The organism is Stenotrophomonas sp. GW821-FHT01H02A (assembly GCF_059422145.1).
In genome coordinates, this window is record NZ_JBWKWI010000001.1 from 1 (window position 1) to 112,367 (window position 112,367).

Genomic DNA, 112,367 nt, shown 5'->3' on the forward strand with positions numbered 1-112,367 from the left:
GAAAACCCCGCTGCTCACGCAGCGGGGTTTTCTTTTATTGCAGGCACCTGGTTTTTGCAGGTATCTGTTTCTCGGAAGAGACCTCTGCTGAGCTGGCGCATTGCGCTGCTCCAACCGTCTCCCTGGTGAAATTAGCGCTGTGGCACCACCCGATCCCATCCCGAACTCGGAAGTGAAACGCAGCTGCGCCGATGGTAGTGTGGCCTAAGCCATGCGAGAGTAGGTCATCGCCAGGGTTTACACCCCAAAACCCCGCTGCTCACGCAGCGGGGTTTTTTTTCTTCTCTCAACGGACGGAGAGCCTCTGATCTAGAGTCCCTAAGCAGACGCGCATGGTCGTGCGCGTACGGCGGCTACGTCCGGTTGGGCGGGTGTAGTTTGGGTAGTTCTGCGTTTTGGGAATGGGGGCGTCTCCGCTTGCATCTTCCGCGAGCGTAAGGGCCCCGTAGCGACCGGCAGGCCCCTCGGCAAATGTCCCCCGGGCGCCGCCTGACGGCGACGCCCTCCTCCTTGATTTTGCCCAGGCGCCTACCGGCCGCTACGAGGCTTCGCGTGCTGTGTGCGAACTGACCAGATCAATCCCACCGCCCGGCCAACCCAGTCGCCGCAGCGCTCGGAAAGCTGCCGCACTTCATGTTCGCCACGCGGAGAGGAAAAGACCCAAAAAAAACAGCGCCCCGAAAGGCGCCGTTTTCATGAAACAGAGATCACATCACCGCAACCAACCGCTCAGTGCGCAGACTCCGCGGCCGGTGCCTCAGCGCCCTTGCCCTTCATCATCGCATCGCGGGCCGCCTTGAACGGATTGCCTTCGTACCAGTTCGGCCAACGATCGCCGCCGGCCAGTTCCTTGCCAACCCCGTACAGCAGCTGCAGGTCCTCGACCGTGCCATCCAGCTTCCAGGTGGCCGGATCGTACTCATCCTTCGGGCCGTGGTAGCGATTGCTGCCGTAGTCTTCAGCGGCCTTGCGACCAGCCTCCACCCCACCCTCGCGCAGATCCTCACCCCCGTCGGCATACAGCGCCGGCACGCCTGCCTTGGCGAAGTTGAAGTGATCCGAACGGAAGTAGAAGCCGCTCTGCACCGCGGTCTCGCCGTGGAGGGTACGGCCCTGGTTCGCCGCCAGCGGCTTGAGGATGTCTTCCAGCTCGGAACTGCCGAAGCCGGTCACGGTCATGTCCTTGGCACGCCCGGCCACCGACATCGCATCGATGTTGATCACGCCGGCGATCTTGTCCAGCGGGAACGTCGGGTGGCTGACGTAGTACTTCGAGCCCAGCAGGCCGGATTCTTCCAGCGTCACCGCCAGGAACACCACGGACCGCTCCGGTGCCGGCTGCTGGTGCGCCATCGCGTCGGCCACTTCCAGGATGCCGGCCACGCCGGTCGCGTTGTCGACGGCACCGTTGTAGATGTTGTCGCCCTGCTCACCCTCGTGCTTGCCCAGGTGATCCCAGTGCGCCATGTACAGCACCGCCTCATCGGCACGCTTGCTGCCCGGCAGGACGCCGACCACGTTGCGCGACTTCTTCTCGGCGATGGTGCTCTTCAGGTCGAAGGACACCTTGGCCTTCAGCGGGACCGGCTTGAAGCCGCGCTTGCTGGCGTCCTTGTAGGCCTTGTCCAGGTCCAGGCCGGCCTCGGCGAACAGCTTGCGCGCGGCCTCGGCGCTCAACCAGCCCTGTGCGGGCAGGCGCGCTTCCGGGTCATCCTTGGCCGGCAGGTCGTACTGCGGGCCGGCCCACGAGTTCTTGACCACGTCCCACCCGTAGGACGCACCGGCGGTGTCGTGCACGATCAGCGCGGCAGCAGCGCCCTTGCGCGCGGCTTCTTCGAATTTGTACGTCCAGCGCCCGTAATAGGTCATGCGCTTGCCGTCGAACAGCTTCTCGTCATTGACGTGGAAGCCGGGGTCGTTGACGAACATCACGACCGTCTTGCCCTTCCAGTCCTGGCCGGCATAGTCGTTCCACTTCTGCTCCGGTGCGTCCACGCCGTAGCCGACGAACACCAGATCGCTGTCCTGGACCTTCACTTCCGGCTGGCCGCTGCGGGTGCCGATCACCATGTCGGTGCCGAACGCCAGCTCGCGGGTCTTGCCCGCCTGGTCCAGCTTGAGCACGGTCGACTCGTCGGCGGTGGTCTCGGTCATCGCCACGTCCTGGAACCAGCTGTCGCCGTTGCCCGGCTGCAGGCCGATGCGCTGCATCTGGTCGCGGATGTAATTGACGGTCAGCTCTTCGCCTTTGCTGCCGGGCGAGCGGCCTTCGAACTCATCCGAGGCCAGGGTCTTGACCAGCTCGGCGAAGTCGCCGGCGTTGATCTCGGGCGAGAACGCGTGGCCCGGTGCGGTCGGCGCCGCGTCGGTGGCGGGCGCCGTGGTGGGCGCGGTGGATTCGCCCTTGCACGCGGTCAGCGCAGCGGCAGCGGCAAGGCACAACAGAAGTTTGCGGGGCATCATCGGTTCCTGGAACGGGAAAGGCGGGTGCGCGCGGCACCAGCAGCCACAATATCAATCCTGCGGCGCGGTGTCGGTATCGAAGGGCACGGCCACGGCGCCGCTGACGGGGCCGATGCGGGCAGTGCGGTGCACATACAGGGTCACCTCACGCTCGAACTGCAGCGAGCCATTGACCGACGCATTCGGCCCGATGATCACGCGCGGCTTGCGCCCCGGGGTCAGCGACAGATTGAAATTCGGCTTCTTGACCTCGATCCCGCCCTCGACCTGCGAGCCCACGCCAACGGTGATGTCGCCGTTGACGGTTTCGATGCTGCGCGCCACCCGCGTTTCGACCAGCCCGATGCTGCCGTTGACCGTTTCCAGGCCACCGTCGATCTGGGTACCGCGATCCAGGAAGATGCCGCCGTTGACCGTGTCCACGCCGCCACTGGCGATCACTTCGCGCCCGACCCGGACGCTGCCATTGACCGTGGAAATACCACCGGTGCGCGCGCGATCGGCCACGCGGATGCCGCCGTTGACGGTTTCGATGCGACCGGTGACGGCGCTTTCGGCAACCTTGATGCCGCCGTTGACCGTCTCCAGATTGCCGTAGCTCTGGCCGGCCTCGGCTGAGATGCTGCCGTTGACCTTGCTGATGTTGTCGCTCGCCAAGGCCGGCGCACAGGGCAGCGCCAGGGCCAGCAGCAGCGGAAGCAGGGAGCGTTTCATGGGAACCTCGATGGTGGAGCGCGGCTGGCAGGCCGCCTGCAGGAATGTCACCATGCATCGTTGCAATCCGCATCTGCCTGAAGTCACTGGAAAGCCCTTGCGCCACAACGCCTTTTCCTCACGCCGGGATAACAATCCGACCGATGGACGCGGTCGCACGCAGTGGCTGACTCCGGCGTTGCGTGCGCTGCTGCTGGCGGTGGCCGTGCTCGGCGCCAGTCCGCTGGCCGCACAATCCTCCAAGGAAGCCGAGCGCAAGCTGCAGAAGCTGCGCAGCGAGCTCAAGGGCGTGGCCCAGGAACGGCGGAATCTGGAAGGCCAGCGCGGACAGGCATCGCGCCAGCTGCGCGAAGCCGATGAGAAAGTGGCCCGCACCGGACGCGTGCTGGCGCAGACCGAAACCGCACTGCAGCGCGAAACCCGCGCCATGGCCGACCTCCAGGCCAAGCGCGATGCGCTGCAGGCCGGGCTGGAGCAGCAACGGGCGGAGCTGGCCTCGCTGCTGCGCGCGGCCTACCGCATCGGCAACAATGCACCGCTGAAGCTGCTGCTGTCGCAGGACCGGGTCGCCGATGCGAACCGCAGCCTGGCCTACCACCGCTACCTGCAGCGCGAGCGCGCGCAGCGGATCCAGTCGCTGACGGCCGATCTCACCGAACTGCAGCGCGTGGAGACGGAGATCGTCGAGCGGCGCAAGGCACTGGAAGGCACCCGCCAGCAGCAGAAGCAGCAGGTCGCCACGCTGGCCGATGACCGCCGCGAGCGGGCTGCCACGGTGGCCACGCTTGATGAGCGCTACAAGGACCGCAGCGAACGCGAGAAGGCGCTGGGCCAGGACGCCAAAGCGCTGGAAACCCTGCTGGCCAACCTGCGTGCCGCGGCTGCGCGTGCCGAAGCCGAACGCCGCGCCGCCGCGCGTCGCGCTGCCGCGGAAAAGGCGGCCGCCGAGAAGGCCGAACGCGCTGCTGCCGCGAGTGGTACGCGCCCGCCGCCGCGTGCGACCAAGACGCCGCCTGCGGTCGCGTCCGCGCCGGCCCCGAAGGTGGGTGGCCTGGGCTGGCCGTTGTCCGGCAATCTGCTCGCCCGCTATGGCGGCAAGCTGCCCGATGGCCGCACCAGCAGTGGCGTGCTGATCGGCGCACCGGCCGGCAGTACGATCACTGCCGTCGCCGATGGCACCGTGGTGTTCTCCGACTGGATGACCGGCTACGGCATGATCCTGATCGTCGACCACGGCAACGGCTACATGAGCCTGTACGCCCACAACGACACCCTGCTGCGCGATGCCGGCGCCACGGTGAAGAAGGGCGAAGCCGTGGCCAAGGTCGGCAACTCGGGTGGGCAGGGCGTGACCGCGCTGTACTTCGAGCTGCGCCGCAACGGCCAGCCGGTCGACCCGGGCAGCTGGCTGCAGCGGCGATAAACCGCGCCCAACACCGGCGCTCCGCCAGGCGCGGGATTCAACGGGAATTTATCGTCGCTTCGCGCATAATCGGGCGACGCACCCTGGTGCGTGGATCAACCGTCCCCTGCTCATCCTGGAGTGCTTCATGCGCGTAGCCCGTTCCGCCACCTTGCTGCTGGCCCTGTTGCCCGCGGTGTCCTGGGCGCAGCAGACCGCCGAAGCGCCGGCACGCGGGGCCGATGCGGCCACGACGGAAGAGGCGGTGACCTCACGGGTTCCGCTGGAAGAGATCCGCCGCTACGTGGCGGTCTACAACGCAGTACGCGCCGCCTACGTCGACCCGGTCGACGACAAGAAGCTGATGCAGTCCGCGATCCGCGGCCTGCTGCTGGACCTGGATCCGCACAGCACCTATTTCGACAAGGAAGACGCCGAGGCCTTCGATGAGCAGGCCAACGGTGCCTACGACGGCATCGGCGTGGAGCTGCAGCAGCAGCCCGACAACAGCAGCCTGAAAGTGATCTCGCCGATCGACGACACCCCGGCTGCACGCGCGGGCATCCTCGCCGGCGATCTGATCATCGCCATCGACGGCAAGCCGATCAGCGCGATCGAGGCCACCGAACCGCTGCGTGGCGCGGCCGGCACCAAGGTCGTGCTGACCCTGGTACGCGACGGCAAGCCCAAGCCGTTCGATGTCACCGTCACCCGCGAGACCATCCGCGTGACCAGCGTGCGCAGCAAGATGCTCGAGCCCGGTTATGGCTACATCCGCCTGAGCACCTTCCAGGCCGACACCGGCGCCGACTTCCAGAAGCATGTCGCCCAGCTGCAGCAGCAGGCCGGTGGCAAGCTCAAGGGGCTGGTGCTGGATCTGCGCAGCAACCCGGGCGGCCTGCTCACGGCAGCCGTGCAGGTCGCCGATGATCTGCTCGAGAAGGGCAACATCGTCAGCACCCGTGGCCGCATCTCGATCAGTGATGCGCGTTTCGATGCCACCCCGGGCGATCTGCTCAAGGGCGCCCCGGTCGTGGTGCTGGCCGACGCCGGCTCGGCCAGCGCGTCCGAAGTGCTGGCCGGTGCCCTGCGCGACAACGGCCGCGCGCGCGTGGTCGGCAGCCGCACCTTCGGCAAGGGCTCGGTACAGACCGTGCTGCCGCTGGACAACGGCGATTCGGTCAAGCTCACCACCGCGCGGTATTTCACCCCGAGCGGCAAGTCCATCCAGGCCACCGGCATCATCCCGGACGTCCTGCTGCAGCCGGAAAAGCGTGCCGGTGATGATGACCTCCCGGCCAGCCTGACCGACTACAGCGAAGCCACGCTGCCCGGCCACCTGCGCGGTGACGAAGAAGGCACCGAAGGTTACAAGGCTGGTGACGTGCTGCCCGGCGATGGCCCGATCAACGAGGCGCTGGCGGAGTTGAAGCAGCCCGGCTCGGTGCTGGCCAGGCAGAAGGCGGACGCGGCGAAGAAGCCGGCGCCCAAGCCGGCAGCGGCAGCGATCAAGCCGACCGAGGCAACGCCGGCCGGCGCTAAGCCGTCAGAGACGAAGCCGGCTGAAACAAAGCCGACCGAAACAAAGCCCACCGGGCAGCCTGCGGCTGCGCCGGCCACGCCCGCGCCGGCCAAACCCGAGGCACCCGCCTCGACAGTGCCGATCAAGCCCTGACCGGCAGTGCCGGCCGCCGGCCGGTGCTGCATGACCCCACCGTGCGTGGCGCCGGCCAGCGGCCGGCACTACCACCAGGCGACGGCTGTTCTCTAGAACCCGTGCCGCTTGCGCAGCCGCCGCGCGATCGCCGCACGCACATACACACCGTAGCCCAGGCCGAACACGAAGCCGGCGATGTGCGCCCACCAGGCGACCATGCCGAAGGTCGGGCCGATGTAGGCGAACACCACCTGCAGCGCTGCCCATACCCCGATCAGCAGATAGGCCGGGGCGCGCACGAATTCCAGGAACAGGCCCAGTGGAATCACCACGCCCAGCCGCGCGCCCGGGAACAGCGCCAGGTAGGCACCGATCAGCGCCGACACCGCGCCGCTGGCACCGATGATGATCTGGTCCGGGCTGCCCATGGTGTAGATCGCGGTCAGGTTGGAGATCGCCCCGCCGACCAGGAACAGCAGCATCAGCCGCCATGGCCCCAGCACGCGCTCGGCCGGCAGCCCGAAGATCAACAGGAACACCAGGTTGCCCAGCAGATGCGACCAGTCCGCATGCAGGAACAGCGCGGTGAACAGCCGCAGCACGCTGCCATCCTGCAGGGTCGCCCACCAGTCCAGGGGATGGGTCAGGCCGGTCGACAATGCACCCCAGTCCATCCACAGGCTGCGCCGGGCGTCGTCCGGCCGCGAGATCGACCACAGGAAGGCGACCCATAGCGCAGCGAACAGCAGGGGGGTGGCCCAGCGGTAGGCGGCTTTCTTGCGGGAGGGGGTCGACACGAACATGCGGCACTAGCCTAGCGCGGAGCCCAGCCTGACGGGGATATGTCGCGTTCAGCATGAATAGCCACCGACACGAGCCACGTTATTGTTTCATTAACCGCTCTCGGTATACTCGCATACGGCGTCGTATGTCGGGAGGGGAATCCGGCGCGTTGTCCTGACCCGTCAAGGGAAGGGAAAACGCAGGCGCGCGTAGCCAAAACATGACCGCTATCCGGAGAGAACCAACAATGCATACCGCTTCCATGCTTGCCCGCGTCACCGCCCTGGCTGTCGGCATTGCCGGCGTCCTGGCCGTCGGCCATGTCCACGCCGCCGCCTTCCAGCTCAAGGAAAACAGCGCCAAGGGCCTCGGCCGCGCCTTCGCCGGTTCCGGCAGCGCCGCCGGCGATGCCTCCATCATGGCCGTCAACCCGGCCGGCATGCGCCAGCTCGAAGGCATGCAGGTCCAGGGCGACCTGAGCGCCATCAGCTTCTCGGCCAAGTTCAACGGCACCGGCCGCAAGCCGACCGGCCAGCCGCAGACCGGCGGTAACGGCGGCGACGCCGGCATGATCGCGCCGGTCCCGGCCGCGTACTTCCACATGCCGATCGGCGAAAAGGCGCACTTCGGCGTCTCGCTGACCGCACCCTTCGGCTTCAAGACCGATTACGACAATGGCTGGGTCGGCCGCTACAGCGGTCTGAAGACCGACATGAAGGCCATCGACCTGGGCTTCGCCGCCTCCTATGACGTCAACCCGTACGTGTCCTTCGGCGCGTCCGTGTTCGTCGAGCACCTGACCATCGAGCTGAGCAACCAGATCGACTTCGGCACCGCGCTGGCCCAGTCCCGCGTGCCGGGCTTCGCCCCGGGCAGTGCCGATGGCAAGCTGACTGTCGAAGGCGACAACAATGCCGTGGGCTGGACCGTCGGTGGCTTGTTCAGCCCCGATGAGAACACCCACATCGGCATCAGCTACCGTTCCAAGGTCGAGCACAAGATCACCGGCGGCGACGCCACCTTCGACGTGCCGTCCAACGCCGCTGCCGTGCTGGCCGTGGCCCAGCCGGGTCGCTTCGTGAGCACCTCGGGCAAGGCCACCCTGACCCTGCCGGCCTCGGCCACCCTGAGCGTCACGCACAACGTCAACGACCGCTGGACCGTGATGGGTGATGTGACCCGCACCGCCTGGTCGACCGCGTTCGACCAGGTCACCATCGACTTCGCTTCGGCGCAGCCCGATTCGGTGCTCGAGTTCGGCTACCGCGACACGACCTTCGTCTCGCTGGGTACCGACTACAAGCTGAGCGACACCGTGACCCTGCGTGGCGGTATCGCGCTGGACCAGACCCCGACCACCAACGCACACCGCGATGTGCGCGTGCCGGATACCAGCCGCAAGTGGCTGTCGCTGGGCGTGGGCTGGACCCCGTCGGCGAACACCGAATACAACTTCGGTTACACCCACCTGTTCACCAAGGATCCGGACGTGATCATCGGTGGCACCACCAACAACCAGGGCAACTCGCTCAACGGCAAGTACAAGGTCCGTGGCGACGTGCTGGCCGCATCGTTCAACTACAAGTTCTGATCGACGCAGCGCTGATCGGTTGAACGCAGCAGCAGAAAACCCCGCGAAAGCGGGGTTTTTTGTTGCCTGCCGCCACCGCGCGCAGGGTCAGCGCAACTGCCGCGGGGTCGCGTTGAGGCGCTTGCGCATCAGCCGGCGCAATGCAGTGGGATCGCGATAGCCCACGCGTTCGGCCACGGTTTCCACCGAGTAACGGCTGTTCTCCAGCAGTGCGCGCGCCTGGTTCAACTGCACGCTGCGGATCAGGTGCAGCGGCCCTTGCCCGGTCGCCCTGCTCACCTGCCGCGACAAGGTGCGGGTGGACATCCCGGCGTGCACGGCGAGCGCGCCGACACTGACCGTGGCCGGCAACGTGGCTTCGATATGCGCGGTGAGCGAGGCAATCAGTGCACTGCCCTGCGCCATCATCGCCGGGACCATGAAGGGGGATTGCAGCTGCCGGCGATCCAGCAGCAATGCCCGCGCCACCGCATCGGGCAGGACCGGCCCGAAGCGCTGCCGCAGCAGGTACAGCATCAGATCGGTATGCCCGAGCGCTGCCCCCGCGGTGATCACCGGGGTGTCGTCGATCACCATGCGGTCCGGATCGACCTGGCAGTCAGGAGCCTGTCGCTGCAGTGCGCCGGCCAGCCACCAGGTGGTGGTCACGCTGCGCCCGGCCAGCAGTCCCGCGTCGTGCAGCAGGAACACGGACGCACACGAGGCTGCGACACACCCGCCCGCCGCCACGTGCGCGCGCAGCGCCCGCCGTACGCCCGGGATGTCCGGTTCGCGCAGGCGCTGCGCGATGGCCTCCGGATCCTCCACGCCCAGCCCGGGCACGATCCAGCAGGACTGCGGGTTGGCGGCGCGCGGCAGCGGTTGGGCACGCAGCTGCAGATGCGTGCCCAGCCGGACAGCGCCCCGGGCGGGGCTGCAGACCTGCCAGCGCGGTACTGGCAGGCCCAGTCGCGGCGCCAGCGTGGCGGCCGTGGTGAGGATGTCCAGGGTCAGCGCAACGCTGGAGGCGAATGCGCCCGGCAGGACGATGACGGTGAAATCATGCATTGGCTGATTGTGCACGAAAGATGTCGGATCGGCCGATGTTGCCGCGTGTGGCGTTCGGCTCCAATGGAGACCCCGCCTGCGGCGCGCGAGGCGCACCCGCGAACGGCGCAGCCATTGCACCGCAACCGCGCAGCGCGTCGGCCTGATCGTCGGCTGTCCCTGCCGAAGAGGAGAACGCCATGCCCCCATTGTCCGGTTCCTGCCACTGCGGCAAGGTGCGCTTCGAGGTTGAGGCCACGTCCGCGCCTGTGTTCGAGTGCACCTGTTCGCTGTGTCACCGCCGCGGTGCAGTGTGGCAGCTGGTGGACGCCACGCAGTTCCGCCTGCTCGAGGGCGAGGCGGATCTGTCGACGTATCGCTTCGGCACGCGGACGGCGGCGCACTTCTTCTGCCGTCACTGCGGCGCGGGACCCTTCAGTCATCCGCGCATCGCGCCGGATAAATGGGTGGTCAACCTGCGTTGCGTGGAGGGCGTGGATCTGTCCACGCAGGTGATCCAGTGTTTCGACGGACGGCACTGGGAGCAGGCCGTCGCGGCGCTGAGGGGGACGCGAGGTTCAAGGTAACGAGCAGGCCACCATCACGACGTACAATCCCCGCCCGGATGGCGCCCCTGCCGTCCCGTGCTTACTGACAAGGATCTGTATATGTCGTCTCTGCTGCTGCGCTCCTCGCTTGCTCTCGGTCTGGTCAGCCTCGCGCTGCCGGCCCTGGCGGCACCGGATTTTGCGGCCTGCTTTACCCTGACCCCGGGCGTGTCATGGTCCAACAGTGATGAAACGCTGACCACGGAAAAGGCCACCTTCGCCGGCCAGGATGCGATCAAGGTGAGCAGCGCCGGCGGTGGCGTTGGCACGGCCAGCTACTACGATGCCAGCGGGCGCCAGCTCCTCGGCCAGGAGCGCCTCGGCATTTCCGCCTGGGGTGGCGACGGCTCCAGGCCGGTGATGACCGACATCTTCAAGCCTGCGCCGACGTTCCCGCAGAGCGCCAAGCCCGGCGATCGGTTCGAGGTCAACGGCAAGGGCGAGCGCACGAACCATGTCGAAGAGACGGTCGAGCCGATCGACTACGACGGCTTCTCCGATTACACCTTCGTCGGCTTCGAAGATCTGGAGACGGACATCGGCTACCAGCCCCGGACCTTCAAGGACACCTGCCACGTCACGGCGACCTTTGAAGACAACCGTATCGAGGCCTGGTACGCCGCCGGCTTCGGCCGCATCAAGTTCGAGCGCTACCTGGGCAACGAACTGCTGATGCGCGATGAGATCGAGTCCATCGAAGAGTGATGCCCACAAAAAACCCCGCTTTCGCGGGGGTTTTTCGTTCAACGCACGCGCGCTGGAATCAGTCGCCCAGCGTCAGCAGCGAGGCATTGCCGCCGGCCGCCGTGGTGTTCACGGTGACGGTCTTTTCGGTGGCGAAGCGCAGCAGGTAGTGCGGGCCGCCGGCCTTCGGGCCGGTACCGGACAGGCCCTGGCCGCCGAACGGCTGCACGCCGACCACCGCACCGATCTGGTTGCGGTTGACGTACACGTTGCCGACGTTGATGCGCGAGGAAATGCGGTCGACGGTTTCGTCGATGCGCGAATGCACGCCCAGGGTCAGGCCGTAGCCGGTGGCGTTGATCTGGTCGATCACCGCATCAAGCTGATCGCCCTTCCAGCGGATCACGTGCAGCACCGGCCCGAAGATTTCCTTGTGCAGCTGGTCCAGGTTCTTCAGCTCGTAAGCGCGCGGGGCGAAGAAGGTGCCGTGTGCCGCTTCGTCGCTGAGCGTGGCAGCGGCGATCAGGCGTGCTTCCTTCTCCATGCGCACGGCATGGTCCTTGAGGATCTGCAGCGCATCGGCATCGATCACCGGGCCGACGTCGGTGGAGAGCAGACCCGGGTCACCGACCTTCAGCTCGGCCATCGCGCCGGACAGCATGGTCATCACCTTGTCGGCGATGTCGTCCTGCACGAACAGCACGCGCGCGGCCGAGCAGCGCTGGCCGGCGGAGGTGAAGGCCGACCCGATCGCGTCCTTGACCAGCTGCTCCGGCAGCGCCGAGGAGTCGGCGATGAAGGCGTTCTGGCCGCCGGTTTCGGCGATCAGCACACCGATCGCGGCGTCGCGTGCGGCCATTGCACGGTTGATCGCACGGGCGGTGTCGGTCGAGCCGGTGAAGGCCACGCCGGCCACGCGCGGGTCGGCGGTCAGCGCGGCGCCAACGGTCGCACCGTCGCCCGGCAGGAACTGCAGCACGCCTTCCGGCACGCCGGCGTCGAGCAGCAGCTTCACCGCGTAGTAACCGATCAGATTGGTCTGCTCGGCCGGCTTGGCGATCACGCTGTTGCCGGCCGCCAGTGCGGCGCTGACCTGGCCCAGGAAGATCGCCAGCGGGAAGTTCCACGGGCTGATGCAGACGAACACGCCGCGGCCATGCAGCTGCAGTTCGTTGGATTCGCCGGTCGGGCTCGGCAGCTTCTCGGCATGGCCGAACTGCTCGCGTGCCTGCTTGGCGTAGTAGCGCAGGAAGTCGACCGCTTCGCGCACTTCGGCGATGCCGTCGGGCAGGCTCTTGCCGGCTTCCTTGACGCACAGCGCCATGAACTCCGGCAGGCGTGCTTCCAGCTGGTCGGCAGCGTGCTCGAGGATGGCGGCGCGGCTGGCGGCCGGGGTGCGGTTCCAGGCCGGCTGCGCGGCTACGGCATTGGCCAGGGCCTTTTCCACGGTGGCGCTGTCGGCCGGCTGCCACTGGCCGACGACCTGGCGGGTGTCGGACGGGTTGGTCACGTTCAACAGCGCAGCGGTCGGGTTGGCACCCGGCACCAGCGGCGCGGCATGCCACGGCTTCACGGCCGCGTTGAGCTGCTCGGCCAGAGCGCGCAGATCGTTGTCGTTGGCGAGATTGACGCCCATGGAGTTCTTCCTGTCATGGTTCTGGCTGCGCAGCAGATCGACCGGCAGCGGGATTTTCGGATGCGGGATGGATGCGAACGAGGAGACCACTTCAACCGGATCGCGGATCAGGTCGTCGATGGCCACGTTCTCATCGGTGATGCGGTTGACGAAGCTGGAGTTGGCGCCGTTCTCGAGCAGGCGACGCACCAGGTACGGCAGCAGGTCTTCATGCGAACCGACCGGCGCGTACACGCGGCACGGTACGTTCAGGCGGTCGGCCGGTACCACTTCGGCATACAGGTCATCGCCCATGCCGTGCAGCTTCTGGTGCTCGTACTGGCCGCCCTTGGCGATCGCCTGCACGGCCGCGATGGTGTGCGCGTTGTGCGTGGCGAACATCGGGTAGATCGCATCGCTGTGCGTGAACAGCCGCTTGGCGCAGGCCAGGTAGGACACGTCGGTGTTCTGCTTGCGGGTGAACACCGGGTAGGCCGGCAGACCGTCGATCTGCGCGCGCTTGATCTCCGCATCCCAGTAAGCGCCCTTGACCAGGCGCACCTGCAGGCGACGACCGATGCGGCGGGCCAGATCGGCCAGGTAGTCGATCGTGTACGGGGTACGCTTCTGGTACGACTGCACGACCACGCCGAAGCCTTCCCAGCCGGCGAGCGAGGCATCGCTGACCACCGTCTCGATGATGTCCAGCGACAGTTCCAGGCGGTCGGTTTCTTCGGCGTCGACGGTGCAGCCGATGCCATAGGACTTGGCCAGCTGCGCCAGTTCCAGCACGCCCGGGACCAGGTCGGCCATCACGCGTGCGCGCTTGGCATGCTCGTAGCGCGGGTACAGCGCGGAGAGCTTGATCGAGATGCCCGGGGCCGAATTGACATCGCCGTCCGGGCGGCCGCCGCGGGCCTTGTGGTCACCGCCGATCGAGTGGATCGCGCGACGGTAGTCTTCCAGGTAACGCTTGGCGTCCTTCATGGTCAGCGCGCCTTCGCCGAGCATGTCGAACGAATAGCGGTAGCTGGCGTTGTCGCCCTTGTGCGAGCGCGGCAACGCTTCGTCGATGGTGCGGCCCATGACGAACTGGTGGCCCATGATCTTCATCGCCTGGCGCACGGCCAGGCGGATCACCGGCTCACCCACGCGGCCGATCAGGCGCTTGAACGCGCCCGGCACATCGGCGCGGGTGGCATCGTTGATCTGGACCAGGCGGCCGGTCAGCATCAGGCCCCAGGTGGAGGCGTTGACCAGCACCGAGTCGCTGCCGCCCATGTGCTTTTTCCAGTCGGCATCGCCGAGCTTGTCGCGGATCAGCTTGTCGGCGGTCTCCTGGTCCGGAATGCGCAGCAGCGCTTCGGCCACGCACATCAGCAGCACGCCTTCCTCGCTGCCCAGATCGTACTGGCGCATGAAGGCCTCGATCGCGCCCTGGTCCTGGGCACGCACGCGCACGCGCTTGACCAGGTCGGCAGCGGTGGCCTGCACCCTGGCCTGCTCGGCGGCGGGCAGGCGTGCCTGCTCCAGCAGCTCGCGCACGTGGGTGGCCTCGTCCTTCAACCAGGTATCGGTGATCGCCTGGCGGAACGTGTTGGGAACAGCCGGCAGCTCGGGGGACAGCAGCGGCGGGCGGGCGGCGCCGGACGATGCCGGGGCAGGGGGAAGGACAGAAGATGCAGTCATGCCGGTCGGCTCGTGGAGAACTTGACCATTTTAATCGTTTTTTGGGCGAGTCAAGCGCTTTTCGTGGCCCTCGGTATCAAGCGCATAGCCTTTCATACAGGGGGATTCGGCGGAATCGACCCGGCTTCTATTTATTGTGCTGATTTCGTCAAAACGGCCGACGCGCGTGATGCTGTATTGCAACATTCCTGAAACTGTGAATGGACCCTTGCTACTCGCTGGAGAGCAGGGCTACCATCGAGACGTTTCCCGCGGCAGGAAAAACGCGGTTGCGACATGATCGAGGTGCTCATCGCTCCGGACGGATCAGGGACGCAACTGCGGCTGCGTCCCCCACGGGCGCTCGATGCCCGGCAGTTCGTCCTGTTGTTTGCGGTATTGGCGGGGGTGATGTGGCTGGCGGCCGGCCTGGGCTGGTTCACCGGCAACGTGTTCGCCCCCGTGTTTGCTCTGCTGTACAGCGCGTTGCTGGCAGCGGCGCTGCGCACGGTGTGGCGCAGTGGAGAACGGCAGGAAGAGATCCGGGTAGTGCCGGCGTGCGTGGAAGTGATTCCCGCACCCGGGCATTCGCCGGTGTTCAGCGCCCACCCGCACTGGGTGAGGCTGATCGCCGACGAACGCAGAGTCCGGCTGGCATCCAGCGGTAGGCAGGTGGACGTGGGGAGTTTCCTCGCACCGGCCGAACGCCAGGTACTGGCTCAGAAACTAGAAGGCTTGCTCGCGGCCAATGACGGCCGCAACCGACGACGCTAAGGGTCTAGGCAATGAAGCAATGCAGAAAGTGGGGCAGGACGTTCGGGAAATCAGTGTTGAGCGGGGCCGCGCTGCTGGCGCCGGCCATGGCGTGGGCCCAGGCGGCCGACCCCAAACCGTGGCAATTGAACATGGGCAAGGGGGTGACCCAGAGCTCGCGGTTGGCGTGGGAGTCCAACCTGTTCTCGCTGTGGGTCTGTACCGTGATCGGGGTGCTGGTGTTCGGCGCGCTGTTCTACGCGATCTTCAAGTTCCGCAAATCCAAGGGCGCCGTCGCCGCCACCTTCAGCCACAACACCAAGGCCGAGGTCATCTGGACGGTGATCCCGGTGATCATCCTGGTGGTGATGGCCTGGCCGGCCACGGCCAATCTGATCAAGTTCTACGACACCCGCGATTCGGAAATGACCGTCAAGGTCACCGGCTACCAGTGGATGTGGAAGTACGAATACCTCGGCGAGAACGTCAGCTTCACCAGCCGCCTGGACCGTGAGTCCGACCGTGTCCGCCAGAGTGGCGTGGTGCCGACCCGCGACAGCCATCCGCATTACCTGCTGGATGTCGACAACCGCCTGGTGCTGCCGGTCGATACCAAGGTGCGCTTCGTGATCACCTCCGACGACGTCATCCACGCGTGGTGGGTGCCGGCGCTGGGCTGGAAGCAGGATGCGATTCCCGGCTTCATCAACGAGGCCTGGACCAACATCGAGCAGCCCGGCGTGTACCGCGGTCAGTGCGCCGAACTGTGTGGCAAGGATCACGGCTTCATGCCGATCGTGGTCGAGGCGGTCTCCAAGGAGGACTACCAGAAATGGCTGGCCTCCAAGAAGCCTGCGCCGGCCCCTGTACCGGAGGCGGCCCCGGCCCCTGCGCCGACTGCGCCGGCCGAAGCGGCTCCGGCACCGGCCAGCGAACCTGCCGCTGCAGCAACAGACAGCAACGCCTGAAATCGAGCCGCGCCCGCCAGCCGGCGGATGCGGGTACCACCGGATACAGTGAGGTGTAGTTGCGATGGCGCATTCCGCAGTTGACCACGACGGGCATCACGGGCATCAGCAGGGGTTCTTCGAGCGTTGGTTCTTCTCGACCAACCACAAGGACATCGGCACGCTCTACCTGCTTTTCAGCTTCATCATGTTCATCATCGGCGCGGCGATGAGCGTGATCATCCGCGCTGAACTGGCGCAACCGGGCCTGCAGTTCGTCAAGCCCGAGTTCTTCAACCAGATGACCACCGTGCATGCGCTGGTGATGATCTTCGGTGGCGTGATGCCGGCCTTCGTCGGCCTGGCCAACTGGATGATCCCGCTGCAGATCGGCGCGCCGGACATGGCGCTGCCGCGCATGAACAACTGGTCGTTCTGGCTGCTGCCGGTGGCCTTCAGCCTGCTGCTGCTGACCCTGTTCCTGCCCGGCGGCGCACCGGCCGGTGGCTGGACGTTGTATCCGCCGCTGTCGCTGCAGGGCGGCTACAACGTCGCCTTCAGCGTGTTCGCCATCCACGTGGCCGGCATCAGCTCGATCATGGGCGCGATCAACATCATCGCCACCGTGCTCAACATGCGCGCCCCCGGCATCGATCTGCTGAAGATGCCGATCTTCTGCTGGGCCTGGCTGATCACCGCCTTCCTGCTGATCGCGGTGATGCCGGTGCTCGCCGGCGCGGTGACGATGCTGCTCACCGACAAGTTCTTCGGCACCAGCTTCTTCAATGCCGCCGGTGGCGGTGACCCGGTGATGTACCAGCACATCTTCTGGTTCTTCGGGCACCCGGAGGTCTACATCATGATCCTGCCGGCGTTCGGCGTGGTCAGCGAGATCATCCCCACCTTCAGCCGCAAGCCGCTGTTCGGTTACCAGGCCATGGTCTACGCGATCGCCGCGATCGCCTTCCTGTCCTTCATCGTCTGGGCCCACCACATGTTCACCGTGGGCATGCCGCTGGGTGGCGAAATCTACTTCATGTTCGCCACGATGCTCATCTCCATCCCGACCGGGGTGAAGGTGTTCAACTGGGTCAGCACCATGTGGCGCGGCTCGCTCACGTTCGAAGCGCCGATGCTGTGGGCAGTGGCCTTCGTGATCCTGTTCACCATCGGCGGCTTCTCCGGCCTGATGCTGGCCATCGTGGTGGCCGACTTCCAGTACCACGACACCTACTTCGTGGTCGCGCACTTCCACTACGTGCTGGTCACTGGCGCGGTGTTCGGGCTGATCGCCGCGGTGTACTACTGGTGGCCCAAGTGGACCGGCCGCATGTACAGCGAGACCTGGGCCAAGGTGCACTTCTGGTGGTCGATCGTGTTCGTGAACCTGCTGTTCTTCCCGCAGCACTTCCTCGGCCTGGCCGGCATGCCGCGGCGTATCCCGGATTACAGCGTGGCTTTCGCCGACTGGAACCTGATCAGCTCGATCGGCGCCTTCGGCATGTTCGCCACGCCCTTCATGATGGCCGCGATCCTGTGGCACTCGCTGCGCCACGGCGCGAAGGCCGCCGACCGCTGCTGGGAAGGCGCGCGTGGCCTGGAGTGGACGATTCCCTCGCCCGCACCGGCGCATACCTTCACCACGCCGCCGACCATCCGTCCGGGTGATCTGGCCCATGACGACATCACCCATTGAGGCCGCTCATGACCAGTACGCTCCGCACACCCGATGAGCAGGCCCTGCAGCGCCGCCGCGCGCATCGCACCGCGTGGGCGGTCGGCATCGTCGCGGTGATGGTCTATGCCGGCTTCATCCTCAGCGGGGTGATCGGGCGATGAACGATCCGCGCCCGGTCCCGCCCGCACGTCATGCGGGCCTGCCCCGCCTGATCGGGGTGGCCCTGGCGGTATTCGTGCTGACCTTCTCGCTGGTGCCGCTGTACCGCATCGCCTGCGAAAAGGTGTTCGGCGTGCGCCTGGAGCGCGGCCCCGGCGCTGCGGCGGGCACTGCCGCCGCCACCGGCAAGCGCACGGTGCGGGTGGAGTTCGATGGCGGCGTGAATTCCAAGCTGCCGTGGGCCTTCCATCCCGAGCAGCTGACGATGGACGTGGTGCCCGGTGAGCTCAACGAAGCGCTGTACTACGCCCGCAATGACAGCGACCGCGCGCTGGTCGGCAGTGCAGTGCCATCGGTGGCCCCGGCCAAGGCCTCCGGCTACTTCAGCAAGACCGAGTGTTTCTGCTTCACCGCGCAGACCCTGCAGGCCGGTGAGAAACGCGACATGCCGGTGCGCTTCATCGTCGATCCCGACCTGCCGGCCAACATCACCACGATCACCCTGTCCTACACCTTCTACAAGAACGACGCCTTGTCCGCGCAGCTGGCCCCGGCCAACCTGCCGAGCGGCGCGCGTGCAGCTCCCTGATCCGGACCGGACCCAAGACCATGGCCCAGCAAAGCCCCGATGCGAACGTGTACTTCGTGCCCACGCACAGCAAATGGCCGTTCATCGGTTCCATTGCGATGATGGTGACCATGGTCGGCGTGGCCAGCTGGCTCAATGATTCCAGCTGGGGCAAGTGGACCTTCTACGCGGGCATCGCGATGCTGGTGCTGACCCTGTTCTGGTGGTTCAGCGACGTAGTGCGCGAATCGCAGGCCGGCAGCTACAACCGCCAGGTGGATGGCTCGTTCCGGATGGGGATGGTGTGGTTCATCTTCTCCGAAGTGATGTTCTTCGGCGCGTTCTTCGGTGCGTTGTTCTACACCCGCAACCTGGGCCTGCCGTGGCTGGGCGGTGCGGGCGACGGGGTGATGACCAACGAGCTGCTGTGGGATGGCTACTCGGCGGCGTGGCCGACCAATGGCCCTGGCGCGATAGGCGGGCACTTCCAGACCATTCCGGCCTGGGGCCTGCCGCTGATCAACACGCTGATCCTGCTGACCTCCGGCGTCACCCTGACCATCGCGCACCACGCGCTGAAGGCCGGCCAGCGCCGCCAGCTGCTGGTCTGGCTGGGCATCACCGTGCTGCTCGGCCTGGGCTTCCTCACCCTGCAGGCGGAGGAGTACATCCATGCCTACAAGGAACTCAACCTCACGCTCGGCTCGGGCATCTACGGCTCGACCTTCTTCATGCTCACCGGCTTCCACGGCGTGCATGTGCTGCTCGGCACGATCATGCTGGCGGTGATGTGGCTGCGCTCCTCGAAGGGACATTTCACCCGCGACAACCATTTCGGTTTTGAAGCCGCCGCCTGGTACTGGCACTTCGTCGATGTGGTGTGGCTGATGCTGTTCCTGTTCGTCTACGTGCTGTAGCGTCGGCGCGACGTCCTGCCGCATCGACGCCGATGCGGCCTCAGCCGCCGATGCCGTGGGGCTTGATCCAACCGCTGTAGATGCCGATGACCACCAGCACGATCAGCGCCACCGACACCGCGATGCGGCGGGTGAGGGCATTGACGGTGCGCTTGGTCTGGCCGCGATCGACCAGCAGGTAATACAGCCCGGCGCCCAGATTCCAGACGATGACGAACAGAAACGCGATTACCAGCAGGGTCTTCAACGAATCATTCATGCGCGGCTCGATGGCGTGGCGGGTATGCCTATATCACCGCGTTTTGCCGGCGTTGTCATGATGCGCAAGCACACACGCCTGATCGGCTGGATCGCCGCGGTGCTGGTCATCCTCGCCTTCTGCCAGCTTGGCCGCTGGCAGCTGCAGCGCATGCATGAGAAAGAAGCGCTGCTGGCCCAGCAGGTGCCGGCGCGTGCGCAGTCACTGACCCTGCGCCAGGCGCTGGCGGCACCGCCGATGCTGCGCTGGGTGGAGGACCGTGGCCGCTTCCTGTCCGGCACGCTCCTGCTCGACAACCAGACCCGTGATGGCCGCGCCGGGATCAAGGTCTATCAGCCCTTCCAGAGCGATGACGGGGCACGGGTGCTGGTCGACCTGGGCTGGCTGCCGATGCCGCCGGATCGTGTGATCCCGCCGGTCACGCCGCGTACCGGCCACGCGGCTCTCGGCGGCCTGCTGGCGCCGCCGCCGGCCACCGGGCTGGCACTGGGGCCGGCGCTGTCGCCTGCGCCACAGCCGGGCGTGTGGCTGGCCAGCCGGATGCCACCGGACGAGATGGCGCGCGCCCTGTCGCTGCCGCCGGGCAGCCTGCAGGTGCGCGTGCTGCGGCTGGACCCGGCGCTGCCAGGCGGGTACGCCCGGGATCTGGAGCTGCTGCCCAATACCCTGCCGCCCAGTCGCCATCTGGGCTATGCCGTGCAATGGTTCGGGCTGGCGTTGACCGTCCTGGTGGTCGCGCTGGTCCTGGACGTCCGACGCCATCGCCGCCGGCGTGGCACTCCCCGGCGCTGACCGGCTCAACATGAGAAAATGCCACCCATGAATGCCACTTCCCCGGCACGGCTGCCGTCCCGTTCAAGCGGCCGCTGGACCCTGATCGCCCTGTTCGGCGTGTTCTTCGGCGCCATGGCGTTGGCGGGCGTGCTGCGCTTCTCCGGCTGGCAGCCGACCTCGCACCGCAATACCGGGCAGCTGCTGCAGCCGCCGGCCGACCTGCGCGCGCTGCCGCCGACCCTGGCCGACGGTCGGCCATACCCGTGGAATCCCAACGAACGGACCTGGCGGATCCTGGTGGCCCCGTCTGCCAGCTGTACCCGCGAGTGCGTCACTTTGTCGCAGGGATTGGGCAAGGTGTGGCAGCTGTTCGGCCATAACGCGGATAATGTCGAGATCCTGTGGCTGGGCACGCCGCCGGCCGAGGTCCAGGGCATGCCCGCACTGCGCGCGCTGCGCGCCCAACCGGACCTGCGTGCCGCTTTGCCCGCCGTGGATGACGCCGCCGGCACGCCTGTGTATGTGATCGATCCCAACGGTTTCGTGATCATGCGGTACGCGCCGGGATTCGATATGGCCGGTCTGCGCAAAGACCTGGCCACGCTGCTGAAACTGAAGTGAGTTCTGTTCGATGAGCCTCTCCGCACGCCCGGTGCTGCACCGCAATTTCCACCGTCTGGCGTGGTTTGCACTGATCATGACGGCCAGCACGATCATGTTCGGCTCATTCGTGCGCCTGTCCGATGCCGGGCTGAGCTGTCCGGATTGGCCGACCTGCTATGGCCGTGTGACCTGGCCGCAGCACGCTGAAGAGGTCATCGGCCACGAGGCGGCCAAGATCCGCCCGCTGGAAACCCACAAGGCGTGGCGCGAGCAGGTCCACCGTTTCCTGGCCGGCGCACTTGGCATTGAAATCCTCACCCTGGCCCTGCTGGCCACGCGTCGCCGGCGCTGGGGCAGCACCGCGGTGATCACCGCCTGTGTACTGGTGGCGACCGGCATACCCCTCTACATGATGGGCATGCACGTCCCTGCGAGCATCATCGCCCTCATCGGCGAGGCGATCCTGCTGATCGCCGCGCTGCGCTGGAGCAATATCGACCTGGCCCGCGCCGCGCTGCTGACGCTGGCGGTGGTGATCTTCCAGGCGCTGCTCGGCATGTGGACGGTCACCTGGCTGCTCAAGCCGATCGTGGTGATGGGCCACCTGCTCGGCGGCATGTTGATGTTCGGTCTGCTGGTGTGGATGGCGTGGCGCGCCACGCACATGCCGATCACCCTGGCCGAAGCGCCCAAGCTGAAATGGCTGATCCGTGCCGGCGTGGCCGTGCTGGTCGCGCAGATCGCCCTCGGCGGCTGGGTCAGCGCCAACTACGCCGCACTCGCCTGCGGTGGCGGCAGCGCCTCGCTGGACAACTTCCCGCGCTGCGTCAGCCAGTGGTGGCCGCCGCATGACTTCAAGGAAGGCTTCACCCTGTGGCGTGGCATCGGCGTGGATTATGAGGGGGGCGTGCTCGATGGCGCTTCGCGCATCGCGATCCAGATGGCGCATCGCTTGATGGCGATCGTGGTCGCGGTGTACCTGCTGTGGCTCTCGGTGCGCCTGTTCCGCCTGCCGAGCATGCGCGGCTGGGCGAGCGCACTGGGTCTGCTGGTGGTGCTGCAGATCACCCTGGGCATCCTCAACGTGAAGCTCGCGGTGCCGCTGGAAGTGGCCGTCGCGCACAGCGGTGGCGCCGTGGCGCTGTTGTTCGTGCTGGTGACGTTGCTGGCGCGCCTGCGCGCGCCGGATGCGGACGGTAGCAAGGCCAGCGCTGCCTCCTCTGCCGTGCAGGCGGGCTGACGGCATGGCCAGTTACCGTCAGTACTGGGACCTGACCAAGCCCAAGGTCGTCGCCCTGATCGTGTTCACCGCGCTGGTGGGCATGTTCCTGGCCATCCCCGGCCTGCCGACCGCGCAGCAGGCGCTGGACGGCGCGCTCGGCTTCCTCGGCATCTGGCTGGCCGCCTCCGCGGCGGCGGCGATCAACCAGTTGCTGGATGCGCGCATCGATGCACAGATGGCGCGCACCTCCTGGCGCCCGCTGGTGGTGGGCAAGGTCAAGCCATGGCAGGTGCTGGTGTTCGCCGGCGTGCTGATCGTGCTGTCGATGACCATCCTGGTGGTCTGGGTCAACGTGATCACCGCCGTGCTGACCTTCGCCTCGCTGATCGGATATGCGGTGATCTACACCGTGTACCTCAAGCGCGCGACCTCGCAGAACATCGTCATCGGCGGCCTCGCCGGCGCTACGCCGCCGATGCTCGGCTGGGCCGCGATCACCGGCATGCAGGGCCCGTGGGACTGGGCCTACGCGTCGCTGCTGGTGCTGATCATCTTCATCTGGACCCCGCCGCACTTCTGGGCCCTGGCGATCTTCCGCCGCGAGGATTACGCCAAGGCGGAAATCCCGATGCTGCCGGTGACCCACGGCGTGGCGTACACCCGCAAGTCGATCCTTGTCTACTCGATCGCCCTGGCCATCGTCAGCATCCTGCCGGTCGTGTTCGGCATGAGCGGCATGTTCTACCTGGGCGGCGCGATCGTGCTCAACACGGTCTTCCTCTGGTACGCCTGGCGCATGCTGAACCCGCCGGACGAGCTGTTCTCGATGAAGATGTTCGGCTACTCCATCGTCTACCTGATGGCGCTGTTCGCCTTCCTGATGGTGGACCACTGGATGCTGCCCTGGTTGCGGTAACCGGCTTGAATCGGTGATTCGCCACCGCCATTGCTTCTGTACCGAACAGGGAGTGACGGTATGAAGCGATGGCGTTGGATGGCAGGGTGGGTGATCGGGATGGCACTTGGTGCGGCGAATGCGGCACCGGCAGCGCCAGCAGAGGACACGGCTGCGCAGATCATGCGGTATGCGGGCGATGCGCGCATGATCGTACTGGGCGAGTACCACGGCACTGCTGAAACACCGCGGCTCGTGGCTGATCTGGTGGAGCGCTACAGCCGCGAAGGGACGACGGTGCGGCTGGCACTGGAGATGCCGATGAGCGAGAACGTCGCGCTGGCGCGTTATCTGCGCTCCAACGGTGATCCGGACGCACGTGAAGCACTGCGGACCTCCCCGTTCTGGCTCGTCACGGACGACCAGCACGACGGGCGGCGTAGCCGCGACATGCTCGGCCTGATTGAATCCATTCGATCGCTGCGCGCACAGGAGCGGGATGTGGGCGTCGCCGGTTATGACGTAGAGACCGGGTCGTCCACGAACAACGAAGCGCGTGATGCCGCCATGGCCACGCACCTGCGCCAGCAGTTCAATGCGCTGCCTCCCGGTACCCGGATGCTGGTGTTGACCGGCAACGTGCATGCGATGCGCGCTCCGCTGGCAGATGCGCCGCCGGAGATGCAGCAGCGAACGATGGCGTCATACCTGCTGGATCTGTCGCTCTACAGCGTGCGCCTGGAGGCGTTGCGCGGACAGTTCTGGGCCTGCCTGCAGCCTTGCCGCGCGCTGGAGCTGATCGAGCGCGCGCCACGCGTTGCCCAAGCCAGCAGTGACGGGAATCGACCGTACGATCTGTGGGTGTTCCTGCCCGAACTCAGCGTGGGCACGCTGACTGACCGCTAGCGGCCCTGGAAGGGCCCTGCGCAGGCCGTGGTGGCGCCGCTTCAATCCTGCCGGATGAGCGGCGTCGGTTCCACCGGATCACGCGCATAGCGCTGCGCGATCATCGCGCAGACGATCAACTGGATCTGGTGGTAGATCATGATCGGCAGCACGATCGCACCGAGACTGCCGCCGGCGAACAGCACCTTGGCGATCGGCACGCCGGTGGCCAGGCTCTTCTTGGAGCCGCAGAACAGGATGGTGATTTCATCCTCGCGGTTGAAGCCCAGCCGGCGCGCGATGAAGCGGATCAGCGGCATCGCGATGCTGAGCAGCACCGCTGCCACCACGGCCACGCTCAGCAGCGAGAGCAGCGGCGTCTTGCTCCACAGCCCCTCGCTGACCGCTTCGCCGAAGGCGGAGTAGACCACCAGCAGGATCGTGCCCTGGTCGGTGTAGCGCAGCAGCGCGCGTTGCTTTTCGACCCAGCGGGCGATCCACGGGCGCAGCAGATGGCCGGCCACGAACGGCACCAGCAGCTGCAGCATGATGCTGACGATGGCCTGGCCGGGGTTGTGCATGCCGCCTTCGGTGCCGGCCAGCAGGGCCAGCAGCAGCGGGGTCAGGAATACGCCGAGGATGCTCGACAGCGAGGCGCTGCACACTGCCGCCGGGACGTTGCCGCGGGCGATCGAGGTGAACGCGATCGAGGACTGGACGGTGGACGGCAGCGCGCACAGGAACAGCACGCCGATGTACAGCTCGGGGGTGAGCAGCCAGCCATCCAGTGGTTTGAACGCCAGCCCCAGCAGCGGGAACATCACGAAGGTGCAGGCCAGGATGGTCAGGTGCAGGCGCCAGTGCAGCAGGCCGGCGACGATCGACTCACGCGGCAGGCGCGCGCCGTGCAGGAAGAACAGCGCCGCGATGGCGACGTCGGTCACATCGTCGAGCACCATCGCGGCGGCGCCGTGCATCGGCAGGAAGGACGCCAGCAGCACGGTGCAGAGCAGGGCGAGGGTGAAGTTGTCCGGTCGCAGGCGCGACCACCAGCGGGTCATGGTGGGCAGGCTCCTGTAGAGCAGGGAAGTAAGCGGGGGCAGAAAGTCACGGTCAACGCGCGGCGTCCTGCTCCAGCAGGACACGCGTCGGTGCTTCCAGCGAGGTCATGCCGGCCGCGCGGCCGAACTGCAGCGCCTGGTCCACCGAGGCGCCGTCGCGTGCCTGCAGCAGCGCCAGCAGTGCGCCGACGCGATTGCCGGAGGCACAGTGCAGCAGCACCGGGCCCTCGCTCTGCGCCAGTGCGGTACGCAGGGCCTGGGCATTGGCCTCGGTCAGGCCGGCGGCTCCTGCGACCGGGATGCGCACATAGCGCAGGCCCAGGCGTTCGGCAGCGGCGGTTTCGTCGAAGCCACGGTCTTCGTCAGGCTGGCGCAGGTCGATCAGGGTAGTGACCCCGGCCGCGGCGGCCTGCTGCAGCTGGGCGGCGCTGGGCTGGCCGGCGCTGTACAGCTGCGGCCGTGGCTGTGCGAACGGGAGTTCCGCCGCCCAGGTGGGCAGGCACAGCGCGATCAGCACGGCGATGACGCCAACGCGGAACCGGCAGGCGATCAGTGCAGCGGGATTCACGGGGTGGGAGGCCACGGCTGCTCCGTCGGTCAGAAGCGGATGGTGCTGCGCGCCTTGAGCAGTTCGCGCAGCTCGTACTTGTCAGTATCGTCCAGACCCTGCTGGCTCTGCTTTGCCTGAAGCTCATCGAGACGTTGCATCAGCAGCTGTTTCTCCAGCTGGGCCACTGCGTCATGCAGTTCCTGGGTCCACATCGCCTCGTCGCCGGGCAGGGTCTGCGCGGCCAGCTTGTGCAGCGATTCCTGCTCCTCGCGGCCTTCGAAGTGCTCCAGCAGCGCGCCGGTACTGATGTCCGGGCGCTGCTCGACCAGGGTCAGCAGTTCGGTCAGCAGTTCGATGCCGGGCAGGCGCAGGCCGGTAAAGTGGTGGCCTTCCAGGGTCATCGCCAGCGACGGCTGCTGCAGCAAAATCGCGATGGCCGCACGCACCAGGCTGCGGCGCTGTGCCGGTGCGACCGCGCGCTGTGGCGGACGCGAGGGCGGTGCGGATGCGCTGGGCTTGGCGCCCAGCCCGGTCAGCGCGGTCAGCTGCTGCTTCATCAGGTCGCCGAAGGCGCCATCGGGAATCTGCGCCAGCATCGGCTTGGCCCGTTCGGCCAGGCGGGCCTTGCCGTCGAGCGTGCCCATGTTGACCTCACGGGTGAGCTCGTCGAAGAAGAACTGCGACAGCGGGGTGGCCTGCTGCAGGCGCGCATCGAAGCCCTCGCGGCCTTCCTTGCGCACGATGGTGTCCGGGTCTTCGCCATCGGGCAGGAACAGGAAGAACGCCTGGCGGCCGTCCTTCATGCGCGGCAGCACCGACTCCAGTGCACGCCAGCCGGCGCGGCGACCGGCGGCATCGCCATCGAAGCAGAAGAACACGTCCGGCGCGTTGCGGAACAGCAGCTCGGCGTGGTCCGGCGTGGTTGCGGTGCCCAGCGTGGCCACCGCCTGGGTGACGCCGAACTGGAACAGCGAGACCACGTCCATGTAGCCCTCGACCACGATCAGCCGCTCGATCTTCTGGTTGGCCTGGCGCACCTGCCACAGGCCGTACAGCTCGCGGCCCTTGTGGAACAGCGCGGTCTCGGGCGAGTTGAGGTACTTCGGGCCGTCGTCCTTCTCCATGACCCGGCCGCCGTAGGCGATCACGCGGCCACGGCGGTCGAAGATCGGGAACATGACCCGGTCGCGGAACTTGTCGTAGACGTGGCCGCGGTCGTTCTTGGAGAACAGGCCGGCGCGGTCGAGCAGCTTCATCCGCCGCTCGTCCTTGCCCAGCGCATCCTTCAGCGCGCTGTAGCCGTCCGGCGCATAGCCGATGGCGAAGCGTTCGCGGTTCTCTTCATCGACACCGCGCTGGTCGAGGTAGGCGCGCGCCTTGTCACTGCCTTTCAGCGCGGTCTGGAAGAAGCGCGTGGCCGCATCCAGTGCCGAGTACAGATCGCGGCTGTCGTCCTGCTGCTGCGCGGTGCGCGGCTGGGTATCGCGCGGTACTTCCATGCCTACGCGCTTGGCCAGCTCATCGACCGCGTCGAGGAACTCGAGGCGGTCGTAATTCATCAGGAAGCTGATCGCCGTGCCATGTGCGCCGCAACCGAAGCAGTGATAGAACTGCTTGGTCGGCGAGACCGTGAACGAGGCCGAGCGCTCGTCATGGAACGGGCAACGGGCTGCGTATTCCTTGCCCTGGCGCTTCAACGGCACGCGGCTGCCCACCACCTCGACAATGTCGGAGCGGGCCAGCAGGTCGTCGATGAATGCGTCGGGGATACGGGCCATGGGCAGCAGGCGGGGGCATGGCCGGTCACGGCCACGCGCGGAAGCGGGGGTACCGCTAGTCTACTAGCTGGCGGCGGTTTCGCCCGGTTTCGGTGGCTCGACACCGGCCTGGGCCAGGTAGGCATGGGCGCGCAGGCGCTCATCGATCACCGAGGTCATCAACGCGCCGACGAAGAACACCACCGTGGCGTAGTAGATCCACACCAGCGAGATCACCAGGGCGCCCATCGAACCATACGCGCTGCCCGGTGCGACCGTGGCGATGTACAGGCCGATGCCATAGCGGCCCAGCGCGAACAGCGCCGAGGTGATCGCGCCGCCGATGAAGGCCTGGCGCCACGCCACGCGGCGGTCGGGCAGGTAGTGATAGAGGAAGGCGAAGCCCACCGTGTAGAGCGCCAGGCTGGTGAGGTAGCCGATTGCCGGCAGCACCGAGGGCAGGTGCGCGAAGACCACCTGCAGCAGGGTGGTGGCGGTCATCGACAGGATCAGCAGGAAGCCCAGCGCGAGCACCACGCCGAACGAGAACACGCGCTTGCGCAGCCAGGCCACCAGGCCGTCCAGGCGCTCGCCGCTGGTGTTGAAGATCAGGTTCAGGGCGTTCTGCAGCTGGGCGAACACCGCCGTGGCGCCAATGAACAGCAGCAGGGTGCTCCATACGCCGGCCAGTGTGCCGATGTCCGGCTGGTTGTTGGCGTTGCTCAACACGGTTTCCGCCACCGAAGCGGCGCTGGTCCCGGCCACGTCATTGATCTGGCCCAGCAGCGCCTGCTGCGCCGGCGGATACAGCGAGGCCGTCAGCCACAGCAGCAGGACCAGCAGCGGGGCCATCGACAGCAGGGCGTAGAAGGCCAGTGCGGCGGCCTGGGTCATCACGTCCGCGTCGATGAAGCGGCGTACCAGGACGGCGGGAAAGCTCTTCTCCAGCCGCGCCATGTGCTTGCGGACCTTGGACAGGGAGGGGCTCGGCGGGTGCATTGACGGCGTCGGGTCGGGAGCGAGGCCCCTGTTCTAGCAAATGGACGGGATGCGCCGGGTGAAGCGGTCCGATCAAGGCCTGATCGGGACGGATTATCGCGCTATCCTTTTGCCCGGTTTTCCACCTTCACAGCAGAAAGGACGCTTCATGAAAGGAATGGTCTACACGACGATGGTGCTGTTGGCGGCTGCGGGTCCCGCGATGGCATCCCCGGCCTGCGAAAAGGCGTTCAAGACGGTTGGGGATCCGCGCAACGGCGCCCTGTACATGGCCGATCTCACCGTGCCGGGGTTGAAGGTACAGAGCGCGTTGGATCAGCTACGCAAGATCGGTGGCGATGACGAGTTCGAGGTGGGTGGCCAGCTGGTGAACGGTGACAGCGGCGACCAGTACCTGGTCCAGCGCAAAGGGCTGCGGACGCCCCTGGTTCTGGTCGCCACGGCCGACCGCACCGGCCGCGTCACCCTGGCCACCAAGCTGGCCCGCGGCCAGACGATCGAGCCGCAGGTGGCCAAGCAGTCGATGTGCGAGATGCTCGGCAAGCTGAAGGGTGGCAGCCAGGGCGATACGCTCGCCGCGGCGGCGCGCGCGCAGTACCCGATGCCGGCCGTCGAGGCGGTGGCCGCACCGGACCTGTCCAAGAAGATGGGCAAGGAAGTGAAAGATACGATGGCGCTCTACAACAGCGCCGGTGCCTTCAAGGACCTGATGCTGGGCACCACCACCAACAAGGAAGACAAGGGCGACCGCTCGGCCACCTTCCTGCCGGTGTACGCCAAATACGTGGGGCGGCGCTATCAGATCGATGGCCAGATCTACACGGTCAACCGCAATACGTACTCGACCCGTCCTGGTGAGATCGGCTCGATCAACTACCTGGTGACGCCGACCCGCGGCCTGCTGCGCGTCCGCCAGAGCGACAGCTACAACAACAACAACTACACGATCCGCTGCGAATTCGCGTCTGACCAGGCGGCCAACTTCACCATGCTGCGCGAGCGCGACTGGGCCAAGCTGGAAGGCGAGATCAGTGCGGTGGAGGAGAGCTCGATGACGCTGCGCAATTGCCGCCAGGCCTCGTAACAGCAGCGATGACGAACAAAAAAGGCCCGCGCAATGCGGGCCTTTTCTTTACGGCGCGTCGGCGCGATCAGCCAGCCAACTGCTGCTTGACCAGCTTGGACACCAGGCCCATGTCGGCCTGGCCCGCCAGGCGCGGCTTGAGCGCGCCCATCAGCTTGCCGATGTCGGCCGGGGTGGTCGCACCGGTTTCGGCGATGGCGGCCTGGATGGCGGCCACGATCTCGGCTTCGCCCAGCTTGGCCGGCAGGTACTGGTCGATGACCACGATCTCATCGCGTTCGATCACGGCCAGGTCTTCGCGACCGGCGGCTTCGAACTGGGTGACCGAGTCCTTGCGCTGCTTGACCATTTTTTCCAGCACGGCGAGCACGGCGGCGTCGTCCAGCTCGATGCGCTCGTCGACTTCGCGCTGCTTGATCGCGGCGTTCATCAGGCGGATCACGCCCAGGCGGTGCTTCTCGCCGGCCTTCATGGCGGCCTTCATGTCATCGGTGAGCTGCTGCTTCAGGCTCATGGGAACACCTCGTGTCGGTGAAAAAGGAAAGCGGGGCGCCGAAGCGCTGGAACGCAAAAAGCCGGTAACGCTCGCGCGTTCCGGCTTCGGCTCCGTCACGACAGGCCAAGGCCCGCCGTATCGAAGTTGCGTCCGATCAGTACAGGCGCTGACGCTTGGTGACGTCGCGCGACGAGCGGCGCAGCTGACGCTTCACAGCAGCGGCAGCCTTACGCTTACGCTCCTGGGTCGGCTTTTCGTAGAACTCGCGCTTGCGGGTTTCGGCCAGCACGCCGGCCTTTTCGCAGGTGCGCTTGAAGCGACGGAGCGCAAACTCGAAGGGCTCGTTCTCGCGGACTTTAACGCTGGGCATGGAATCTCCGGGACACAGTAGAACCGGGTCACGCCCGGTGAGAGCCGCACATTATAGCGGCGACAAAAGAAGTTGCAACCCACCCCGGCGAACTTCTTGGCCACGGGTGGTGTCGAGACAGGCCGGCGTACGTCTGCCGGGGCCTGAAGAGGTCCATAATACCCGTTATGCGAGTCCTTGGTATCGAATCTTCCTGCGATGAGACCGGCGTGGCGGTGTATGACACCTCCCTGTCCGGTGTCGACGCCCTGCGCGCCCACGCGGTCTACAGCCAGATCGCCCTTCACGCCGAGTACGGCGGGGTGGTGCCCGAGCTGGCCAGCCGCGACCATGTGCGCAAGCTGCTGCCGCTGATCCGCCAGACCCTGGCCGAGGCCAATATGACGGTCGCCGACATCGACGGGGTGGCCTATACGGCCGGCCCCGGTCTGGTCGGCGCGCTGCTGGTCGGGGCGGGCGTGGCCCGCTCGCTGGCCTGGGCGCTGGAGGTGCCGGCGGTCGGTGTCCACCATATGGAAGGGCATCTGCTGGCCCCGCTGATGGAAGACGACCCGCCGGAGCCGCCGTTCGTGGCCCTGCTGGTGTCCGGCGGGCATACCCAGCTGGTGGCGGTGGACCGGATCGGCCAGTACCGCCTGCTCGGCGAGACGCTGGACGATGCCGCGGGCGAGGCCTTCGACAAGACCGCCAAGCTGATGGGGCTCCCGTACCCCGGTGGCCCGCAGCTGGCCGCCCTGGCCGAGCGCGGCACCCCGGGCCGGTTCAAGTTCACCCGCCCGATGACCGACCGCCCCGGGCTGGATTTCAGCTTCTCCGGGCTGAAGACCCAGGTGCTGCTGGCCTGGCGCGACAGCGATCAGAGCGAGCAGACCCGCGCCGATATCGCGCGGGGCTTCGAAGATGCCGTGGTCGATACCCTGGCGATCAAGTGCGAGCGCGCGCTGGATGCGGCGGGCACCGATGTGATCGTGGTGGCCGGCGGCGTAGGGGCGAACAAGCGTCTGCGCGCCAAGCTGCAACAGATGGCCGCTCGTCGTGGTGGCCGCGCCTGCTTCCCTCGCCCGGCGTTGTGCACTGACAACGGCGCGATGATCGCCTTCGCCGGCGCCCTGCGCCTGGAGGCGGGCCAGCACAACCCGCCGCAGGTGCAGGTGACGCCGCGCTGGGACATGGCGACGCTGCCGGCGGTGTGAGGCGCGCCCCACCGCCCGGTTCCCGGCACATTCCGGACAGCCCCGTTACCATGGTCGCCATCTTCCACGTGGCATGGCTATGGACAAGGTATTCATCGAAGGGCTCGAGATCGATGCCCTGATCGGAATCTACGACTGGGAACGGCGGATCCGCCAGACCCTGCGTTTCGATCTGGAAATGGGCTTCGACAACCGCCGTCCGGCGGCCAGCGACGACATCGCCGATACCCTCAATTACAAAGCCGTGAGCAAGCGCATCGAGCAATTCGTGCGTGACTCGGACTATGGCCTGGTCGAAACCCTGGCCGAGCGCATCGCCGAGATCGTGCTGCGCGAATTCAACGTGCAATGGCTGCGCCTGAAGCTCAGAAAGCCCGGCGCGGTGCGCGGCGCACGCGCGGTGGGCGTGATCATCGAACGCAGCGCGCAGGACCTGGCAACGCCCTGATACCCCTGAGTAGGAGATCGATACACGATGATGGATGCGGTAGTGGCAACCCGATGGCTGGACAGTGTCCAGCGCACCCTGGAACCCTGGCCCTGGGCCTACACCCTGCTGGTGCTGGCAGCGCTGGCCCTGGCCGCCTGGCTGGCCAACTTCGTCACCAAGAAGATCCTGCTGCGCGGCCTGCGCAAGCTGGTCAGCCGCCTGCCGGGCCATAGCGCCGGCAATGAGGGCGGCAACAACCTGCGGGTGATCTCGCGGCTGTCCAACGTGGTGCCGAGCATGGTCATCGCCGCCGGCATCCGGATCGTGCCGGACCTGCCGCCGGAACTGGTGGGGTTCGTGATCGGGGCCTGCCGGGCCTGGGCGGTGCTGACCGTGGCGCTGGCCGTCTCGCATGCGCTGGATGCCGCCAACGATCTGTACGAGCGGCGCCCGGATGCGCGCAACAAGCCGATCAAGGGCTACCTGCAGGTCGTGAAGATCATTGTCTTCGTGATCGCCGGTCTCTCGATCGTGGCGACCCTGCTGGGCGTCAAGCTCGGCCCGCTGGTCACCGGCCTGGGCGCAGCCACTGCGGTATTGATGCTGATCTTCCAGGACACGATCCTGTCGCTGGTGGCCAGCGTGCAGATCAGCGGTGATGGCCGGGTGCGGCTGGGCGATTGGATCGAGATGCCGAGCCAGAACGCCGATGGCGATGTGATCGACATCGCGCTGCACACCATCACCGTGCAGAACTTCGACAAGACCATCACCACCATCCCGACCAAGAAGCTGGTGACCGAGTCGTTCAAGAACTGGCGCGGCATGCAGGAGGCCGGTGGGCGCCGGATCAAGCGCTCGCTGTACCTGGACCAGCACAGTGTCGGCTTCGTCGATGCGCCGATGCTGGCCGAGCTGGAGCAGTTCGCGGTGCTGGGCGATTACCTGCGCGGCAAGCAGGCCGAGCTGCAGCAGTACAACGCCGACCTCCGGGCCAAGGGCGTGGCCGCCGTCAACGCGCGCCGGGTCACCAACCTGGGCACTTTCCGGGCCTACGTGGAGCGCTATCTGCAGCACCATCCGGGCATCCATACGGAGATGACCCTGCTGGTACGGCAGCTGCAGCCGACCACCCAGGGCCTGCCGCTGGAGATCTACTGCTTCACCCGCAGCACGGCGTGGGGCGAGTACGAGGGCGTGCAGTCGGACGTATTCGATCACCTGCTGGCGATCCTGCCGGTCTTCGGGCTGCGGGTTTTCCAGGAATCCAGCGACGCCATGTTGATGGCGGGGCAGCAGCGCCTGGCCGCTGCGGAGTAAGCTCCTGTGCCTCCGCCGCCGCCCATGCGGTGGCGGGGCTCTTTCCCGCGGGGAAGAAAAATGAACGCAAAAGTCATTCACAACGGCCTCGGGAACGCTAGAATCCCGGGCTTGTAAACGTTTTCATAAGGACAGCCGGTGGCCGCCGATCGTATCGAAACCCTCATTGCCCAGATGACCGTCGAAGAAAAAGTCGGCCAGCTGGGTGTGTTCGCCGACATGGTCCGCCCGTTCGCGCCGGATGTGAATCCGGAAGCCAACGTCAGCAACGCCGACCAGGTGCTGCAGCAGGTGCGCGAGGGCAAGGTGGGCTCGCTGTTCAATGGCGTGGGCGTGGAAGCCGGCCGCCGCATCCAGCAGGTCGCGCTGGAAGAAAGCCGCCTGAAGATCCCGGTGATCCTGGCCGCGGATGTGATCCATGGCATGCGCACCGTGTTCCCGATCCCACTGGGCGAGGCCGCCAGCTTCGAGCCGGACCTGGCCGAGCGCACCGCCCGCGCCACGGCGGTGGAAGCGACCGCGGCCGGCCTGCACTGGACCTATGCCCCGGCCGTGGATATCGCCCGCGATCAGCGCTGGGGCCGTGGCGCCGAAGGCGCCGGTGAAGACGTGGTGCTGGGCTGTGCGTTCGCCGCCGCCCGCGTACGCGGCTTCCAAGGCCCTGACCTGCGTGCCGCCGACGCGCTGCTGGCCACCCCGAAGCACTTCGCCGCCTACGGTGCGGTGATGGCCGGCATGGAATACAACATGGTCGACATCTCGCCGCAGACCCTGCGCGACGTGCACCTGCCGCCGTTCAAGGCGGCCTTCGAAGCCGGCGCGCTGACCGTGATGTCCTCCTTCAACGACATCAACGGCGTGCCGGCCAGCGCCAACGCCGAGCTGCTGACCGACATCCTGCGCGGGGAGTGGAAGTTCCCGGGCGTGGTGATCTCCGACTACACCGCTGATATGGAGCTGGTCGCGCACGGCTATGCCGCCGATGACCGCGACGCCACCGCCAAGGCCTTCACCGCCGGCCTGGACCTGAGCATGCAGAGCGGCTTCTATGCCGAACACCTGCCGGGCCTGATCGAGAGCGGCGACGTGCCGATGGCCACGCTGGACGAATCGGTGCGCCGCATCCTCCGTCTGAAGGAGGCGATCGGGCTGTTCGACGACCCTTACCGTTCGCTGGATCTGGCGCGCGAAGCAGACACCTCGCATATCGCCGCGCACGACGAACTCTCGCGCGATGCCGCGCGTCGTTCGATCGTGCTGCTCAAGAACGCCGAGTCGGTGCTGCCGCTGAAGAAGACTGGCCAGAAGATCGCGCTGATCGGGCCGTTCGTACAGGATCGCGACAACATCGAAGGCTGCTGGACGTTGTTCGGCGACAAGTCGCGTTACGTCACGCTGGAAGCCGGCGTACGCGCCGCCATCAGCGACGCATCGCTGTTGGAGGTCGTGCCGGGCTGTGATCTGGAAGCGGCCGTGCAGGATGGCATCGAGCAGGCCGTAGCCGCCGCGCTGCGTGCCGACGTGGTGGTATTGGCCCTGGGCGAACCGCAGCGTTACAGCGGTGAAGCCCAGTCGCGCGTGGAGATCACCCTGCCACCGGCACAGCAGGCGCTGGCCGAAGCCGTGGCGATGACCGGCAAGCCGCTGGTGGTGCTGCTGCGCAATGGTCGCGCGCTGGCCCTGCAGGGCGCGGTGCGCAACGCGCATGCCGTGGCGATCACCTGGTACCTGGGCACCCAGACCGGACACGCCGTGGCCGATGTGCTGTTCGGCGACTACAACCCGTCCGGCCGCCTGCCGGTGAGCTTCCCGCAGGTGTCCGGCCAGCAGCCGTACTTCTACAACCACCCGCGTACCGGTCGCCCGGAACTGCCGACCATGTCCGAGTTCAAGGCGCGCTGGCGCGAGATCCCGAACGAGCCGGCGTACGCGTTCGGCCACGGCATGGGCTACACCACCTTCGCCTACGGCGTGCCGCAGCTGAGCAGCGCGCAGCTGGGCTGGGACGACACCCTGACCATCACCACCACCCTGACCAACACCGGTGCGGTAGCGGGCGAGGAAGTGGTGCAGCTGTATATCCACGATCGCGTGGCCAGCCGCGTGCGGCCTGTGCGCGAGCTGAAGGGCTTCGACAAGATCGCGCTGCAGCCGGGCCAGAGCACCGAGGTGAGCTTCACCCTGGACCGCCATGCACTGGGCTTCACCGGTCGCGACGGCGTGTTCCGCGCCGAGCCGGGCCAGTTCGAACTGTGGGTGTGCGCCTCGTCGGTCAGCGGCGAGCCGGTGATCTTCGAGCTGCTGGCCGCCTGAGTCGGCATCGCGTCACCCGGTCGTGCTGGCCGCTGGCCGGCACGACCGTATCCATCATCGGCGGCTGACGTTCCGGCGGGTACGCTGGCTCCCTCGTTGAACCGATGGAGCCACCGCATGCACCTGTCCCGTACTCCTTTGTTGCTGGCCCTGGCCAGCCCGTTGTGGCTGGCTGCCTGCAGCCCGTCGGCACCGCCGCCCGCCGATACCGCCGCCGCGGATCCCGCCCAGGGGCCGGCTACCGCCATTCCCGAAGGCCGTCCGACGCCGGGTGATACCGTGCCGTCCTCCGGTCTCTCGCCCGATGCGGTCACTGCCGGCAGCCCCGCGCCCGCCGCCGCCGCACCCGCACCCGCACCTGCGTCCGCTGGAACCCCGGCACCCACCACCGACACGGCTACGCAGGCTGCGCCCGCTGCGCCCGCCAACGGCGATGTCCGCCAGCGCATCGATCAGGTCCTCGGGGATGCGGCCCAGTACGAAGCCGTCTTCAACGCCTTCCAGAAGGCGGTCAATGGTGGTGATCGCGCCGCCGTGGTTGAGGAAGTCCGCTTCCCGTTGAACATCGCCAATGGCGCCAGGATCACCGGCCCCGGCGAGTTCCAGCGCAACTACGAGCGCATCCTGACCCCGGCCGTGCGCAAGGCCATCGCCGCCCAGAAATTCGACGACGTCATGGTCAACCAGCAGGGCGTGATGATCGGCGAAGGCCAGGTCTGGCTCAACGGTACCTGTCTGGATCAGGCCTGCAGCCGCACCGAGGTCAAGGTCGTGACCATCCAGTAAGCACCGTGGGCAGGCAGGCTGCCGGCGATCCGCCGGCAGCCTGCAAGGCTCAGGCCTTCGGCGTGAGCTTGAGCAACTTGCCGTTGCTGCCGTCTTCCAGCAGCCAGATCGCGCCATCCGGGCCCTGCTCGATCTCGCGGATGCGCTCGCCCATGTCGAAGCGCTCGGCCTCGCGGGCGTTGTCGCTGTCGAAGGCCACGCGCACCAGCGCCTTGGACGATAGGCCGCCGATGAAACCGCTGCCATCCCACTTGGGGAACTGCTTGCCGTTGTAGATGATGAAGCCCGCCGGCGAGATCACCGGGGTCCAGGTCACCTTGGGCGCGGCGAACTCCGGGCGGGTCGAATGGTCGGGAATCTCACGGCCGTCGTAGTGATTGCCGTTGGAGACGATCGGGTAGCCGTAGTTGGCCCCGCGCTCGATCAGGTTCAGCTCGTCGCCGCCGGCCGGGCCCATTTCGTGCACCCACAGCTTGCCGCGCGCATCGAAGGCGATGCCCAGCGCATTGCGGTGGCCGAGCGACCACACCTGCGCGGCCACGCCGCCCTGCGAAGCGAACGGATTGTCGGCCGGGACGCTGCCGTCATCGTTGAGGCGGATCAGCTTGCCGAGGTTGCCGCCCATGTCCTGGGCCGGATCGAACTTCTGGCGCTCGCTGGAGGTGATCCACAACTTGCCGTCCGGGCCGAACGCGAGGCGATGGCCGTAATGCCCGTTGCCGCTGACCTTCGGGGTCTGGCGCCAGATCACCTTGAGGTCCTCCAGCGTGCCGCTGCCGTCGGCAGCCAGCGCCAGGCGCGCCCGGGCCACGGCGGCGCCGCGGGTATCGCCGTCGCCCTGCTCGGCGTAGCTGAGATAGATCAGCTGGTTCTTGGCGAAGTCCGGGTGCGGCAGCACATCCCCCAGGCCGCCTTGGCCAGCGTAGGCCACGTCGGGCACGCCGGTGATGGCAGCGCTCTTGCGGGTCTGCACATTGAAGTGCTTCAGCGCGCCCTTCTTCTCGGTGACCAGCAGGCTGCCGTCGGGCAGGAAGCTCATTGCCCAGGGCTCGTTGAAGCGTGCGAATTCGGTGGTGGCGAACGGCCACTGTGCCTTTTCCACGACCGGGGCGGCGGCGTTGTCGGCGGCGACACACGCGGTGGTGAACAGGGCGGGGGTGAGGCTGATGGCGAGGGTAAGCAAGAGCTTGCGGGTCATGGAAGTCTCCGTCGGGAGGCGATGGCCAACCCCTGTTGTACACCATGCCCATCAACGCCGCGTGGACCAGAGGTCCTGCCCCGATACAACAACGGCGACCCGAGGGCCGCCGCTGGAGGTAGGCCGGACAGGGCGCGTCAGGTGCCGCGCGGTACGCCCTTGTCCAAGTGTGCCTGGCGCAGCGCAGTGGATTCATCCCAGCCACGGCGCACCGCATTGCGGGCCTGCTCCCAGCTCAGCCTGCTCTGGCCATGTTCCTGCGCCCAGCGGGTCTGCAGCTCGGCTTCCACTTCCTCGTACGCGCGGATCATGTCGTCGGCGCGGGTGCGATGGCCGAGCTGATAGGCCGGCTCGTAATCGTCGAAGAACTGGTTGTTGTCGTAATACGGCTCGCTTGGAAAGCGCTCACGCCAGTAATCCGATACGGCCTGGCGCGGGACACCGTCTTCCGGCACCCGGCCGGGAATCTGATAGTCAGTGCTCATGTGTTGGCTCCGGTTGGGTGAGACATCACCGTACCCAAAACCGGGTTAACGTCATGGACCCGCGAGGTGAATGACACATCAAGTGCCATTCACCTGCGCGCCTGCTCAGCCGTCGTGATCGCGGCGCGGGAATTTATAGATGACCGCGCCTACCGCGAAGGCGATGCCTGCCGCCGCGATGTTCTGCCAGCTCGCACTGGCGAACAAGGCCAGGCACAGCACCAGCGCGAGAATCGGAATCAGCGGGCCACCCGGCAGTTTCAGCGCGCCGGGACGATCGCGAAAACGTCTCGCCAGCACCAGTACCGCGGCGGCCGTGCCGATGTAGGCGAACAGGCGCGTGGTCATCGACAGCAGCGCCAGCTGCACGAACGAACCGGACAACGCCAGCGCCAGGGCGATCAGGCCCTGCGCGATGATCGCCGCCGCCGGTGTGCGGAAGCGCGGGTGCACCTGCGCCAGGATCTTCGGCCCGTAGCCATCGCGCGCCAACGCGAACAGGAAGCGCGGGCCCATCATCATCGTGTTGCTGTTGGTGCCCAGGATGGAGATCGTCGCGCCCACGGTGAGGATCAGGGCGAGGGTGAGCCCGCCGAAGCTGGCGGCGGCATCGGCCAGCGGCGTCGGCGAACTGGCCAGCCCGGCCAGCGTGCCCTGTGCGATGAACTGCACCGCGCCGTAGATCACGGTGACGGTGATGATCATGGTGATCAGCGCGAACGGAATATCACGGCGTGGGTTCTTGTACTCGCCGGCGGCGGCCGGGATGTTCTCGAAGCCGGCGTAGGCATACAGCAGCAGCAGCGCTGCTTCGCCCATGCGCTGCAGATCGTGCGGGTCCGGGCGTACGCCGGAGAAGGCCAGGTCGGTATCGACGTAGAACACGCCGATCGCCACGAACAGCACCAGCGGCAGCAGCTTGCCGATCACCAGGATCACCCCGGTGCGCGCGGCCGAGCGCACCCCGGCCACGTTCACCGCGGTGAGGAAGCCCAGCGACGCCACGATGATCGCGATGCGGCCGATATCATGCCCGGCCCACGGCCAGAACCGCGCGACCGCATCGGCGAGTGCATTGCTGAGCGCGGCCGCCGAGCTGATCCGGGTCAGCCAGATCATCCAGCCGATCTCGAACCCGGCAAACCGGCCGAACGCCTCGCGCGCATACAGATAGCTGCCGCCGGGCGCGTCGAAGTAGCTGGCGGCCTGCGCGTAGCAGAGCACCAGCAGGGCGACCACGATGCCGGCGGCGACCACGCCCCACAGGCTGAAGGGGCCGAGCAGGGCGACGGTGGCGGCCGGCAGCAGGTAGATGCCACTGCCGATCACATCGTTGATCGAGAGGCCGACGATCTGCCAACGGCTGACCGCGCGTTCGAGTTGCGGATCGGGCGGTGCGGTGCTCAATGCACGCTCCCGGCCAGCACGGGCAGCTGCCACTCGGCCTGCAGGCGCTGGTACTCCGCGCGCGGCAGCAGCACGAAGCGCGGCCGCGCGCTGTCGTTCAACCACGCCAACAGCGTGGTCATGTGCGCAGGCTCCATCGCGGTGCAGCCGGCGGTCGCCTCACCGGGCGTGCGCCACAGGTGGGCGAAGATGCAGCTGCCACGGCCGGGCGTCGCTTTCGGGTTGTGCTCGATGACGAAGCCCTCGCGGTAGCGCACATCCCCCTTGTTGTGCAGGTCCAGCCGCATCGGCTCGGTCGAGCCTTCCACTGCTTCAGCCCCGACCACCTCCGCGTCGACGATGCGGTTGTAGTACGGCGAATCCGGCACGTCCATGCAGTAGCTGCTGTCGCGCATCGGCTGGTAGGGCAGGCCGCTGGTAAGGCCGGGCGCATAGCCGAAGGCCGGCCCGATCGCGAAGATGCCGGCGGGGCTGCGGCCATCGCCTTCCTGCTTCTGCGGCGTCCCGGATTGCGGCGGGTGCAGCCCTTCGCCCCACGCGCTGCCACTGCGGCCCACGGCCACGTCGAAGGCGGCGCCCTGCGGCTGCCAGCCCTTCGCGGTGCGCTCGAAGGCCTGCAGCTTGCCGTGGGTGGCATCCCAGCCCTCGGTGGTGACCACGACCAGCTGGGTGCTGCCCTCCAGCGGGTCGGCGAACACGGGCGCGGTGACAACCAGCAACACGGCGGCAGTGACGGAACGGAACAGCGACATCATCGTGGCGGACTCCAGGATCAGCTGTCGATCAGGTGTTCGATCCGTTCCAGGTTCACCCCGAGCTGGCGGTGGCGGTCCGGGTTGGCATGGCACAGCAGGACGAAGACGAAATCCAGCAGCGCCTGCAGGGAAGAACGGTACAGCAGTTGCGCCACGTGCGGTGCCGGGTCATGCGCGCACAGCACCAGGCTGGCATCGGCATGGGCACGCAGCGGGTTGGCGCTGTGCCGGGTGATGGATACCACCTTGCCGCCCATGTCCTGGAACTGGCGCGACAGCTGGAACAGCTGCGGCAGCTTGCCGAACTCGGAGAACACCAGCATCGCGTCCCCGGGCCGCGCGGCCGAGAGGTTGGCCATCATCAGGATCGGATCGGCGTGGTGCACGGTGAGCATGCCGAGCAGCGACAGGCGCATGGCGAATTCGCGTGCGTACAGGCCGTCATCGCCCAGACCGTAGACGAATACCTTGGGCGCGCCGTCGATCAGCTGCACGATGGCCTCGATGTCGGCCTGCGGATTGGCCAGCCAGGTTTCCTCTTCGGCGGCGGCCTTGCTCGCACGCAGGCGCTCGGCGATCTGGGTGAAGCCGCCGGCGACCTCGGGCGTGGGCGGCCGGCTGTGCGGGTCGCTGCCGGCACGGGCGACGGCTTCGCCGATGGAGTACTTGAGGTCGGGATAGCCCTTGAAGCCCAGCTTCTGGCTGAACTTGACCACGCTGGACTGGCTGATGCCCAAGGCGCTGGCCAGCTGCTGGGAGGAGTAGTCGCGCAGGAGGTGGGCGTTGTCGAGGATGAAGTCGGCGATGCGGCGTTCGATCGCCGACATGTGGTCACGCTCGGAGCGGATTTTCACCAGAGGGGGCATGGGTGGGGCATCAGGTCCGGAAAGGAGAGAATACGCAACCTGCCGGGTGGAGCCGACCGTGGGTCGGCTGCGCAAGGCTGAATCGCGCAAAGAGCAGCCACCCATGGGGTGGCTCTACCGCAAGAGGGTGCAGACGGTCACCACCGACGCGGCGTGATCATTTCCAGCCCACGTACCTCGGTGATGCCCAGCCCGGGCGCATCGCTGATGGTGATCTCCGATTCGTTGAAGTTGACCCCGCCGGTGACCGGGTTGAACTGCCCCAGCGACGGCCCGTCCAGGTCCACCTTGGTGATCACATCGCTCTTGGCCACCGCCAGGTGCACGGCCGCCGCCACGCTGATGCTCGACTCGATCATGCAGCCGATCATGCACGGTACCCCGTAGATGGCGGCGATGTCGGCAATGCGGATCGCGTTGGACAGCCCGCCGGTCTTCATCAGCTTGATGTTGATGATGTCCGCGGCGCGTTGCTGGATCAGGTCGACCACCTGGCCGGGGTTGAACACGCTCTCATCGGCCATCACCGGCGTGTTGACCCGGTCAGTGACGTACTTCAGCCCGCTGATGTCGGCGGCCTTCACCGGCTGCTCCAGCAGTTCCAGCACGACACCCGCTTCTTCCAGTGTGCGCATCGCGTGCACCGCCTGCTTGGCGGTCCAGCCCTGGTTGGCGTCCAGGCGCAGCAGCGCACGGCCCTGCACGGCGGCGTGGATCGCCTTGACCCGCTCGATATCCAGGCCGATGTCCTTGCCGACCTTGATCTTCAACGACTCGAACCCGCGTTCGATCGCCGAGAGCGAGTCGGCCACCATCTTGTCGATGTAGTCCACGCTGATGGTGATGTCGGTGGTGATCACCGGGTCGCCACCGCCCAGCATCTGGTACAGCGGTGCTTTGTGCAGCTGCGCCCACAGGTCGTATACCGCGATCTCCACCGCGGCCTTGGCGCTGGTGTTGCGCTCCATCGAGCCATGGATGAGACCGCAGAGCCGGTTGAGGTTGGCCACGTCCTCGCCGATCAGGCGGGGTTTGATGAAGCCGTCGATGGCTTCGATGATCGAGCCATGGGTGTCGCCGGTGATCACCGCCGTGGCCGGCGCTTCACCGTAGCCGGTATGGCCGCTGTCGGTGCGGATCAGCACGACCACGTCTTCGACGGTATCCACGGTGCGCAGCGCGGTCTTGAACGGGGTCTTCAACGGCACGCGCAGCATGCCGAGTTCGATGTCGGTGATCTTCATTCAGGAGTCTGGGCTCGGAGGCGCTGGATGTTGGTGATGCGGTCGATGTAGCTCACGGTGTCGCTGGCCATCATCGGCTCCAGCGGAGTGACCGACACGCCGTTGAGGTGGGCCTGCACGCGGGTGCCGTCGGGGCCGGACCAGCTGCCGCCGGCGGTGTCATGGATTACCCAGGTGCGGCCATCCACATGGCCGATCGCCACCATGACGTGGCCGGGGATGTAGACCAGGTCGCCCACCTGCAGCTGATTCACCGCCGTGGTGCGGCGGGCCTTGCCGTCCTTGCCGGTGAAGGCGATGCGGTCCAGCGCCGGACTGACTGCCTGCGCGCTGGTGTTGCGCGGCATCAGCACGCCCACGCTGCGGTAGATCTCCGACACGAAGCCGCTGCAGTCGCGGGTGTCGTAGTCGTGGCCCCAGCCGTAGCGCTCACCGAGGAACTTGAAGGCCTGGGTAAGCAGGGTGCGCGGGGTCAGCGGCAGGTAGTCGGCCGCGCTGTCCTGTGAGCGCGGCAGCAGCGCCGGTACCAGCGCCAAGCGACCATCGTCATTGCGCACCGGCAGCTGCAGCACGTAACCGGCGTGTGCCTGCTGGCCGTTCACCGGCGTGCCCGGCGGCCAGTCGGCCAGCACCGGCAGGCGCACGCCCATGTCCAGCTGCAGGCGGGATACGCGGGGTTCTTCCGGCGTGTAGGCGGTGAAGGCGGTGGCGCCGGTGATCACCCGGTACGGCCCGTGCTGGCCGTAGCCGAGCACCGTGGCTGCATCGCCGATGCCGACAAAGCGCTTCTCGATCCACGCCGCATAGCGCTCGCTGGCGACGAACAGCCACTGGCCATCGGCGCTTTCATGCAGCACCGCCACCGCGTCGCCGGGGAACAGCGCCGATTCCTGGAAGCGGTCGATGTCGGTGTCGCCCTGGCTGGTGAATACCCGCAGCGACGTGGGGAAGGCGCGCAGTGCGGCGCGATGGGTGACCAGGCCGTACTGCAGCGCGCGCTGCGCCGGAATGGCGGCCAGCGCCAGGTTGTCCAGGCTGGCGGTGCGCTGTGCGGCAGCGATCAGCTGGCCATCCACGCCGTACAGCGTTTTCTCCGGCCATGTCGACAACGCCTGCACCGCGGCCAGTACCTGCGCACGCGGCAGCTGTGCGGGCAGCGCGCGCAGGTCGTGGATGGAGGCATCGTCGGCGCGCATGCGCGCGTTCTGCGCGTCGATCTGGGCCCGGTCCAGGATCAGCGCATCGGCGTGGGGCAGGCGCGCAGCCCAGTACTGCGGCGTGAGGTAGGCCTCATGCAGGCCCACGACATACGGCAGCGGCGCGCCCGGATCGGGCTGGCCGGGCGCGCTGCCATCGGCGGCCCACGCGGGCGCGCTGGTCACGGCCAGCAACAGCGCCAGCATGCGTTTCGCGGTGGCGGGCCAGAGGGCAGGGCGGAAACGGGTCATGGCGGCACTGTCCTCGGTGGGCGGGCAGGTAGGTGCGGCGCGGGTCATGCTCTGGATGGCTTCATGGGGCACGTCCTCCAGCGCCGGCGGGTGTCATGGAATACTTATTCCTTTCTAATTGGAATGCAAGAATAAATTATTGACCGACGTCACGGCCCGTGTTACACAGCCCTTACCACCCGCGCTGGGGAAGTGTCGCTGTGGATCGTGCCGTTCGCAAACCTGCTGTTCGCAAACCGCGAGTGCCTGTCGCCGCCAGCCTGCTGGTGGCGGCACTGCTGTCGGTGCCGTCGGCCCAGGCCGGTCGTGCCGCCACCGGCACGGTAGAGGACGCAGCCGAGCGCGCGCGCGTCGCCGATCTCATCGATGCCGGGTACTTCGCCCGCGCCGAGCAGCGCATCGCCACGCACGGCAGAACGCCGCCAGCAGCCTACGACGAACACACGCTGGCCTTCCAGCGCGAGCGCATGCGGCGGATCCGGCTGGACTTCAGCCTGGACACCGCCGCGGCCAAAGACGCCGTGCGGCGTTCGATTCCCGATCTGCGCGATGACGAATTCGAGCGCTGGGACCGGCAGGGGCTGCTGGAGCACTTGGACATCGACGGCACCCGGTTCTACTTCAAGCGTGCGCCATCGAACCTGTTCCGGCTGAGCGATGAGGCGCGTGCGCGCCGCCGTGCCGACGCGCCACTGCCCAGCGACGGTCCGTTCGAACACCTCACGCCGTACCACGCCAGGGTGGTGGAGGCGGCCACGGCATCGGGGGAATCGTCGGTGCTGCCGCAGCGGGTGGAGGTAACCCAGTCGCTCACGGTGAAGGCCGACGCGGTGCCCGCCGGCACCACGCTGCGCGCCTGGATTCCGTACCCGCGCGCCATCGCCGGCCAGCAGGAACAGATCCAGTGGCGCGGCAGCACGCCCGGTCAGGCGCGCATTGCGCCGGCCAGCGCGCTGCAACGCACTGCTTACCTCGAAGGCACCGCCGTGGCCGGGCAGCCCACCCGTTTTGAAATCCGCTACGCGCTCACCGTGCATGCCCGGCACACCCGCATCGACCCGGCCGTGGTGCGAGACACGCCCGCCGACCCGGCGCTGGCCCCGTACCTGGCCGAACAACCGCCGCACGTGCGCTTCACCCCGGCCCTGCGGCTGTTCTCCGACCAGGTGCTGCAGGGCGAAACCCGCCCCTACGAGGTAGCCCGCCGGCTGTTCGATGCGGTCGACCGCATTCCGTGGGCCGGTGCGCGCGAATACTCCACCCTGACCAACATCAGCGACTACGCGCTGCACGCCGGCCACGCCGACTGCGGCCAGCAGACGTTGCTGCTGGTCACCCTGCTGCGCATGAACGGCATTCCCGCGCGCTGGCAGTCGGGCATGGTCTACGCCGATGACGCGGTGGGCTACAACAATCTTCACGACTGGGGTGCGCTGTACTTGGCCCCGTATGGCTGGGTGCCGATGGATGTCACCACCGGGCGCCTGGACAGCCCGCAGCCGGCGCTGCGCGATTTCTACTTCGGTGGGCTCGATGCCTACCGCATCGCCTTCAACGATGCCTTCAGCCAGCCGCTGGTCCCGGCCAAGCGCTTCCCGCGCTCGGACACGGTGGATTCGCAGCGCGGCGAGGTCGAGTGGGACGGCGGCAACCTGTACTTCGATCAATGGAACTACGACTTCCAGTCGCACATCGTGCCACTGGCGGTGAAGCGGTAAACGGCACCACCCACGATTCCATATCTGCAGGAGAGAGCAGGGAATGAACACGAACAGGTTGAAGCGGGCGGCGCTGTGCGTCGCGTTGGGGGCGTGCCTTGGCAGCCTGGCACCGGCGGCGATGGCACAGGACGGGGCAGTGGTCGGCAAGCTGATCACCGATTCCGGGCAACGCCTGGAGAATGCCACGGTCACCGTACGCAACCCGTCCACGGGCTTCGTCCGCTCGGTGCGGGCCGACGCCAATGGCAGCTACCGCATCCCGCTGTTGCCGGTGGGAACCTATGAGCTGGAAGTAACGGTCGCCGGCGGCGCCCCTGCGAAGGTTGGCCAGATCAACGTCGGCCTCGGCAGTGCCACCACGGTGAACGTGCCGGTCAGCGGCGTCAATACGCTGGGCACGGTGCAGGTGCGCGCCCCCCAGGTGGTGTCGATGGTGGACGTGAAGTCAACCGAATCGGCCACCAACATCACCCGCGAGGAGCTCTCGCGCCTGCCGGTGGACCGTGACATCACCGCCGTGGCGCTGCTCGCGCCCGGTGCGGTCAAGGGCAAGGGGTCGCTGGGTCGGCAGGGAATTTCCTTCGGCGGCTCGTCGGTCGCCGAGAACACCGTCTACATCAATGGCCTGAACGTCACCGACTTCTACAACCGGGTCGGCTTCTCTTCGGTGCCGTTCGGCTTCTACCAGGAGTTCCAGGTCAAGACCGGCGGCTACTCGGTGGAGTTCGGGCGCAGCACCGGCGGCGTGATCAATGCGGTGACCCGTTCGGGCAGCAATGATTTCAAGGCCGGTGCCGAACTGGTGCTGGAGCCGCGCGCCTGGCAATCGCAGGCGCGCGACCGCTACGACCGCGACGGCAGCCGCTACATCACCGCCAGCCGCGATGATTATTCGCGCAGTGCCCTGAACGTGTTCGCGTCCGGCGCGCTGGTGCAGGACAAGCTGTTCTTCTTCGGCATGTACGAAGCACGCGACTACAAGCCCAACTCCACCAACGACGCCGGAACCGTGCTCAACCGAGGCACGGCCGACGATCCGTTCTGGGGCGGCAAGCTGGACTGGCAGATCACCGACAACCAGATGCTGTCGCTGTTCGGCTTCTCGGACAAGAGCGATACCGTCACCGACGTCTACACCTACGACTACGACACCGGGCTCGCGGTGGGTGACCGCACCAACCAGGTCTACAACACCGTAGGCGGCACGAACTGGTCCGGTACGTACAGCTGGCAGGTCAACAACGACCTCACCATGAAGCTGATGTACGGCGAGAACAAGCGCAACCGGTCGCAGAGCAGCCTCATGGACGAGAACTGCAACCGCGTGTTCGACAACCGCACCGCCAGCCAGGGGGTGCCCACCGAACTGCAGGGCGACCGCAGCTGCACCAGCAGCTCGCAGCTGGAATCCGCGCTGGACACCCGCAAGGCCGCGCGCGCCGACTTTGAATGGTCACTCGGCAACCATCTGCTGCGTTTCGGCCTGGACCGCGAAGAGAATACGTCCGACTACGAGCGTGCCTATCCCGGCCCCGGTGGGCTGCGCTACGACATCTACTACCGCACCCCGGGCAGCTCGCTCAACGGAGGCGTGGTTCCGGCCAGCGGACTGGTGGCACGCACCCGCCGCTACGAAGTGGCCGGTTCGTTCGAAACGATCAACTCGGCGTACTACATCGAAGACAACTGGCAGGTCACGCCGAACGTCCTGCTCAACATCGGCGCGCGCGTGGAAGGCTTCGACAACAAGGGCGGTGACGGCGACAGCTACATCAAGATCGACGACATGATCGCTCCGCGCCTGGGCTTCTCCTGGGACGTGCGTGGCGACGGCACCACCAAGGTGTTCGGCAATCTGGGCCGCTACTTCCTGCCCGTGGCCAACGTGATCAACATCAAGCAGGCCGGCGGCTTCCTCGATGAGCGCACCTGGTACGAGTTCCTGGGCTACAGCGGCGCCAGCAACAACGTGCCCAACCTCGGGGGCCAGATTGGACCGGTCGACAATTCGCAGGGCGACGGCAGCGTCCCCGATCTGCGCGCCGAGGTGAACCGCGATATGGATCCGGTCTACCAGGATGAAGCGATCCTCGGTTTCCAGCACATGCTCAGTGCATCGTGGTCGGTCGGTGCCAGCGTCACCTATCGCCGTCTCAACAACGCGATCGACGACATGAACATCACCGCCACCGGGCAGTGCGGGGCGATCGATGGCGTGTGGATCATGGGCAATCCCGGCCGCACCAACACCGTGTGGGGCGACAGCGATTGCGATGGCAGCAACGATGCCTGGATCGACATCGACACCTCGCGCGAGGGCTGGGCGCTGTATGACGACGATGGCAACTACGTGGGGCAGCGCGGTTGGGTCAAGCCCAAGCGTGACTACAAGGCGCTGGAACTGCAGGTCGACCGGGCCTGGGACGGCGTCTGGGGCTTCAACGCTTCCTATACGCTCGCCTACGGTCGCGGCAACGCCGAGGGGCCGGTCAACTCCGATACCGACTTCGCCGACTCGGGGCGCACCGAGAACTTCGACAACCCGTGGGTGAACTACCGCGGCTACGGCTATCTGGCCAATGATCGCCGGCATCAGTTCAAGTTCCGTGGCAGCTACGCAGTGACCGAGAACCTGACCGTCGCGGCGACGCTGGGCATCCAGTCGGGCAGCCCGATCACCCGCTTCGGCGCCGGCAACCCGTTCGACGACACCGACTTCCACAGCTATTACGTCTGCGTTTCGAACTGCCAGGCATCGGTGCCCTCGGAGCGGGTGTTCGTGCACTCTCCGCGTGGCGGTGATGGTCGTACCCCGTGGACGTACGATCTGGACATGAGCGTGGCGTACAAGATCCCGGTCCCGCTGGATATCAATGTGAAGCTGGCCGTCTACAACGTGCTCAACCAGCAGCGGATCGTCTCGGTGGACCAGGACTATGAGCCGCAGGACAGCATCGGCACGCCGAACCCGCTGTACGGGTATGGCACCGGCTTCCAGTCGCCCCGCTATGCACAGCTGACGGTGACCTGGAACTATTGATGGCATGACGGCCATGAAACAGTGGGCGTGGACAGCGGTGCTGGCAGGGCTCGGGATGGCGGCCAGCACCGCTGCGGCGACGCCGCCACCGTTCGACCGGATGTTCGAGCAGACCCGGGCGCAGGCAGCGCTCCCGGGTCTGGCGATGGCCGTGGTGGAGGATGGACGGGTCGTGTACGAACGCACCGCCGGCGAACGGATCACCGGGAGCGGGCAAACCATCGATCCGGACACGTTGTTCAAGATCGCCTCAAACAGCAAGGCGATGACCGCCGCGCTGCTCGCCCGGCTGGTCGACCGCGGTCTCCTGCGCTGGGACGACCCGGTCATCAAGTACCTGCCCCGGTTCCGCATGCACGACCCGTGGGTGACGCAGCAGATGCAGGTGCGTGATCTGCTGATCCACAACAGCGGCCTGGGCCTGGGCGCGGGCGATCTGATGCTGTGGCCCGAGCCGAACCGCTTCACGCGTGAGGACATCATCGCCGGGCTGGCCCATCTCAAGCCGGTCACCAGCTTCCGCAGTGGCTATGCCTACGACAACCTGATGTATGTAGTCGCGGGTGAGGTCGCTGCTGCCGCCGGCGGCAAGCCCTACGATCAACTGCTGCGCGAGGAGGTCTTCCTGCCGCTGGGCATGGACCGCTGCCAGGCCGGGGCATGGTCGGTCACCGCGGTCGGCAATGTCGCCCAGCCGCACCTGCGGGAAGATGGCCGCAACGTGCTGCGCGGTGCCGATGGTGACATCAGTGCCGATCTGACCTCGATGGCCGCCGGCGGCATCCGCTGCAGCCTGCGCGACATGACCCGCTGGATGCAGGTGCTGCTCGATCCGGCGCTGGTGCCCGGCTGGCTGGGCACGGTGCAGCGCCGCGCGCTGTGGACCGCGCACATGCCGATGCCGCTGGCGGAGCGGCAGCGGCGCTGGGACAACGCACACGTCGCCGCCTACGGCTATGGCTGGCGCCTGTCGGACCTGGATGGGCAGTGGAAGGTGGCCCACACCGGCACGCTGTCCGGCATGTATTCCTCGCTGGCGATGTTGCCGGACCGCAAGGTCGGCGTGGTGATCCTGATCAACAGCGACGCCGAAGACGCACGCACCGCGCTGATGCAGGCGGCGTTGAAGCACTACACCGCGCCGGATGACGGTGCCGATGTGGAGCACTATCTGAACCTGCTCGCGCAGGAGCGCGCCGAGCGCCGTGAGGCCGGGCAGGTGCGCCCGGATACCCGCGCGCGTCGTCCGGCCCCGCTTCGCACGACGGCGGCCGCGCAGGGCCGCTACCGCGACCCGTGGCTGGGCGAGGCCCTGCTCTGCCCGCAGCAGGGGACGCTGCGCTTCAGCGTGGCGAAGTCGCCGAGGCTGCGTGGCCAGGTCATGCAGCTCGGGGAGCGCTGGCTGGTGCAGTGGGATACCCTCGGGGCCGATGCCGAGCCGTGGTTGCAGCTGCAGCCCGGTGCGCCGCCCACGTTGACCTTGGCCGCGATCGATCCGGAGATCGACTTCAGTTATGACTACCAGGACCTGCACTTCACCCGCATCGGCGATTGTCCGTAGCACGCTGCTGCTGGCGACCCTGGTCGGCAGTGCCCATTCGGCACCGGCGGTCACGGTCTCGCCGGCGCGCGATGTGGCCGAGGCCGGGCTGGTCGATATACGCACACTGGCACCGGCGATCGAGCAGGACATCCGCTACGCCGGCGTGGACAACTTCACCGGCCGGCGCGTGCCCGGCTATGACGCGCCCAAGTGCTATCTGCTCGCCCCGGCAGCCACCGCGCTGGCGCAGGTGGAGGCGGACCTGCGCGCCGAGGGGTTCGCGCTGCGCCTCTACGACTGCTACCGACCGGCCCACGCGGTGAAGGCCTTCGTCGCCTGGGCGCATGACCCGCAGGAGCAGTCGCGCAAGGCCCTCCAATACCCGGACATCGACAAGCCGGCCCTGCTCGGGGGCTACATCGCCGAGACCTCCGGCCACAGCCGGGCCGCCACCGTCGACCTGACCCTGCTCGATTGCCGCACGGGTCCCTGCACGCCGATGGACATGGGCACCGACTTCGACTTCTTCGGTCCGCGTGCACACACCGATGCGCCGGAGGTCAGTGAGATGCAGCGCCGCCACCGCCAGCAGCTGCGCCAGGCCATGGCACGGCGTGGCTTCGCCAACTACCCGATGGAGTGGTGGCATTTCACCCTGCAGCCCGAGCCGGCGCCGACCACCGCCTACGACGTGCCGGTCCGTTGAGGCGCACCGCTACACTGTGCGCTCACCGCCTGATCGGACCACGATGAACCTGCCGCTGCACTTTGGATTGCTGGGAACGCTGGAGGCGGGGCTGATCGCACTGCTGGTCGGGCTGCTGGTGTACGCGCTGTGGCATCGGCTGTGCCGATGGGCGGGCTGGACCGCTGGGCACGCGATCGGCTGGGCCTGCGTGATCGCGGTCGTTGCGTCGGCCGGCATCGATGCGTGGAACCTGTTCTACATGGGCATGATGCGGCTGGAGTCGCCGCTATATGCGCGATTGTTCCTGGCCAGCATCCACGATCCGAACGAACTGGGCTCGCGCGTCGTACTTGAAGTGGCCGGCGCAATCGGCGGTGTTGCACTGGGGTGGCTGTTGTTCAGTTCCCGCTCAGCCGAAAAAAACAGCAACAGCGCGTGAGATTGCGTTCGCATCCGGTTAAATCCGATGCCGTTGAATGACTGTATTACCCACTGCTCACCTGCGCCTAACCACTGCGGTAATGCACGCGTTCGGGCAGGTGGTTAAGACCGCGTGCGCAGCGCGATCAAGGGGCAATATCGATTCACAAACGGGGTGGCAGTGTGGGGCCGTGCGGAAACAACAGGCCGCGCAACAACTACCCAAGGAGACCACCCCAATGACTACTCGCATCCGCAAGCCCCTGATCGCCCTGATCGTCGCCGCAGGCAGTGTGCTGGCCATTCCGGCGATGGCCCAGTCGGCGCAGCACAGTGCCGCGCAGGCCCAGAATCAGGCCGCCCAGGCACAGCAGGCGGCGGCGCAGGCCGGTGACGCAGCCGATACCGCTGCCAATGCCGCAGCCCAGGCCTCCGCGCAGGCCAACGGGGGCGGTGGCCAGACCTGGGCCAGCGTCGATACCGACGGCAACGGCACCATCAGCAAGGCCGAGGCACAGGTGAACGCGGGCCTTGCCCAGGTCTTCGACCAGGCCGACACCAACAAGGACGGCGAGCTCTCGCCGGATGAGTACAAGGCGTACGTGGCCGCCCAGCAGGGCAAGGCCGCCGATACGGGCGCCCAGCAGAGCAAGTAAGGACCGGGGACACCGGTAGCGCAGTGAGGGGGAAAGGGCGGCTTCGGCCGCCCTTTCTTTTTGGACCGGCGGTTGGGTCGGCTTGGCCGCTGTTGGTATCCTTGCCCGATGATGACTTCCCTGCCCACGCCGCAAGGCGCTATCGGCCTGGTTGGTTTTGACGGTGATGACACGCTGTGGAAGAGCGAGGATTACTACCGCAAGGCCGAGCAGGATTACCTGGACATCCTGTCGCGCTATGTCGACGTGCACGACACCCGGACCGCGCGCCACCTGCTGGAAGTGCAGCAGCGCAACCTCGGCGTGTTCGGCTACGGCGTGAAGGGCATGACCCTGTCGATGGTGGAAGCGGCCATCGAGATCACCAACCAGACCATCAGCGCCCGTGACCTGCAGCAGATGCTCGACATCGGGCATGACACCCTGCGCCACCCGGTCGAGCTGATCGATGGGGTGCGTGAGTCGGTCACCGAGATCGCCCGCGACTACCCGGTCGTACTGATCACCAAGGGCGACCTGTTCCACCAGGAAGCCAAGATCAAGCTGGCCAACCTGCGCGACCTGTTCCCGCGTATCGAGATCGTCTCCGAGAAAGACCCGGAAACCTACGCCCGCGTGCTGGAGGAGTTCGATCTGCCGATCGAGCGCTTCGTGATGGTCGGCAATTCGCTGCGCTCGGACATCGAGCCGGTGATCACTCTCGGCGGCTGGGGCATCCACACCCCGTACGCGGTGACCTGGGCGCACGAGACCCAGCACGGCGTCGCCGACGACGAGCCGCGCATGGTCGATGCACCGACCGCCTTCGAGTGGCCGCAGGCGTTGCGCACCATCGAAGCCAAGGCGGCGCAGGCCGGATGATGCGCGCCGGGCTGCTCGCACTGCTGCTGATGCTGCCCTGGGCGGCGGCGGCCGAGCAGACCCCGGAGAAGTCCGCTGCCTACGTGGTGGACACCGGAGATGCCTGGGTGGACACCCAGCTCCAGGACATCAACCACTACGCCGAGCGGTATCCGGACAGCTTCCTGGACGAGGTCTCGCGCTATGCGGGGGTCTCGCGCGGCTACATCGCCGCGCTGATGCACACCCACGACTGGCAGGCCGGCGACATCTATTTCGCCTGTTTCTGGGCGCACGTGATCGAACGTTCCTGCCGCGACACCGTGCAGCAATGGTCGCGCACCGTGCCGGACGAGGGCGAGGCCAAGCGCTGGGAAGCGGTGGTCGCCGAGCTCCCGGTCAAGCCGACCAACCTGCACTGGCGCGCCCTGCGCCATGCCATCGTCGCCAGCCACGACCACTGGGACCGCCCGGTGAAGCTTGACGCCACGCTGCAGCGCCAGCTTGGCAACCGCGAGCAGCGCCAGCGTGCGGCGAGCAGTCCCACGCCGCCCGCGCGCTGAGTTGCCGCGCATGCACCCACCGGGCAGCTCTACCCGGCGGTCCCTTTGTTGCTGTGCAGATCGCGGTAACCCCCCAGCTCGGCGACAATGCAGCGCTTGCTGCACCTTCCCCCGTGATCCGTTGCCGAGTACGTAATGAGCGCCGACTGTTTCGTTTCACCCGACGATATCCGCAGCCTGTTCGCCCAGGCGATGTCCACCATGTACCGCACCGAGGTGCCGCTGTACGGCACGCTGGTGGACCTGGTGGCCGAGATCAACGACGCCGTGCTGACCGCCAATCCGGCGCTGGCCGAGCAGCTGGACCGCACCGACGAACGCGCCCGGCTCGACCAGGAACGCCACGGCGCGATCCGGGTCGGCACCGCCGAAGAGCTGGCCACGCTGGGCCGCCTGTTCGCGCTGATGGGCATGTACCCGGTGGGCTACTACGATCTTTCGGTGGCCGGCGTGCCGGTGCATTCCACCGCATTCCGTCCGCGCACCGCGCAGGCGCTGGCGCGCAATCCGTTCCGGGTGTTCACCTCGCTGCTGCGGCTGGAGCTGATCGAGAACGCCGCGCTGCGCGAGCAGTCGGCCGCCATCCTCGCCCAGCGCCGGATCTTCACCGATACCGCGCTGGCCCTGATCGAGCAGGCCGAGCGCGACGGCGGGCTCGATGAAGCCGATGCGCGTCGCTTCGTCATCGAGGCGCTGGAGACCTTCCGCTGGCATGGCGATGCCACCGTCTCGCTGGCTACCTATCACGCGTTGCATGACGCGCACCGGCTGATCGCCGACGTGGTCAGCTTCCGCGGCCCGCACATCAACCACCTCACCCCGCGCACGCTGGATATCGACGCCGCCCAGGCCGGCATGCTCGCACGCGGCATCGACGCCAAGGCCGTGATCGAGGGCCCGCCACCACGCCGCTGCCCGATCCTGCTGCGCCAGACCAGCTTCAAGGCGCTGCAGGAAACCGTCAATTTCCCCTCGGGGGACGCCGGCGATGCCGGTACGCATACCGCGCGTTTTGGCGAGATCGAACAGCGTGGCCTCGCGCTGACGCCGAAGGGCCGCGCGCTGTATGACCAGTTGCTTGCACAGGCGCGTGACAGCGGCGGTGCCGGGAGCACCGGCCAGGATTACCCGACCCGCCTGGCGGCGGCATTCAGCGCCTTCCCGGATGACCACGACACCCTGCGCCGCGAAGGCCTGGGCTACTACCGGTACGCCCTGACCGAGGCTGCCCGCGCCACCCCGGCCGCCGTCGGCGAGCTGCCGACCGAAGCGCTGATCGCTGCCGGCCTGGCCAGTGCCGACCCGATCGTCTACGAGGATTTCCTGCCGGTCAGCGCCGCGGGCATCTTCCAGTCCAACCTGGGCGGCGACGAACAGCGCGCCTACGCCGCACATGCCAACCGCGATGCCTTCGAGCAGGCGCTGGGCATGAAGGTGGAGGACGAGTTCGCGATCTACGCGCGGCTGCAGGCCGAGTCGCTGGCGAGCCTGCGGGGCGCCTGACGGAAGGTGCCGGCCAGCGGCCGGCACTACCCGGAAAGAGAAAGAGAACGTCCCGGTCCGCACACGACCCGGAAACAGAACGCCCCGGCAGGTACCGACCGTTGGTCGGTACCTTGCACCATCACGCCTTCATCGTGCCGGTATCCAGCCAACGCTGGTGCCACGACAGCGCTTCGGGCAGCAGATGCGGGGTGTGCTTGCCGTAACTCTCGCGGCTGGCGCGGTCGAAGTAATCGTTCAATTGGTCGCGGAAATCCGGGTGCGCGCAGTTGTCGATCACCACCCGTGCCCGCTTGCGCGGCGTCAACCCGCGCAGATCGGCCAGGCCCTGTTCGGTGACGATCACCGAGACATCGTGCTCGGTGTGATCCACGTGGCTGACCATCGGCACGATCGCCGAGATGCTGCCGTTCTTCGCCGTCGAGGGGCTCAGGAACGCGGACAGGAACCCGTTGCGCGCGAAGTCGCCCGAGCCGCCGATGCCGTTCATGATCCGGCTGCCCATCACGTGGGTCGAGTTGACGTTGCCGTACAGGTCGGCCTCGATCATCCCGTTCATGCCGATGCAGCCCAGGCGGCGCACCAGCTCCGGGTGGTTCGAGATCTCCTGCGTGCGCATGATGATGCGCTCGCGGTAGAAATCGATGTGCTCCTTGAAGGTCTCGTTCGCCTGCGGGCTCAACGCGAAACCCGTGCACGAGGCGTAGCTCAGCACGCCATCGCGCAGCAGGTCGAGCATGCCGTCCTGGATCACCTCGGTGAACGCGCTCAGGTCGCGGAAGCCACTCCTGGCCAGCCCGGCCAGCACCGCGTTCGGGATGTTGCCCACGCCGCTCTGCAGCGGCAGCAGGTTGGCCGGCAGGCGGCCCTTGGCCACCTCGTGCTTGAGGAACTCGATCAGGTACTGCGCGATCTGCTCACTGGTGGTGTCGATCGGGCTGAACGGGCTGTTGCGGTCCGGGCCGTTGGTGCGTACCACCGCCACGATCTTGTCCGGGTCGCAGCGCAGCGCGGTCTCACCGATGCGGTCGTTGGCATGTACCAGCGGGATCGGCTTGCGGTGCGGCGGCAGCGCGGTGCCGTAGTAGATGTCATGCATGCCATCCACGCCGGCCGGCTGCCAGTCGTTGACCTCGACGATCACCTTCTTGGCCAGGTCCAGCCAGGTCTTGTTGTTGCCGACCGAGGTGGAGGGCACCAATGAGCCATCTTCGCGGATCGCCGAGACCTCGATCACCGCCGTGTCGATCTCGCCGTAAAAACCGAACCACACGTGCTGGGCGACATGGCTGAGGTGGATGTCGATGTAATCCAGCTTGCCCTCGTTGATGCGGTTGCGCGCATCCGGGTCGCTCTGGAACGGCATGCGCATCGCGATGCCATCGGCCTTGGCCAGCGCGCCATCCAGCTCCGGCGCGGTCGAGGCGCCGGTCATCAGGCTGATCTGGAAGGGCAGGCCCTGCGCGTGCACGGCCTCGATGCGCTGCGCCAGCGCCACCGGTACCGCCTTGGGGTAGCCTGAACCGGTAAAGCCGCTCATGGCGACGGTTTCACCCGGCTGGATCAGGGCGGCGGCAGCCTCGGCGGAGACAACGCGGTCACGCAGACGCGCGTTTGCAATGCGATCGACAGACATGACGACAACGTTTTTGGGGGGATCCCCATTATCGGCGATCCATGCAACGGCAGGGGTTCTACCTTGGTGGGATGGCGTTTTCACATCGCCGCCTCCCTGTTCAGGTTTTAGACCTACTTCTGTACCCGCAAGTATTGTTTTGCAGTGCAGCGTGCAAGTTCTCCGCCGACCCTAGAAGATCGACCTGCATCCCGACGTGGGGGAGGGAGCAGAGCCCGCTGGCAGTTCGCTGCAAGCGGGCTTTTTTATTCCCGCTGTTCGGGAACGGCGCGCCGCTCCGCTTGATGCTTGGCCGTGTGCCCGTCGATTCCCGCGTTACCGGGAGGGCGTCTGGCCGGGGACCACCACGCCGCGATGCCACATAATCCCCCCATGCCGATTTCCGACCTCGCCGCGCCCGCGCGCGTCCCCGACGCCCTTGTTCCCCTGGTTGATCGCGCCCTGGCGCGCCTGGCCCTGTCGCTGACCGATGCCGGCCACTGGCCACCGCCGGCCCCTGTACTCGACACCCTGCGCGCGCTGGCCGTCACCAGCGATTTCGCCATCGACACGCTGTGCCGCCAGCCGGCGCTGTTGTCGCAGCTCACCCAGGACGGCTGCCCGGCGCTGCCGCTGCCCGAACTGGATCCGCTGCAGCCCAGCGAATGGCCACAGCGCCTGCGTCGCTACCGTACTGCCGCCTCCAGCCGGTTGATCTGGCGCGACCTGACCGGGCTGGACGACGTCCCCGCCACGCTGGCCGGCGCGACCCGCCTCGCCGAGGAGTGCCTGCAGCTGGCGCTGTCCGCCCTTGAACAGGAATTCACCGGCCGCCACGGCGTGGTGCGTGCCGCCGATGGCAGCGCGCAACGACTGGTGGTGTTCGGCCTGGGCAAGCTCGGTGGCGGCGAACTCAATTTCAGCTCCGACGTGGATCTGGTCTACGCCTACCCGCAGGGCGGCGAATCCGATGGCGCGCGCCCGCTCGCCGCCGAGGAATACTTCGCACGCCTCGGCCAACGCCTCGCGCGGCTGCTGGATGACACCACCGTGGATGGCTTCAGCCACCGCGTCGACCTGCGCCTGCGCCCGTTCGGCAACGCCGGCCGCGTCGCGCTGTCGTTCGCTGGCATGGACCAGTACTTCCAGCGCGAAGGCCGCGACTGGGAGCGCTATGCCTGGCTGAAGGCGCGTGCCGTGGCCGGTGATGTCTCCGCCGGCGAAGCCTGGCTGCAGACACTGCGTCCGTTCGTCTACCGCCGCTATCTGGATTTCACCGCGCTCGATGGCCTGCGCGAAATGAAGGCCGCGATCACCGCGGAGGTTTCGCGACGCGAGATGCACGACGACATCAAGCGCGGCCCCGGCGGCATTCGCGAAATCGAATTCCTCGCACAGGCACTGCAGCTGATCCGTGGCGGTCGCGAAGCGCCGCTGCGCGAGCGTCGCCTGCTGCACGCGCTGCCGGCACTGGTCGCCTCCGGCCAGATGGCCGAACAGGACGGCGCCGACCTGCTGCATGCCTACGGTTTCCTGCGTCGTCTGGAGAACCGGCTGCAGATGCTGCGTGACGCACAGACCCACGCGCTGCCCACCGACGCGACCGACCGCCTGCGCATCGCCAGCGGCCTGGGCTATGAGGACTGGGAGGCGCTGGTCGCCGCGCTCGATGTGCAGCGCGAGCGGGTCAGCACCGAGTTCGCCGCGCTGCTCGCGCCACGCCGTGGCCAGGCCGCGCCGGATGCACTGGCCAGCTACTGGCGTGGCCTGCCCGACAACGGCAGCGCCGAGGTGCTGGCCGAGGCCGGCTTCTTCGATGCCGGCAGTGCCGATCAATCGCTGCGCGACTTCGCGCAGAGCTCCGGGGTGAAGTCGTTGTCGGATGCTGCGCGTGCGCGCCTGGACCGCGTACTGCCGGCATTGCTGCACGCCGCCACCCGTTCGCCACAGCCGGATGCCGCGCTCAAGCGCGTGCTCGGCCTGCTGCAGGCGATCCTGCGCCGTACCAGCTATCTGGCCCTGCTCGACGAACAACCCAGTGCTCTGGCGCGCCTGGTCGATGTGCTTGCCCGCAGCGCCCTGCTCGCCGAGCGGCTGGCGGCCTATCCTCTGCTGCTCGACGAACTGCTGGACGTGCGCGTTTCCGGGCCGATGCCGGATGCGGCAGGCATGCAGGCCGAGTGCGATATCGCGCTGACCCTCGATGATCCCGAAGCCGCGCTGCGCCTGCTCAACGAGACACGGTTGGCGCTGAGCTTCCGCATGGCGATGGCCACGCTGGATGGCCGTCAGCGAGCGGTCGACACCACCCGGCAACTGGCCGAGCTTGCCCAGGCCGTCGTGGTCACCGTGCTCGCGCTGGTGCAGGCCGACATGCAGCGCCAGCACGGCGGTATTTCCGGGGGACGCTTCGCGATCATCGGTTACGGCAGCCTGGGGGGACTGGAGCTGGGCTTCGGCTCGGACCTGGATCTGGTCTTCCTGCACGACCACCCGGCCGGACAGGACAGCAGCGACGGCCCGCGTCCGCTCGATCCCGGCCGTTGGTACGCGCGCCTGGCGCAGAAGGTGATGGCGATGCTCGGTGCGGTCACCGCCGCCGGCCGCCTGTACGACATCGACGTGCGCCTGCGCCCGGACGGTGGCAAGGGTGCGCTGGTCTCCTCATTGGCCAGCTACACCGAATACCAGCGCGAACGCGCCTGGACCTGGGAGCACCAGGCCCTGGTGCGTGCCCGCGCGATCGCTGGCGATCCCTCGCTGCTGGCCGATTTCGAACGGGTGCGCGCGGCGACCCTCGCACGCCCGCGCGACAACGCGGTGCTTTACGCCGACGTGCTGAAGATGCGTGCGCGCATGCGCGCCGAACTGGACCGCAGCGACGCGGCGCGGCTCGACCTCAAGCAGGGCCCGGGCGGCATCGTGGATCTGGAGTTCCTGCTGCAGACCGGCGTGCTCGACAGCGCCGGGTCGCATCCGCAGGTGGTGGAACCACGTGATACCCCCAGCCTGATCGATGCGCTGGCCGACATCGCGTGGCTGCCCGGCGGGACACGCGATGGCCTGCACCAGGCGCATGCCGCGCTGTTGGATGTCGGCCTGGCCTGCACGCTGGATCGCCGCCCGCGCCTGGCCCCACCCACGGCGGCGCTGGAAGCCGCGCGCGCGATGATCATCGCGGCGAGCGATGCAGCGGGGTTGCCCTTCCAGCTGCCGATCGACGCCGCGGGTTGACGCCCGGCTAGCCGGCACAACGCACCGCGTGCGTGGTGCACGATCAAGACGTACCGCTCGCGTGGTGCACGGTCAACGGGTAGCGCCACGCCATGCGTGGCGGGTGTCACACCGCGCGCGGCGCCATCTTCCACAGCAGCGCGCGGAACGGCGCCAGCAGGAACACGCCGATCGTCAGCTTCACCGCCAGGTCGCCCAGCGCCCAGCTCACCCACGGCAGGCTGGAGCCGGCAAACGCGATGCTCCAGAAAATCGTCGTATCCAGCGTCGCGCTGCAGGTCGTCGCCACCATCGGTGCACGCCACCAGTGCCCACGGCGCAGCCGGTCGAATACGGTGATGTCCAGCAGCTGCGCGGCAATGAAGGCCAGGCACGAAGCCACGGCGATCCGCGGCGTGGCGATCCAGATCGACAGCAGCACCGCCAGCGCGAATCCCGCCCATGCCACCCGCCGTGCGGCGGCCGGACCAAAGCGGCGGTTGATCAGATTGCTGACCAGGAAGGCGACCGGGTAGCTGAAGGCACCCCAGGTGAGCCAATCGTTGATCGGGTACTGCACCAGCACGTTCGAGCCGAGCACCACCGTGCCCATGGCCAGCACCGCCAGCAGCAGCGAGCGCGGGGTCAACGGGGCAAACGCAATGGCAGGACGCGCGGACATGGCGAGCCGGAAGACGAGGGGAAGGGGCGGATTATCCGGGCTTGGCCGGCCCAGGGCCAGCCCGGCCGGTTCAGTCAGAAGCGTTCGCTCAGGGTGGTCGCGGCCGCATCGGTGGTGGGCAGGAACGCCAGCGCGGCACCTGCGGCATCGGCCACCATCCAGCCCGCGCCGGCCGCGGTGGGGGTGAAATCGAGCACATCACCCACCTTCACGCCGGCCGCCGGGTTGTCCGCGCGCGCCGGCCAGGCAATCACGGCCAGGTCGTCCGGTGCCTGCGGGTTCTGCAGCACCATCTGGACGCCGCCGTCGGGGCTGCGCTCCACGTTCTCCACGGTGAGCGGCGGCAGCGGCCCGGCCTTGCGCCGTTCTTGCTTGGCCGCGCGGCTGCGTCGGGCCGAGGCATCGCTGGCCTTGCTCACGCCGGCCGATACCAGCCACACCGGTGCGGTCACCACCACCACGCTCACCACCGAGGCCATGATCGCGCTGCTGGCGACCGGGTGATTGCTGCCCACCACCTGCGCCGGTGCCGGCATGCCGACGGCGCACAACGCAATGGCCAGAAGCGGCGAAACCACAGTGCGCGGCATTCGTGTCATCGGAGGTCCTTCTGCTGTCTCGATAGTGGCCGGCAGTATGCCTGCTGGCGTGCCGCCCGCCGCCAATTGCAACTATTGCCAAATCAATCGCGCGATCTTTCCATTACGGTTCGAGGTCTCCTCTCCTCGGCGTACACGTTCATGCCCGCACATGGCTGCACTGAAGACCAACGCGACTGCAATGTTTCCCGCCGCAACCTCCTGCGCGGGGTCGGGCTTACGGGCGCCACCGCGTGCGTAGCGATGACCGGACTGGGTCTGGCCCTGCCGGGTGACGCCTTTGCCGTGGCGCTGGGCAAGGACGAACGCGATGGGCTCAGCCCCCAGCAGGTGTTGGACCGGTTGATGGAAGGCAACGAGCGCTTCCGCACCAACCGGCCGCTTCGCCACGACTACCTCGCACAGAAGGCGGCCACCGGCGAAAGCCAGCACCCTGCCGCCATCATCCTCAGCTGCATCGACTCGCGTGCACCGGCCGAGATCCTGATGGATACCGGCATCGGCGAAGTGTTCAACACCCGGCTCGCCGGCAACGTGATCAACCCCGATGTGTTGGGCAGCATGGAGTTCGCCTGTGCCGTGGCGGGCTCCAAGCTGGTCCTGGTGATGGGCCACAGCAATTGCGGCGCGATCAAGGGCGCGATCGCGGGTGCGCAGCTGGGCAACTTGACCGGTCTGGTCGACCGCATGAAGCCCGCCGTCGAGGCCACCGTGAGTGAGGGCCGCCGGGACGACAAGAATCCTGCCTTCGTCGATGACGTAGCGCGTACGCATGTGCGCATGACCGTGCAGAGCATCCGCCAGCAGAGCAGTGTCCTGGCCGGGCTCGAGCGGACCGGCGCGATCGCCCTGCAGGGCGCGATGTACCACTTGAAAGGTGGACGCATCGAACTGCTGGACGCCTGATCCGGCGCCCGCGGCGCTGCCACGCGATAGGGTTTGGCCGTCGCAGCGCCAGCCCGGGCCGGTTTGCTTACCAGCGTTCGCTCAGGTTGCTGGCGGCGGCGTCGACGGTCGGCAGGAAGGCCAGGGTCGCGCCGTCGGCGGCCGTTACGGTCCACCCACCGCCGGCCTCGGTCGGTTCGAAGTGCAGCATATCGCCCACCTTGAGCGTCGCGGCAGGGTTGTCGGCGCGTGCCGGCCAGTCGATCAGCGCGGTCGCCTCGGGCGCATCAGGCCGCTGCAGGGCAACGTGGAAGCCCCCGTCGGGCTGGCGATCGATCTGCTGCACTGCCATCGGCGGCAGGGGCGCGGCCTTGCCGTCGCCACGCGGAGAGCGGGTCGAACCTTCGCGGACGGTCTGCGAACCCTTGGCTACCAACAGCACCGGTGAGGCTGCAATGAACGAGACGGTGTAGACGCTGATCACCGCGCTCACGCCCGAGGCCTGATTGCCGTTGAGATTGCCGGCCGACGCAGGGAGCACGGTGAGCGCACACACCGCGAGCAGGCCCGCGCAGAGAAGGGATTTCGTCATGACGGAGGTCCTGGAGGGGGAGGGGGATGACGCGCTCATGGCTTCGGCGCCGCGGCGCCTTCCACCGGCACGTGTGCCACGGCGAGCTCCTGTTGCAGCGCGTGGCGCTGCGCGAGGAAATTGAACACGGATTCGACGGTGACCACCGAGTAGTTGCCCGAGATGCGCTCGCTGGCGGGATGGTCGGTGACGGCGGCATTGGGCACGAAGAAGCGCGCACCCAGTCGCTTCGCCACGCCGATATGCAGGGTGCTGGGGCGATAGTCGCGCGCCTTCAGCCAATCCTGTGCCTGGGCGCGCTTGATCAGCAGGGTGCCGTCATCGTTCTGCGCCAGGGCAGCGGCCAGCACTTCCAGCACCCACTGATTGGAGTTCTGGTACTCATCGCGGAACGGGTAGGCGACCACGCTGTAGCGCGGCTCATGCAGTGCGCGTGCCTGGATGGCCGGTGGCGTCAGCAGCTTCTTCAACGCATCGCGCACCGCGGGGGTCGGCACGCCGATGCGCAGGTCGGTGTGGCTGCCGCTTTCGCCGATGAAGGTGCCCAGCCCCTCGCGGAACAACTCGGACTGGGGCGACTTGCAGTGGTTGAGCAGGTGCACCGCGCGCCAGTGACCGTCGTCGTCGCGCAGCAGGAAGGCGAGATGGCTGTGCCGCAGCCCGTATCTGCTCAGGTCCTGGCCACCGCGCGCGATGATCACCACGTCCACGCCGTCCAGCGCATCCAGGGTTTCCCCCGCGGTCAGCGCGACATCGAACATCGCCGCCAGCGATTGTGGCGTGGGGTACCGCTCCACGCACTGCGGCTCGGCCTGCGCGGTCAGCGCGGTGCCCAGCAATACAGCACACAGCAGGGCGGGGAGCAGGCGCTTGACCAGCGCAGCGCGGGGTACGTCCATGTCACACGGTCTCCGGCGGCACCGGCCGCGGCCGCATCATAACGCCGTACCGGGGCTCAGGCCTGGATCCCCAACCGTGCACGCACGTCCTCGGCAATCCGCGTGGTCTCGCGCAGCGGCTCGATACGGCCCTCCTTCTGCCAGTCCAGCCAGCGTGCCTGCAGGCGGCCGCGTTCGCGCAGCGCGTTCTGGAAGTGCGCGAGTCGCCCCTGCGCCTGGTCGGCCAGGGCCACCGCCACCGGCATGCGCGTGGCGCAGGCTTCGGAGAGCAGGTTCACCGAGTCCGGCGAGACCACGACGCGATTGGCCCAGCCAAGCAGGCCGGCATACGGATTGACGCCATCTCCGCCGTCGCCCCAGATCACGTTCGGCACATCGGCAAACGCACTGCGCAGCGCACCGACCAAAGCCGGCGGTGTACGTCGGGAGGTGGTGGCCAGCAGGCTGCCCCCTTCGGCGCGCAGCTGCGCGGCGAGTTGCTGGAACACCTGCACCATGTCCGGCTCATGCCAGGGCGCGTGCGGCGTCGGCCCGCCGACCAGCAACGCGGTGCGTGGGCCGGGCAACGCGCTGAACGCCGCGAACGCGGCACGACCGCAGGCCAGCCAGTCATCGTTGACCGGATTGAGGCTGCCCAGCAGGGTGAGTACGTTGCCGCCGCGCAGGCGGTCGTGCTCGGGTACTACCAGCAGGTCCCAATGGCGTGGGCCCAGGCGCGGGTCGAGGATCTGCACGACCCGGGTGCCACGGCGGCGCAGTTCGCGCAGCGCACCGGCGGCCTGGCGGCCGCAGCCGATGGCCAGCTCCGGCGCTTCTGCGGCCAGTGCGGCGAAGGCCTCGCCGTAGCCGTTGGCGGCACCCGGCAACCAGCGCGGGGCCAGCCAGCGCCACGGCGCACGCGGGGTGAGCACCAGCGGACGATGCGCCCCCAGCTTCAATGCCGTGGCCAGGGCCACCGCCTGCCGCACATTGCCGGCACGGCCGTCAGTGATCGTCCAGGGCGGACTCCATCGTTTCACGTATGGCATTAATTCGTTTCAGTCAGGCTGGGTGTTGCAACTGTCGCGACACTCTACACTGCCAGCCTTCGCCGATCGCGCTGTCGCCCTGCCACGGTAGCCGATGCGCGAACGATTCCCCTTATTTCCGGAGGCTTCATGTCCCACGTCCTTGACGATGCTGCGCTCGATCAGTTGTTCCGTACCGCCCGCACCCAGAACGCCTTCCTTGATAAGCCGGTCGACGACAGCCAGCTGAAGGCGCTGTACGAGCTGCTGAAGTGGGGCCCGACCGCCGCCAACGGCAGCCCGGCGCGCTTCGTGTTCGTGACGTCCCCCGAAGCCAAGGCCAAGCTCGCCCCGGCGCTGTCGGAGGGCAACCACGACAAGACCCTGGCCGCCCCGGTCACGGTGATCGTCGCCTTCGACGAAGACTTCCACGAGAAGCTGCCGTTCCTGTTCCCGCACACCGATGCCAAGGCCTGGTTCGACGGCCCGCGTGAAGCCCGCACCGAAGGCGCGTTCCGCAACGGCAGTCTGCAGGGCGCCTACCTGATCCTGGCCGCCCGCGCGCTGGGTCTGGATGCCGGCCCGATGTCCGGCTTCGACAACGCCAAGGTCGACGAAGCCTTCTTCAAGGGCACCGCGATCAAGTCGAATTTCCTCGTCAACCTGGGGTACGGTGACGCCTCGGGCCTGTTCCCGCGGCTGCCTCGCCTGTCCTTCGACGAAGCCGCCCGCATCGCATAAGCGTTACCGCCGGAGCGTGGCCCGTCCGTGCGGATGGGCTGCATGAGATTTTTCCTATTCCCTTCGATTCGAGAGAGACCTGACATGACCGTGACCCGCAAACTGCTGCTGCCGCTCGCCCTGACCCTGGCCATCGCCGCCTGCTCCAAGCCGGCCGACGAAGCCGCTGCACCGGCTGCCGACGCGCCGGCCGCCACCGAAACCGCCGCCCCGGCCGCGGACGCTGCAGCTGCCGCCCCGGCGGCCGAAGCGATCCAGATCGCCTCGGGCACCTACAAGCTCGACCCGTCCCACACCGACGTGCTGGTGCAGTGGAGCCACTTCGGCTTCTCGCACCCGACCGCGCACTTCGGCGCCGCCGAAGGCACCCTGGTGTATGACGCCGCCGACGTGACCAAGTCCACCGTGGAAGTGAAGCTGCCGCTGAGCGGCCTGAACAGCTTCACCGCCAAGTTCGACGAGCACCTGAAGAGCGCCGATTTCTTCGACGCCGCCAAGTTCCCGGCCGCCACCTTCAAGAGCACCAAGGTTGAAGCCAACGGCACCAACAAGCTGACCGTGACCGGCGACCTGACCATCAAGGACATCACCAAGCCGGTGACTCTGGATGTGACCGTCAACGGCGGCGGCGAGCACCCGATGGCCAAGGTGCCGGCGGCGGGCTTCGATGCCACCACCACCATCAAGCGCAGCGATTTCGGCGTCGGCGCGTACGCCCCGAACGTCAGCGATGAAGTGAACATCCGCATCACCACCGAGGCCACTGGCGAAAAGCCGGCTGCCTGAGTCTCTCCTCACTCGTCGTGAGAAGGCAGAAAGCCCGCCAATTGGCGGGCTTTCTTTTGGTGCGGCCAGCGGCCGGCACTACCGTTCCTGGTGCGGCTGCACGAGGAGGATGATCAGCCCGCCGCCACCTGCGCGATCACCTTGCCCAGCCACAGCGTGGTGAAATCGGTCGGCGTGCGGCGCGCTGGGGCGGTCACGCCGCTCTCGCGCAGGAACGCATGGGTCGCCTGCGCGAACGCCTGGCGGGCCAGCAACGCAGCCTGCTTCACCGAGGCCTGCTGCTTGCGCAACTGCACGATCTGCAGGCTCGGCTTACCCGGCATCGCGTACTTCTGGTAACGGCGCAGCTCGTCGGCGACCAGGTCGATATCGATGTTCGCCTGCACCAGCGCCGCCTGCGCGCGGGCCAGCGGCACCAGGGTGGTGCGCAGCGGGGCGATGTTCCCGCCCACGGAGGGCGCCAGCGCCGCCAGGGCGGCATCCAGCGCGGGATCGGCGCGCTCGGCGCGGTCGATCAGATCGGTCAGTGCCGAAAGAGAAGGGGCTTGCATGAAAGGCACCGGCACAAAACGCGATTGTCGCATCCGCGGCCGGTGCCCGTCGCGGGCTCAGTCGTCGTGGTGCTCGCTGCCGTGCGCCTTCCAGTAGCCGGTCGAGCGGATCCAGTCCTTGGGCACGCCCAGGTGACCCTCGATGTACTTGCGCATCATCCGGGCCCGGCGCGATTCGGCCGCGATCCAGTAGAAGGTGTCGCCGTCCGGTTCCTCGAAATCGGTCAGCACGTCTTCCAGCAGGGTGCTGGTGGCGGCGTCGAAGCCGTTGCGCTCCAGCCACGAGATGCGGATGCGGTCGTCCTCCGGCAGCTCCTGGCGGTCGCCGGATTCGGGGATCTCGATGTAGACATCGGCGTTGGCACCTTCCGGCAGCGTCTCCAGCCAGCGGCCGATCGCCGGCAGCGCGGTCTCATCGCCGATCAGCACGTAGGTGTCGAAGTCATCGGCGGTCATGTGCGAGCCACGTGGGCCGCCCACGGCGATCGCATCGCCCGGCTGCGCGTTGGCGGCCCAGGTCGAGGCCAGGCCGTCGCCGTGCATCACGAAGTCCAGCGCCAGCTCGTTGCTCTCCAGATCCCACCAGCGCGGGGTGTAATCGCGCGAGGGGGAGGGCGTCTGGCCTTCCGGGTAGCGCGGGCCTTCCGGGGTCATCGTCGGGACCACGAACTGGCCCTCGGCGTTGGGGAAGAACAGCTTGACGTGGTCATCCGGCGAGGGCGAATCGAAGCCTTCCAGCGCTTCGCCACCGACGATCACCCGGCGCATGCACGGGCTGATCTCTTCGGTGCGCAGCACCTGCAGCGGACGGAACTTCACGGTATGACGGAGCAGTCGGTTTTCATGCAGAGCCATGGGAATACCTGGATCAGTGCCGCAGCGCGGCGTTGAGAGAGAAGGACCTGGCGGGCGGAGGCTGGCTGGGTCTGAAGAAGAAGGGGGTCAGCGGCCCTGCGCACGGATCCGCGCGGCCGCCTCGCGCAGCGCCTCGGCCACGGCAGCGGCGTTGTCGTCCTGCCAGCGGCCGTGGCACAGGCCCAGCGCGTGCTTGAGCTCGCGCAGCGCATCGCGCACGGACGGCGGCAGGTTGGCCTTGGTGATCGTGCGCGCGCTGTCGCGTACCCGGTGCACCGCTGCATCGACCTCGTCGCGTTGTGCCTCCAGCTCGGCCTGGCCCAGCGCGCTGAGGGCGTAGCGCTTGCGCCCACCGTCCTCGACCGCGCCGACCCAGCCGGCGGCCTCGAACTGCGCCAGCACCGGGTAGATCGAGCCGGCGCTGGGGGTGTAGACCCGCACGAACATGTCGCTGATCAGCTGGATCAGCTCGTAGCCGTGGCGCGGCTGGTCAGCGAGCAGCGACAGCACCAGCAGGCGCAGGTCGCCACGGCTGAGCGGCCGGGCGGTCAGCGGGCGGGCAGGTCGGTCGAGGTCGCGCGGAGAGGTCATTTCGATATATCGAATGCAGTGGCGGAACGATATATCGAAAACTCCGGTTCGGCCAGCAACCGCGCGCGCATGGCAGGGATGCGTTCAGGTCAATCCGGCGTGTGACGGTGCGTGCTCGTGGTGGAACACTGCGCTCGGTGCTGCGCCTCCAGCACGCCTGATGATCCACGCCGACGCGCGCTCAAACGGCGTCGCATCGCGCACGATCCGCGCCAATCGCCCGCGCCGCAGTGCCTGCGCTGTCCATCGGTGTCCTGCTGACGCGTCGGTGTCATCGCCACCGGGCACGCTGAAATGCAGCGTGGAACCTTCCAGCGCCGCCCGCGCGCTGTCGCCGGCTGTCCTTCCGGACACCCCCGGGATGGTTCCATACGCAACCGTAGCGAAGTAAGCAAACCCCTTGGTGCGCTACACTTTGCGGCTAGAAATCTAAAACAGTCGCGCGCGTGCGTGCGGTCATGGGAGCGCAAATGAACTGGTTGAACGAGGTGCTGAACAACGACCCGAATCCTGTGGAAACCCAGGAATGGATCGAGTCGCTGAAGGCCGTTATTGATGTCGAGGGCCCCGAGCGCGCGCATCAGCTGTTGGAAGGCATGGTGGAACTGACCCGTCGTTCGGGTGCTTACCTGCCGTTCTCTCCCACCACCGAGTACGTGAACACCATCGCGCCGACCCTGGAGGCCAAGAGCCCGGGCAACGCCGAACTGGAATGGCGCATTCGTTCCATCATCCGCTGGAATGCGATGGCGACCGTGGTGCGCGCCAACCGCAAGCCGGGCGACCTGGGCGGCCACATCGCCTCCTTCGCCTCCGGTGCCACGCTGTATGACGTGGGCTTCAACCACTTCTGGCGCGCCCCGAGCGAAGACCACCCGGGCGACCTGCTCTTCATCCAGGGCCACAGCGCCCCGGGCATCTATGCGCGCTCCTTCCTGGAAGGCCGCATCGACGAAGCCCAGCTGGACAAGTTCCGCATGGAAGTCGACGGCGGTGGCCTCTCCAGCTACCCGCATCCGTGGCTGATGCCCGATTACTGGCAGACCCCGACCGTGTCGATGGGCCTGGGCCCGCTCGCCGCGATCTACCAGGCGCAGTTCCTGCGTTACCTGGAAAACCGTGGCCTGATCGAGAAGTCCGACCGCAAGGTGTGGTGCTTCATCGGCGACGGCGAGAGCGATGAGCCGGAAACCCTCGGCGCGATCGCGCTGGCCGGCCGCGAAGGCCTGGACAACCTGATCTTCGTGGTCAACTGCAACCTGCAGCGCCTCGACGGCCCGGTGCGTGGCAACGGCAAGATCATCCAGGAACTGGAAGGCGTGTTCCGTGGCGGCGGCTGGAATGTCATCAAGCTGCTGTGGGGCGGTTACTGGGATGCCCTGCTGGCCAAGGACACCAACGGCGTCCTGCGCAAGCTGATGATGGAAACCGTCGACGGCGAATACCAGAATTGCAAGGCCTTCGGTGGCGCGTATACCCGCGAGCATTTCTTCGGCAAGTACCCGGAAACCGCTGCGATGGTCGCGGGCCTGAGCGACGACGATATCTGGCGCCTCAACCGCGGTGGCCACGATCCGCACAAGGTGTACGCCGCCTACCATCAGGCCGTGAACACCAAGGGAATGCCGACCGTGATCCTGGCCAAGACGGTCAAGGGCTACGGCATGGGCAGCGCGGGTGAAGCACTGAACCCGACCCACCAGACCAAGAAGCTGGACGACGATGCCGTCCGCCACTTCCGCGATCGCTTCAACATCCCGGTGACCGACGCCCAGCTGGCCGATGGCCAGGTGCCGTTCTACCACCCGGGCCCGGATTCGCCGGAAGTGAAGTACCTGCAGGAACGCCGTGCTGCCCTGGGGGGCTACCTGCCGCAGCGCCGTCGCAAGGCCGAAAAGAGCTTCAACGCACCGAAGCTGGAAAGCTACGAGCGCCTGCTCAAGAGCAGCGGCGAGCGCAGCTACTCCACCACCATGGCCTTCGTGCAGAGCCTGAACATCACCCTGCGCGACAAGGAACTGGGCCCGCACATCGTGCCGATCGTGGCCGACGAAGCCCGTACCTTCGGCATGGAAGGCCTGTTCCGCCAGATCGGCATCTACGCGCCGTTCGGCCAGAAGTACAAGCCGGTCGATGCCGACCAGCTCATGTTCTACCGCGAAGACCAGAGCGGCCAGGTGCTGCAGCAGGGCATCAGCGAGCCGGGCGCCATCGCCTCGTGGATGGCCGCCGGTACCAGCTACTCGGTCAGCAACGTGCCGATGCTGCCGTTCTACATCTACTACAGCATGTTCGGCTTCCAGCGCGTGGGCGACCTTGCCTGGCAGGCCGCCGACATGCGCACCCGTGGCTTCCTGCTGGGCGGCACTGCCGGCCGCACCACGCTGAATGGTGAAGGCCTGCAGCACGAAGATGGCTTCAGCCATATCGTGGCCGGTGGCATTCCGAACGTGCGCAGCTATGACCCGACCTTCGGCTTCGAAGTGACGGTGATCCTGCAGCACGGCACCAAGGCCATGATGGAAGATCAGATTGATGAGTACTACTACATCACTCTGATGAACGAAAACTACACCCATCCGGAAATGCCGGAAGGCGCGGCCGACGGCATCGTCAAGGGCATGTACCTGCTGACCGACGCCGGCAAGCCGAAGAAGGGCGAGCTGCGCGTGCAGCTGCTGGGTTCGGGCACCATCCTGCGCGAAGCCATTGCCGCGGCCGAGCTGCTGGACAAGGACTTCGGCGTGACCGCCGACATCTGGAGCTGCCCGAGCTTCAACGAACTGCGCCGCGACGGCTTCGACGTGGAGCGCTACAACCGCTTCCACCCGGAAGCCGAGCCGCGCAAGGCCTACGTGACCGAGCTGCTGGAAGGCCGCCAGGGCCCGGCCATTGCCGCCACCGACTACGTGCGTGCGTACGCGGACCAGATCCGCTCGTTCGTGCCGATGTCGTACACGGTGCTGGGTACGGATGGCTTTGGTCGTTCGGATACCCGTGCGAACCTGCGTCGCTTCTTCGAGGTTGACCGGTACTACATCGCGCATGCCGCGATTGCGGCGCTGGCGAAGGAAGGGAAGATGACGGGTAAGGATGTGGCCCGGGCGATCAAGCAGTACAAGATTGATCCTGAGAAGGCTAATCCTGTCGGGGTTTGATGAGTCAATAATTTGACTAAAGAGGGCGACCAAAGGTCGCCCTTCTTTTTTGTAGCGAATGTAGTGCAAAATCGGCGTCACGACCAATCTATTCGTCAAGGGTGATGCGTGAAGGCCATTGCAGTTTTCAATAACAAAGGAGGGGTGGGTAAAACCACTCTGCTCTGCAATCTTGCGGCTTATCTAGCGAAAAAGAAGGGCCTCAAGGTACTCGTGGTTGACGCGGATCCTCAGTGCAACGCTACTCAAAGCGTTCTCCAGCCCGATGCTGTTGAGAGAATATATTCAAAAGGTAAGGACTACACCCTCTGGAGTTTCGCCACTCCCATAAAAGCGGGCAAGGGCTACGCTGACGAGCTCAACTATTTCGATCCACCAGAATTTGGATTTGGAATTGTGGTTGGGGATCCAAAGATGGCGCTTCTCGAGGATCTCCTTTCCTCAGATTGGTTGGCATCGACCGGAGGTCAAGTTAGAGGACTGCGAACGACGCTAATGTTCTCTGAGCTCCTAAGTCGATGCGAAGAATTCGATGTCGTTTTCTTCGACATGGGACCGTCCCTGGGCGCAATCAATCGCGCAGTTCTACTGGCCTGTGATTACTTCGTCGTGCCAGCATCCTTGGATATTTTTACGCTTCAAGCCATCAAGAACATCTCGTCCGCGCTTCGGGATTGGAGAAGGAAACTCGAAGTCGGTATGAGTAATATCGACATTGAAGATGAGGAGGTTGGCGGTAACTTCACAGGGTGGAAGCTAAAATTTGGTGGCTATGTAACTCAGCAGTACACCTTCCGGCGTGATTCTAAAGGCCAGAAACAGGCCGTGAAAGCCTACGAGAGAATTCTAAAAAGACTTCCACAAGTGATCGGGACTCATCTTCTGAAGGAATACGAGGGGATCGATTCATCTAAAGCCCAGTCCTACGAACTTGGGAGCATCCCGTACTTTCATTCGCTCGTCCCGTTGTCTCAGACCAGCAATAAGCCAATATTTGAGCTGAAGGGGGCTGATGGCGTCGTGGGTGCGCACTTTGCTAAGGTTGCTGAATTTGAGGAGGTTATTGCCGAGGTCGCGACCAATCTCGCGAAAAGGTGTGGCCTATGACCATTGCCTGGCCAGATTCGTTAGTTCAAGATATCGCGCGGCGTAGATGCGTGCTGTTCTTGGGCGCGGGGGTGTCTATGAACTCCTTGTCAGAAGACGGCAATACGCGCCCTCCTGACTGGAGTGCGTTTCTAAAGGATGGCCTATCCAGACTCGCCGCGCCGACCAAGCACATCAAATCGCTAATTACTTCTGGTGATTTTCTAACCGCTTGTGAACTTATTAAAAAGCGGCTAGATGAGGACTGGAATGGGTTGCTCGACTCAGCCTTTGTCCGTCCGCGCTATCGTCATGCCGAAATACACGAGCACATACTTGGGTTGGATTCCAGGATCGTGCTTACGCAAAACTTTGACAAAATATATGACACTTATGCTCAGACGACGACGCACAATAATATTCGTGTGAAATCATATACTGACCCGGATGTGTCAGACTTTATTCGTGGTGGTATGTCGGTGGTGGTGAAAGCTCACGGAACGATAGATGTTCCTGCGGAAATGGTGTTTACCAGAAGTGAGTACTCCAGCGCTAGACACGAGTATCGCGCATTCTATTCTATGCTTGATGCTCTGGCAGTTACTCATACTTTTTTATTCATAGGTTGTGGTGTAAATGATCCCGATGTCCGGCTTCTTCTTGAGAAGGTTGCCTTCTTTAACAAGGGGACTCGCCCTCACTACATATGTATGCCGCGCGTATCTGGCGCGCCACATGACGAGATATTGAAAAGCTATCGGGACAACTTGGCACTAAAGTCTCTTGTTTATGATCCAAAGGCTGGTCATGTCGCCCTGACTATGGCTATGAAGAATCTTGCCGAGCAAGTTGAAATGGAAAGAAGGTCGATGGCGGCTACTCTTAACTGGTAAGCGCAAAGCCAATCGGTGTATCTAGATTCTTACTGACAGGCCTGGGCCTTCTTTAAGCGTCAAATGTTCTTTTTGACGCTGCTCAGCCCGATCGTAGTGGGCCTAGTCCATTGGATCAGATGACCTATTTCGTAACTTCCAATAGAGCGGTACTATCGCGACGTAGCGCTGATAGGCGCGCTTCCATTGGAGTGGTAGACGGATGAAGTACTGGTGGGTGAACCAGAACTTGACCTACAGACACGAGGTCCACGGCAGCTACCTGTGGTCGCCTAAGCGTACAGCGGACAACCGGCGTAATGTCTTCTACGACAACATGATGCTGGTCTCGCCCGGTGACACAGTGTTTTCCTTCTCGGACACTTACATCAAGGCTATCGGGATCGTGGATGCGAACCATGTTTCTGCACCCAAGCCTGCGGAGTTCGGAAGTGCAGGCGGGACGTGGAGCTTGGACGGCTGGTTTGTCCCCACCACCTTCCATAAGCTGCCTAAACCAGTCCGACCAAAGAACTTCATGCAGGAGCTCCTGCCGCACCTTCCAGCAAGGTACTCACCACTGCAACAGAATGGCAACGGCAATCAGGGTGTGTACCTTGCCGCAGTTTCAGAGTCGCTGGCGAACGTTTTAGTTGCTCTGCTTGGGCCTGAGGCGCAGGCTATCGTGGCCTCGGCCAGCAAAGCTGGTCATCTGAGTGATAGCTCCGCAATCTCTAATCTGCTCGCCGACGGAGAATTGAACGTCACTCAACGCAGTCAGATTATCCAGTCAAGAATAGGTCAAGGCCTTTTTAGGTCCCGGGTGGCCGAAGTCGAGCTCTCCTGTAGAGTGACTGGAATTCAAGATGAACGTTTTCTGATTGCAAGCCACATAAAGCCGTGGTCTAAGAGTGACAATATCGAGCGCCTCGATGGTAATAATGGACTATTACTTGCGCCACATATCGATCGTCTGTTCGACAAGGGTTACCTGACATTCGAAGATGATGGCCGTGTACGGATCAGCCAGCTTCTGCCGGATCAGGTCCGTCTGGCATGGGTCTCGCGCATCGACGGCAGTATGAAGCAGCTTAGCCCGCAACAGCGCCCATATATGGAGTACCACCGAGACCTGGTTTTCCAGAAAGCCCTTGACGCCTGATAGCTAGATCGATCACTCGTTTGGAGCTGATGACGAGGAAACCGGATAGCACTCAGCTGCTGAGCACCAGATTTGGTGGCGGCCAGAACCTATCCACCCGACAGAGCTCATAGTCCTCCCCAAACGCCAACGCAGCCTCCCTGGCCGGCAAGTCCGAGTAGCACTCCAACAGGCATTGATCCATGCCCGCATCCGCATGGTCGATAGCGAAGAAGCCCAACATGGCCTCGTCGAATGCCTTAAGCCAATCCCCGTCAATCCTGGTCATCTGTGGTCCTCCCGATAGGCCAGAGAGGATGCCGCCACCCCGTCCCAAGGCCTGCGACTGAACCGGGCCAGTTGCGTCGCACCGTAGGCGCAGCCAACCAACACCCGCCAGATCAACAGGAACAAGCGATTTCCCATCCTCCGCACCAACGCGCATGGTGTTCATCGGAGCGTAGAAACTCTTCTAGTAGCAAAATGTTGGACGTCTATTTGTCGGGAGGGTGGCTAATACAACACCCTCGTGGAAATACGCCCGCCGGTTGCTACTAGACGGTTTCTAACCTCCCGACGCCCTTGCCATCCCGGCAAGGGCCAGCCCTGCAGGAGGTCCAACATGTTGACGCCGTGGGAAGACGAACCCGATGACGCGCGCCCCAAGCGCAAGCCCTACGCCCGCCCCGCACGCAGCTACCGCGTAGGCGCGCAGACGTACCCCGACCGCGAAGAGTGCGGTCCCACCGAGATTGTCCCTACCTCAAGCTGCGCGGCCGCTGGCTGGACAAGCTCAGCTTCGACGTAGGCGCCCGCCTGAAGGTGGAGGCCACGCACGGCATCATCACCCTTACGGTGGTGCAGCGGCCCGTGCCGGTGGTCAAGAAGTTCCACCGCAAATTGCAGCGCCGCACATGCTGAGCGCCGCGCCCAACGACGTGTATTCGTTGTATATCGGGTTCTCTCAGGGCCTGCCCGTATTCGCTTTTGAAGCTAAATTTGGGTTGTACGTGATGCCGTTTGGTCTGGAGCAGGGGAAACTAGTGATGACAGAGGGTTGGTAGACACGCGTCCCGGGCTTGTAGGTGTTGATCGTAGCGGTGCACGCCATACCCGCAGCTCATCCTGCTAACATTCCCCCCGCAAACCCAGCCAGCCCACCCAGCGCAGACAGATGCGGGGCCGGCCGTCACACGTACGGCCCAGCGAGCCAGGACACCCTCCCGTGCCCCTTCAAGGAAGCTCGCATGTACCGCAATTCCGTAATCCGCTCGGCCGCTCTGGCCTTCGCCATCTCCCTGAGCCTTGGCGCGCCGTCCGCGTTTGCCGCTGACCAGACCAACGCGTCCGCCAGCACAACCGCCGTTCAGCGCAAAGCCATCGCCCAGGGTCTCTATGAGCTGGCCTTCAGCCCCAAGCAGAACGCCGTCTTCGTCGCCTCCTCGGGCGGCTTCGGTGATGCCGCTGGTCCCTCCCAGGTCCTGCGCCTGAACCCGGATACCCTGGCCGTCGAAACCGCCATCCCGCTGGAGCGCAAGGCGTTCGGTGTGGTGCTGGACGACGCCAACAACCGCCTGTACGTCGGCAACACCGTCGATACCTCGGTTACCGTGGTCGACACCGCTACAAACAAGTCGGTCGGCATCGTGCAGTTGATGGAGAAGAAGGTCGGCAAGGATGGCAAGGCCGCCTACACCCACGATCTGCGCGAGCTGGTCGTCGATGGCGCCAACAACCGCCTGTACGTCACCGGTCATTCGGGTGAGGGCAGCGTGCTGTTCGTAGTGGACACGCAGTCGCTGAAGGTCATCAACACCATTCCGGGTCTGGGCAACGCCAAGGCGCCGGGTCTGGCACTGGATGCCAAGGCCAAGCGCGTCTACACCTCCAACCTGCTGGCCGAGGTCGTCACCGTCGGCACCGACAGCGGCAAGGTCGAGCAGCGCTTCAAGGTCAGTGCGGAGCAGCCGATGAACATCGCGCTGGATCCGGCTGGCAAGCGCCTGTTCGTGACCGACCAGGGCTCGGAGATGATCCGCAAGTACCAGGCCAGCAGCTCGGGCTTCGAATCGAAGCACCCGGGCCAGCGTGTGTTGGTGCTGGACCGTACCAGCGGCAAGGAACTGGCCAGCATCCCGACCGATGCCGGCCCGCTGGGCATCCTGCTGGATGCACCACGCAAGCGCCTGTACGTGACCAACCGCGATGGCGGCACCGTCACCGCATACAACAGCGACACCTACAAGCAGGTGGCGACGTACGCGGTGCCGACGCATCCGAACAGCCTGGCGCTGGATGCCAAGAAGAACGTGCTGTACGTGACCGTCAAGAACGGTGACAGCGAGCCGAAGGGCAGCGAAGAGTCTGTTGCCCGCATTGCGCTGTAACGCACTGCCGCTGGAACAGGGACCGGCCGCCTGGGGCGGCCGGTTTCTTTTGCGTTGCATTGGATGGACTGTTCCCGCGTAGGCCATGATGCGAGACTGGCGCGACGCCCGCGGTATTCGTACGCATGAACAGATCAAGGATGGCAGTTAGACGTATCTCGACGCACGAGACAGACGTGGTCAGGCGCGCTGTGCAGTCCGCGCCGGTGGAAGGCATACAGCTCCCTTCATTGGAAAATCTGGAATCCCTTAACGTAGTCAGCCGTTGTGGCTGCGGTTGCGCATCCGTCGACTTCAAGCTCCTAGGAGCGGGAGAGATCGCCGAGGTGGTTGCCGACGCAATCGGCGAGACATCCAGCGGGGAAGAGGTGGGCGTGCTTGTCTTTGGCCTCAACGGCCGGATTACCGGCCTGGAGATCGTGGGGTACTCGGATTCTCCGGCGGACCTGCCCATTGCGTCGACGGTGCGTCGTCAGATGGGATTTGACGACCAACGTCAATGAATCGTGGCATGAGCACTTTCTGAGACGCCTCGCTGTGCGACGCCTTGTCTACGGAACCGCACGGCCACGAAGCAACACATAGCTGGCGCAGCTCGCACAACGCTCGGTCAATGGGGTCTGCCGCAGTGCAGCGCTCAGCGCCGCTCGGGATGCAGGGTGCCCACCCAGGCCATGCAGCAGCAGGGTGACGGCCAGCCCGCAGCAAGCGCCCCCTGGAGAACCGGGCAGCCCGGTTGGCGTGCCGGCAGCAGCCTCCGGCGTGATCTCATGACAATCCATGTACCGGCTCCCACCCTCGACGATGCCCCATCGCAACTATCGTCCTGAGGTGTCGCAGATCCTGAGATCGTGGCCCGATTCCTCCCTGTCACCGCTGAATGCCCCGGCTGGTACCAGTCAGCCCTGTGCACGCCACGTCAGCGCCCTGCCGATTTCTTTCACGGCTCACCCAACCCCCTCTCCCTAGGATCGAACCTTCCTTCCCCATCGCTCCAAGGAGTTCCCATGGCTGCTTCGCGCGTTCGCCTGCACGTTGAAGATTCCGGTGGTACCGGCCGCCCGGTGGTGCTGATCCATGGCTGGCCGCTGTCGGCCGAATCGTGGAAGGCCCAGGTCCCCGCGCTGCGCGATGCGGGCTATCGCGTGGTGGCGTACGACCGCCGTGGTTTTGGGCGCTCGGAGAAGCCGGCCGACGGCTACGAGTACGACACACTTGCCAACGATCTGGCCGGTGTTCTCGAGGATCTCGATCTGAAGGACGCCACCTTGGTCGGCTTCTCGATGGGCGGTGGTGAAGTGGCGCGCTATGTCGCCAATCATGGCGAATCGCGCCTGCACAGCGTGGTGTTCGCCTCGGCGGTGCCGCCGTACATGCTCAAGACCAGCGATAACCCCGAGGGCCCGCTGACCCAGGAAAAGGCCGATGAAATGCGCGAAGGCCTGGAGAAGGACCGCGACACGTTCTTCGATGGCTTCACCAAGGATTTCTTCAGCGCCAACGGCGAGCTCAAGGTCAGCGAGGAAGAGCGCCAGGCCGCCATCAAGCTCTGCCAGCAGTCCGATCAGACCGCGGCGCTGGGCTGCATGAAGGCCTTCGGGACGACCGATTTCCGCGGCGACCTGAAGAAGGTCACTGTCCCGACCCTGGTGCTGCACGGTGACAGCGACGGCACGGTGCCGTTCGAGGGCTCGGGCAAGCGCACCCATGCGGCCATCGCGGGTAGTGAAGTGGTGGTGTTGAAGGACGCGCCGCACGGTTGCAATGCCAGCCATGCCGATGCGTTCAACAAGGCGCTGCTGGACTTCCTGAAGAAGTAAGCCGTAGGTTGTTATGCGCTGTACGCGCCCGGCACGTTGAGCTCACGTGTCGGGCGTTCTTGTACGCTGTCCCCGCGCACCAAAGCTATAGCGCCAGCCCACACGAGACCGTCCATGCGTCAGTCCCAGACACCGCCCTGGAAGAAGCCCAGTCCCAACGGGAAGAAGAAGTCGCAGCCGCTCTCCGAGGCGCAGAAGGATGCGGCACGTCAGCGCGCCGAGGAAAACGGGCGGCGCTACCCCAATCTGGTCGACAACATGTGGGCGGCCAAACTGCCATGCGGCAGTTGACCAGCCCCCTGCTCAGCGCTTGACCGCGAGCACGCCATCCATCGCCAGCTCGGCCTTGAAGCCCGCCTTTTCCAGCCGCTTGGCGACCTCGCGCGGGACATCGCGGCCACTGGTCAGCTTGTTCGGCGCACCGGTGTAGTGGAACATGCGGCCGCCCTTACGGATGACGCGTGCGAGCTGGTCGTAGAACACCTGTGAGTACAGCTCGCCGGCGATGCCGAAGCGCGGCGGGTCGTGCAGGATCGCGTCGACTGAGGCGGTCTCCAGCCCTTCGATCTCCTGCGACACATCACCCTGGCTCAGTGCCAAGCGGCCGCCGCTGCTCTCTGCGTCCGGATCGGGTGACCACGGGTTGAGCGTGCGCAGCCACAGCACATCCGGGTTCTTCTCGAACGAGCGGATACGGGTGACCCCACCTTCGAGGCAGCACGCGGCGAAATAGCCCAGGCCGCCGCAGGTATCCAACACCGTCTTGCCAGCCGGCGCGATCAGCGCGACCTTGCGACGGGCATCCTCGAACGGGGAGACCTGCGCGCTCGGCAGCATCTTGATGCCGTCGATCTCGAAGGTCGGCGCGTCCCAGTCGGTCGGCACCAGTTTGATCAGCGCCGAGCCGAAGCGCGAGACCGCCAGGAACTCCTCGCCGTCCCAGTAGTACAGGGTGCGGTCCTTGGTCTTGCCGGGATAGGCGTAGGTCTCGCCCTTCCACTGCCAGTAATCGGCCGCCAGCGTGGCGGTGCCGGTGGAGCGGCCGAGGTCGAGCGAGCCGGTCCAGTCGCCGGCGCCGGCATCGCGGGCACGGATCAGGCTCTCGGCGAGCGGGCGGGTCAGCAGGGGGCCAATGTAATGGGGCACGGGATCTAAGCCGCGGCGCGAGCGCCAGACGGCATGGCAGTCAGGGGTGGGCATCGTACCTGAGATGCCCTTGGCCGGCCCTCATACACCCCGTTCAGGACGGGAGACCGACCCGAGCATGCGCCGCTCTCCGAGGTGCGCACGGGGTGTGCGCTGATCGTGGAGGGGCCGGCCGCTTTGGATACTGTAGCCATGTCCTACGACCACCTCCTCTGGCCAACCGGCACCGCCTACTTCTTCAGCGCGCACCTGCGCGATCGCAGCAGCAGCCTGCTGGTGGAACAGGCGCAGACCCTGCGGCTGGCGTTCCGGGTGGCGCAGCAGGCGCGGCCGTTCCGGATCAACGCGATCGTGGTGCTGCCGGACCACCTGCATGGGGTGTGGACATTGCCGGAGGGCGATGAGGAGGGGCACCGGCGCTGGGCGCAGGTCCAGGCGATCTTCGACCGGCAGCTGCCGATGGCCGACCCACGGCTGCAACTGCGGCGCGATCGCAGCCTGCGGCCGCTGTGGCACAACGGCTTCCGCGAACACCGGATCGTCGACGCCGAGGATCTGCAGCGCCACGTGGCCTATGTGCACCAGAATCCGGTCAAGCACGGGCACGTGAGGGATGCTACGCAATGGCCGTACAGCTCGATCCATCGCGGCCGCCGCGAGCCGGAGGCGCCATGTTGAAGTCTGGGGATGGGGCTCCCGCCTGTGTACGACTGCGGGCGGGGATCTTGGGGATGGGTGTCGCGGGCCGGGCCACCGGTGCGGGCGTGCGGTCGGTCGCCGCCCGTATCAGTGGCCCGGTGGGCGGGGCCGGAAGACGTTGCCGGTCACGGGCACTTCACCGGAAACACCGGGCCGGCGCCGATCAGGACCAGCGCCATGTAGTCGCTGTCCTTGGCCTTGCCCTTGAGCGTGGCGCCCGGGTTGAACTTGAAGATGCCGAAGCCACCACCGGGGCGCACCAGGGCCTTGTTGATCTGATCCGCATCGTCGCGGAAGAACTGGGCGATCTCGGCGCGGCTGGATTCCTGCAGCGGCGTGGCGTCACGCTGCCATTGCTCGTCGCGGTTGAAGGACACGTAGTACTGGCCGTTCTGCTGCTCGATGCGGAATTCGGCCGGCTTGCGCGCGTGGGTGGCGTAGCAGCCGAGCAACGGATCGGAGGAGAACACGCCGGCGCTGTTGTCCGTGCCGCAGCCGGTCAACAGCAGCGGCGACAGGAAGAGCAGGCTGGGCAGTACGCGCATGGCAGATCCTTGGCGGCGGGTGTCGGGGCATTGTCCAGCACGGCGTGGAAAGATGCCGTCTGCGCGCCCCGTGCCCTGTCGCCCGCGGGCGATGGTGTACGGTGACGCGATTCTCAGGAGATACCTCGTGCCGCCAGACTCTCCGCAAGCGCCGCGCTCACCGTCGGGCGTCCCGATGTCGGCTCAACGACTGCCGCTGCTCGGCCTGGTCAGCTTCCTCGGCCTCCCCGTGGGTGCGGCCGCCGCGCATATCGCCTCGGCCGCCAACCACGGGGTCACCGCGGGCGCCAGCACCACCGGTGTCTCGATCGGCGTACTCGCTTCAGCGGCCGTGGGCCTGATCGCCACGGTGGGCTCACGCGTGCGGCAGGAGCGCTGGCCGTGGCTGGGCATCGTCGGTGCGGTGCTCAGTGCGGCGCCGCTGGTGCTGTTCCTGGTCGGGATGATGTTCAAGCACTGAGGTGTTACCGGGGTGCGTTGATCAGGCCGGCAGCGCGGCATCCAGCCGGTGTACTTCCACCGTCACGTGCACCAGCTCCTCATGCACGGCTAGGGCTTCGCGGATCTGATCGGCGCTGAGCGGGTCGGCACTGACCAGGCTGGCCACCACCGCATACTTGCCGCGGCCGACCTGCCACACGTGCAGGTCGGACAGCTGCGCCGACCATGGCCCCTGTTCGATCACCTCACGCACCTCCGCCACCACCGGGGCGTCCATCTGTGCATCGAGCAGCACGCGGCTGGTATCGCGCAGCAGGCCGATCGCCCAGACCGTGACCAGCACGGCGCCGACCAGCCCCATCACCGGGTCCAGCCACGCCGCGCCCCAGACCTTGCCGCCGATCAGTGCGGCAATCGCGAGCACCGACGTGGCGGCGTCGGCGATGACGTGCAGGTAGGCCGAGCGCAGGTTCAGGTCCTGGGGGCCGGTCGCGGCATGAGCGTGGCCAGGGTGCTCTGCGTGACCGCCGTGTCCGCCGTGACTGCCATGGTCATTCCCATGTCTGTGTCCGTGCGCGTTGGCATGCCCATGCCCATGCCCATGATGGTGGTGCCCATGATCGTGGTTATCGCGCAGCCACCACGCGCACAGCAGATTGACCGCCAGCCCGACCACCGCGATCGCGATGGCTTCGTTGTAGTGGATGGCGCTGGGCACGAACAGGCGCTGCCCGGACTGCACGGCCATCAACAGGGCCACGCCGAGCAGGGCGATGGCGCTGGTATAGCCGGCCAGGATCTCGACCTTCCAGGTGCCGAAGGTGAAGCGGTGGTCGTGCGCGTGGCGGCGGGCGAATCCGTAGGCGAACACGGACAGGCCCAGCGCCAGCGCATGTGAGCTCATGTGCCAGCCGTCGGCGAGCACGGCCATGGAGTTGAACCACCAGCCGCCGATGATCTCCACGACCATCATCACGGCGGTCAGCCAGAGCGCGCGCTGCGTGCTGCGCTCGGCGAGGGGATTGCCATCGTCGAAGCGATGGGTGTGGCGGCGGGCGTCGGCGGCAGCGCTTAGGACCATGGGGAATCCGGATATTGGAATATACCCCCATAGGGTATATGCTCCGGCCCCATGTCGCACGTTCAACACCACCGCAAGCCGCTGCTGGCCCGGGTCCGCCGCATGGCCGGGCAGGTCGCCGCGCTCGAAGCCTCCCTGCAGGCGGCCGAGGCCGATTGCACCGATGTCCTGATGCAGGCCTCGGCGGTGCGTGGCGCCGCGCACGCGCTGTTGATGGCGCTGTTGGACGAGCATCTGCAGGAGCACGTGGTCGGGCCGGACGATCCGGCCGAGCGCGCGGCCGAGGCGCAGGTGCTGGTCAAGCTGCTGCGCGCCTACGGCAAGTAAGCGGCGCAGTGCGCACGCCGGCTCAGTGCCGGTGCCGCCGCCAGGCGTTCCACACATGGGTGCTGGCCAGCAGCAGGCTGCCGACCACGGTCATCGGGGTTTCGGCGTCGTGGCTCGGCCAGCCCATCGCACCGGCCAGCAGCAACAGCAGCCCGACCGCCGCGCCGGCCATCGCCAGTACGGGTAGGCGATGCTGGCGGTGGGCGCGCCACAACGCGAAGCCGGTCACTGGCGCGGCGATGGCCACGAACAGGGCATGCACCCACTCGGCCTGGGCCCACACGCCCATCAGCGGGAGCATCGCCGCGAGCAGCGGCAGCGCCAGGCAGTGCAGCAGGCATAGGCCGGACAGCGCGATGGCGCCGGCATCCAACAGGGCAGAGGATCGCTTCATGGGGCGTGGGAGCCTTGGTCAGTGAATGTTATATAGTAACATTTCATTCCCCTTCCTGACCTGCTCTGCCATGACTGCCTCTGCCTCCTTTGATTCGCGTCTGCCGGTGACCGTGCTGTCCGGCTTCCTGGGCGCCGGCAAGACCACCCTGCTCAATCAGCTGCTGCGCAACCGCGAGGGCCGTCGGGTGGCGGTGATCGTCAACGACATGAGCGAGATCAACGTCGATGCGCAGCTGGTGCGCGAGGGGGGCGCCGCGCTCAGCCGCACCGAGGAGACGCTGGTGGAGTTCAGCAACGGCTGCATCTGCTGCACGCTGCGCGATGACCTGCTGCAGGAGGTGCGCCGGCTCGCGGCGGAGGGGCGCTACGATTACCTGCTGATCGAATCGACCGGGATCGCCGAGCCGATGCCGGTCGCGGCGACCTTCTCGGTGCGCGATGAGGAAGGCTTCAGCCTCAGCGACATCGCGCGGCTGGATACGCTGGTGACGGTGGTCGATGGCGCGCGTTTCCTGCACGATTTCGGCTCAAGCGACCGGCTGATCGACCGCGGCCAGCAGGCCGGTGAGGATGACGAGCGCGGGGTGGTGAACCTGCTCGCCGAGCAGATCGAGTTCGCCAACGTGATCGTGGTGAGCAAGTGCGATCTGATCGACGACGACACGTTGCAGTCCACGCTCGCCGTGCTGCGTGCGATGAACCGTGAGGCACGGCTGGTGCTGTCCGAACGCGGCAACGTACCGCTGCACGAGGTGCTTGATACCGGCCGCTACGATTTCGTCAAAGCGCAGTTGGCGCCCGGCTGGATGCAGGCGCTGCGTGGGCAGCACACGCCGGAGACCGAGGAATACGGCATCACCAGCTTCGTCTACCGCTCGCGCCGGCCGTTCCATCCGCAGCGCTTCGCGCACTTGCTGGAGACCGGGCTGGGCAGCGTGATCCGCAGCAAGGGCTTCTTCTGGCTGGCCAACCGCATGGACTGGGTGGGCGAGCTCTCCAGCGTGGGTGCTGCCACGCAGACCTCGGCCGCGGGCTTCTGGTACGCCTCGCGCGAGCGCATGGAGGCCGGCCTGGAAAATACCGCGCCGGTGCTGCCACCCACGCGCGTGCCCTATACGGACATCGGCTGGGCGCGCCAGCAGGCCGCGTGCTGGACGGCGCCGATGCCCAGCGTGGAACAGGTCGGCGATGCCGGCGAGTACCAGGCCATGCGCAGGCTGTGGCATCCCTGGTGGGGCGATCGCCGCCAGGAGCTGGCGGTGATAGGGGTGGCGATGGACGAGCACGCGGTGCGCGCCGAGCTGGATGCCTGCCTGCTCAACGATGAGGAACTGCGCGCCGGGCCGCTGCTGTGGCAGCTGCTGCCGGATGCCTTTCCGGCGTGGGCGCGCACGTAGCCGCGCGGCGTTACACCGGCGTCAGGCGCCACCCCTCTTCGGTTGCGCGCAGGGTGTGGGTCAGGCCAACCGTCTCCAGCAGCGCACTGTCGTGCGAGACGATCATCAACGTGCCGGTGTACTGGCTCAGCATCTGCTCCAGCGCGGTCAGCGAAGGCAGGTCGAGGTGATTGCCGGGTTCATCGAGCAGCAGCAGTTGCGGCGGCGTCTGCGCATACAGCACCGACGCCAGCGCCGCCTTCAACCGCTCGCCGCCGCTGAGCGTGGCCACGGGCCGCAGGCTGCGCTCGGCATCCAGGCCGAGCAGGGCAAGCTGCGTGCGCAGGATGCCTTCGCTGGCCAATGGATGCGCGCGCTGCAGCAGTGACAAGGCCGAGACGTCGTACGGCAGCAGCGTGAGTGACTGATCGAGCAGGGCGACACTGGCCGCCACCTCGACCTGCCCCGACAGCGGCGACAGCGTGCCCGCCAACACCTGCAGCAGCGTGGATTTGCCGCTGCCGTTGCGTCCCTGCACGCCGATCCGCTGCCCGCGCTGCACGGTGAGATCCAGCGTCTTCCACGGTGCCCGCACCCATGGCAGTTCGGCGCCGATCAGCTCGGCCACGCGCTGCGGTCCGGGCTGATGGATCACCGGCGCGAGCAGGGCAATCTCGATGTCCTGCTCCACCTCGCTGGCGGCCTCGCGTACCCGCGCATCCAGTTCGGTGCGGCGCTCGTTCTGCTGCGCCTGCCAGCGGCCGGCGCTGTGTTCGCTGCGGTTCTTCATGCCACCCAGCAGGATCGGCGCCTGGTTGGCGGTGCGCGCCTCGCGCGTGGCACGCGCCTGCCGGTGCGCCATGCGCTCGCGCTGATCGCGCTGCTCATCCTGCTGCTGGCGACGCTCGCGCTTGCGCAGGGCCAGCTGGGCGTCCGCACTGCGCCGCTCGTCCTGCTTCTGTCCGGCGTAGTGGTCGTAGTTGCCGCCGTACTGGCGCAGTCCGCCGGGGGACAGCTCGACGATCCGCGCCATCTGCCGCAGCAGTGTGCGGTCGTGGCTGATCACGATCAGGCCGCCGTGCCAGCGCTGCAGCGCTTCAAGCAGGCGCTCGCGATGGTCGGCGTCGAGGTGGTTGCTGGGCTCGTCCAGGATCAGCCCCTCGGCACCGGACAGGAACGCACCGGCCAGTGCGACCTGCATCGCCTGGCCACCACTGAGCGTGGCCGCCGGCTGCAGGGGATCCAGCGCGGGCAACCCGAGCAGGTGCCACTGTGCCTGCAGCTGCTCGCGCAGATCCCAGCGCTCACCCACGCAGCTGAAATCGTCGGGATCGATGCTGCCGGCTTCGATGCGGAGCAGGGCATCGAGCACCGCGCCGACCCCGGCAAGGTCGGCGATCCGGCCCTCGGGTACGCCGCTGTGTTGGCTGAGCAGGTGCACCGGCCCACTGCGCAGGATGCGGCCGGAGGTGGGCGCGAGATCCCCGCTGAGCAGACGTGCGAGCACGCTTTTGCCCACGCCGTTGCGCCCGACCAGACCGGTCGGGGTGCCGTCGAACGCGGCGGACAGTTCGGAAAACAGGACCCGGCCGTCAGGCAGGGTATGCGTCACGCGATCGAGCGTGAGAGCGAATGCGGTCATGCGACCTCCATTGGATGCCAAAGACTCCCCTCCTGCAGATCAGGCGGGTGGAGACTGGCCGTCAGACGACGGCGGCATCAATGGCGCATGTAGGCCTACCTCGGCAACAAAGGCGGCTGGCTGCCGCGCGGCCAGTATAGAACCGCCCGGCCGCAGGCCGATGAACGCCGCCTGCTCAGCAGCTCACGCCGGTCAGCCGCGCGCTGATGAAATCGATGAACACCCGCAGCTTGGGCAGCACGTGGCGGCCCGAGGGCCACAGCAGGTAGAACGTGCCACAGGCATGGATGCGGTCGGCCATCACCCGCTGCAGGCGGCCGTCGGCCAGCGCCTCGCGCACCGAGTGCTCGGGGATGTAGGCGATGCCGCGCCCGGCCATCGCGAAGGCCAGCCGCGCTTCGATCGTATTGCTGACCATCGAGACCGGCAGGGCCAGCGGCGCGGCCCCCGGGGTCTGCGGCAGCGGCCACGGCTCCAGCTTGCCGCTGCTGGGGAAGCGGTAGTGCAGGCAGTCGTGCTGCAGCAGGTCCTCGGGCACCCGCGGGGTGCCGCGGCGGGCCAGGTAGTCCGGCGAGGCCACCAGATAGCGCGGGAACACGCCGAGCTGACGGGCGCTGAGGCGCGAGTCGGTCGGCTCGCTGACCCGCAGCACGGCATCGAAGCCTTCCTCGATCACATCCACCAGGCGGTCATCGAAGTCCAGCTCCAGGCGGATGCCCGGATAGGCGGCCATGAACTCGGTCAGCAGCGGCAGCGAGATATCGCCGACCAGCGGCAGGCTCACCCGCAGCACGCCGGTCGGCGCTTCGGTCTGCTGCACCAGCTCGTCACGGGCGGCGTCGCGCTCGTCGAGGATGCGCCGGCAGCGCACCAGGAAGCGCTCGCCTTCGGCGGTGAGGGTGATGCTGCGGGTGCTGCGGTGGAACAGCCGCACGCCCAGTGCCTGCTCCAACCGCGACACGGTCTTGCCGGCGGCCGAGGCGGAGATGCCGAGCATGCGGCCGGTTTCGACGAAGCTGCGGGTGTCGGCGACCTGCACGAAGGTCTGCAGGTTGCCGAGGTTGTCCAAGGCTGACATGGGGACTGGCACCGGGGGAAAGCGGGCACTGTAGCGGTCGGCAGGCCTCGTGGGGGCAGGCGTGCAGGCATTGGCCCGCAACGCTGCGGTGCGCGGGGGCGTTTCCCGTGCGAGCGCTTGCGGGGAGGGCGCTTCGACGATTGGGGACGCCAGGGTCCGGAATGTGCGGAGCGGCACCCCGCTGTTTCGGTGCGCGTTCACGGCCTACCGTGGCGCTCCCTCACTTCCCGGCACCCCCATGTCCTCCCTCCCTGACCTCATCGATCCCACGCGCCTGCCGGATGCGGTAGCTACGCCGGTGCAGCCATGAGCGGGCACGCGGTCGATACCACCGCGGTGCCGCTGCCCGATGCCGCGACCCGATTGCCGCTGGGCGGGCTGCTGGCACTGGCCTGCGCGGGCTTCATCACCATCCTCACCGAGGCGCTGCCGGCTGGGTTGCTGTCGCCGATGAGCGCCGATCTCGGCGTGAGCCGCGCGCTGGTCGGGCAGCTGGTCACCATCTACGCACTGGGTTCTCTGGTGGCCGCCTTGCCGATGACCGCGCTGACCCGGCGCTGGCCGCGCCGCCCGCTGCTGCTCACCGCGATCGCCGGGTTCGTGGTGGTCAACACCATCACCGCGCTGAGCCACCACTACGGGGTGATGCTGGTGGCGCGCTTCTGCGCCGGCATCAGTGCGGGCCTGCTGTGGTCGCTGGTGGCCGGCTATGCCAGCCGCATGGTGGTGCCGCAGCTGCAGGGCCGGGCGATCGCGGTGGCGATGGTCGGCACGCCGCTGGCCCTGTCGCTGGGCATCCCGGCCGGCACGCTGCTCGGCCAGACCATCGGTTGGCGCTGGGCGTTCGGATTGATGTCGCTGCTCAGCGTCGGCCTGCTGGTGTGGGCGCGGCTGGCGCTGCCGCCGCTGCCAGCCCCGGGCGCGGCAGCGCAGCAGCCGTTGGGCAAGGTGCTGCGGCTGCGCGGCATGCGTACCGCGCTGCTCACGATGTTCCTGTACGTGCTGGCGCACAACGTGCTCTATACCTACATCGAACCGTTCGCGGCGCTGTCCGGCGCGGCGGCGTGGCTGGATCGCCTGCTGCTGGTGTTCGGCGTGGCCGCGCTGGTCGGCATCTGGATCACCGGGTTGCTGGTGGATCGCTGGCTGCGCGAACTGGTGATCGCCAGCACCGTGGCGTTTGCGTTGTCGGCCGTGGCCTTCGGGCTGTGGCCCGGCTCGCCGTGGGTGCTGGTGCTCGGCACGGTGGTGTGGGGCGTGTCCTTCGGGGGCGTCGCCACGCAGTTCCAGACGGCGGTGGCACGCCGTGCCGACGAGGCCGGCGACATCGCGCAGTCGTTCGTGGTCACCGGCTGGAACCTGGCCATCGCGCTGGCCGGCATCCTCGGCGGCGTGATGCTGGAAACCGTGGGCGAGCGCTGGTTGCCGGCGGTGCTGCTGGTGCTGTTGCTGGCTACGCTGGGGGTGGTGCTGCGCCAGCCGCGCGCCTGGGCACCCAGCGTGCACTGAGCCCAGTCGCCGCGCACGGCAAGCCCGGTCGCGATGCCCGGCGCTATGCTGGGGTCGGGTATCGCGATGGGAGCAGCAGGTGCGTAACGGAGTCCTTCTAAGTGGCGTGCTGGCATTGCTGTGCCTGGCCGGTATCGCACACGCGGCCGAGCCGGATCGGCGCATTGCGCTGACCATCGACGATCTGCCCTGGCAACGGCTGGACGAACGCGCCGAGCCGGAACTCGCCGCCCGGCATGCGCAGCTGATCGCGGCCCTGAAGCGGGCCGACGTGCCGGTGGTGGGTTTCGTCAACGAGGTCAAACTCGAGGTGGATGGACAGGTGCAACCGGCGCGGGTGCAGATGCTGCGCGACTGGCGCGATGCCGGTTTCGAACTGGGCAACCACACCTTCGGGCATGTCGATCTGCATGCGATCGGGCTGGCCGCCTACGAGCAGGACATCCTGCGCGGCGAGGTGACGTTGCGGCCATTGCTGGCCGAGATCGGGCGGGCACCGCGCTGGTTCCGGCATCCCTACCTGCGTGCGGGGCAGTCGCCGCAGGAACGTGCCGCGCTCGGGGCATTCCTGCAGCAGCATGGCTACCGGGTCGCGCCGGTTACGGTCGACAACAGCGAATGGATCTGGGCGTTCGCCTACGATCATGTGCGCGATACCGACACCGACCCGGTCGTGCGTGAGGCCCGCCTGCGCCAGCTGCGCCGTGGCTACGTGCCGTACATGCTCAACAAGCTTGACTACTACGAGCAGCAGGGCCAGCAGCTGCTGGGCCGGTTGCCCGCACAGGTGTGGCTGATCCACGCCAACGCGCTCAGTGCGGACTGCGTGGAGGAACTGGTCGCGGCCACCCGCCGGCGCGGCTATCGTTTCGTTTCGCTGGAGGCGGCACTGCAGGATCCGGCCTATCAGCATGCCGATGGCTACAACGGCGCCGGTGGCATCAGCTGGATCCAGCGCTGGGCGATGGCCGAGCACAAGCCGACGGCCTTCTACGCGGGCGAGCCGCCGGTTCCAGCCTGGGTGATGACGCTGGCCGGACTCGACGCGGAATGACGCGACGGCTCAGGCCGCGGTGTCGCTGTTCGGGTTCTGCATGTCTTCGCGGGCTTGCCCGTACTGCTGCTTGCGCTGCTGGTGGAAGGCGATGAACTCGGCCGGGGCCAGTGCCTTGGAGAACAGCCAGCCCTGCCCGAATTCCACCTGGCGTGCCTGCAGATAGGCCAGCTGTGCCGGGGTTTCCACGCCCTCGGCGACGGTGAACAGGCCCAGCGTCTTGGCCATGTCGATGATGTGCGAGGTGACCGGGCTGGTGGCGCTGTCGGTGCCGATCGCATCGATGAACGATTTGTCGATCTTCAACGCATCCAGCGGCAACTGCTGCAGGTACTGCAGGCTGGAATAGCCGACGCCGAAATCGTCGATCGCCACGCAGTGCCCCATGCGCCGTGCATTGGCCAGGCTGGTGCGCGCGCGGCGGACGTCGATGAAGCCGCGCTCGGTCGCCTCCAGCCAGATCTGCTGCGGGTGGATGCCGGTGCCATGCAGTTTGCTGGACAGCACCTTCAGCGCCCGGCCGCTGCTGACATCCTGGGCCGACAGGTTGATCGCGATGTGCGCGGTACGGTCCTGCACCAGCAGCTCGCGCATGTCGGTGATCACGTGGTCGATGACCTGGTCGGTCAAGGCCTCGATCAGGCCGGCCTCTTCGGCCAGCGGAATGAACAGGTCCGGCCGCACCAGCGTGCCGTCGGGACGGCGCCAGCGCACCAGGGATTCGGCCCCCACGCAGATGCCGGTGTCCAGCTCGATGATCGGCTGGTAGTGCATGAAGAACTCACGCCGGCGCACCGCCGTGGCCAGCTCGCCACGCAGCGACAGCCGCCGCCGCGACAGCCAGACCACGCCGCCGATCATCGCCAGCGCGCCGAGCACGCCCAGCGGGATGAACTGCCCGATCTGGTGGCGGAACGCGGCGACCAGGTCGGTGCGCGGTGCCATGGCGATCGCCAGCCACTCCTGGTCCTGCGCGCTGGCATAGAGCGTCTGGCCTTCCAGGCCGCTGGCCGGCTCACGCAGCAGGCGGCGCAGCAGGGCGTCGTCGGGGATGTCCTGCTGGGCGATCAGGCGCCCATCGGGGCTGGCCACCGCCAGGCGCACGTTGGGGTCGACGATCACGTCGATCAGCCGCGCCGGGTCCATGAGGATGTCGTAGCGGCCCAGTTGCAGGGCCAGCAGGGGCTGCTGCGGGGTGCCGGCAAGCGGCCGGATGTCCAGCGAGACGCCGGCGCCCTCGGCGGTGACATAGGCCGGCGGGCGCTGGATGATCTCCGCCTCCATCGGGCCCCAGGACGTGCAGACCAGGCGGCCGTTGTCGAAGTACCCGATCTGCTCGGCCGAGTGCGTGCGCATCACCAGGCTGCGCATCAGCTGCAGGTGCTCGGGTGAGCAGGGCACCAGCGTGCTCTGGTTGAGCTCGTGCAGGGTGGTCAGCGCCGTCTCGTAGGCACGGTGCGCGCGCTGCAGGGTGCGCTCGGCGGTGGTCTGCAGCCGCACCTGCTCGGACTCGCTGGCGCGGCTCCAGGTGAAATAGAACACGGTGGCGATCGGCACCAGGGCGCCGAGCAGGGCAAGCACTACGGTGGCGGCAATGATCCTGGCGCGGTTCAAGCAGACCTCGATGCCCTGGCGGGGAAGGGGTTCACGGCAGCGGGCGGTCCTGCCCCCGCGTGGCCCGGGAGCCCTATATGACCATCAGCGGGCACGGATTGGAACCGCCGGGCGCGAGCAGCGCAGCCTTGTCGCGATTCCCGGCTCCAGATCACGGCGATTCCGTCATTCGATCGCGTCGGGCAGGGCACCCCCGCAGCCCTGCGAACGGCCGCGAAGACGACTGGCGCAACGGCTCGCAGAGGTCTATGTTCGGACGCTTCGCCCCTGCCGACGCTGCCCCATGACTGATCCTGCCGCCCCGCCGGAACACCTCCGGCGCAGCCTCTCCAACCGCCATCTGCAGCTGATCGCCATCGGCGGTGCGATCGGCACCGGTCTGTTCATGGGCTCGGGCAAGACCATCAGCCTGGCCGGCCCGTCCATCGTGCTGGTCTACCTGATCATCGGTGCGATGTTGTTCTTCGTCATGCGCGCGATGGGTGAGCTGCTGCTCTCCAACCTGCAGTACAAGTCCTTCATCGACTTTTCCACCGACCTGCTCGGACCGTGGGCCGGGTTCTTCTGCGGGTGGACGTACTGGTTCTGCTGGATCATCACCGCCATTGCCGATGTGATCGCCATCGCGGCCTACGCGCAGTTCTGGTTCCCCGGGCTGGAGGCATGGAAACCGGCGCTGCTGTGCGTGGTGTTGCTGCTCAGCCTCAACCTGGTCACGGTCAAGCTGTTCGGCGAAATGGAATTCTGGTTCGCGCTGATCAAGATCATCGCGATCTGTGCGTTGATCATCACCGGCTTCGGGCTGGTGGCCTGGGGCTTTACCGCACCCTCCGGCCACGTGGCTTCGTTCTCCAACCTGTGGAACGACGGTGGCGTGTTCCCGATGGGCATGGCCGGCTTCTTCGCCGGCTTCCAGATCGCGGTGTTCGCCTTCGTCGGCATCGAACTGGTCGGTACCACCGCCGCCGAGACCGCCGATCCGGAGCGCAATCTGCCCAAGGCGATCAATTCGATCCCGGTGCGCATCCTGGTGTTCTACGTGCTGGCGCTGATCGCGATCATGGCCGTCACCCCGTGGCGTGAGGTGGTGCCCGGCAAGAGCCCGTTCGTGGAGTTGTTCGTGCTGGCCGGCATTCCCGCCGCGGCCAGCCTGATCAACTTCGTGGTGCTGACCTCGGCGACCTCGTCGGCCAACAGCGGCATCTTCTCGACCAGCCGGATGATGTACGGCCTGGCCGAAGAGGGGCACGCACCCAGTGCGTTCCGGCGGCTGTCGCGCGCGGCGGTGCCGGCCCTGGGGCTGCTGTTCTCCTGCATCTGCCTGCTGCTGGGTGCGATGCTGATCTACCTGATCCCGAACCTGGTCACCGCCTTCACCCTGGTCACCACGCTGGCCGCGGTGTTGTTCATGTTCGTGTGGTCGCTGATCCTGTGCTCCTACATCGTGTATCGCCGCAAGCGCCCGCAGCTGCACGCCGCCTCGGCGTTCAAGATGCCCGGTGGCGTGGTGATGTGCGGCGTGTGCCTGGCCTTCTTCGCCTTCGTGCTGGTGCTGCTGACCCTGCAGCCGGATACGTTGTACGCGCTGGCGATCAGCCCGCTGTGGTTCGCCCTGCTCGGCCTGGGCTACGCCGGCAAGCGCCTGCTGGCCCGCCGCCACTGAGTCAGCGCCGGGCCTGCCGTCGTGCAGGCCCGGTATTCACCTTCGGTTCGCGCCCCTGGCCGGATCATCGCGCCGCACCCTTCCGTGCCCACGATCCGAGCCCGATGCATCCGACCCTGCCTGCCGCGTTGGCCCTGTTGTCGTTGCTGTTGCCTGGCCAGGCATCGGCGCGCACGGTCTATCGCTGCGTGCAGAGCAACACGGTCAGCCTGGCTACCGCACCCGAGCCGGGCTCCAGGTGCACCCCGCAGCAGATCGACGACAACGCCGTGCAGACCCCCAACCTGTGGGGCAACATGGGCGTCTTCAGCGGCACCCTGTATGAGCGCGAACAGGACGGCGCGCTGGTCTACTCCACCCGCAATCTGCCCGGCTCGCGTGTGTTCCTGAAGTTCACCGTCGCCACCCCACCGGGTGAACCGGCGCACGAGGGGCTCGGCAAGGTCGGCACGCCGCAGTTGAACCGGCATGCCAAGCAGTTCAAGGCCGCGGCCAAGGCCACCGGGGTGGACGATGCTTGGCTGCGTGCGATCGCCCACGCCGAAAGCGGCTTCGATGCCGGCGCGATCTCGCCCAAGGGCGCGCAGGGCGTGATGCAGCTGATGCCCGATACCGCCACCGAGTACGGCGTGGCCGATCCGCTTTCAGCCGAGCAGTCGATCAGCGGCGGCGCGCGTTACATGAAGGCCTTGCTGCACCGCTACAAAGGCGACCGCGTGCTCGCGGCCGCGGCGTACAACGCCGGCATCGGCGCGGTGACGCGCTACAAGGGCGTGCCGCCGTACGCCGAGACCCTGGCCTACGTGGAGAAGGTCAGTGCGCTGTATGTGCGCTATCGCGAGGCGATGGGGTTCAAGCTGGAGACGCCGGCCAAGTAGGCCGCTGCCTCAGCGCGACGACCCCGGGCCGAACAGGGCGTGGCGCTCGCTGCGGCCGACGCGGTTGAGTGCGGCCTGCACATCCGTGCGACCGACCACCTGCCGCCAGCGCCGATCGCGCTCGGCGTCGCCGGGCAGCGAAGGCACGGTCAGCAGGTGCTGCATGGACATCAGTGCCTCGCTGCGGTGCTCGGTGGACTGCAGGCGCGCGATCAACTGGGCGGCGGCCTGGTCCAGGGCATTGTCCTCAAGCAGGGTTTCCACCACGTAGCCGTCGGCGATCTCCTGATGATCGTTCAACCAGCGCTGGGCGCGGGCTGCCTGCTCGGTGTCGCCAAGCTGGCGTGATGCAATGAAGCGCACCCATTGCTGCACGGCCTCGCCATAGGGACTGAGGTAGCTGCCGGCCCTGTCGATGCTGTCCAGCGCCGCGCGCGGCTGCAGCAGCGAGGCCTGCCACGCGGCCAGGTTCAAGCGCTGGCTGATGTTGGTCACGCCCTCCTCGTGGAAGGCAGCGGCGGTCTCCAGCGTAGCCAGTCCAGCATCCGCATCGCCAAGGCGGCGCTGTGCAATGGCGCGGTGGTTGAGCAGCCAGGCGATGTCACCGGACCGCTCGAAGCTGCGCGGCAGGCGGGTATCGGCCGCTGCGCTGGCGATGCGGTCGGTCAGCGCAAGCACCTCCTCATGCCGCCCCAGCGCCAGCAGCGTTTGGCTCATCTCCACCAGTTTGGCGCTTTCCTCCGGTGCCAGCAGCGTGCCCACGCGCAGTGTGTCGAGATCACGCTGCGCGGCCTGCACCGGATCGAAGCGTGGGCTGTCCCGGTCGATGAAGCGATCAAAGCGCTTGTCCACGCGCAGCGCCAGGATCGCCATCGGTCCATCGATCCGTTCCAGGGTCGCAGCGACGCGCTCGTCCTGGCCGCTGTCGATCTGCAGGATCGCCAGCTGCGTCCAGAAATGGGTGGGTTCGATATCCTCCGGCTTCCAACCTCGATCGAACAGGATCTGCAGGAATTCGCGGAACTCTCTGTCGTGGCCCCGCAGCTGCTGGCCCAGTGACCCGGCCATGGGGATGCTGACCTGGGGCAGGAACTGGCCGGACAACTGCAGCGAGCGGGTGATCAGGCGCACACTGTCCACATGGCGGCCGTCTTCGCCATCCAGCGCGCCCAGCAGGTAAAGCACGCGGGGCTCATCGGGTGCCAATTGCCGCGCGCGGTCCAGATACGTGCGCGCCGTCGGGTACTGGCGACTCTCCAGCGCCATCCAGCCGGCCATCACATAGGCCTCGATCCGGTCGGTCTCCGGAATGCCCACCAGCGCAGGCTCCGCCAGCAGCCGCTCGAATGCGATCAGTGCACCCAGCGTGTCGCCCTGGTCGCCTTGTTGAATGGCCTCGTCGAGTGTGTCCTGCAGCGCTTGCACCTGCGGGTTGCCGGCAGGCGCGCGGGTATCCACCGTGGCCTGCACCGGTGCGGCACCGGCCAGTGCCAGTGCGATCAACAGGGCGATGCGGTGTCTTGGCAGCTGCAGCATGCGGGCCGTCCTTCCGTGGCGTGGGCCCTGATTGGAACCCGGCAGGGCGGGGCGGCACAAGCATTGCGCATACGATCCACCCGGCAGGGTTTGCAGACGGGCAGGCAGCCTTTATCGTCGTGCCCTTCGAACCACAAGGATGGCAATGGGACGCTACGCATGGGCAGGGATGATCGCGGTGGCTACCGCTGCGGTGCTGGCATGGACCTTCCTGCGTGAACCAACGATGCCCGCCTCGCCGCCAGGTCCGCCGCCCACCGTGCTGGGCTGGTCGCCGCGTATCGACAGCATCGCCGGCGACGGGATCGGCGGCAGCGCCGAAGGTCCCGGCACCCAGGCACGCTTCGCCGATCCGTACGGACTGGCGGTTGACGCGCGCGGCGTGGTCTACATCGCCGATGCCGGTGACAACAACCGCATCCGCCGCCTGCATCCCGACGGTCGTGTGGACACTCTGGCCGGGCAGGGCGAGGGCTGGCGCGATGGCGCCGCCCTGCAGGCGCAGTTCAATACGCCGTCCGGTCTCGCGCTGGATGCAGTCGGCAACCTCTACGTTGCCGATACCGGGAACCATGTCATCCGTCGTATCGCGGTGGACGGCACGGTGAGCACGCTGGCCGGCGATGGCCAGCGTGGGTTCGTCGATGGCCCGGTCGCGCAGGCGCGCTTCGATGGGCCGATGGGGGTGGCCGTCGATCCGGCTGGCCGTGTCTACGTGGCCGATACCTATAACGACCGCATCCGTGTGATTGAACCCGATGGACGGGTGCAGACCGTCGCCGGTGGCGAGCGCCCCGGCCTGGTCGATGGCATCGATGCGGCCACCCGCCTGGATACGCCGGTGGCGCTGGCACTGGATCCGCACGGCAACCTGCTGATCGCCGATCTGTTCAACAACGCGATCCGCCAGCTCGCCCCGGATGGCACGCTCAGCACCCGCGTCGGCGATGGTGGCCTGCTCAGTGGCCCGCTGGCGCTGGCGGTGACCCATGACGGAGTGGTCTACGCCAGCGACATCAATGGCAAGGTGGTACAGATTTCGGCCCAGGGCCATCAGCTGGCACTGGCGGGTGTGCCACCGCAGCCACGCTTTGCGCGGCCGAGCGCGCTCGCGCTGGATGCCGACGGCGGGCTGTATCTGGCCGACGCCGCGTCCTACCGTGTGCACCGGCTGCGTGCGCTGGCCGCGGGCCAGCCTGCGCCGCCGGCACTGATCGGCCCGGCGCCGGATGCGCCATTGCCCGAGACCGGCGGCCGATGGCCACTGGCCCCGCAGGACGGGTGGCACGAAGTGGTTGGGACGCTGGGTGAAGTGCGCGGGGACTTCAAAGGCGAGAGCCGGCACCATCTGCATGGTGGGTTCGACATCCGCGGCGATGTCGGCCAGCCGGTGTTGGCGATCGCCGATGGCAAGGTCGATACGCCGTTCGCGGCGTGGTCGGTCGGCGGCCAGGCCGAAGGCCTCTCGCTGGGCCGGCTCAAGTACATCCACATGAAGGTCGGCCGCGACCCGCGCGATCGTCCGTTCGATCCGCGCTGGCAGCAGGTGTTCGGCGAGGACGGCAAGCTCGAACGCATCCGCGTGCGTCGCGGCACCCGTTTCGCCGCCGGTGAAACGCTGGGCAGCATCAACCGGATGGCGCATGTCCACCTGAGCGTGGGCGCCAGCGGCTTCGAGCGCAATGCGGTGGCGCTGGGCTTCACCGGTTACGCCGATGCGTTCGCGCCACGCGTCACCGAGGTCGCCGTGCTGGACGATCTGGACCAGCCGATCACGCCGGGTGCCGACGGACGCGTCGCGATCCCGCGCGAGGGCCCGGGCGTGCAGATCGTGGTGGAGGCGTGGGACCAGGTGGACCGCAATCTGCCGCGGCGACGGCTGGGGCTGTACCAGGTCGGCTACCAGGTACTGGATGCGCAGGGCCAGCCGCTGGCCGGCTACGAGCAGCCGCGCTACACCATCGTGTTCAACCGGATGCCGCGCGAAGACAGCGCCACGCGCGTGGCCTACGCGCCGGACAGCGGCATCACCGTGCATGGCAGCGCGGTCACCCGGTTCCGCTATCTGGTCACCAATACCGTGCGCGATGGGTTGGTCGAGACCGGCCGCTGGCAACCGGATGCGTTGCCGGCCGGTGAGTACGTGCTGCGGGCCAGTGCGCGCGACTACAGTGGCAACGAAGCGATCGGCCCGCGCGATCTGAAGATCACCTTGCTGCCCTGAGCCGCGTCAGGCGCCGACGCGCGCGCGCTCGGCGTCCATGTCGGCCAAGGGGCGCACCTCGATGCTGCCGAAGCGCGACCACGGGAACTGCTGCGCGATGCGCATCGCCTCGGCGTGGTCGGGGGCGTTGATCAGGTTGAACCCGGCCAGCAGTTCGTGGGTCTCGGCGAACGGACCGTCGGTGATGCGGGTCTGGCCCTGGCGCACCCGCAGCGTGCGTGCGCTGTCCACCGGCTCCAGCTTCTGGGCCAGCACCAGCGTGCCCTCGGCCTGCAACCGGTCGGCGTGCTGCAGGCAGTCGTGCATCAGGCGGTCGTACTCGTCGCCGGGCACGGCCTGCAACAGGCCCTCGTCGATATAGATCAGCAGAAGAAATTGCATGGCCGGACCAGGGGTGGGCGGGGGAATCCGCATGATGCCCCAGCCCGCGGCCGTGGCGTGTTGCAGCGCCGCAGCGCGGCCCTGTTCAGCGATGAAAAAATAATTCGTCGGCCGTGTCGATTTCCGTCCCCTTGGCACGTTGTATCCAGTGAACGGCCCGGGTTCCGGGCTGGCCTACAGGAGCACTCCGTGAAAGTCATGGTACTGGTCAAGGCAACAGCGGCCACCGAGGCCGGTCAACTGCCCACCGAGCAGGAGATCCGCGCCATGGGCGCCTACAACGAGCAGCTGGTCCAGGCCGGCATCATGCTGGCTGGCGAGGGCCTGCACCCGACCTCGCGCGCACGCCGCGTGGCCTTCAGTAGCGAAGCGGCGCGGGTGATCGACGGCCCGTTCGCCGAAACCCGCGAGCTGGTCTGCGGGTTCTGGCTGTGGCAGGTGCGCTCGCTGGACGAGGCCACCGAGTGGCTCAAGCGCGCGCCGTTCGCCGCCGGCGATGTGGTCGAGCTGCGGCCGATCCTCAGTGCCGAGGATTTCGGCGCGGCCTTCACCCCCGAATTACAGGCGCAGGAACAGCGTCTGCGCGACCAGATCGGCGCTGCCGACTAATCCACCCCGCATCCCTGGAGCATTCCCATGAAACTGATTCCGTTCCTCGGCTTCAACGGCAAGACCCATGAGGCCATGGCCTTCTACGCGCAGGTACTTGGCGGCAAGGTCACCTCGGAGATGAAGTACCGCGACATGCCCCCCATGGAAAGCCAGGAGGGCTGTGGCGAGATGCCGCCGGAGACACTGGACCATGTCGCGCACAGCCAGCTGGAAGTGGGGTCGGCGATCCTGATGGCCGCCGACGGCCCGTCTCCCGATGGGCAGGGCAGCACCACGATCAACATCGATGTCGACTCGATCGAGGAGGCCGAACGCGTGTTCAAGGCGCTCGCCGACGGGGGCGAGATCAAGATGCCGATCACCGAAACCTTCTGGGCCCATCGTTGGGGCTTCCTGATCGACCGTTACGGCAAGCCGTGGATGGTCAACTGCATGAAGCAGCCCTGATTCTTTCGTACAACAGGAACCATCCACATGACCAACGCTACGCAGCAGATGATCTTCGTCAACCTCCCGGTGCGCGACCTGGAGGCGTCCAAGACGTTCTTCGCCGCCCTGGGATACACCTTCAACCCGACCTTCACCAATGAGAACGCAGCCTGCATGATCATCAGCGACAGCATCTTCGTGATGTTGCTGGTGGAGACGTTCTTCGCACAGTTCACGACCCAGCCGATCAGTGATGCGCGCCGTCAGACCGAGGTGATCACCTGCCTGTCCGCGCAGAGCCGCCAGGCGGTCGACGGGCTGGTGGACAAGGCGCTGAAGGCCGGTGCCCGCGAGCCGCAGCCGGCGCGCGATTACGGTTTCATGTACCAGCGGGGCTTCCAGGACCTGGATGGGCACCTGTGGGAGATCGCGCACATGGACGGCGAACCGGGGTGATGGCACGCCGCGGTGCGGCTTGTGCGCCGGCCGCACCGGTGCTCTGATCGGCCGCATGGATACGGCACTGACGCAACGACTGGAGACGATCTGGCGCATGGAGTCGCCAGTGTTGACCGCCCGCCTGACCCGCCTGCTCGGCGGCGATGTCGGCCGTGCCGAAGAGCTGGTCCAGGACACCTGGCTGGCCGCGCTGGAGCGCTGGCCCGGCCAGGGCGTGCCGGACAACCCCGGAGCGTGGCTGATGACCACTGCGCGCAACCGCGCCATCGATGTGCTGCGCCAGCACCAGCGCGTCGCCGGACAGCACGCGCAGTACGGCAGTGAGCTGGAGCCGCTGCCATTGCCGGCGCCGGACGACAGCGACGCGCTGGAAGACGACATCGGCGATGACCTGCTGCGGCTCATGTTCGTCGCCTGTCATCCAGTCCTGGCCGCCGACGCGAGGGTGGCGCTGACCCTGCGCCTGCTCGGCGGACTCACCACCGATGAGATCGCACGTGCCTTCCTCGCGCCGGAGCCGACCATCGCCCAGCGCATCGTGCGCGCCAAACGCACGTTGGCACAGAAGCAGGTCCCGTTCGAAGTGCCGCGCCAGCCAGCATTGCCGGACCGCTTGGCCTCGGTACTGGAGGTGGTCTACCTGATCTTCAACGAAGGCTATGCGGCCAGTGCCGGTGATGACTGGATGCGCCCGGCCTTGTGCGATGAAGCGCTGCGGCTCGGCCGCGTACTGGCCAGCCGCCTGCCGGGCTGGCCGCAGGTGCACGGGCTGCTCGCGCTGATGGAGTTGCAGGCATCACGGACCGCCGCACGCACGGATGAAACCGGTACGCCGATCCTGTTGCCTGACCAGGACCGCACGCGCTGGGACTGGCTGCAGATCGCGCGTGGCCAGGCCGCCCTGCAGCAGGCGGTGGCGCTGGGCGGCGGTGACGATCCCTATGCGCTGCAGGCCGCCATCGCCGAGTGCCACGCACGCGCTCGCCGCGCCGAAGACACCGACTGGGCGCGGATGACCGCGCTGTACGCACGCCTGGCGCAGCGGCAGCCCTCGCCGGTGATTGCGTTGAACCATGCGGTCGCCCTGTCGCGGGCGCAGGGCGCGGCGGCCGCATGGCCGTTGGTCGACGCACTTGGTGACGATGCGCGGCTGCGCGACTACGCGCCGCTGGCCGCGGTGCAGGGTGACCTGCTGGCCCAGCTGGGTCGCCACGCGGAAGCGCGCGCGGCATTCGAGCGCGCGGCCGCGCTGACCGCCAACGCACGTGAGAAGGCGATGCTGCTGGCCCGCGCCGCGGCTGTGTAGACCGGCACTGCACCGCGCGGCGGCTCTGGCCTACACTCGGGCGATTGTCGGTCAGTCATGAGGTGCAGCGTGAAGCGTGTGGTAATCAGCCTGTTGGCGTTGTCGGTGTCGTCGGCCTTGATGGCCGCCACCCCCAAATTCGATGGCGCGCGGATCTCCGCGGACGTCAAGGAACTGGCGTCGGATGCCTACGAGGGTCGCTCGCCGGCCACCGCCGGTGAAGAGAAGACCATCGCCTTCCTGAGCAAGCAGTTCGCGGCGGCCGGCCTGCAGCCGGGCGGCGACCTCAAGGATGGCAAGCGCCTGTGGACCCAGGCCGTGCCCCTGCTCAAGGGCGATATCGTCGGCACCCCGAGCCTGTCGCTGAGCAGCAAGGGCACGCCGCAGACCCTGAGCCAGGGCAAGGAAATCGCCGTGCGCGCCGCGATGAACGGTGCCAGCGACGTGGACATCAAGAATGCGCCGCTGGTCTTCCTCGGCTACGGGGTCAAAGCCGCCGAGCGCAACTGGGACGACTTCAAGGGCGTGGACCTGAAGGGCAAGATCGCCGTGGTGCTGATCAACGACCCGGATTTTGAAACCGGCCAGGGCGACTTCGACGGCAAGGGCATGACCTACTACGGTCGCTGGACCTACAAGTACGAGGAAGGCGCGCGCCAGGGTGCCCTCGGCGTGCTGATCGTGCACGAGACCGCGCCGGCCTCGTACGGCTGGGCCACCGTGGCCGGCTCCAATACCAACACCATGTTCGATGTGGTCCGCGACAACCCGGCCGAGGCGCATCCGCTGCTGGAAGGCTGGATCCAGCGCGATCTGGCGGTGGAACTGTTCAAGCGCTCCGGCCTGGATTTCGAAGCGCTCAAGAAGCAGGCGCAGACCCGCGACTTCAAGCCGGTGGAGCTGAAGGGCGAGACCTTCTCGGCCAAGTACGCGGTCAAGACCGAGGTGATCACCTCGCACAACGTGGCCGCGCGCCTGGAGGGCAGCAAGCATCCCGACGAGACGGTGATCTACAGCGCGCACTGGGACCACATCGGCGTGGGCAAGCCGGACGCGACCGGTGACACCATCTTCAACGGCGCGCTGGACAACGCCAGCGGCACCGCTTCGCTGATCGAGCTGGCCCGTGGCTTCGCCAAGGGCAAGCGTCCGGAGCGATCGGTGCTGTTCCTGGCCGTGACCGCCGAGGAAAAAGGCCTGCTGGGTTCGGAGTACTACGCCACCCACCCGCTGTACCCGCTGGGCAAGACCGTGGCGCTGATCAACATGGACGGCATGGCGCCCTTCAGCCCGTCGCGTGACTTCGGCATCTATGGCTCGGCCAAGCTGGAACTGCTGGACCAGCTCAAGGACGTCGCCAAGGGCTGGGACATCCGCTACACGCCGGACCCGAAGCCGGAAGCCGGCCTGTTCTTCCGCTCCGATCACTTCCCGTTCGCCAAGCGCGGCGTGCCGGCGGTGTCGTACTCGGCGGGCCAGGACTGGGTGGACGGCGGTGTCGCGGCCGGCAAGGCGGCGTCGGACGACTACACCGCCAAGCGTTACCACCAGCAGGGCGACGAGTGGCAGCCGGACTGGACCTTTGCCGGTGCCTCGCGCGACCTGGAAGTGCTGTACACGCTGGGCAACCAGCTGGCCAACTCGCGCGCCTGGCCGAACTGGAGCGAAGACTCCCAGTTCCGCGCCCCGCGTGATGCCAGCGCCGCGGAGCGGAAGTAGTACCGGCCGCTGGCCGGCAACTCGCTTGACTGAGCGGAAATGTGGGAGCCGGCCGCTGGCCGGCGTCCCCTGCTGCACGGCCGGCAGACAACGCAGCCGGCCAGCGGTCGGCACAACCACTGGCCACAGAGCGGCTTCATCCCGCCAAACCCCGCCTTCGTCGCATGCCGCTTGTTCCCGCTCGCGGCAGGGCTATGCTCGCCTCACTCCTTACGTGATGACGCCGCCGTGTTCGCCAGCCTCGCTCTGATCCTCCGCATCCTGTTGGCCTGGGCCGCCGCCATCATCGTGGCGGGGTTCGTCTGGAGTGGCATCTTCAGCGGCATGAACGATGGCCCCGGCTGGGTCTTCGGGTTGCTGGCCCTGTTCGTGATGGTGACCGCGGTGGGCAGCTGCATCACCCATATCCGTCGGGTCTGGCTGGTCGCCGGGCGGTTGGATGCCACTACCCTGTCCAGCCGCCAGCGCCGCCAGATCGAGCTGCCGATGGATGCTGGCCCGGCGTTCGCCCTGGTCGAGGCGGCCATCGCCGAGCTGCCCCGGGTGGAGGACATCGAAAGCGCGCCCGGCAGCCTGCAGGTACGTGCCTATGTGCGCCGCGTGGACCCTTACAACGGCCGCCCGCCGTCGCGTTGGAACCTGCCTGCGCGGCTGGCGATCAAGCGCAACAGCGTACTCGCCACGGTCACGCCGGGGCAGGGCACCAGCAGCGTGACCCTGCTGTTCGAACCCGATGCCGGGGTCTGGGCCGACCTGCTGGCGGTGGACGAAGGCAGCAACCACGAGAACGCCGAAGCGGTCAGCCGCGCGATCACCCGCCGGGTGGCCGAACAGCGCCGCGACGAGCAGGCCGCCGCCGAGCAGACCGCGACCGAGAAGGAACTGTCGGTCGCCAAGCTCAACCTGCTGCACGCCCAGGTCGAGCCGCATTTCCTCTACAACACGCTGGCCAACGCGCAGGTGCTGACCCGCACCGATCCACCGCGTGCCGACCAGATGCTCGGGCACCTGATCCAGTACCTGCGCAGTTCGCTGCCCAGCGTGGAGGAGTCGATGTCCACCCTGGGCGTGGAGCTGGAGCGCACCCAGGCCTACCTGGAAATCCTCAAGATCCGCATGGGCGCCCGCCTGGCGCTGCAGGTGGATGTGCCGCCGGCGCTGCTCAGCCTGCCGCTGCCGTCGATGGCACTGCAGACCCTGGTCGAGAACGCGATCAAGCACGGCCTGGAACCCAAGCCCGGCGGCGGGACGGTGTGGATCATCGCGCGCGCGTTCGAGGACCATGTCACCCTCACCGTGGCCGACGACGGCCTGGGCTTCGGCCAGGGCAGCAGCGGCACCGGGATCGGCCTGAAGAACCTGCGCGAGCGCCTGCGCCTGACCTGCGGTGAACGCGCCGGCGTGGCGATCGTGTCCAACTTCCCCAGCGGCGTGGCGGCGACGATCACCCTGCCGCGCGACGCACGCGAGGCGATCCATGCTGCTTGATGCGCTCATTGCCGAAGACGAAGACCTGCTGCGCCAGTCGCTGGTCGCCCAGCTGCAGCGGTTGTGGCCGGAGCTGCAGCTGGTGGCCGAATGCGAGGATGGTGCCAGCGCGCTGGAGCGCCTGGCCGAGCTGAAACCGGACCTGGCCCTGCTCGACATCCGCATGCCCGGCATCACCGGTATCGAGGTGGCCCGCGCGCTGCCGGAGATCAGTCCGCGCACCCAGGTGGTGTTCGTCACCGCCTACGACCAGTACGCCATCGACGCCTTCGAACAAGGTGCGATCGACTACCTGCTCAAGCCGGTCAGCGATGAGCGCCTGCTGGCCACGCGCGAGCGCATCCTGGCGCGGATGCAGCTGGGTCGGCCGGACAGCGGCATGCTCGAACAACTGCTGCAGCGCCTGGGCCAGCAGCCGGCCGCCGCCTCGCGCACACCACCGCTGGCCTGGATCACCGCCAGCAACGGCCGCGACACGCAGCTGATCATGCTCGAAGACGTGATCTACTTCCGCGCCGACAGCAAATACACCACCGTGGTCACCGAGCAGGGCGAAAGCCTGCTGCGCACCTCACTGCGCGAACTGCTCGATGCGCTCGATCCGCAGCGGTTCCGCCAGATCCACCGCTCCACCATCGTCAACATGAAAGCGGTTGCCGCGGTCACCCGCGATGACACCGGCCGCGGTCAGCTGCGCTTGAAGCACCGCACCGAAGTGCTCAATGTCAGCCAGCCGTTCATGAGCCTGTTCCGCGGGATGTAATGCGCCCCTTCTTTCGTCTGGAGCCTGCCATGCGTATCGCCGTTCTCGCCAGTCTCTGCGTGCTGGTGCTGGCCGCTTGCCAGCAATCGAGCAATACCTCCGTCACCCGCATCCGCGCCAACGGCGTGGATACGCTGTACAGCAAGACCACCGTCGACAACGGCGTGGCCAGCTTCGCGTGCATCGCCAGCAGCAGTGGCCACTGCCACCATCTGGTGCAGGACGCGCGCTGCGGCAAGGACACGGCCTGCACGTATCCGCCGCTGCACCGGTTGGCGGTGGGCAAGACCGAACAGATGGCCGGGCTGCCGGCCGGCTTCCAGCACTGCGTCAGCGTCGTCCAGAAAGAACAATGCCACCGTGAGTGATCACGGTGGCATCGTGGCTCCCCCCGCTTTTCAGTAGGGTCAGAACGCCGGCTGCAGATGCAGGTTGGTGCCGTTGGGCTGCTCGCCGACGTGGTTGAGCTGGCCGACCAGTTCGGTGTGCTGCTTCATCCGGCCGATCTCGCGCATGATGCGGATGTCCTCGTGGCGCAGTTCGCGCTTGGCGCTCACGGCCTGCTTGTAATCCAGGACTTCCGGATAGTGCTGGGCCATGTCCAGCGCCTCGGCCACGCACTCCACGGTATCGGCATCGGAGGTGATCCGGGCGCGGCTGTTGAACGCCTTCATCCAGCGCTCGAAGCCGGCGGTGTGATCGAACATGTTGGCCATGAACCAGATCACGAACAGGATCGAGACCCAGGAGCCGAACACGATCACTACGCGGGTGAAGGTGATATGGAAGTCATCCTTCCACAGGTAGTTGCTGATCAGGCCGAGGATGAGCAGCGAAGACGCCTGCCAGCCCACGATCGAGGCCATCAGCCATTGGCCCTTGGCTTTGGCGAGCACCGCGACTTCTTCGCGGATCTGCTGTTCACTCTTGTTACGCCAATGCGCGACCTGTTTTTCGAACGGGCTGCTGTACAGCTCGTTGTCCTGCAACAGCAAACCCAAACCTTTGAACAAAGCGATCATGACGAGCTCCTTCTGGAACGTGCGGCAGCGCATTGGACGACGTTGTGGCGCATCCAGTTCTAGCACTTTCACGGCGCTTGGCAATGGGCAAGACGCAAAGATCCGGCGTCATTCCTGCCTGAATGGGCAAACCTGCAGCGGAATTGCGCACTGCGGCACGCCTTTCGTGGGCTAAATAGGCTGCAGGCTGGCATGCCTATGCTGCATTCGCACAATCCCCAGGCCGGCCCACCCGCTGCCTCGCCAGCCCGCCGGAGATCACGCAGAATTGACGCATCCGCGCAAACCGCGGTCCGCTCCGCCCCCGGTACTGTTGATGTCCTCCCTGCTGCGTTCGCTTGCCCGACCCGCCACCGCCCCGATCCGCCGCTGGGTGCTGGGCGCCTTCCCCCGCGGCCAGAGCGGGATCGATTACGACCATCCGCTGGGCGACCCCGGCTGGTTCGGCCCGGACAGCATCACCTGGCGCGTGCATTCCGAGTTCCCCGGCATGCTTGCCGGCGGCCTGTGCGCCCTGATGCTGCAGACCCTGCACCCCCTGGCCCTGGCCGGTGTCTACGACCACTCCAACTTCCGCGATGACCTGGTCGGCCGCCTGCGCCGCACCACCGCGTTCGTCGCCGGCACTACGTACGCACCGACTGCGGAAGTCGAGGCCCTGATCGCCAAGGTGACCCGCATCCATGCACAGGTACGCGGGCACACCGCCGACGGCCGCGCGTATTCCGCCGACGATCCCGCGTTGCTGACCTGGGTGCACGTCACCGAAGCCTACGGCTTCCTGCAGGGCTGCCGACGCTATTGCCGCGACGTGCCCACCGCAGTCGCCGACCGGTATTACCGCGAGTACAAACGCGTGGCCGAAGCCCTCGGTGCCATCGATGTACCGGCCTCGGAAGCGGAGGTGGACGCGTACTTCGTGCAGCAGCAATCGCATCTGATGTTCGATGCACGCTCGCGCGAGGTGCTGGCGGTGTTGTCGGGCATCCGCCTGCCGGTGCCGGTGCCGATGGCGGGTCTCTCGCGCGAGTTGTTCCTCGGCGCTGGCGCTGCGTTGCTGCCTGACTGGGCGACGGCGATGATCGAGCGCACGCCGATGCAACGTGCGCAGTCGCGGGCGGCCGCGGTGATGCTGAAAGGCATGGCGCCGTTGTTCCGGCGTGCGCTGCAGGATGGCCTGGCGACGCGGGCATGCACGCGGATGGGCGTGTCGGCTGGGGTGCTTGCTGATTGGCCTTGAAGCGGTGAATCGCGAGCGGCCGTGTCCGCCCAAGCCAGCGCAACCGCAAACCAAAGCCGTTGCTCTGCTCTGTCTTGCTCGGCTCGCTCCGCTACGGCTCTACGGCCCTGGACCTCTCAGAAAGCAAAGAAAAACGGGCGCCGAAGCGCCCGTTCTCTCATCTCAGCAAAGTGCGACGCACCAACTCACCACACCTTGACCCGCTTCTCCGGCGCCAGATACAGCTTCTGGCCTTCCTTCACCTCAAAGGCCGGATACCACGCATCCAGATTGCGCACCGTCAACGCACGGAACTGCCCCGGCGCATGCACATTCGTCAACAGCGAATTACGCAACGCCTGCTCACGCGCCTTGCTCCGCCATGCCTGCGCAAAGCCCAGGAAGAACCGCTTATCCGGCGTGAAGCCCTCCAGCGTCTGCCCCGGCTTGCCCTGCAGCGACAACTGGTACGCATCGTACGCCGTCGACAGACCCGCCACGTCCGCGATGTTCTCGCCCAGCGTCAAACGACCATTCACCGACACCCCCGGGAACGGACTGTAACTGCTGAACTGCGCCGCCAGTGCATCGCCGGCCGCGTTGAACTTCTTCAGATCTTCCGCCGTCCACCAGTTCTGCAGCTTGCCCGTCTCATCGAACAACGCACCCGCGTTGTCGAACCCATGGCTGATCTCATGGCCGATCACCGCACCGATCGCACCGTAGTTGACCGCATCGTCGGCCGCGCCATCGAAGAACGGCGGCTGCAGGATCGCGGCCGGGAACACCAGGCGGTTTTCCAGTGGCACGTTCATCGCATTGATGGTCTGCGGCAGCATCGCCCACTCGCTGTGGTCGACCGGCTTGCCCAGCTTGGCGATGTTGCGGCGGTACTCGAACAGCTCCGCACGCTCGGCATTGCCCAGCGCGTCATCGCGCTTGATCTCCAGGCCGCTGTAGTCGCGCCACTTGTCCGGGTAACCCATGCCCACGGTCAGGCCATTGACCTTGGCTTTGGCGCGCGCCTTGGTCTGCGGCGACATCCACTCCAGTGCGTCGATGCGCTTGGCGAACGCGGCGATGATGTTCTTGGCCATCTCGTCCGCACGCGCCTTGGTGGCGGGATCGAAATGACGTTCGACATACAGTTTGCCGATCGCCTCGCCGACCGCGTGGTTGCTGTCATCCACCGCGCGCTTCCAGCGCTCGCTCTGCTGCGGGGTGCCGTTGAGCGTGGTGCCGTGGAAGGCGAAGCGCGCATCGGCGAACGACTTGGGCAGGTACGGCGCGGCTCGATCCAGGGCATGGAAGGCCAGGTAGTCCTTCCAGACCTCCAGCGGCTCGGTGGCGACCAGACGCGAAATGCCGGCCACGGCCTTGGGCTGCCATACGATGAAGTCCTGCTGGGCGTCCAGGCCGGCCGAGGCCAGGAAGGCGCTCCAGTCCATGCCCGGCGCCTTGGCGCTCAGGTCGGCCTGCTTCCAGGCGTTGGCGCCCTTGGCGACGTCGTTGGTCTCTTCCTGGGTGGCGTGGGCCTGGGCGATCTTGGTCTCCAGCGCGACGATGCGCTGCGCCTTGGCCGCCGGGTCGGCGACGCCGGCCAGCTGCAGCACCTGGGCGATGTAGGCCTGGTACTGCTTGCGGATTTCGGCCATGCGGCCGCCTTGCAGGTAGAAGTCGCGGTCCGGCAGGCCCAGGCCGCCCTGCACCAGGTACGGCGCGGTGCGGTCCGGCTGCAGCAGGTCGACCGAGACCCACACGCCGAACAGGCGGTCGGTGTAGAAGTTGGTGGCGTTGAGCAGGTCCACGTCGGCGCGCAGCGTACCGCCGAGCGCGGTGGCCAGCGCGGCCTTGTCGCTGATCCCGGCGATGGCGTCCAGTTCCGGCTTGACCGGGGCGGCGCCGCGCGATTCGATGCCGGTCTCGTCCATGAAGGCGGCGTAGTAATCGCCGATCAGCTTGGCCTCGCCCTCGGCCTTGGTGTCGGCCGCGGCGCCTTCAAGGATGGCGCGGGTGTCGGCCAGGGTCTTTTCGGAGATGACGTTGAAGCTGCCGTAGCTGGAGCGGTCGGCCGGGATCTCGGTGTTCTTGACCCAGGTACCGTTGGCGAAACCGAAGAAGTCATCGCCGGCGGCGATGCTGCGGTCCATGCCGGCGGCGTCGAAACCGAAGCTGCCCAGCTGCGGCTTGGGCGCGGCCGGTTCGGCCGGGGCCGTCTCGGGTGCGGCCGCGGCCGGCGCAGGGGACTCGCGGTTGCAGGCGGCCAGGCTCAGCGACAGGCTGGCGGCAATGGCGAGCATCAGGGTGGGGCGGCGCAGCTTGGACATTGAGCTTCTCAGCGACGGAAACATCCAAGTCTAATCCTGTCCCGGGCGCGCGGTTATGCCGGCTTCGGCGGCATCGGGTACCGGGTGTGCCCGTCTCCCGGATTCACCGATGTGAACCCCCGCCCCGGTGCTTCCCGAGCCGCGCGCGCTGGTGCATGCTGGGCCGCCACGGATTCCGCGCGCGCCGGTTGGCGCCCGTGTGACGATCAAGGCGTCAAGAATCCCGGGCAGCGGCCGCTCAGGTTTGGGGAAACCAGGAAGCGTTTACAGATGAAGTCAGCCTGTCGTTCGGGAAAAGGGTTGCGATGCCCGCGTTGAACCGTGCCTTGGCGCGGCCCCTGCGGACGTTCGTATGGCTCGGGGTCTCCCTGGGCGTGCTGCTGGCCGCAGGCCTGGTGGCGATGCTGCTCAATGACTGCCAGCGCCGGCAGGAAGCCGCGCAGCGCCAGAGTTCGGCGCTGGCGACCGGTGCCCAGCGTCTGCTGCGGCTGGAGCTGCGCAATCTGGAGCGGGTGATGCAGGGCATCTCCCGGGATGGGGCGCTGCTGTTCCAGCGGGTGCCGACGCAGGCCCCGGACCTGCTCGACGCCAGCATCACCGGCGCCCTGCAGCGGCATGCCGAATTGCACAGCATCGTGGTGGTCGACCAGTACGGGCGTGCCCTGACCAGTGGCAGCGGTGACCTGCAGCTGCCGCTATGGGCGGTGGATGACAACCGCGGCCAGGGCAGCGAGGTGTTCCTCGGACCGCCGCAGGCGCTGGATGCCGCGCACTGGACCCTGCCGCTGGCACTGCCCATGGGCGGGGACCGCTGGCTGCTGGCGCGGCTGCGCACCGCTGAGCTGCAGTCGGTGATCGGCGGCATGGACACCGGCGATGCCGGGGTGATCTCGATCACCGACCAGCGAGGCTACGTGCTGGCACGCAGCCCGGATCCCGGTGCAGTGGCCGGGCGCCGTTTCGGGCTGGCCAAGCGTGAACTGCTGCGCCGCGACGCACTGACCCCGCTGGGCACCGAGACCAGCGCGGTCGATGGCATCGAGCGGATCTCCAGCCTGAGCACGCTCGCCCAGTACCCGCTGGCGGTCTACGCCGGGCTGGGCCGGCGCGATGTGCTGGCTGCGTGGTGGCCGTATGTGCAGGCCTCGATCGGGGTCTACCTGCTGTACTGGGCGCTGTTCGCTGCGGTGTATGTCAGCCTGCGCCGCGCCACCCGTGACCAGGACAGCCTGAGCGAAGAACTGCGTACCGGCCATGCCGAGCTGCGCATGGCCCACCAGGTCGGCAAGGTCTGCACCTGGTACGTGGACGAGGATGCCTGCCTGCTGCGCTGGTCACCGCTGGCCCGCGAGATCTTCGGCATCGACATCGAGAGCCTGCCGGTCGCCGAGTTTTTCGCGCGCGTCCACCATGACGACACCGCGCGCATGCAGCAGGCCTTCGACGCGGCCTTCGCCGGCAGCGGCGTGCTCGATGAAATGTTCCGCCTGGTGTTGCCGGGGGGCGCGATCCGCTGGGTCTCCGCGCGCGGTCAGCGCGTGGCGGTGGTGGATCGCGAGCGGCGCATGATCGGGGCATTGACCGACGTCAGCGAGCGGGTCGATGCACTGGCCCGGGTGCAGCAGGCCGAGCGCCAGTTCCGGCTGTTGTTCGATCGCAACCCGGCACCATTCTGGGTGTTCGATCCGGACACCCTGCGCTTCCTGGAGGTCAACGAAGCGGCGGTCCGCCAGTACGGCTACAGCCGCGATGAGTTCCTGGCGATGAGCATCCTGGACATCCGTCCGCGCGAAGGCTGGGAGGAGATCCGCGGGGTCATCGCACAGGCGCGCATCGGCGAGGTGCAGGACGCGCAGGTGCGTCTGCACCAGCGCAAGGACGGCAGCGTGTTCGAGGTCCGTGCACATCTGGCACGGCTGGATTTCGATGGTCGCCAGGCCTGCCTGGTGCTGGCCGAGGACGTCAGCGAGCGGCTGGCCTACGAGCGCGATCTGGCGTACCACGCCACCCACAACCCGGCGACCGGTCTGCTCAATACCCGCGCGCTGGCTGCGCAGCTGGACGAAGAGGGCGGTGCCTACACGATCGCCTACGTGCAGTTCCGCGGTCTGCAGCTGGTCTCGGATACGCTGGGTCGCGAGGTCGGGGACGTGGTGCTGCAGGCGATGGCCAAGCGCCTGGGCGGGCTCGGCGTGCGTTACGGGCTGCTGGCCTTCCAGCCGGCGGAGGATTTCATCTTCGCGATCCGCGACGACCATCAGCGCCAGACCGCGCTCGACACCCTGGTGCAGACCGTGTCCGAGCCGGTGCGTGGGCAGGACTGGCTGCATCAGTTCGAGCCGCGCATCGGGGTCGCGGTGAAGTTCGACGCCGATGCCAGCACCGCCGAACAGGTGATCGGCATGGCCGCGCAGGCCGCCCATGCGGCGCGCGACGAAGGCAATGTCATCGCCTGGTACGACGCCACCGTCAGTTCCCGCCTGGCCGAGCGGCTGCGCCTGGCGGGCCGCATCCACAGTGCGATCGATACCGAGTTCGAGCTGTACTACCAGCCGATCTGCCACGCCAGCGATGGCAGTCCGGCCGCGCTGGAAGCATTGCTGCGCTGGCCGCAGGCCGACGGCAGCTTCATTCCGCCGGGCGAGTTCATCCAGCTGTGCGAAGACACTGGCCTGATCCTGGCGCTGGGCCGCTGGGTGATCCGTGCCGCGGCGCAGGCGCAGCGGCAACTGGTCGACGCCGGCTGGAACCTGCCGATCGCGGTCAATGTCTCGGCCGTGCAGTTCTTCAACAGCGACCTGGTCGCCGAGTTCACCCGCGCCAGCCAGGAGTTCGGGCTGGCCCGTGGTGCGCTGCAGGTCGAGCTGACCGAAAGCAGCCTGATGCGCAAGCCGGGCCAGGCCAAGCAGACCATGCAGCGCCTGCACGAGCAGGGCATCTGCATCTCGCTGGATGATTTCGGCACCGGTTATTCGAACATGTCCTATCTGCAGCACCTGCCGCTGGACATCCTGAAGATCGACCGCAGCTTCGTGGCGGACGTGGAAACCAATCCACGCAACGCCTCGATCTGCCGCGCGCTGCTGTCACTGGGCCACAGCATGGGGCTGACCATCATCGCCGAGGGCGTGGAAACCCCGGGCCAGCTGCAGTGGCTGGCCGCCCACGGCTGCGACCAGGTGCAGGGGTATCTGCTCGGTCGGCCGATGCCGCTGGCCAGCCTCATCGGGCAGTGGGAATCGGTGGAGGCGTAGCGGCGGTCGCTGCCCGTGCCCATCGCCGCGCGGCATCAGGCCAGGGCTTCCACCAGGTAATCGATGAAACTGCGCACCTTCGGTGCCAGGTG

The 112,367-nt window shown here is 66.9% G+C and carries 103 protein-coding genes and 1 rRNA gene (1 of these 104 running past the window's edge); 64 read left to right on the forward strand and 40 right to left on the reverse strand.

All coding sequences use genetic code 11. From position 1 onward, the window contains the following. The first annotated feature begins 121 nt into the window (after positions 1 to 121). Positions 122 to 236 (forward strand): 5S ribosomal RNA (rrf, locus tag AC07WC_RS00005). A gap of 493 nt (positions 237 to 729) precedes the next feature. Here rrf and AC07WC_RS00010 read toward each other — a convergent pair. Together AC07WC_RS00010 and AC07WC_RS00015 are read right to left on the reverse strand one after the other, a co-directional pair. Next, positions 730 to 2,460, reverse strand: coding sequence for a M28 family metallopeptidase (locus AC07WC_RS00010; protein ID WP_495208231.1), 1,731 nt, complete (start codon positions 2,458 to 2,460; stop codon positions 730 to 732). 54 nt (positions 2,461 to 2,514) lie between these two features. Beyond that, the gene (locus AC07WC_RS00015; protein ID WP_495208232.1) at positions 2,515 to 3,177 is read right to left on the reverse strand and encodes a hypothetical protein; all 663 of its coding nucleotides are present in this window, start codon (positions 3,175 to 3,177) and stop codon (positions 2,515 to 2,517) included. 97 nt (positions 3,178 to 3,274) lie between these two features. Between AC07WC_RS00015 and AC07WC_RS00020 the strand changes: the two genes are divergently transcribed. Next, complete coding sequence (locus AC07WC_RS00020) at positions 3,275 to 4,600, forward strand: murein hydrolase activator EnvC family protein (protein WP_495208233.1); 1,326 nt, start codon at positions 3,275 to 3,277, stop codon at positions 4,598 to 4,600. 127 nt (positions 4,601 to 4,727) lie between these two features. Next, positions 4,728 to 6,254, forward strand: a complete 1,527-nt coding sequence (locus AC07WC_RS00025) for a S41 family peptidase (RefSeq protein WP_495208234.1) — start codon at positions 4,728 to 4,730, stop codon at positions 6,252 to 6,254. A gap of 92 nt (positions 6,255 to 6,346) precedes the next feature. Here the strand turns inward: AC07WC_RS00025 and AC07WC_RS00030 are convergent, their stop codons facing one another. Next, positions 6,347 to 7,039 (reverse strand): rhomboid family intramembrane serine protease, encoded by a 693-nt coding sequence (locus AC07WC_RS00030; protein WP_019186003.1) that lies wholly within the window; start codon positions 7,037 to 7,039, stop codon positions 6,347 to 6,349. Between the two features lie 227 nt (positions 7,040 to 7,266). Between AC07WC_RS00030 and AC07WC_RS00035 the strand changes: the two genes are divergently transcribed. Continuing rightward, complete coding sequence (locus AC07WC_RS00035) at positions 7,267 to 8,610, forward strand: outer membrane protein transport protein (protein WP_495208235.1); 1,344 nt, start codon at positions 7,267 to 7,269, stop codon at positions 8,608 to 8,610. Between the two features lie 87 nt (positions 8,611 to 8,697). Here AC07WC_RS00035 and AC07WC_RS00040 read toward each other — a convergent pair whose 3' ends face one another. Then, a complete protein-coding gene (locus tag AC07WC_RS00040) occupies positions 8,698 to 9,657 on the reverse strand; it encodes a GlxA family transcriptional regulator (protein ID WP_495208236.1) in 960 nt (319 codons plus the stop codon). A gap of 179 nt (positions 9,658 to 9,836) precedes the next feature. On the opposite strand from AC07WC_RS00040, the gene AC07WC_RS00045 reads away from it, so the two are divergent. Then, positions 9,837 to 10,223 carry a GFA family protein gene (locus AC07WC_RS00045; protein WP_495208237.1) on the forward strand — a complete coding sequence of 129 codons (387 nt, stop codon included), beginning with the start codon at positions 9,837 to 9,839 and terminating at the stop codon, positions 10,221 to 10,223. 81 nt (positions 10,224 to 10,304) lie between these two features. Further along, positions 10,305 to 10,949 (forward strand): hypothetical protein, encoded by a 645-nt coding sequence (locus AC07WC_RS00050; RefSeq protein WP_495208238.1) that lies wholly within the window; start codon positions 10,305 to 10,307, stop codon positions 10,947 to 10,949. A 58-nt stretch (positions 10,950 to 11,007) separates the two neighbouring features. On the opposite strand, the gene putA is transcribed toward AC07WC_RS00050, so the two are convergent. Further along, positions 11,008 to 14,232: a bifunctional proline dehydrogenase/L-glutamate gamma-semialdehyde dehydrogenase PutA gene (gene putA / locus AC07WC_RS00055; RefSeq protein ID WP_495208239.1), complete on the reverse strand. Its 3,225-nt coding sequence runs from the start codon at positions 14,230 to 14,232 to the stop codon at positions 11,008 to 11,010. Between the two features lie 276 nt (positions 14,233 to 14,508). Between putA and AC07WC_RS00060 the strand changes: the two genes are divergently transcribed. From AC07WC_RS00060 to AC07WC_RS00085, 6 genes are all read left to right on the forward strand, one after another. Next, positions 14,509 to 14,985 (forward strand): DUF2244 domain-containing protein, encoded by a 477-nt coding sequence (locus AC07WC_RS00060; protein WP_495208240.1) that lies wholly within the window; start codon positions 14,509 to 14,511, stop codon positions 14,983 to 14,985. 11 nt (positions 14,986 to 14,996) lie between these two features. Next, complete coding sequence (coxB, locus tag AC07WC_RS00065) at positions 14,997 to 15,932, forward strand: cytochrome c oxidase subunit II (RefSeq protein ID WP_495208241.1); 936 nt, start codon at positions 14,997 to 14,999, stop codon at positions 15,930 to 15,932. Between the two features lie 64 nt (positions 15,933 to 15,996). Then, entirely contained in the window at positions 15,997 to 17,607 is a 1,611-nt protein-coding gene (gene ctaD, locus AC07WC_RS00070; RefSeq protein WP_495208242.1) for a cytochrome c oxidase subunit I, read from the forward strand. A gap of 8 nt (positions 17,608 to 17,615) precedes the next feature. After that, positions 17,616 to 17,750, forward strand: a complete 135-nt coding sequence (locus AC07WC_RS00075) for a hypothetical protein (RefSeq protein ID WP_019185996.1) — start codon at positions 17,616 to 17,618, stop codon at positions 17,748 to 17,750. Further along, positions 17,747 to 18,337, forward strand: a complete 591-nt coding sequence (locus tag AC07WC_RS00080; protein ID WP_495208243.1) for a cytochrome c oxidase assembly protein — start codon at positions 17,747 to 17,749, stop codon at positions 18,335 to 18,337. The genes AC07WC_RS00075 and AC07WC_RS00080 overlap by 4 nt, the downstream gene beginning before the upstream one ends. A gap of 20 nt (positions 18,338 to 18,357) precedes the next feature. Continuing rightward, on the forward strand, positions 18,358 to 19,233 hold the full coding sequence (locus tag AC07WC_RS00085) for a cytochrome c oxidase subunit 3 (protein ID WP_495208244.1): 876 nt from the start codon (positions 18,358 to 18,360) through the stop codon (positions 19,231 to 19,233). A 40-nt stretch (positions 19,234 to 19,273) separates the two neighbouring features. Here AC07WC_RS00085 and AC07WC_RS00090 read toward each other — a convergent pair whose 3' ends face one another. Next, the gene (locus AC07WC_RS00090) at positions 19,274 to 19,492 is read right to left on the reverse strand and encodes a twin transmembrane helix small protein (RefSeq protein WP_495208245.1); all 219 of its coding nucleotides are present in this window, start codon (positions 19,490 to 19,492) and stop codon (positions 19,274 to 19,276) included. Between the two features lie 57 nt (positions 19,493 to 19,549). Here AC07WC_RS00090 and AC07WC_RS00095 point away from each other — a divergent pair, with 57 nt between their 5' ends. The 5 genes from AC07WC_RS00095 to AC07WC_RS00115 are packed head-to-tail and all read left to right on the forward strand — an operon-like array spanning position 19,550 to position 23,892. Continuing rightward, positions 19,550 to 20,284 carry an SURF1 family protein gene (locus tag AC07WC_RS00095; RefSeq protein WP_495208246.1) on the forward strand — a complete coding sequence of 245 codons (735 nt, stop codon included), beginning with the start codon at positions 19,550 to 19,552 and terminating at the stop codon, positions 20,282 to 20,284. Positions 20,285 to 20,311: 27 nt separating this feature from the next. After that, positions 20,312 to 20,887 (forward strand): redox-active disulfide-containing membrane protein, encoded by a 576-nt coding sequence (locus AC07WC_RS00100; protein WP_495208247.1) that lies wholly within the window; start codon positions 20,312 to 20,314, stop codon positions 20,885 to 20,887. 10 nt (positions 20,888 to 20,897) lie between these two features. Next, on the forward strand, positions 20,898 to 22,109 hold the full coding sequence (locus AC07WC_RS00105; RefSeq protein ID WP_495208248.1) for a COX15/CtaA family protein: 1,212 nt from the start codon (positions 20,898 to 20,900) through the stop codon (positions 22,107 to 22,109). Between the two features lie 4 nt (positions 22,110 to 22,113). Continuing rightward, positions 22,114 to 23,007, forward strand: a complete 894-nt coding sequence (cyoE, locus tag AC07WC_RS00110) for a heme o synthase (RefSeq protein ID WP_495208249.1) — start codon at positions 22,114 to 22,116, stop codon at positions 23,005 to 23,007. A 60-nt stretch (positions 23,008 to 23,067) separates the two neighbouring features. Then, positions 23,068 to 23,892 (forward strand): calcium-binding protein, encoded by an 825-nt coding sequence (locus tag AC07WC_RS00115; RefSeq protein ID WP_495208250.1) that lies wholly within the window; start codon positions 23,068 to 23,070, stop codon positions 23,890 to 23,892. A gap of 41 nt (positions 23,893 to 23,933) precedes the next feature. On the opposite strand, the gene AC07WC_RS00120 is transcribed toward AC07WC_RS00115, so the two are convergent. From AC07WC_RS00120 to AC07WC_RS00135, 4 genes are all read right to left on the reverse strand, one after another. After that, positions 23,934 to 24,932: a bile acid:sodium symporter family protein gene (locus tag AC07WC_RS00120; RefSeq protein ID WP_495208251.1), complete on the reverse strand. Its 999-nt coding sequence runs from the start codon at positions 24,930 to 24,932 to the stop codon at positions 23,934 to 23,936. Positions 24,933 to 24,984: 52 nt separating this feature from the next. Then, positions 24,985 to 25,482: a protein tyrosine phosphatase family protein gene (locus tag AC07WC_RS00125; RefSeq protein ID WP_495208748.1), complete on the reverse strand. Its 498-nt coding sequence runs from the start codon at positions 25,480 to 25,482 to the stop codon at positions 24,985 to 24,987. A 47-nt stretch (positions 25,483 to 25,529) separates the two neighbouring features. Further along, entirely contained in the window at positions 25,530 to 27,260 is a 1,731-nt protein-coding gene (gene dnaG / locus AC07WC_RS00130; protein ID WP_495208252.1) for a DNA primase, read from the reverse strand. 63 nt (positions 27,261 to 27,323) lie between these two features. After that, on the reverse strand, positions 27,324 to 28,238 hold the full coding sequence (locus AC07WC_RS00135; RefSeq protein ID WP_495208253.1) for a YihY/virulence factor BrkB family protein: 915 nt from the start codon (positions 28,236 to 28,238) through the stop codon (positions 27,324 to 27,326). 148 nt (positions 28,239 to 28,386) lie between these two features. On the opposite strand from AC07WC_RS00135, the gene AC07WC_RS00140 reads away from it, so the two are divergent. Beyond that, positions 28,387 to 29,322 (forward strand): hypothetical protein, encoded by a 936-nt coding sequence (locus AC07WC_RS00140; RefSeq protein WP_495208254.1) that lies wholly within the window; start codon positions 28,387 to 28,389, stop codon positions 29,320 to 29,322. 67 nt (positions 29,323 to 29,389) lie between these two features. Here the strand turns inward: AC07WC_RS00140 and AC07WC_RS00145 are convergent, their stop codons facing one another. Continuing rightward, positions 29,390 to 29,836, reverse strand: coding sequence for a GatB/YqeY domain-containing protein (locus tag AC07WC_RS00145; RefSeq protein WP_495208255.1), 447 nt, complete (start codon positions 29,834 to 29,836; stop codon positions 29,390 to 29,392). A gap of 136 nt (positions 29,837 to 29,972) precedes the next feature. Continuing rightward, complete coding sequence (gene rpsU, locus AC07WC_RS00150; RefSeq protein WP_002808376.1) at positions 29,973 to 30,188, reverse strand: 30S ribosomal protein S21; 216 nt, start codon at positions 30,186 to 30,188, stop codon at positions 29,973 to 29,975. A gap of 167 nt (positions 30,189 to 30,355) precedes the next feature. Here rpsU and tsaD point away from each other — a divergent pair, with 167 nt between their 5' ends. The 5 genes from tsaD to AC07WC_RS00175 all read left to right on the forward strand — a co-directional run bounded on the left by tsaD (position 30,356) and on the right by AC07WC_RS00175 (position 36,230). Next, complete coding sequence (gene tsaD, locus AC07WC_RS00155; RefSeq protein WP_495208256.1) at positions 30,356 to 31,381, forward strand: tRNA (adenosine(37)-N6)-threonylcarbamoyltransferase complex transferase subunit TsaD; 1,026 nt, start codon at positions 30,356 to 30,358, stop codon at positions 31,379 to 31,381. A 79-nt stretch (positions 31,382 to 31,460) separates the two neighbouring features. Next, on the forward strand, positions 31,461 to 31,829 hold the full coding sequence (folB, locus tag AC07WC_RS00160; RefSeq protein ID WP_495208257.1) for a dihydroneopterin aldolase: 369 nt from the start codon (positions 31,461 to 31,463) through the stop codon (positions 31,827 to 31,829). A 27-nt stretch (positions 31,830 to 31,856) separates the two neighbouring features. Next, entirely contained in the window at positions 31,857 to 33,131 is a 1,275-nt protein-coding gene (locus tag AC07WC_RS00165) for a mechanosensitive ion channel family protein (RefSeq protein ID WP_495208258.1), read from the forward strand. A 138-nt stretch (positions 33,132 to 33,269) separates the two neighbouring features. Next, positions 33,270 to 35,444, forward strand: a complete 2,175-nt coding sequence (gene bglX, locus AC07WC_RS00170) for a beta-glucosidase BglX (RefSeq protein ID WP_495208259.1) — start codon at positions 33,270 to 33,272, stop codon at positions 35,442 to 35,444. Between the two features lie 117 nt (positions 35,445 to 35,561). Further along, a complete protein-coding gene (locus AC07WC_RS00175) occupies positions 35,562 to 36,230 on the forward strand; it encodes a hypothetical protein (protein ID WP_495208260.1) in 669 nt (222 codons plus the stop codon). A gap of 49 nt (positions 36,231 to 36,279) precedes the next feature. Here the strand turns inward: AC07WC_RS00175 and AC07WC_RS00180 are convergent, their stop codons facing one another. The 7 genes from AC07WC_RS00180 to AC07WC_RS00210 all read right to left on the reverse strand — a co-directional run bounded on the left by AC07WC_RS00180 (position 36,280) and on the right by AC07WC_RS00210 (position 43,588). Further along, positions 36,280 to 37,428 (reverse strand): PQQ-dependent sugar dehydrogenase, encoded by a 1,149-nt coding sequence (locus tag AC07WC_RS00180; protein WP_495208261.1) that lies wholly within the window; start codon positions 37,426 to 37,428, stop codon positions 36,280 to 36,282. Positions 37,429 to 37,565: 137 nt separating this feature from the next. Beyond that, positions 37,566 to 37,913, reverse strand: coding sequence for a hypothetical protein (locus AC07WC_RS00185; protein ID WP_495208262.1), 348 nt, complete (start codon positions 37,911 to 37,913; stop codon positions 37,566 to 37,568). A gap of 105 nt (positions 37,914 to 38,018) precedes the next feature. Continuing rightward, positions 38,019 to 39,320 carry an APC family permease gene (locus AC07WC_RS00190; RefSeq protein WP_495208263.1) on the reverse strand — a complete coding sequence of 434 codons (1,302 nt, stop codon included), beginning with the start codon at positions 39,318 to 39,320 and terminating at the stop codon, positions 38,019 to 38,021. Continuing rightward, entirely contained in the window at positions 39,317 to 40,075 is a 759-nt protein-coding gene (locus AC07WC_RS00195; protein WP_495208264.1) for a L,D-transpeptidase family protein, read from the reverse strand. Before AC07WC_RS00195 ends, AC07WC_RS00190 begins: the two co-directional genes overlap by 4 nt. 17 nt (positions 40,076 to 40,092) lie before the next feature. Beyond that, positions 40,093 to 40,941: a MurR/RpiR family transcriptional regulator gene (locus AC07WC_RS00200; protein WP_495208265.1), complete on the reverse strand. Its 849-nt coding sequence runs from the start codon at positions 40,939 to 40,941 to the stop codon at positions 40,093 to 40,095. 137 nt (positions 40,942 to 41,078) lie between these two features. Beyond that, the gene (locus tag AC07WC_RS00205; protein WP_495208266.1) at positions 41,079 to 42,185 is read right to left on the reverse strand and encodes a dipeptide epimerase; all 1,107 of its coding nucleotides are present in this window, start codon (positions 42,183 to 42,185) and stop codon (positions 41,079 to 41,081) included. Further along, positions 42,182 to 43,588 carry a C40 family peptidase gene (locus AC07WC_RS00210; RefSeq protein ID WP_495208749.1) on the reverse strand — a complete coding sequence of 469 codons (1,407 nt, stop codon included), beginning with the start codon at positions 43,586 to 43,588 and terminating at the stop codon, positions 42,182 to 42,184. The genes AC07WC_RS00205 and AC07WC_RS00210 overlap by 4 nt, the downstream gene beginning before the upstream one ends. Positions 43,589 to 43,875: 287 nt before the next feature. Between AC07WC_RS00210 and AC07WC_RS00215 the strand changes: the two genes are divergently transcribed. From AC07WC_RS00215 to hglS, 9 genes are all read left to right on the forward strand, one after another. Then, a complete protein-coding gene (locus AC07WC_RS00215) occupies positions 43,876 to 45,351 on the forward strand; it encodes a transglutaminase-like domain-containing protein (RefSeq protein WP_495208267.1) in 1,476 nt (491 codons plus the stop codon). A gap of 43 nt (positions 45,352 to 45,394) precedes the next feature. Next, positions 45,395 to 48,394 (forward strand): TonB-dependent receptor, encoded by a 3,000-nt coding sequence (locus tag AC07WC_RS00220; protein ID WP_495208268.1) that lies wholly within the window; start codon positions 45,395 to 45,397, stop codon positions 48,392 to 48,394. A gap of 4 nt (positions 48,395 to 48,398) precedes the next feature. After that, positions 48,399 to 49,955 carry a serine hydrolase domain-containing protein gene (locus tag AC07WC_RS00225; protein ID WP_495208269.1) on the forward strand — a complete coding sequence of 519 codons (1,557 nt, stop codon included), beginning with the start codon at positions 48,399 to 48,401 and terminating at the stop codon, positions 49,953 to 49,955. After that, positions 49,909 to 50,643 carry a M15 family metallopeptidase gene (locus AC07WC_RS00230; RefSeq protein WP_495208270.1) on the forward strand — a complete coding sequence of 245 codons (735 nt, stop codon included), beginning with the start codon at positions 49,909 to 49,911 and terminating at the stop codon, positions 50,641 to 50,643. Before AC07WC_RS00225 ends, AC07WC_RS00230 begins: the two co-directional genes overlap by 47 nt. A 43-nt stretch (positions 50,644 to 50,686) precedes the next feature. Then, complete coding sequence (locus tag AC07WC_RS00235) at positions 50,687 to 51,064, forward strand: hypothetical protein (protein WP_495208271.1); 378 nt, start codon at positions 50,687 to 50,689, stop codon at positions 51,062 to 51,064. Between the two features lie 220 nt (positions 51,065 to 51,284). Beyond that, positions 51,285 to 51,701, forward strand: coding sequence for an EF-hand domain-containing protein (locus AC07WC_RS00240; RefSeq protein ID WP_399618913.1), 417 nt, complete (start codon positions 51,285 to 51,287; stop codon positions 51,699 to 51,701). A gap of 108 nt (positions 51,702 to 51,809) precedes the next feature. After that, a complete protein-coding gene (locus AC07WC_RS00245) occupies positions 51,810 to 52,562 on the forward strand; it encodes an HAD family hydrolase (RefSeq protein WP_495208272.1) in 753 nt (250 codons plus the stop codon). After that, a complete protein-coding gene (locus tag AC07WC_RS00250; protein ID WP_495208273.1) occupies positions 52,559 to 53,104 on the forward strand; it encodes a hypothetical protein in 546 nt (181 codons plus the stop codon). The genes AC07WC_RS00245 and AC07WC_RS00250 overlap by 4 nt, the downstream gene beginning before the upstream one ends. Before the next feature lie 135 nt (positions 53,105 to 53,239). Further along, complete coding sequence (gene hglS / locus AC07WC_RS00255; protein WP_495208274.1) at positions 53,240 to 54,607, forward strand: 2-oxoadipate dioxygenase/decarboxylase HglS; 1,368 nt, start codon at positions 53,240 to 53,242, stop codon at positions 54,605 to 54,607. Between the two features lie 121 nt (positions 54,608 to 54,728). Here hglS and scpC read toward each other — a convergent pair whose 3' ends face one another. Then, complete coding sequence (scpC, locus tag AC07WC_RS00260; protein WP_495208275.1) at positions 54,729 to 56,243, reverse strand: succinyl-CoA:acetate CoA-transferase ScpC; 1,515 nt, start codon at positions 56,241 to 56,243, stop codon at positions 54,729 to 54,731. 372 nt (positions 56,244 to 56,615) lie between these two features. On the opposite strand from scpC, the gene glnE reads away from it, so the two are divergent. After that, positions 56,616 to 59,456, forward strand: a complete 2,841-nt coding sequence (gene glnE / locus AC07WC_RS00265; protein ID WP_495208276.1) for a bifunctional [glutamate--ammonia ligase]-adenylyl-L-tyrosine phosphorylase/[glutamate--ammonia-ligase] adenylyltransferase — start codon at positions 56,616 to 56,618, stop codon at positions 59,454 to 59,456. 106 nt (positions 59,457 to 59,562) lie between these two features. On the opposite strand, the gene AC07WC_RS00270 is transcribed toward glnE, so the two are convergent. Continuing rightward, complete coding sequence (locus AC07WC_RS00270; RefSeq protein ID WP_495208277.1) at positions 59,563 to 60,117, reverse strand: queuosine precursor transporter; 555 nt, start codon at positions 60,115 to 60,117, stop codon at positions 59,563 to 59,565. A 74-nt stretch (positions 60,118 to 60,191) separates the two neighbouring features. Further along, positions 60,192 to 60,716, reverse strand: coding sequence for a hypothetical protein (locus tag AC07WC_RS00275; RefSeq protein WP_495208278.1), 525 nt, complete (start codon positions 60,714 to 60,716; stop codon positions 60,192 to 60,194). A 141-nt stretch (positions 60,717 to 60,857) separates the two neighbouring features. On the opposite strand from AC07WC_RS00275, the gene AC07WC_RS00280 reads away from it, so the two are divergent. Next, on the forward strand, positions 60,858 to 61,622 hold the full coding sequence (locus AC07WC_RS00280; RefSeq protein WP_495208279.1) for a carbonic anhydrase family protein: 765 nt from the start codon (positions 60,858 to 60,860) through the stop codon (positions 61,620 to 61,622). A gap of 67 nt (positions 61,623 to 61,689) precedes the next feature. Here the strand turns inward: AC07WC_RS00280 and AC07WC_RS00285 are convergent, their stop codons facing one another. From AC07WC_RS00285 to AC07WC_RS00295, 3 genes are read right to left on the reverse strand one after another with little or no spacing between them, the layout of a single operon-like run. Then, a complete protein-coding gene (locus AC07WC_RS00285; RefSeq protein WP_495208280.1) occupies positions 61,690 to 62,193 on the reverse strand; it encodes a hypothetical protein in 504 nt (167 codons plus the stop codon). Between the two features lie 35 nt (positions 62,194 to 62,228). Continuing rightward, on the reverse strand, positions 62,229 to 63,092 hold the full coding sequence (locus tag AC07WC_RS00290) for a DUF2145 domain-containing protein (RefSeq protein WP_495208281.1): 864 nt from the start codon (positions 63,090 to 63,092) through the stop codon (positions 62,229 to 62,231). A gap of 56 nt (positions 63,093 to 63,148) precedes the next feature. Then, positions 63,149 to 64,120, reverse strand: coding sequence for a mitochondrial fission ELM1 family protein (locus tag AC07WC_RS00295; protein ID WP_495208282.1), 972 nt, complete (start codon positions 64,118 to 64,120; stop codon positions 63,149 to 63,151). A gap of 129 nt (positions 64,121 to 64,249) precedes the next feature. Between AC07WC_RS00295 and AC07WC_RS00300 the strand changes: the two genes are divergently transcribed. Both AC07WC_RS00300 and AC07WC_RS00305 read left to right on the forward strand, forming a co-directional pair. Next, positions 64,250 to 64,840 (forward strand): malonic semialdehyde reductase, encoded by a 591-nt coding sequence (locus AC07WC_RS00300; protein ID WP_495208283.1) that lies wholly within the window; start codon positions 64,250 to 64,252, stop codon positions 64,838 to 64,840. A gap of 84 nt (positions 64,841 to 64,924) precedes the next feature. Next, positions 64,925 to 65,626: a YceI family protein gene (locus AC07WC_RS00305; RefSeq protein ID WP_495208284.1), complete on the forward strand. Its 702-nt coding sequence runs from the start codon at positions 64,925 to 64,927 to the stop codon at positions 65,624 to 65,626. Between the two features lie 113 nt (positions 65,627 to 65,739). Here the strand turns inward: AC07WC_RS00305 and AC07WC_RS00310 are convergent, their stop codons facing one another. The 3 genes from AC07WC_RS00310 to AC07WC_RS00320 form a co-directional block, all read right to left on the reverse strand. Continuing rightward, a complete protein-coding gene (locus AC07WC_RS00310) occupies positions 65,740 to 66,177 on the reverse strand; it encodes a hypothetical protein (RefSeq protein ID WP_495208285.1) in 438 nt (145 codons plus the stop codon). A gap of 57 nt (positions 66,178 to 66,234) precedes the next feature. After that, positions 66,235 to 67,032: a siderophore-interacting protein gene (locus tag AC07WC_RS00315; protein WP_046272875.1), complete on the reverse strand. Its 798-nt coding sequence runs from the start codon at positions 67,030 to 67,032 to the stop codon at positions 66,235 to 66,237. 87 nt (positions 67,033 to 67,119) lie between these two features. Continuing rightward, complete coding sequence (locus AC07WC_RS00320) at positions 67,120 to 67,623, reverse strand: PadR family transcriptional regulator (RefSeq protein WP_266085530.1); 504 nt, start codon at positions 67,621 to 67,623, stop codon at positions 67,120 to 67,122. Positions 67,624 to 68,093: 470 nt separating this feature from the next. Between AC07WC_RS00320 and aceE the strand changes: the two genes are divergently transcribed. From aceE to AC07WC_RS00365, 9 genes are all read left to right on the forward strand, one after another. Then, a complete protein-coding gene (aceE, locus tag AC07WC_RS00325; RefSeq protein WP_495208286.1) occupies positions 68,094 to 70,781 on the forward strand; it encodes a pyruvate dehydrogenase (acetyl-transferring), homodimeric type in 2,688 nt (895 codons plus the stop codon). Positions 70,782 to 70,889: 108 nt separating this feature from the next. Then, positions 70,890 to 71,888 (forward strand): ParA family protein, encoded by a 999-nt coding sequence (locus tag AC07WC_RS00330; protein ID WP_495208287.1) that lies wholly within the window; start codon positions 70,890 to 70,892, stop codon positions 71,886 to 71,888. Then, positions 71,885 to 72,760, forward strand: coding sequence for an SIR2 family protein (locus AC07WC_RS00335; RefSeq protein WP_495208288.1), 876 nt, complete (start codon positions 71,885 to 71,887; stop codon positions 72,758 to 72,760). Before AC07WC_RS00330 ends, AC07WC_RS00335 begins: the two co-directional genes overlap by 4 nt. 202 nt (positions 72,761 to 72,962) lie before the next feature. Beyond that, positions 72,963 to 73,901 carry an HNH endonuclease gene (locus AC07WC_RS00340; RefSeq protein WP_495208289.1) on the forward strand — a complete coding sequence of 313 codons (939 nt, stop codon included), beginning with the start codon at positions 72,963 to 72,965 and terminating at the stop codon, positions 73,899 to 73,901. 714 nt (positions 73,902 to 74,615) lie between these two features. Further along, positions 74,616 to 74,801, forward strand: coding sequence for a SymE family type I addiction module toxin (locus AC07WC_RS00345; protein WP_495208290.1), 186 nt, complete (start codon positions 74,616 to 74,618; stop codon positions 74,799 to 74,801). Between the two features lie 326 nt (positions 74,802 to 75,127). Next, entirely contained in the window at positions 75,128 to 76,267 is a 1,140-nt protein-coding gene (locus tag AC07WC_RS00350; RefSeq protein ID WP_495208291.1) for a YncE family protein, read from the forward strand. 176 nt (positions 76,268 to 76,443) lie between these two features. Beyond that, positions 76,444 to 76,770 (forward strand): hypothetical protein, encoded by a 327-nt coding sequence (locus tag AC07WC_RS00355; RefSeq protein WP_495208292.1) that lies wholly within the window; start codon positions 76,444 to 76,446, stop codon positions 76,768 to 76,770. Positions 76,771 to 77,274: 504 nt separating this feature from the next. After that, positions 77,275 to 78,087 carry an alpha/beta fold hydrolase gene (locus AC07WC_RS00360; RefSeq protein WP_495208293.1) on the forward strand — a complete coding sequence of 271 codons (813 nt, stop codon included), beginning with the start codon at positions 77,275 to 77,277 and terminating at the stop codon, positions 78,085 to 78,087. 114 nt (positions 78,088 to 78,201) lie between these two features. Next, positions 78,202 to 78,378 (forward strand): hypothetical protein, encoded by a 177-nt coding sequence (locus tag AC07WC_RS00365; protein ID WP_495208294.1) that lies wholly within the window; start codon positions 78,202 to 78,204, stop codon positions 78,376 to 78,378. A gap of 12 nt (positions 78,379 to 78,390) precedes the next feature. Here AC07WC_RS00365 and AC07WC_RS00370 read toward each other — a convergent pair whose 3' ends face one another. Further along, the gene (locus AC07WC_RS00370; RefSeq protein ID WP_495208295.1) at positions 78,391 to 79,233 is read right to left on the reverse strand and encodes a class I SAM-dependent methyltransferase; all 843 of its coding nucleotides are present in this window, start codon (positions 79,231 to 79,233) and stop codon (positions 78,391 to 78,393) included. A gap of 192 nt (positions 79,234 to 79,425) precedes the next feature. Between AC07WC_RS00370 and AC07WC_RS00375 the strand changes: the two genes are divergently transcribed. Next, positions 79,426 to 79,911, forward strand: a complete 486-nt coding sequence (locus tag AC07WC_RS00375; protein ID WP_495208296.1) for an REP-associated tyrosine transposase — start codon at positions 79,426 to 79,428, stop codon at positions 79,909 to 79,911. Positions 79,912 to 80,057: 146 nt separating this feature from the next. On the opposite strand, the gene AC07WC_RS00380 is transcribed toward AC07WC_RS00375, so the two are convergent. Beyond that, positions 80,058 to 80,477 (reverse strand): hypothetical protein, encoded by a 420-nt coding sequence (locus AC07WC_RS00380; protein ID WP_495208297.1) that lies wholly within the window; start codon positions 80,475 to 80,477, stop codon positions 80,058 to 80,060. Between the two features lie 175 nt (positions 80,478 to 80,652). Between AC07WC_RS00380 and AC07WC_RS00385 the strand changes: the two genes are divergently transcribed. Next, positions 80,653 to 80,937 (forward strand): hypothetical protein, encoded by a 285-nt coding sequence (locus tag AC07WC_RS00385; protein ID WP_495208298.1) that lies wholly within the window; start codon positions 80,653 to 80,655, stop codon positions 80,935 to 80,937. Between the two features lie 21 nt (positions 80,938 to 80,958). On the opposite strand, the gene dmeF is transcribed toward AC07WC_RS00385, so the two are convergent. Further along, on the reverse strand, positions 80,959 to 81,999 hold the full coding sequence (gene dmeF, locus AC07WC_RS00390) for a CDF family Co(II)/Ni(II) efflux transporter DmeF (RefSeq protein ID WP_495208299.1): 1,041 nt from the start codon (positions 81,997 to 81,999) through the stop codon (positions 80,959 to 80,961). Between the two features lie 51 nt (positions 82,000 to 82,050). Here dmeF and AC07WC_RS00395 point away from each other — a divergent pair, with 51 nt between their 5' ends. Next, the gene (locus tag AC07WC_RS00395; RefSeq protein ID WP_495208300.1) at positions 82,051 to 82,326 is read left to right on the forward strand and encodes a metal-sensing transcriptional repressor; all 276 of its coding nucleotides are present in this window, start codon (positions 82,051 to 82,053) and stop codon (positions 82,324 to 82,326) included. Between the two features lie 22 nt (positions 82,327 to 82,348). On the opposite strand, the gene AC07WC_RS00400 is transcribed toward AC07WC_RS00395, so the two are convergent. After that, positions 82,349 to 82,720 carry a MerC domain-containing protein gene (locus tag AC07WC_RS00400; protein WP_495208301.1) on the reverse strand — a complete coding sequence of 124 codons (372 nt, stop codon included), beginning with the start codon at positions 82,718 to 82,720 and terminating at the stop codon, positions 82,349 to 82,351. 70 nt (positions 82,721 to 82,790) lie between these two features. On the opposite strand from AC07WC_RS00400, the gene AC07WC_RS00405 reads away from it, so the two are divergent. Continuing rightward, a complete protein-coding gene (locus tag AC07WC_RS00405; protein ID WP_495208302.1) occupies positions 82,791 to 84,119 on the forward strand; it encodes a GTP-binding protein in 1,329 nt (442 codons plus the stop codon). 10 nt (positions 84,120 to 84,129) lie between these two features. On the opposite strand, the gene AC07WC_RS00410 is transcribed toward AC07WC_RS00405, so the two are convergent. Next, positions 84,130 to 85,740, reverse strand: coding sequence for an ABC-F family ATP-binding cassette domain-containing protein (locus tag AC07WC_RS00410; protein WP_495208303.1), 1,611 nt, complete (start codon positions 85,738 to 85,740; stop codon positions 84,130 to 84,132). A gap of 175 nt (positions 85,741 to 85,915) precedes the next feature. Next, positions 85,916 to 86,818, reverse strand: coding sequence for a LysR family transcriptional regulator (locus AC07WC_RS00415; protein WP_495208304.1), 903 nt, complete (start codon positions 86,816 to 86,818; stop codon positions 85,916 to 85,918). 306 nt (positions 86,819 to 87,124) lie between these two features. Between AC07WC_RS00415 and AC07WC_RS00420 the strand changes: the two genes are divergently transcribed. Together AC07WC_RS00420 and AC07WC_RS00425 are read left to right on the forward strand one after the other, a co-directional pair. Further along, positions 87,125 to 88,327 carry an MFS transporter gene (locus tag AC07WC_RS00420; protein ID WP_495208305.1) on the forward strand — a complete coding sequence of 401 codons (1,203 nt, stop codon included), beginning with the start codon at positions 87,125 to 87,127 and terminating at the stop codon, positions 88,325 to 88,327. Between the two features lie 79 nt (positions 88,328 to 88,406). Beyond that, positions 88,407 to 89,381: a polysaccharide deacetylase family protein gene (locus AC07WC_RS00425; RefSeq protein WP_495208306.1), complete on the forward strand. Its 975-nt coding sequence runs from the start codon at positions 88,407 to 88,409 to the stop codon at positions 89,379 to 89,381. Positions 89,382 to 89,390: 9 nt separating this feature from the next. Here AC07WC_RS00425 and AC07WC_RS00430 read toward each other — a convergent pair whose 3' ends face one another. Next, positions 89,391 to 90,995 carry an EAL domain-containing protein gene (locus AC07WC_RS00430; protein ID WP_495208307.1) on the reverse strand — a complete coding sequence of 535 codons (1,605 nt, stop codon included), beginning with the start codon at positions 90,993 to 90,995 and terminating at the stop codon, positions 89,391 to 89,393. Between the two features lie 283 nt (positions 90,996 to 91,278). On the opposite strand from AC07WC_RS00430, the gene cycA reads away from it, so the two are divergent. After that, complete coding sequence (gene cycA / locus AC07WC_RS00435) at positions 91,279 to 92,658, forward strand: D-serine/D-alanine/glycine transporter (RefSeq protein ID WP_495208308.1); 1,380 nt, start codon at positions 91,279 to 91,281, stop codon at positions 92,656 to 92,658. A gap of 104 nt (positions 92,659 to 92,762) precedes the next feature. Further along, positions 92,763 to 93,536, forward strand: a complete 774-nt coding sequence (locus AC07WC_RS00440; RefSeq protein WP_495208309.1) for a lytic transglycosylase domain-containing protein — start codon at positions 92,763 to 92,765, stop codon at positions 93,534 to 93,536. Positions 93,537 to 93,545: 9 nt separating this feature from the next. Here AC07WC_RS00440 and AC07WC_RS00445 read toward each other — a convergent pair whose 3' ends face one another. Then, the gene (locus AC07WC_RS00445) at positions 93,546 to 95,072 is read right to left on the reverse strand and encodes a hypothetical protein (protein ID WP_495208310.1); all 1,527 of its coding nucleotides are present in this window, start codon (positions 95,070 to 95,072) and stop codon (positions 93,546 to 93,548) included. Between the two features lie 145 nt (positions 95,073 to 95,217). Here AC07WC_RS00445 and AC07WC_RS00450 point away from each other — a divergent pair, with 145 nt between their 5' ends. Next, positions 95,218 to 97,296 (forward strand): gluconolaconase, encoded by a 2,079-nt coding sequence (locus AC07WC_RS00450; RefSeq protein ID WP_495208311.1) that lies wholly within the window; start codon positions 95,218 to 95,220, stop codon positions 97,294 to 97,296. Positions 97,297 to 97,302: 6 nt separating this feature from the next. On the opposite strand, the gene AC07WC_RS00455 is transcribed toward AC07WC_RS00450, so the two are convergent. Further along, positions 97,303 to 97,677, reverse strand: coding sequence for a YciI family protein (locus AC07WC_RS00455; protein WP_495208312.1), 375 nt, complete (start codon positions 97,675 to 97,677; stop codon positions 97,303 to 97,305). 189 nt (positions 97,678 to 97,866) lie between these two features. Between AC07WC_RS00455 and AC07WC_RS00460 the strand changes: the two genes are divergently transcribed. From AC07WC_RS00460 to AC07WC_RS00495, 8 genes are all read left to right on the forward strand, one after another. After that, positions 97,867 to 98,286 (forward strand): YciI family protein, encoded by a 420-nt coding sequence (locus AC07WC_RS00460; protein ID WP_495208313.1) that lies wholly within the window; start codon positions 97,867 to 97,869, stop codon positions 98,284 to 98,286. Positions 98,287 to 98,313: 27 nt separating this feature from the next. Then, entirely contained in the window at positions 98,314 to 98,736 is a 423-nt protein-coding gene (locus AC07WC_RS00465; protein WP_495208314.1) for a VOC family protein, read from the forward strand. 27 nt (positions 98,737 to 98,763) lie between these two features. Then, entirely contained in the window at positions 98,764 to 99,174 is a 411-nt protein-coding gene (locus AC07WC_RS00470) for a VOC family protein (protein ID WP_495208315.1), read from the forward strand. 55 nt (positions 99,175 to 99,229) lie between these two features. Beyond that, positions 99,230 to 100,483: an RNA polymerase sigma factor gene (locus AC07WC_RS00475; RefSeq protein ID WP_495208316.1), complete on the forward strand. Its 1,254-nt coding sequence runs from the start codon at positions 99,230 to 99,232 to the stop codon at positions 100,481 to 100,483. A gap of 69 nt (positions 100,484 to 100,552) precedes the next feature. After that, positions 100,553 to 102,202: a M28 family metallopeptidase gene (locus AC07WC_RS00480; protein WP_495208317.1), complete on the forward strand. Its 1,650-nt coding sequence runs from the start codon at positions 100,553 to 100,555 to the stop codon at positions 102,200 to 102,202. Between the two features lie 228 nt (positions 102,203 to 102,430). After that, the gene (locus AC07WC_RS00485; protein ID WP_495208318.1) at positions 102,431 to 103,690 is read left to right on the forward strand and encodes a sensor histidine kinase; all 1,260 of its coding nucleotides are present in this window, start codon (positions 102,431 to 102,433) and stop codon (positions 103,688 to 103,690) included. Beyond that, a complete protein-coding gene (locus AC07WC_RS00490; RefSeq protein ID WP_495208319.1) occupies positions 103,680 to 104,453 on the forward strand; it encodes a LytR/AlgR family response regulator transcription factor in 774 nt (257 codons plus the stop codon). The genes AC07WC_RS00485 and AC07WC_RS00490 overlap by 11 nt, the downstream gene beginning before the upstream one ends. 29 nt (positions 104,454 to 104,482) lie before the next feature. Then, entirely contained in the window at positions 104,483 to 104,821 is a 339-nt protein-coding gene (locus AC07WC_RS00495; protein WP_495208320.1) for a hypothetical protein, read from the forward strand. Positions 104,822 to 104,860: 39 nt separating this feature from the next. On the opposite strand, the gene AC07WC_RS00500 is transcribed toward AC07WC_RS00495, so the two are convergent. Next, complete coding sequence (locus tag AC07WC_RS00500; RefSeq protein ID WP_026070179.1) at positions 104,861 to 105,475, reverse strand: hypothetical protein; 615 nt, start codon at positions 105,473 to 105,475, stop codon at positions 104,861 to 104,863. A gap of 316 nt (positions 105,476 to 105,791) precedes the next feature. Here AC07WC_RS00500 and AC07WC_RS00505 point away from each other — a divergent pair, with 316 nt between their 5' ends. Next, positions 105,792 to 106,715: an oxygenase MpaB family protein gene (locus AC07WC_RS00505; RefSeq protein ID WP_495208321.1), complete on the forward strand. Its 924-nt coding sequence runs from the start codon at positions 105,792 to 105,794 to the stop codon at positions 106,713 to 106,715. A 185-nt stretch (positions 106,716 to 106,900) separates the two neighbouring features. Here AC07WC_RS00505 and AC07WC_RS00510 read toward each other — a convergent pair whose 3' ends face one another. Further along, a complete protein-coding gene (locus AC07WC_RS00510; RefSeq protein WP_495208322.1) occupies positions 106,901 to 109,021 on the reverse strand; it encodes a M13 family metallopeptidase in 2,121 nt (706 codons plus the stop codon). A 305-nt stretch (positions 109,022 to 109,326) separates the two neighbouring features. On the opposite strand from AC07WC_RS00510, the gene AC07WC_RS00515 reads away from it, so the two are divergent. After that, positions 109,327 to 112,275 (forward strand): bifunctional diguanylate cyclase/phosphodiesterase, encoded by a 2,949-nt coding sequence (locus AC07WC_RS00515; protein WP_495208323.1) that lies wholly within the window; start codon positions 109,327 to 109,329, stop codon positions 112,273 to 112,275. Between the two features lie 35 nt (positions 112,276 to 112,310). On the opposite strand, the gene AC07WC_RS00520 is transcribed toward AC07WC_RS00515, so the two are convergent. Beyond that, positions 112,311 to 112,367: the end of a LysR family transcriptional regulator gene (locus AC07WC_RS00520; RefSeq protein ID WP_495208324.1), read on the reverse strand. Its footprint extends 825 nt past the window's final position; only the last 57 of its 882 coding nucleotides appear in the window; its start codon lies beyond the right edge, outside the window; its stop codon occupies positions 112,311 to 112,313.

Excerpts from the sequence above, each read along its gene's own strand:
- aceE (WP_495208286.1), top strand. The coding sequence starts at position 68,094 with ATGAACTGGTTGAACGAGGTGCTGAACAACGACCCGAATCCTGTGGAA.
- AC07WC_RS00185 (WP_495208262.1), bottom strand. The coding sequence starts at position 37,913 with ATGAGCACTGACTATCAGATTCCCGGCCGGGTGCCGGAAGACGGTGTC.
- AC07WC_RS00095 (WP_495208246.1), top strand. The coding sequence starts at position 19,550 with ATGATGCGCAAGCACACACGCCTGATCGGCTGGATCGCCGCGGTGCTG.
- hglS (WP_495208274.1), top strand. The coding sequence starts at position 53,240 with ATGAGCGCCGACTGTTTCGTTTCACCCGACGATATCCGCAGCCTGTTC.
- AC07WC_RS00490 (WP_495208319.1), top strand. The coding sequence starts at position 103,680 with ATGCTGCTTGATGCGCTCATTGCCGAAGACGAAGACCTGCTGCGCCAG.
- AC07WC_RS00060 (WP_495208240.1), top strand. The coding sequence starts at position 14,509 with ATGATCGAGGTGCTCATCGCTCCGGACGGATCAGGGACGCAACTGCGG.
- AC07WC_RS00100 (WP_495208247.1), top strand. The coding sequence starts at position 20,312 with ATGAATGCCACTTCCCCGGCACGGCTGCCGTCCCGTTCAAGCGGCCGC.
- AC07WC_RS00495 (WP_495208320.1), top strand. The coding sequence starts at position 104,483 with ATGCGTATCGCCGTTCTCGCCAGTCTCTGCGTGCTGGTGCTGGCCGCT.
- AC07WC_RS00010 (WP_495208231.1), bottom strand. The coding sequence starts at position 2,460 with ATGCCCCGCAAACTTCTGTTGTGCCTTGCCGCTGCCGCTGCGCTGACC.
- AC07WC_RS00090 (WP_495208245.1), bottom strand. The coding sequence starts at position 19,492 with ATGAATGATTCGTTGAAGACCCTGCTGGTAATCGCGTTTCTGTTCGTC.
- rpsU (WP_002808376.1), bottom strand. The coding sequence starts at position 30,188 with ATGCCCAGCGTTAAAGTCCGCGAGAACGAGCCCTTCGAGTTTGCGCTC.
- AC07WC_RS00275 (WP_495208278.1), bottom strand. The coding sequence starts at position 60,716 with ATGACACGAATGCCGCGCACTGTGGTTTCGCCGCTTCTGGCCATTGCG.
- AC07WC_RS00310 (WP_495208285.1), bottom strand. The coding sequence starts at position 66,177 with ATGCAAGCCCCTTCTCTTTCGGCACTGACCGATCTGATCGACCGCGCC.
- AC07WC_RS00135 (WP_495208253.1), bottom strand. The coding sequence starts at position 28,238 with ATGCACCCGCCGAGCCCCTCCCTGTCCAAGGTCCGCAAGCACATGGCG.
- AC07WC_RS00250 (WP_495208273.1), top strand. The coding sequence starts at position 52,559 with ATGATGCGCGCCGGGCTGCTCGCACTGCTGCTGATGCTGCCCTGGGCG.
- AC07WC_RS00245 (WP_495208272.1), top strand. The coding sequence starts at position 51,810 with ATGATGACTTCCCTGCCCACGCCGCAAGGCGCTATCGGCCTGGTTGGT.
- AC07WC_RS00420 (WP_495208305.1), top strand. The coding sequence starts at position 87,125 with ATGAGCGGGCACGCGGTCGATACCACCGCGGTGCCGCTGCCCGATGCC.
- AC07WC_RS00280 (WP_495208279.1), top strand. The coding sequence starts at position 60,858 with ATGCCCGCACATGGCTGCACTGAAGACCAACGCGACTGCAATGTTTCC.
- AC07WC_RS00395 (WP_495208300.1), top strand. The coding sequence starts at position 82,051 with ATGTCGCACGTTCAACACCACCGCAAGCCGCTGCTGGCCCGGGTCCGC.
- AC07WC_RS00365 (WP_495208294.1), top strand. The coding sequence starts at position 78,202 with ATGCGTCAGTCCCAGACACCGCCCTGGAAGAAGCCCAGTCCCAACGGG.
- AC07WC_RS00175 (WP_495208260.1), top strand. The coding sequence starts at position 35,562 with ATGCACCTGTCCCGTACTCCTTTGTTGCTGGCCCTGGCCAGCCCGTTG.
- AC07WC_RS00225 (WP_495208269.1), top strand. The coding sequence starts at position 48,399 with ATGACGGCCATGAAACAGTGGGCGTGGACAGCGGTGCTGGCAGGGCTC.
- dmeF (WP_495208299.1), bottom strand. The coding sequence starts at position 81,999 with ATGGTCCTAAGCGCTGCCGCCGACGCCCGCCGCCACACCCATCGCTTC.
- cycA (WP_495208308.1), top strand. The coding sequence starts at position 91,279 with ATGACTGATCCTGCCGCCCCGCCGGAACACCTCCGGCGCAGCCTCTCC.
- AC07WC_RS00350 (WP_495208291.1), top strand. The coding sequence starts at position 75,128 with ATGTACCGCAATTCCGTAATCCGCTCGGCCGCTCTGGCCTTCGCCATC.
- AC07WC_RS00510 (WP_495208322.1), bottom strand. The coding sequence starts at position 109,021 with ATGTCCAAGCTGCGCCGCCCCACCCTGATGCTCGCCATTGCCGCCAGC.
- AC07WC_RS00415 (WP_495208304.1), bottom strand. The coding sequence starts at position 86,818 with ATGTCAGCCTTGGACAACCTCGGCAACCTGCAGACCTTCGTGCAGGTC.
- AC07WC_RS00220 (WP_495208268.1), top strand. The coding sequence starts at position 45,395 with ATGAACACGAACAGGTTGAAGCGGGCGGCGCTGTGCGTCGCGTTGGGG.
- AC07WC_RS00465 (WP_495208314.1), top strand. The coding sequence starts at position 98,314 with ATGAAACTGATTCCGTTCCTCGGCTTCAACGGCAAGACCCATGAGGCC.
- AC07WC_RS00375 (WP_495208296.1), top strand. The coding sequence starts at position 79,426 with ATGTCCTACGACCACCTCCTCTGGCCAACCGGCACCGCCTACTTCTTC.
- AC07WC_RS00145 (WP_495208255.1), bottom strand. The coding sequence starts at position 29,836 with ATGAGCCTGAAGCAGCAGCTCACCGATGACATGAAGGCCGCCATGAAG.
- AC07WC_RS00200 (WP_495208265.1), bottom strand. The coding sequence starts at position 40,941 with ATGCCCCCTCTGGTGAAAATCCGCTCCGAGCGTGACCACATGTCGGCG.
- AC07WC_RS00290 (WP_495208281.1), bottom strand. The coding sequence starts at position 63,092 with ATGGACGTACCCCGCGCTGCGCTGGTCAAGCGCCTGCTCCCCGCCCTG.
- cyoE (WP_495208249.1), top strand. The coding sequence starts at position 22,114 with ATGGCCAGTTACCGTCAGTACTGGGACCTGACCAAGCCCAAGGTCGTC.
- AC07WC_RS00235 (WP_495208271.1), top strand. The coding sequence starts at position 50,687 with ATGAACCTGCCGCTGCACTTTGGATTGCTGGGAACGCTGGAGGCGGGG.
- glnE (WP_495208276.1), top strand. The coding sequence starts at position 56,616 with ATGCCGATTTCCGACCTCGCCGCGCCCGCGCGCGTCCCCGACGCCCTT.
- AC07WC_RS00075 (WP_019185996.1), top strand. The coding sequence starts at position 17,616 with ATGACCAGTACGCTCCGCACACCCGATGAGCAGGCCCTGCAGCGCCGC.
- AC07WC_RS00105 (WP_495208248.1), top strand. The coding sequence starts at position 20,898 with ATGAGCCTCTCCGCACGCCCGGTGCTGCACCGCAATTTCCACCGTCTG.
- AC07WC_RS00320 (WP_266085530.1), bottom strand. The coding sequence starts at position 67,623 with ATGACCTCTCCGCGCGACCTCGACCGACCTGCCCGCCCGCTGACCGCC.
- AC07WC_RS00085 (WP_495208244.1), top strand. The coding sequence starts at position 18,358 with ATGGCCCAGCAAAGCCCCGATGCGAACGTGTACTTCGTGCCCACGCAC.
- AC07WC_RS00340 (WP_495208289.1), top strand. The coding sequence starts at position 72,963 with ATGAAGTACTGGTGGGTGAACCAGAACTTGACCTACAGACACGAGGTC.
- AC07WC_RS00270 (WP_495208277.1), bottom strand. The coding sequence starts at position 60,117 with ATGTCCGCGCGTCCTGCCATTGCGTTTGCCCCGTTGACCCCGCGCTCG.
- ctaD (WP_495208242.1), top strand. The coding sequence starts at position 15,997 with ATGGCGCATTCCGCAGTTGACCACGACGGGCATCACGGGCATCAGCAG.
- AC07WC_RS00445 (WP_495208310.1), bottom strand. The coding sequence starts at position 95,072 with ATGCTGCAGCTGCCAAGACACCGCATCGCCCTGTTGATCGCACTGGCA.
- AC07WC_RS00045 (WP_495208237.1), top strand. The coding sequence starts at position 9,837 with ATGCCCCCATTGTCCGGTTCCTGCCACTGCGGCAAGGTGCGCTTCGAG.
- AC07WC_RS00380 (WP_495208297.1), bottom strand. The coding sequence starts at position 80,477 with ATGCGCGTACTGCCCAGCCTGCTCTTCCTGTCGCCGCTGCTGTTGACC.
- tsaD (WP_495208256.1), top strand. The coding sequence starts at position 30,356 with ATGCGAGTCCTTGGTATCGAATCTTCCTGCGATGAGACCGGCGTGGCG.
- AC07WC_RS00385 (WP_495208298.1), top strand. The coding sequence starts at position 80,653 with ATGTCGGCTCAACGACTGCCGCTGCTCGGCCTGGTCAGCTTCCTCGGC.
- coxB (WP_495208241.1), top strand. The coding sequence starts at position 14,997 with ATGAAGCAATGCAGAAAGTGGGGCAGGACGTTCGGGAAATCAGTGTTG.
- AC07WC_RS00405 (WP_495208302.1), top strand. The coding sequence starts at position 82,791 with ATGACTGCCTCTGCCTCCTTTGATTCGCGTCTGCCGGTGACCGTGCTG.
- AC07WC_RS00035 (WP_495208235.1), top strand. The coding sequence starts at position 7,267 with ATGCATACCGCTTCCATGCTTGCCCGCGTCACCGCCCTGGCTGTCGGC.
- dnaG (WP_495208252.1), bottom strand. The coding sequence starts at position 27,260 with ATGGCCCGTATCCCCGACGCATTCATCGACGACCTGCTGGCCCGCTCC.
- AC07WC_RS00450 (WP_495208311.1), top strand. The coding sequence starts at position 95,218 with ATGGGACGCTACGCATGGGCAGGGATGATCGCGGTGGCTACCGCTGCG.
- AC07WC_RS00030 (WP_019186003.1), bottom strand. The coding sequence starts at position 7,039 with ATGTTCGTGTCGACCCCCTCCCGCAAGAAAGCCGCCTACCGCTGGGCC.
- AC07WC_RS00400 (WP_495208301.1), bottom strand. The coding sequence starts at position 82,720 with ATGAAGCGATCCTCTGCCCTGTTGGATGCCGGCGCCATCGCGCTGTCC.
- AC07WC_RS00470 (WP_495208315.1), top strand. The coding sequence starts at position 98,764 with ATGACCAACGCTACGCAGCAGATGATCTTCGTCAACCTCCCGGTGCGC.
- AC07WC_RS00050 (WP_495208238.1), top strand. The coding sequence starts at position 10,305 with ATGTCGTCTCTGCTGCTGCGCTCCTCGCTTGCTCTCGGTCTGGTCAGC.
- AC07WC_RS00210 (WP_495208749.1), bottom strand. The coding sequence starts at position 43,588 with ATGCTGGCGCTGTTGCTGGCCGTGACCAGCGCGCCCGCGTGGGCCGCC.
- AC07WC_RS00080 (WP_495208243.1), top strand. The coding sequence starts at position 17,747 with ATGAACGATCCGCGCCCGGTCCCGCCCGCACGTCATGCGGGCCTGCCC.
- AC07WC_RS00240 (WP_399618913.1), top strand. The coding sequence starts at position 51,285 with ATGACTACTCGCATCCGCAAGCCCCTGATCGCCCTGATCGTCGCCGCA.
- AC07WC_RS00115 (WP_495208250.1), top strand. The coding sequence starts at position 23,068 with ATGAAGCGATGGCGTTGGATGGCAGGGTGGGTGATCGGGATGGCACTT.
- AC07WC_RS00040 (WP_495208236.1), bottom strand. The coding sequence starts at position 9,657 with ATGCATGATTTCACCGTCATCGTCCTGCCGGGCGCATTCGCCTCCAGC.
- AC07WC_RS00360 (WP_495208293.1), top strand. The coding sequence starts at position 77,275 with ATGGCTGCTTCGCGCGTTCGCCTGCACGTTGAAGATTCCGGTGGTACC.
- folB (WP_495208257.1), top strand. The coding sequence starts at position 31,461 with ATGGACAAGGTATTCATCGAAGGGCTCGAGATCGATGCCCTGATCGGA.
- AC07WC_RS00230 (WP_495208270.1), top strand. The coding sequence starts at position 49,909 with ATGACTACCAGGACCTGCACTTCACCCGCATCGGCGATTGTCCGTAGC.
- AC07WC_RS00500 (WP_026070179.1), bottom strand. The coding sequence starts at position 105,475 with ATGATCGCTTTGTTCAAAGGTTTGGGTTTGCTGTTGCAGGACAACGAG.
- AC07WC_RS00410 (WP_495208303.1), bottom strand. The coding sequence starts at position 85,740 with ATGACCGCATTCGCTCTCACGCTCGATCGCGTGACGCATACCCTGCCT.
- AC07WC_RS00180 (WP_495208261.1), bottom strand. The coding sequence starts at position 37,428 with ATGACCCGCAAGCTCTTGCTTACCCTCGCCATCAGCCTCACCCCCGCC.
- AC07WC_RS00295 (WP_495208282.1), bottom strand. The coding sequence starts at position 64,120 with ATGCCATACGTGAAACGATGGAGTCCGCCCTGGACGATCACTGACGGC.
- AC07WC_RS00015 (WP_495208232.1), bottom strand. The coding sequence starts at position 3,177 with ATGAAACGCTCCCTGCTTCCGCTGCTGCTGGCCCTGGCGCTGCCCTGT.
- AC07WC_RS00165 (WP_495208258.1), top strand. The coding sequence starts at position 31,857 with ATGATGGATGCGGTAGTGGCAACCCGATGGCTGGACAGTGTCCAGCGC.
- putA (WP_495208239.1), bottom strand. The coding sequence starts at position 14,232 with ATGACTGCATCTTCTGTCCTTCCCCCTGCCCCGGCATCGTCCGGCGCC.
- AC07WC_RS00335 (WP_495208288.1), top strand. The coding sequence starts at position 71,885 with ATGACCATTGCCTGGCCAGATTCGTTAGTTCAAGATATCGCGCGGCGT.
- AC07WC_RS00205 (WP_495208266.1), bottom strand. The coding sequence starts at position 42,185 with ATGAAGATCACCGACATCGAACTCGGCATGCTGCGCGTGCCGTTGAAG.
- AC07WC_RS00300 (WP_495208283.1), top strand. The coding sequence starts at position 64,250 with ATGTCCCACGTCCTTGACGATGCTGCGCTCGATCAGTTGTTCCGTACC.
- AC07WC_RS00285 (WP_495208280.1), bottom strand. The coding sequence starts at position 62,193 with ATGACGAAATCCCTTCTCTGCGCGGGCCTGCTCGCGGTGTGTGCGCTC.
- AC07WC_RS00455 (WP_495208312.1), bottom strand. The coding sequence starts at position 97,677 with ATGCAATTTCTTCTGCTGATCTATATCGACGAGGGCCTGTTGCAGGCC.
- AC07WC_RS00305 (WP_495208284.1), top strand. The coding sequence starts at position 64,925 with ATGACCGTGACCCGCAAACTGCTGCTGCCGCTCGCCCTGACCCTGGCC.
- AC07WC_RS00195 (WP_495208264.1), bottom strand. The coding sequence starts at position 40,075 with ATGATGTCGCTGTTCCGTTCCGTCACTGCCGCCGTGTTGCTGGTTGTC.
- AC07WC_RS00025 (WP_495208234.1), top strand. The coding sequence starts at position 4,728 with ATGCGCGTAGCCCGTTCCGCCACCTTGCTGCTGGCCCTGTTGCCCGCG.
- AC07WC_RS00315 (WP_046272875.1), bottom strand. The coding sequence starts at position 67,032 with ATGGCTCTGCATGAAAACCGACTGCTCCGTCATACCGTGAAGTTCCGT.
- AC07WC_RS00505 (WP_495208321.1), top strand. The coding sequence starts at position 105,792 with ATGTCCTCCCTGCTGCGTTCGCTTGCCCGACCCGCCACCGCCCCGATC.
- scpC (WP_495208275.1), bottom strand. The coding sequence starts at position 56,243 with ATGTCTGTCGATCGCATTGCAAACGCGCGTCTGCGTGACCGCGTTGTC.
- AC07WC_RS00120 (WP_495208251.1), bottom strand. The coding sequence starts at position 24,932 with ATGACCCGCTGGTGGTCGCGCCTGCGACCGGACAACTTCACCCTCGCC.
- AC07WC_RS00515 (WP_495208323.1), top strand. The coding sequence starts at position 109,327 with ATGCCCGCGTTGAACCGTGCCTTGGCGCGGCCCCTGCGGACGTTCGTA.
- AC07WC_RS00140 (WP_495208254.1), top strand. The coding sequence starts at position 28,387 with ATGAAAGGAATGGTCTACACGACGATGGTGCTGTTGGCGGCTGCGGGT.
- AC07WC_RS00440 (WP_495208309.1), top strand. The coding sequence starts at position 92,763 with ATGCATCCGACCCTGCCTGCCGCGTTGGCCCTGTTGTCGTTGCTGTTG.
- AC07WC_RS00475 (WP_495208316.1), top strand. The coding sequence starts at position 99,230 with ATGGATACGGCACTGACGCAACGACTGGAGACGATCTGGCGCATGGAG.